Annotated in this window: 78 protein-coding genes, 1 tRNA gene and 2 rRNA genes (2 of these 81 running past the window's edge); 43 read left to right on the top strand and 38 right to left on the bottom strand. The window is 32.4% G+C overall.

Translation table 11 applies throughout. The features are described from left to right. The 3 genes from ACU4C5_RS04600 to ACU4C5_RS04590 all read left to right on the top strand — a co-directional run. Positions 1-1,776 (top strand): 23S ribosomal RNA (locus ACU4C5_RS04600) (it extends 1,057 nt beyond the left edge of the window). A 121-nt stretch (positions 1,777-1,897) separates the two neighbouring features. Continuing rightward, positions 1,898-2,007 (top strand): 5S ribosomal RNA (gene rrf, locus ACU4C5_RS04595). A gap of 139 nt (positions 2,008-2,146) precedes the next feature. Next, entirely contained in the window at positions 2,147-2,314 is a 168-nt protein-coding gene (locus ACU4C5_RS04590) for a hypothetical protein (protein WP_446845886.1), read from the top strand. Positions 2,315-2,436: 122 nt separating this feature from the next. Here ACU4C5_RS04590 and ACU4C5_RS04585 read toward each other — a convergent pair whose 3' ends face one another. From ACU4C5_RS04585 to ACU4C5_RS04575, 3 genes are all read right to left on the bottom strand, one after another. Then, positions 2,437-2,814 (bottom strand): hypothetical protein, encoded by a 378-nt coding sequence (locus ACU4C5_RS04585; protein ID WP_446845885.1) that lies wholly within the window; start codon positions 2,812-2,814, stop codon positions 2,437-2,439. 80 nt (positions 2,815-2,894) lie between these two features. After that, positions 2,895-4,307 (bottom strand): DUF5689 domain-containing protein, encoded by a 1,413-nt coding sequence (locus ACU4C5_RS04580; protein ID WP_446845884.1) that lies wholly within the window; start codon positions 4,305-4,307, stop codon positions 2,895-2,897. 36 nt (positions 4,308-4,343) lie between these two features. Then, positions 4,344-7,112, bottom strand: coding sequence for a carboxypeptidase regulatory-like domain-containing protein (locus tag ACU4C5_RS04575; RefSeq protein ID WP_446845883.1), 2,769 nt, complete (start codon positions 7,110-7,112; stop codon positions 4,344-4,346). Positions 7,113-7,247: 135 nt separating this feature from the next. Here ACU4C5_RS04575 and ACU4C5_RS04570 point away from each other — a divergent pair, with 135 nt between their 5' ends. Beyond that, positions 7,248-8,300: an endonuclease/exonuclease/phosphatase family protein gene (locus ACU4C5_RS04570; RefSeq protein WP_446845882.1), complete on the top strand. Its 1,053-nt coding sequence runs from the start codon at positions 7,248-7,250 to the stop codon at positions 8,298-8,300. 70 nt (positions 8,301-8,370) lie between these two features. Here ACU4C5_RS04570 and ACU4C5_RS04565 read toward each other — a convergent pair whose 3' ends face one another. The 3 genes from ACU4C5_RS04565 to ACU4C5_RS04555 form a co-directional block, all read right to left on the bottom strand. Then, a complete protein-coding gene (locus tag ACU4C5_RS04565; RefSeq protein WP_446845881.1) occupies positions 8,371-8,802 on the bottom strand; it encodes a hypothetical protein in 432 nt (143 codons plus the stop codon). 92 nt (positions 8,803-8,894) lie between these two features. After that, positions 8,895-11,246: a penicillin-binding protein 1C gene (gene pbpC, locus ACU4C5_RS04560; RefSeq protein ID WP_446845880.1), complete on the bottom strand. Its 2,352-nt coding sequence runs from the start codon at positions 11,244-11,246 to the stop codon at positions 8,895-8,897. A gap of 162 nt (positions 11,247-11,408) precedes the next feature. After that, positions 11,409-16,982 carry an alpha-2-macroglobulin family protein gene (locus ACU4C5_RS04555; RefSeq protein ID WP_446845879.1) on the bottom strand — a complete coding sequence of 1,858 codons (5,574 nt, stop codon included), beginning with the start codon at positions 16,980-16,982 and terminating at the stop codon, positions 11,409-11,411. A 237-nt stretch (positions 16,983-17,219) separates the two neighbouring features. On the opposite strand from ACU4C5_RS04555, the gene amaB reads away from it, so the two are divergent. Further along, positions 17,220-18,773: an L-piperidine-6-carboxylate dehydrogenase gene (gene amaB, locus ACU4C5_RS04550; RefSeq protein ID WP_446845877.1), complete on the top strand. Its 1,554-nt coding sequence runs from the start codon at positions 17,220-17,222 to the stop codon at positions 18,771-18,773. A 255-nt stretch (positions 18,774-19,028) separates the two neighbouring features. On the opposite strand, the gene ACU4C5_RS04545 is transcribed toward amaB, so the two are convergent. Genes ACU4C5_RS04545 through ACU4C5_RS04535 form a run of 3 tightly spaced genes read right to left on the bottom strand, consistent with a single transcriptional unit; the run spans position 19,029 to position 21,551 of the window. Continuing rightward, a complete protein-coding gene (locus ACU4C5_RS04545) occupies positions 19,029-20,162 on the bottom strand; it encodes an ATP-binding protein (protein WP_446845876.1) in 1,134 nt (377 codons plus the stop codon). Positions 20,163-20,172: 10 nt separating this feature from the next. After that, positions 20,173-20,802, bottom strand: a complete 630-nt coding sequence (locus ACU4C5_RS04540; protein WP_446845875.1) for an HD domain-containing protein — start codon at positions 20,800-20,802, stop codon at positions 20,173-20,175. Continuing rightward, positions 20,802-21,551, bottom strand: coding sequence for an SDR family NAD(P)-dependent oxidoreductase (locus tag ACU4C5_RS04535; RefSeq protein WP_446845874.1), 750 nt, complete (start codon positions 21,549-21,551; stop codon positions 20,802-20,804). The genes ACU4C5_RS04540 and ACU4C5_RS04535 overlap by 1 nt, the downstream gene beginning before the upstream one ends. A gap of 273 nt (positions 21,552-21,824) precedes the next feature. Between ACU4C5_RS04535 and ACU4C5_RS04530 the strand changes: the two genes are divergently transcribed. The 12 genes from ACU4C5_RS04530 (at position 21,825) to ACU4C5_RS04475 (ending at position 34,545) form a co-directional block, all read left to right on the top strand. Continuing rightward, positions 21,825-22,826, top strand: coding sequence for an AAA family ATPase (locus ACU4C5_RS04530; protein WP_446846427.1), 1,002 nt, complete (start codon positions 21,825-21,827; stop codon positions 22,824-22,826). Between the two features lie 101 nt (positions 22,827-22,927). After that, entirely contained in the window at positions 22,928-23,791 is an 864-nt protein-coding gene (locus ACU4C5_RS04525; protein WP_446845873.1) for a DUF58 domain-containing protein, read from the top strand. A gap of 6 nt (positions 23,792-23,797) precedes the next feature. Continuing rightward, the gene (locus tag ACU4C5_RS04520; protein WP_446845872.1) at positions 23,798-25,456 is read left to right on the top strand and encodes a BatD family protein; all 1,659 of its coding nucleotides are present in this window, start codon (positions 23,798-23,800) and stop codon (positions 25,454-25,456) included. After that, positions 25,456-26,460, top strand: coding sequence for a vWA domain-containing protein (locus tag ACU4C5_RS04515; protein ID WP_446845871.1), 1,005 nt, complete (start codon positions 25,456-25,458; stop codon positions 26,458-26,460). Before ACU4C5_RS04520 ends, ACU4C5_RS04515 begins: the two co-directional genes overlap by 1 nt. Continuing rightward, the gene (locus ACU4C5_RS04510) at positions 26,457-27,494 is read left to right on the top strand and encodes a VWA domain-containing protein (RefSeq protein WP_446846426.1); all 1,038 of its coding nucleotides are present in this window, start codon (positions 26,457-26,459) and stop codon (positions 27,492-27,494) included. Before ACU4C5_RS04515 ends, ACU4C5_RS04510 begins: the two co-directional genes overlap by 4 nt. 84 nt (positions 27,495-27,578) lie before the next feature. Then, positions 27,579-28,424, top strand: a complete 846-nt coding sequence (locus ACU4C5_RS04505) for a tetratricopeptide repeat protein (protein WP_446845870.1) — start codon at positions 27,579-27,581, stop codon at positions 28,422-28,424. After that, the gene (locus tag ACU4C5_RS04500; RefSeq protein ID WP_446845869.1) at positions 28,424-30,184 is read left to right on the top strand and encodes a BatD family protein; all 1,761 of its coding nucleotides are present in this window, start codon (positions 28,424-28,426) and stop codon (positions 30,182-30,184) included. Before ACU4C5_RS04505 ends, ACU4C5_RS04500 begins: the two co-directional genes overlap by 1 nt. A gap of 1 nt (position 30,185) precedes the next feature. Beyond that, positions 30,186-30,944, top strand: coding sequence for a tetratricopeptide repeat protein (locus tag ACU4C5_RS04495; RefSeq protein WP_446845868.1), 759 nt, complete (start codon positions 30,186-30,188; stop codon positions 30,942-30,944). Between the two features lie 59 nt (positions 30,945-31,003). After that, the gene (locus tag ACU4C5_RS04490; protein ID WP_446845867.1) at positions 31,004-31,303 is read left to right on the top strand and encodes a hypothetical protein; all 300 of its coding nucleotides are present in this window, start codon (positions 31,004-31,006) and stop codon (positions 31,301-31,303) included. Between the two features lie 99 nt (positions 31,304-31,402). After that, complete coding sequence (locus tag ACU4C5_RS04485; protein WP_446845866.1) at positions 31,403-32,995, top strand: SulP family inorganic anion transporter; 1,593 nt, start codon at positions 31,403-31,405, stop codon at positions 32,993-32,995. Positions 32,996-33,183: 188 nt separating this feature from the next. Then, positions 33,184-33,810 carry a carbonic anhydrase family protein gene (locus ACU4C5_RS04480; RefSeq protein ID WP_446845865.1) on the top strand — a complete coding sequence of 209 codons (627 nt, stop codon included), beginning with the start codon at positions 33,184-33,186 and terminating at the stop codon, positions 33,808-33,810. A gap of 108 nt (positions 33,811-33,918) precedes the next feature. Continuing rightward, positions 33,919-34,545, top strand: coding sequence for a carbonic anhydrase (locus ACU4C5_RS04475; protein WP_446845864.1), 627 nt, complete (start codon positions 33,919-33,921; stop codon positions 34,543-34,545). Positions 34,546-34,642: 97 nt separating this feature from the next. On the opposite strand, the gene ACU4C5_RS04470 is transcribed toward ACU4C5_RS04475, so the two are convergent. Next, complete coding sequence (locus tag ACU4C5_RS04470; protein WP_446845863.1) at positions 34,643-35,728, bottom strand: HmuY family protein; 1,086 nt, start codon at positions 35,726-35,728, stop codon at positions 34,643-34,645. A gap of 12 nt (positions 35,729-35,740) precedes the next feature. Continuing rightward, the gene (locus ACU4C5_RS04465; RefSeq protein ID WP_446845862.1) at positions 35,741-37,876 is read right to left on the bottom strand and encodes a TonB-dependent receptor plug domain-containing protein; all 2,136 of its coding nucleotides are present in this window, start codon (positions 37,874-37,876) and stop codon (positions 35,741-35,743) included. 102 nt (positions 37,877-37,978) lie between these two features. Between ACU4C5_RS04465 and ACU4C5_RS04460 the strand changes: the two genes are divergently transcribed. The 4 genes from ACU4C5_RS04460 to ACU4C5_RS04445 all read left to right on the top strand — a co-directional run bounded on the left by ACU4C5_RS04460 (position 37,979) and on the right by ACU4C5_RS04445 (position 43,173). Beyond that, positions 37,979-38,884 (top strand): DUF6607 family protein, encoded by a 906-nt coding sequence (locus tag ACU4C5_RS04460; protein WP_446845861.1) that lies wholly within the window; start codon positions 37,979-37,981, stop codon positions 38,882-38,884. Between the two features lie 7 nt (positions 38,885-38,891). Continuing rightward, positions 38,892-40,367 (top strand): ankyrin repeat domain-containing protein, encoded by a 1,476-nt coding sequence (locus ACU4C5_RS04455; protein WP_446845860.1) that lies wholly within the window; start codon positions 38,892-38,894, stop codon positions 40,365-40,367. Positions 40,368-40,442: 75 nt separating this feature from the next. After that, positions 40,443-40,925 (top strand): DUF2271 domain-containing protein, encoded by a 483-nt coding sequence (locus tag ACU4C5_RS04450; RefSeq protein WP_446845859.1) that lies wholly within the window; start codon positions 40,443-40,445, stop codon positions 40,923-40,925. Between the two features lie 58 nt (positions 40,926-40,983). Continuing rightward, positions 40,984-43,173, top strand: a complete 2,190-nt coding sequence (locus ACU4C5_RS04445) for a PepSY domain-containing protein (RefSeq protein ID WP_446845858.1) — start codon at positions 40,984-40,986, stop codon at positions 43,171-43,173. Here the strand turns inward: ACU4C5_RS04445 and ACU4C5_RS04440 are convergent. Next, positions 43,170-43,709, bottom strand: coding sequence for a CvpA family protein (locus tag ACU4C5_RS04440; protein WP_446845857.1), 540 nt, complete (start codon positions 43,707-43,709; stop codon positions 43,170-43,172). The two genes, ACU4C5_RS04445 and ACU4C5_RS04440, sit on opposite strands and share 4 nt — an antisense overlap. A gap of 74 nt (positions 43,710-43,783) precedes the next feature. Between ACU4C5_RS04440 and ACU4C5_RS04435 the strand changes: the two genes are divergently transcribed. Next, positions 43,784-44,140 (top strand): hypothetical protein, encoded by a 357-nt coding sequence (locus ACU4C5_RS04435; protein WP_446845856.1) that lies wholly within the window; start codon positions 43,784-43,786, stop codon positions 44,138-44,140. Between the two features lie 185 nt (positions 44,141-44,325). Then, positions 44,326-45,345 carry a phenylalanine--tRNA ligase subunit alpha gene (gene pheS, locus ACU4C5_RS04430; RefSeq protein ID WP_446845855.1) on the top strand — a complete coding sequence of 340 codons (1,020 nt, stop codon included), beginning with the start codon at positions 44,326-44,328 and terminating at the stop codon, positions 45,343-45,345. Between the two features lie 69 nt (positions 45,346-45,414). Here the strand turns inward: pheS and ACU4C5_RS04425 are convergent, their stop codons facing one another. Continuing rightward, on the bottom strand, positions 45,415-47,775 hold the full coding sequence (locus ACU4C5_RS04425) for an alpha/beta fold hydrolase (RefSeq protein WP_446845854.1): 2,361 nt from the start codon (positions 47,773-47,775) through the stop codon (positions 45,415-45,417). A gap of 308 nt (positions 47,776-48,083) precedes the next feature. On the opposite strand from ACU4C5_RS04425, the gene nhaA reads away from it, so the two are divergent. The 6 genes from nhaA to ACU4C5_RS04395 all read left to right on the top strand — a co-directional run bounded on the left by nhaA (position 48,084) and on the right by ACU4C5_RS04395 (position 56,294). Continuing rightward, positions 48,084-49,391 (top strand): Na+/H+ antiporter NhaA, encoded by a 1,308-nt coding sequence (gene nhaA, locus ACU4C5_RS04420; RefSeq protein ID WP_446845853.1) that lies wholly within the window; start codon positions 48,084-48,086, stop codon positions 49,389-49,391. 186 nt (positions 49,392-49,577) lie between these two features. Continuing rightward, a complete protein-coding gene (locus ACU4C5_RS04415; RefSeq protein WP_446845852.1) occupies positions 49,578-50,081 on the top strand; it encodes a GbsR/MarR family transcriptional regulator in 504 nt (167 codons plus the stop codon). Between the two features lie 11 nt (positions 50,082-50,092). Further along, on the top strand, positions 50,093-51,217 hold the full coding sequence (locus ACU4C5_RS04410; RefSeq protein WP_446845851.1) for an efflux RND transporter periplasmic adaptor subunit: 1,125 nt from the start codon (positions 50,093-50,095) through the stop codon (positions 51,215-51,217). A gap of 22 nt (positions 51,218-51,239) precedes the next feature. Continuing rightward, complete coding sequence (locus tag ACU4C5_RS04405; RefSeq protein ID WP_446845850.1) at positions 51,240-54,377, top strand: efflux RND transporter permease subunit; 3,138 nt, start codon at positions 51,240-51,242, stop codon at positions 54,375-54,377. A 4-nt stretch (positions 54,378-54,381) separates the two neighbouring features. Beyond that, positions 54,382-55,797: an efflux transporter outer membrane subunit gene (locus ACU4C5_RS04400; protein ID WP_446845848.1), complete on the top strand. Its 1,416-nt coding sequence runs from the start codon at positions 54,382-54,384 to the stop codon at positions 55,795-55,797. 101 nt (positions 55,798-55,898) lie between these two features. Then, a complete protein-coding gene (locus ACU4C5_RS04395) occupies positions 55,899-56,294 on the top strand; it encodes a hypothetical protein (protein ID WP_446845847.1) in 396 nt (131 codons plus the stop codon). 128 nt (positions 56,295-56,422) lie between these two features. Here ACU4C5_RS04395 and ACU4C5_RS04390 read toward each other — a convergent pair whose 3' ends face one another. Then, positions 56,423-57,424: an NAD(P)H-dependent glycerol-3-phosphate dehydrogenase gene (locus ACU4C5_RS04390; RefSeq protein ID WP_446845846.1), complete on the bottom strand. Its 1,002-nt coding sequence runs from the start codon at positions 57,422-57,424 to the stop codon at positions 56,423-56,425. 130 nt (positions 57,425-57,554) lie between these two features. On the opposite strand from ACU4C5_RS04390, the gene ACU4C5_RS04385 reads away from it, so the two are divergent. Continuing rightward, positions 57,555-58,499: a nicotinic acid mononucleotide adenyltransferase gene (locus ACU4C5_RS04385; protein ID WP_446845845.1), complete on the top strand. Its 945-nt coding sequence runs from the start codon at positions 57,555-57,557 to the stop codon at positions 58,497-58,499. A 207-nt stretch (positions 58,500-58,706) separates the two neighbouring features. Continuing rightward, positions 58,707-59,204: a peptidoglycan-binding protein LysM gene (lysM, locus tag ACU4C5_RS04380; RefSeq protein ID WP_446845844.1), complete on the top strand. Its 498-nt coding sequence runs from the start codon at positions 58,707-58,709 to the stop codon at positions 59,202-59,204. A gap of 73 nt (positions 59,205-59,277) precedes the next feature. Here lysM and ACU4C5_RS04375 read toward each other — a convergent pair whose 3' ends face one another. The 3 genes from ACU4C5_RS04375 to mfd form a co-directional block, all read right to left on the bottom strand. Continuing rightward, positions 59,278-63,723 (bottom strand): chemotaxis protein CheB, encoded by a 4,446-nt coding sequence (locus ACU4C5_RS04375; protein WP_446845843.1) that lies wholly within the window; start codon positions 63,721-63,723, stop codon positions 59,278-59,280. 473 nt (positions 63,724-64,196) lie between these two features. Then, complete coding sequence (locus tag ACU4C5_RS04370; protein WP_446845842.1) at positions 64,197-65,507, bottom strand: TlpA family protein disulfide reductase; 1,311 nt, start codon at positions 65,505-65,507, stop codon at positions 64,197-64,199. Between the two features lie 30 nt (positions 65,508-65,537). Beyond that, positions 65,538-68,894 (bottom strand): transcription-repair coupling factor, encoded by a 3,357-nt coding sequence (gene mfd, locus ACU4C5_RS04365; protein WP_446845841.1) that lies wholly within the window; start codon positions 68,892-68,894, stop codon positions 65,538-65,540. A gap of 172 nt (positions 68,895-69,066) precedes the next feature. Between mfd and ACU4C5_RS04360 the strand changes: the two genes are divergently transcribed. Continuing rightward, complete coding sequence (locus tag ACU4C5_RS04360; RefSeq protein WP_446845839.1) at positions 69,067-69,498, top strand: tellurite resistance TerB family protein; 432 nt, start codon at positions 69,067-69,069, stop codon at positions 69,496-69,498. Positions 69,499-69,594: 96 nt separating this feature from the next. On the opposite strand, the gene fbp is transcribed toward ACU4C5_RS04360, so the two are convergent. Beyond that, positions 69,595-70,602, bottom strand: a complete 1,008-nt coding sequence (gene fbp / locus ACU4C5_RS04355) for a class 1 fructose-bisphosphatase (protein ID WP_446846425.1) — start codon at positions 70,600-70,602, stop codon at positions 69,595-69,597. 124 nt (positions 70,603-70,726) lie between these two features. Between fbp and ACU4C5_RS04350 the strand changes: the two genes are divergently transcribed. The 3 genes from ACU4C5_RS04350 to ACU4C5_RS04340 are packed head-to-tail and all read left to right on the top strand — an operon-like array spanning position 70,727 to position 74,322. Beyond that, entirely contained in the window at positions 70,727-71,206 is a 480-nt protein-coding gene (locus ACU4C5_RS04350; RefSeq protein WP_446845838.1) for a GNAT family N-acetyltransferase, read from the top strand. 1 nt (position 71,207) lies between these two features. Further along, positions 71,208-72,458, top strand: coding sequence for an aspartate kinase (locus ACU4C5_RS04345; RefSeq protein WP_446845837.1), 1,251 nt, complete (start codon positions 71,208-71,210; stop codon positions 72,456-72,458). Between the two features lie 22 nt (positions 72,459-72,480). Further along, positions 72,481-74,322 (top strand): lysophospholipid acyltransferase family protein, encoded by a 1,842-nt coding sequence (locus tag ACU4C5_RS04340; protein WP_446845836.1) that lies wholly within the window; start codon positions 72,481-72,483, stop codon positions 74,320-74,322. 60 nt (positions 74,323-74,382) lie between these two features. On the opposite strand, the gene ACU4C5_RS04335 is transcribed toward ACU4C5_RS04340, so the two are convergent. Further along, complete coding sequence (locus tag ACU4C5_RS04335; protein ID WP_446845835.1) at positions 74,383-74,760, bottom strand: TM2 domain-containing protein; 378 nt, start codon at positions 74,758-74,760, stop codon at positions 74,383-74,385. Between the two features lie 710 nt (positions 74,761-75,470). On the opposite strand from ACU4C5_RS04335, the gene ACU4C5_RS04330 reads away from it, so the two are divergent. The 3 genes from ACU4C5_RS04330 to ACU4C5_RS04320 are packed head-to-tail and all read left to right on the top strand — an operon-like array spanning position 75,471 to position 76,134. Further along, positions 75,471-75,605 (top strand): hypothetical protein, encoded by a 135-nt coding sequence (locus tag ACU4C5_RS04330; protein ID WP_446845834.1) that lies wholly within the window; start codon positions 75,471-75,473, stop codon positions 75,603-75,605. Next, positions 75,587-75,733, top strand: coding sequence for a hypothetical protein (locus ACU4C5_RS04325; RefSeq protein WP_446845833.1), 147 nt, complete (start codon positions 75,587-75,589; stop codon positions 75,731-75,733). The genes ACU4C5_RS04330 and ACU4C5_RS04325 overlap by 19 nt, the downstream gene beginning before the upstream one ends. Positions 75,734-75,738: 5 nt before the next feature. Beyond that, on the top strand, positions 75,739-76,134 hold the full coding sequence (locus ACU4C5_RS04320) for a hypothetical protein (protein WP_446845831.1): 396 nt from the start codon (positions 75,739-75,741) through the stop codon (positions 76,132-76,134). Between the two features lie 142 nt (positions 76,135-76,276). Here ACU4C5_RS04320 and ACU4C5_RS04315 read toward each other — a convergent pair whose 3' ends face one another. The 14 genes from ACU4C5_RS04315 to ACU4C5_RS04250 form a co-directional block, all read right to left on the bottom strand. After that, positions 76,277-76,663 (bottom strand): VOC family protein, encoded by a 387-nt coding sequence (locus tag ACU4C5_RS04315; protein WP_446845830.1) that lies wholly within the window; start codon positions 76,661-76,663, stop codon positions 76,277-76,279. A gap of 9 nt (positions 76,664-76,672) precedes the next feature. Next, positions 76,673-77,128 carry a DUF1801 domain-containing protein gene (locus tag ACU4C5_RS04310; protein ID WP_446845829.1) on the bottom strand — a complete coding sequence of 152 codons (456 nt, stop codon included), beginning with the start codon at positions 77,126-77,128 and terminating at the stop codon, positions 76,673-76,675. A gap of 20 nt (positions 77,129-77,148) precedes the next feature. Then, the gene (locus ACU4C5_RS04305) at positions 77,149-78,084 is read right to left on the bottom strand and encodes a 2-hydroxyacid dehydrogenase (RefSeq protein WP_446845828.1); all 936 of its coding nucleotides are present in this window, start codon (positions 78,082-78,084) and stop codon (positions 77,149-77,151) included. Between the two features lie 99 nt (positions 78,085-78,183). Beyond that, a complete protein-coding gene (gene mgtE, locus ACU4C5_RS04300; RefSeq protein ID WP_446845826.1) occupies positions 78,184-79,557 on the bottom strand; it encodes a magnesium transporter in 1,374 nt (457 codons plus the stop codon). Between the two features lie 47 nt (positions 79,558-79,604). Further along, the gene (gene rsmA, locus ACU4C5_RS04295; protein WP_446845825.1) at positions 79,605-80,381 is read right to left on the bottom strand and encodes a 16S rRNA (adenine(1518)-N(6)/adenine(1519)-N(6))-dimethyltransferase RsmA; all 777 of its coding nucleotides are present in this window, start codon (positions 80,379-80,381) and stop codon (positions 79,605-79,607) included. A gap of 49 nt (positions 80,382-80,430) precedes the next feature. Further along, positions 80,431-80,754, bottom strand: a complete 324-nt coding sequence (locus ACU4C5_RS04290; RefSeq protein ID WP_446845824.1) for a DUF4286 family protein — start codon at positions 80,752-80,754, stop codon at positions 80,431-80,433. 146 nt (positions 80,755-80,900) lie between these two features. Beyond that, on the bottom strand, positions 80,901-82,682 hold the full coding sequence (locus ACU4C5_RS04285; RefSeq protein WP_446845823.1) for a tetratricopeptide repeat protein: 1,782 nt from the start codon (positions 82,680-82,682) through the stop codon (positions 80,901-80,903). Positions 82,683-82,978: 296 nt separating this feature from the next. Beyond that, complete coding sequence (gene serS / locus ACU4C5_RS04280) at positions 82,979-84,247, bottom strand: serine--tRNA ligase (RefSeq protein WP_446845822.1); 1,269 nt, start codon at positions 84,245-84,247, stop codon at positions 82,979-82,981. 80 nt (positions 84,248-84,327) lie between these two features. Next, a complete protein-coding gene (locus ACU4C5_RS04275; RefSeq protein WP_446845821.1) occupies positions 84,328-85,641 on the bottom strand; it encodes an HTTM domain-containing protein in 1,314 nt (437 codons plus the stop codon). Beyond that, entirely contained in the window at positions 85,634-86,566 is a 933-nt protein-coding gene (locus tag ACU4C5_RS04270; protein ID WP_446845820.1) for a bifunctional riboflavin kinase/FAD synthetase, read from the bottom strand. Before ACU4C5_RS04270 ends, ACU4C5_RS04275 begins: the two co-directional genes overlap by 8 nt. A gap of 104 nt (positions 86,567-86,670) precedes the next feature. Then, positions 86,671-89,454: a M43 family zinc metalloprotease gene (locus tag ACU4C5_RS04265; protein ID WP_446845819.1), complete on the bottom strand. Its 2,784-nt coding sequence runs from the start codon at positions 89,452-89,454 to the stop codon at positions 86,671-86,673. A 103-nt stretch (positions 89,455-89,557) separates the two neighbouring features. Further along, positions 89,558-90,124, bottom strand: coding sequence for an aminoacyl-tRNA hydrolase (pth, locus tag ACU4C5_RS04260; protein WP_446845818.1), 567 nt, complete (start codon positions 90,122-90,124; stop codon positions 89,558-89,560). Between the two features lie 107 nt (positions 90,125-90,231). Then, a complete protein-coding gene (locus ACU4C5_RS04255; protein WP_446845817.1) occupies positions 90,232-90,825 on the bottom strand; it encodes a 50S ribosomal protein L25/general stress protein Ctc in 594 nt (197 codons plus the stop codon). A 74-nt stretch (positions 90,826-90,899) separates the two neighbouring features. After that, on the bottom strand, positions 90,900-91,841 hold the full coding sequence (locus ACU4C5_RS04250) for a ribose-phosphate pyrophosphokinase (protein WP_446846424.1): 942 nt from the start codon (positions 91,839-91,841) through the stop codon (positions 90,900-90,902). Between the two features lie 144 nt (positions 91,842-91,985). Between ACU4C5_RS04250 and ACU4C5_RS04245 the strand changes: the two genes are divergently transcribed. Further along, positions 91,986-92,065, top strand: a tRNA-Leu gene (locus tag ACU4C5_RS04245). 200 nt (positions 92,066-92,265) lie between these two features. Further along, positions 92,266-93,645, top strand: coding sequence for a sugar porter family MFS transporter (locus ACU4C5_RS04240; RefSeq protein WP_446845816.1), 1,380 nt, complete (start codon positions 92,266-92,268; stop codon positions 93,643-93,645). Positions 93,646-93,707: 62 nt separating this feature from the next. Here ACU4C5_RS04240 and ACU4C5_RS04235 read toward each other — a convergent pair whose 3' ends face one another. Both ACU4C5_RS04235 and ACU4C5_RS04230 read right to left on the bottom strand, forming a co-directional pair. Beyond that, complete coding sequence (locus ACU4C5_RS04235) at positions 93,708-94,157, bottom strand: LexA family protein (RefSeq protein WP_446845815.1); 450 nt, start codon at positions 94,155-94,157, stop codon at positions 93,708-93,710. Next, positions 94,148-95,410, bottom strand: a complete 1,263-nt coding sequence (locus ACU4C5_RS04230) for a Y-family DNA polymerase (RefSeq protein ID WP_446845814.1) — start codon at positions 95,408-95,410, stop codon at positions 94,148-94,150. The genes ACU4C5_RS04235 and ACU4C5_RS04230 overlap by 10 nt, the downstream gene beginning before the upstream one ends. 123 nt (positions 95,411-95,533) lie before the next feature. On the opposite strand from ACU4C5_RS04230, the gene ACU4C5_RS04225 reads away from it, so the two are divergent. From ACU4C5_RS04225 to ACU4C5_RS04215, 3 genes are all read left to right on the top strand, one after another. Beyond that, the gene (locus tag ACU4C5_RS04225) at positions 95,534-96,124 is read left to right on the top strand and encodes a HupE/UreJ family protein (RefSeq protein WP_446845813.1); all 591 of its coding nucleotides are present in this window, start codon (positions 95,534-95,536) and stop codon (positions 96,122-96,124) included. A gap of 214 nt (positions 96,125-96,338) precedes the next feature. Beyond that, positions 96,339-96,770 carry a deoxycytidylate deaminase gene (locus tag ACU4C5_RS04220; RefSeq protein ID WP_446845812.1) on the top strand — a complete coding sequence of 144 codons (432 nt, stop codon included), beginning with the start codon at positions 96,339-96,341 and terminating at the stop codon, positions 96,768-96,770. Continuing rightward, positions 96,770-98,374: a S41 family peptidase gene (locus tag ACU4C5_RS04215; protein ID WP_446845811.1), complete on the top strand. Its 1,605-nt coding sequence runs from the start codon at positions 96,770-96,772 to the stop codon at positions 98,372-98,374. The genes ACU4C5_RS04220 and ACU4C5_RS04215 overlap by 1 nt, the downstream gene beginning before the upstream one ends. Positions 98,375-98,384: 10 nt before the next feature. Here ACU4C5_RS04215 and ACU4C5_RS04210 read toward each other — a convergent pair whose 3' ends face one another. The 3 genes in view from ACU4C5_RS04210 to ACU4C5_RS04200 are tightly spaced (at most 11 nt apart) and all read right to left on the bottom strand, a layout consistent with a single transcriptional unit that may run on beyond the window. After that, on the bottom strand, positions 98,385-98,987 hold the full coding sequence (locus ACU4C5_RS04210) for an FAD-dependent oxidoreductase (RefSeq protein WP_446846423.1): 603 nt from the start codon (positions 98,985-98,987) through the stop codon (positions 98,385-98,387). A 3-nt stretch (positions 98,988-98,990) separates the two neighbouring features. Next, positions 98,991-99,191 (bottom strand): hypothetical protein, encoded by a 201-nt coding sequence (locus ACU4C5_RS04205; RefSeq protein WP_446845810.1) that lies wholly within the window; start codon positions 99,189-99,191, stop codon positions 98,991-98,993. An 11-nt stretch (positions 99,192-99,202) separates the two neighbouring features. Further along, positions 99,203-99,316, bottom strand: the 3' portion of a protein-coding gene (locus ACU4C5_RS04200) for a MarC family protein (protein ID WP_446846422.1). It continues 474 nt past the right edge of the window; the window shows 114 of its 588 coding nt (coding positions 475-588); its start codon lies off the right edge, out of view; its stop codon occupies positions 99,203-99,205.

Genomic DNA, 99,316 nt, shown 5'->3' with positions numbered 1-99,316 from the left:
GAGGTTGAACTGCTTAGACAGCTAGGATGTTGGCTTGGAAGCAGCCATTCATTTAAAGAGTGCGTAACAGCTCACTAGTCGAGCGGTTCGGCATGGATAATAATCGGGCATAAACATATTACCGAAGCTATGGATTTATAATTTATTATAAGTGGTAGGGGAGCATTGTAGTGTCGTCGAAGGTGTTCTGTGAGGGATGCTGGAGAAGCTACAAAAGAAAATGTAGGCATAAGTAACGATAATGCGGGCGAGAAACCCGCACACCGAAAGACTAAGGTTTCCTCAGCTATGCTAATCAGCTGAGGGTTAGTCGGGACCTAACGCGAACCCGAAAGGGGAAGTGGATGGACAACAGATTAATATTTCTGTACCTGCTCTCATTAAAAGTGACGGAGGCGAAAAGTTAGTGCGTACTGACGGAATAGTACGTTGAAGCGAGTGGTAACACCGCGATAGTACACTGAGACTACGGTCAAGGTGATAATCTAGCAAATCGACTTCCAAGAAAAGCGAGAGAAGCAGCCCGTACCCTAAACCGACACAGGTAGTTGGGATGAGAATTCTAAGGTGCTCGAGAGATTCATGGTTAAGGAACTAGGCAAAATTGACCCGTAACTTCGGGAGAAGGGTCGCCCACAGTAATGTGGGCCGCAGTGAAAAGGTCCAGGCGACTGTTTATCAAAAACACAGGGCTCTGCTAAATCGAAAGATGATGTATAGGGCCTGACACCTGCCCGGTGCTGGAAGGTTAAGTGGAGGGTTTAGAAGTTTACTTCGAAGATCTGAAATGAAGCCCCAGTAAACGGCGGCCGTAACTATAACGGTCCTAAGGTAGCGAAATTCCTTGTCGGGTAAGTTCCGACCTGCACGAATGGTGTAACGATCTGGACACTGTCTCAACCATGAGCTCGGTGAAATTGTAGTATCGGTGAAGATGCCGATTACCCGCTGTGGGACGAAAAGACCCCGTGCACCTTTACTATAGCTTAGTATTGGTTTTGGATAAGTAATGTGTAGGATAGGTGGGAGACTATGAAGTGGCGTCGCTAGGCGTTGTGGAGTCATTGTTGAAATACCACCCTTTGCTTATCTAGAGTCTAACCTTCAATGAAGGGACAGTGCTTGGTGGGTAGTTTGACTGGGGTGGTCGCCTCCAAAAGAGTAACGGAGGCTTCTAAAGGTTCCCTCAGCACGCTTGGTAACCGTGCGTAGAGTGCAATGGCATAAGGGAGCTTGACTGAGAGACATACAGGTCGATCAGGTACGAAAGTAGAGCATAGTGATCCGGTGGTTCCGCATGGAAGGGCCATCGCTCAAAGGATAAAAGGTACGCCGGGGATAACAGGCTGATCTCCCCCAAGAGCTCATATCGACGGGGGGGTTTGGCACCTCGATGTCGGCTCGTCACATCCTGGGGCTGGAGAAGGTCCCAAGGGTTGGGCTGTTCGCCCATTAAAGTGGCACGCGAGCTGGGTTCAGAACGTCGTGAGACAGTTCGGTCTCTATCTACAGTGGGCGTTAGAAATTTGAGTGGATCTGACTCTAGTACGAGAGGACCGAGTTGGACTAACCTCTGGTGTATCTGTTGTTCCGCCAGGAGCATTGCAGAGTAGCTACGTTGGGAAAGGATAAGCGCTGAAAGCATATAAGCGCGAAACCTACCACAAGATGAGATTTCTTTAAAGGGTCGTGGGAGATTACCACGTTGATAGGCTATAGGTGTAAAGGCAGTAATGTCATAGCCAAGTAGTACTAATAACCCATAGGCTTATTGTACGCCTGTTTTTTATAAAGTACAGGATTATTAAAAATATTTATTATTATGTATGTGATCTATATGATCGTTTTTTCAATATGTTAAGATATTAGTGTTGCTTATTAATAACAACCAAAGATTTAAGGTGGTTATAGCGATGGGGCTCACCTCTTACCATTCCGAACAGAGAAGTTAAGCCCATTTGCGCCGATGGTACTGCATTATTGTGGGAGAGTAGGTCATCGCCTTTTTTAAGAGTCCTTCATAGTAATATGAAGGACTTTTTTTATGCCTTTTTTTTAGGAAAGACTATTAAAAACTCCACATAACTCAATAAAAGAAACAACAGCACACAAAAAAAAACATAAAAAAAAGCCCATACGTAAATGTATGGGCTTTTTTTGGGTTATTACTGAAATGCTTATTGGTGTGGTAAATGAGATTAGTGATTATAAGAATGCCTTTGGTGTTATTGCGGGAGTGATAGTAACGACATCCTTTTTATGGGATTATAACGACTTGCTTTGTTATAATAGTGAATATCCTAAAACTGTATAATGTGTTTTGGCTGTGATGCCTAATAAAAAGATATAGTGGATAGCACGGTTTTTTAAACCCGCCCAAAAGGTTATGATAATATGAATGAAAAAACGATAACTTTATTGGGTTACCATTTTATGTTATAATACTTTAAGGAGTAATAATGCTATAAATATACAGCCTAGTGGGAAAGCTATGATAAATGTTAGTGAGTGTGTTTCTAATTTGCTTTTAGTGAGTTTTGAATTAAGTACTTGACGGTTTCTGCCGGTATATTGCATCCAGTTTTTAAAATAAAGTATAATTGTTGTGATGATTAATAGTGACCATGCTTTTGTTGTTGAGATTGTTGATACATGCATTTGATTTAAAAACTCTGCAACGAATACTCCTAATACGAATAGAATTGAGGCTTGTAGTATTGTTATATATATTACTCCTATCTTATTAGTGTTTTTTTTATATTGTGCTTTATAACGGTTAAAAATGGTGAAAAAAAGTGAATCGAATAGTGTCATTATGCGTGGTGTTATATTTTATAATAAAAAAGCCTGCTAATATATTAGCAGGCTTTAATTTATGAAATTATTTTAATTTCTTAGTTAGTTGATATGATAGATAAGTTATCTATTTGGTATCCTCCTGCTAAGTCATCGCCGTTTCCTACTACTTTAAAAGCGATATGAGCTGTTCCTGTGTAAGATGAGATGTTGATTAATCCTGAATCAACAAATTCGTACCAAGAGTTAGCTTCTGTTGCAAGTGTAGCTCCTAATGGCTCCCATGTTGCTGCTAATACATTCGATCCATCGTAATCTGTAGATATGAATACTTCTAGAGTATTTTCTACTGAGTTGTCTAAATGATGTTGTGCAGTTTCGAAGTTTAAGAATTCGTTGTCTTGTGTATCCATGTCAATACCTGGAGTTACTAACCATACGATGTTAGAAGCATCACCTGAATTGTAAGAACTAAATTCAGTATATCCGTTACCATCGAAAGTTTTTTCTCTCCATAACCATCCTCCAGCTTCACCGAAGTTTGTCCAATCTGCAAAATCTAAATCTGTATTATTTACAGCTGATTCAAAATCTTCTTCAAAAAGTACTGTAAAACTAGAATCGTCTAATAAAGTACAACGTTCAGCTGTGAAGTTTACATCGTCTGAGCTATTTAAAGCTAAAACTAAACTTGCACCATCAAAGGTTTTGTTTACGACAGCAGTAATGTCTCCATTTCCTGTAGGCATAACTTCATTAATGAAGTTTGCAAATCCACTAGTTTCTAATTTAAACTCACTATAGTTAAAACCACCACATGCTTGTAATGTTCTTTGAGTATCGTATAAGTCATTAACTGAATCAAAATAAGTATCACCAGCTAAGTTATCTGCGAATTCAACGTTTTCAATATTTACTAAAACACCAATTAAGTTATCAGAGATTTCTGAAAAAGTAACTATTTTAGGAACCATAGTTTCTGTTACTGCAGATCTAAGAACTTGGTTAGTTAATTTAATATCATCTAAAGCTGTAACAGTAGTACCATATTGATCAGTTTCAATACCACCACCAATTGCAGTTACTCCGTTTCCAACTCTTTCTTCACCAATGAATAAACCGTTTAAGTTGATAATAACTTCTCTTCCTAGGTTGTATCTGTTGTACGAATCAGATTGAGAAACAATAACTTTAAGTGCCATTGTTGGGTTTGTTGGGCTATCTTGGATAAAAAATTCTTTATAGAAGTTACCTGTTAAGTCTGATGAAGATACGTATCCTTTTACGTATACATTTTGTTCAACAGCTTCAATGAAGTCACCTTCAGTGTACATTGCTTTAACGTTTGCCATTGACACTTCAGTAGCATTTGCTACTAATGCAGTAATTGCTACATTTTCTTCATTACCTAAACTGGTTGGTACTGTATAGTCGTCGTCTTGCACACACGATGTTACAGCAAATGACATTGCTATGATCGTGAAAAAAGTAAAAATTTTATTTGTTTTCATAAGTGTAAGTGTTTTATTTTTCGTTTTTCTTTTTTTTTAAAATCTAAGATACACATTTACGAAGTAGTTTGTACCACGTCCGTACCAATATTTAGAACCAAAAGTTCTTGTTGGTTTAGAGTTATCTTCTAATAATTCTTGGTAGTTAGCATTCCTTCCTTGTTCAAAACCACCCGTTTTGTATTGTTTGTCTAGTAAGTTACCTACACTGGCAAAGAATCCTAAGTAGTATTCTCCAACTTTCCAAGATTTTCCACCTGTAAGGTTTACAACCATGTAGCTATCAAATTCTTCTTGTTTTAATAAGTCTGTAGCGATTTCTTCGTCATAGTCATTAAAAGGAATTCCGTCACTATCTAAATAGAAGTTTTCTGTTCTTGTTAATGGGTTAACATCTACGTAAGCGTTAGAGAAAAAGTTAGCTGTTGCTCCAAACCACCAGTAATCTGGGTCACGGTATTCAAAACCTATAGAAGCAGCACGTTGTGGTCCTCCAGCAATTTTGTAATCTTTTAAGTTAGATTCTCCATAAGAGATTGAACCATCTTCAGATGTAAAGCTAGAAGATGTTAAGTATAAATCTGGGTTGTTATCGTAAGTGTATTGACCTATTGATGCCGCACCTTTTAATTTAATAGTTGGTGTTACTTGAGCTTCAATACCAAATTCTGCTCCAATGTGTCTTTTGTCAACACCTTGTAATACTTCTTGTACGAATGCAGATGTGTCGTTTCCTTCAATTTCATCTCCACTTAAACCATCGGCGTAGTAGAATGATACTTCGTTTGCATCTTCAATTTTAGAATAGAAAGCAGTTATTTTAGCTTTTACTATTGGAGAACGGAAAATATAACTTGCATCTAATGAAGTTACTTTTTCTTCTTCAATTCCTTTTACAATACTGTGGTTTTCTCTTGAGTTAGAGTATGTGTTACGTAAAGAAGGTGCTCTTGTAATGTAACCTGCGTTAACATCTAATAAGTGCTTTCCAGTAATTTTATAAGTAAATCCTCCTTTTGCTCCGTATCCTGTGAAAGATAATTCTTTACCTTTTCCGTAAGATTCATCACCAGCAAATCTACTGTGTTCCCATAAACCTTCTCTTTGGTAAGTTGTGTTTGTTAAGCTACCAGAGATGTAAAAGTCAATTTTGTTGTATTTAAATTGTGCTTGTGCATACCCTGAAATTTCATCAGCATATAGGTTATAGTTATATCTGTATTTTTCACCTTCACCAACAGTTCTGTCTGGATTTAAGTTATCATATTGAAAACCATCAAAAGAATCTACATTTAAAGCTCCAACATTAGAACCTAAGATATCAATAATTTCACCGAAGTTTTCAGATTTTAATTTCTTGTAATTTACAGAAGCATTTAATAAGATGTTTTCTGTTAATTCAGAACTAAAAATAGAGTTTACAGTAATTTGTTTGTCGTCGTTTCTGTCTTCATATAAAACATAAGCAGCATTTGTGTCGCTAATGTTATTGGTTTGGTTAGCATCTAAGATACGTTCCCAGTCAATTTGCCCATCATTAATGAAATCTTGTTCTGCAATGTATGCGTTTGCATAATCTGGACCATCACTATCACCTAAGAAATAACTTGGTAAGTTTTGGTAATATGCAGGACTTGGGTTTGCACCTCCAGCATAATCTATACGGCTATTTCCTATTTTTCCAAATTGGTAAGCTACGTTAGTATTTAAGCTTGTTTTATTGCTAATATCCCAGTAATGGTTTAACATAAATACAGGCTCTTCAACTTCTTTAATACGTGAGTTACGTTTTTCACCATCTAAATATCCCCAGTACTCGTTATATTTAATTCCTTTAAGGTCATAAACTTCTTGAGTGTTTGGTGATGATTTACCTCTTCTATTAGGTGCATAGATTGATGTAAAGTTAATACTGTGTTTGTCGTTAATTTTCTTTTCAATAGACGCAAAAAATGAATTTGAGTCATATAAAGAAGCATCTTGATAACCTTCGTTACCCCAACGTCTTCCTAAAGCAAAACTATATGCCCAACCACCTTCAACTAAACCTGAAGAGTAACTCGCCATTAAACGGTTTGTGTAACTTCTGTTTGAAGAAGAGTATGTTACACGTCCACCTTGTCTGTAACTAGAAGCTCTTGTGCTTATGTTTGAAGTTCCTAAGATACCTCCAAAGTTGTAAGCTGATGGTGTTAACCCAGACGTTAATTCTTGGTTACGCATTACATCATTTAAACCTCCCCAGTTACTCCACTGTGGTCTTCCGTTATACATTTTGTTCATTTCAACACCGTTAATTAAAACAGAACCGTTATCTGAATCTAAACCTCTTACTTTAAAGAAAGATGAGCTAAACTCAAATGCAGCTGTACGTTGAAAAATGTCTTGAGATGATTGTAGTAAACCAGAAATGTTGTCTGATGCACTTGTATCATCATTTAATTCATCGTCAGAAAGTGAAATAGTAAATAAATCAACAGAATCAGATACATCAATATCTAATGTCATGTCTGTAATGTTTACAATTTGTCCTTCGTTAATAACGATTGGATAACGTTTTGTAACAAATCCTACCTTTTCAACTTTTAAAACTTGTTCTCCTAATGGCAAATTTTGAGAAAAAGTAAATTCTCCCTTTGCATCAGTAGTTGTTGTTTCTTGCGTTTTTTCGATAATAATTGTTACACCTGGAATAGGTTCAAAAGTAACAGCATCCTTCACACTACCTTTAACAGTAGTAGTTTGAGCGTACATTGCTACAGATGAAAAAATTCCGAATAAGAAAATAAAAAAACTTTTTTTCATGCTTAAATTTATAATTAATAATTTCCCTGCATTAAATAATAGTTATTTAAGGCGTGCAAATTTACATTATTTATAATAAATATCTACTTTTGGCTCATTAATTGTACTCTTTTAATGATAACATAACATACAGAAATGAAAAATTTAAAACTATTATTACTCCTACTTATTGCCTTAGTATGCTTTAGTGCTAACGCTCAAGAGAAAAAGTATAAAATTCATACTATTGCGTTTTATAATTTAGAAAACTTATTTGACACTATAAACGACCCTTTAAAGTACGATGAGGCTAGTCCTATTATGGAGATGAATACCAATAGGAAAAAGGTTTACGAGAAGAAAGTAAAAAATATGGCTCGTGTAATTGCTGAAATTGGTAAAGATGTTACCGGAAACTCACCTGCTGTTATTGGTGTGTCTGAGGTTGAAAACATTCAAGTTTTAGTGGATCTTGTTAACGATCCTCAATTATTAGATAAAGATTATGGAATTATCCATTATGATTCTCCTGATAAAAGAGGGATTGATGTCGCACTATTATATGAGAAAGCTTTATTTAAACCCGTAAGCCAAAGTTCTCATGAGCTTTTAATTTATGATGATAATACTCATAAACGTGTATATACTAGAGATCAATTGCTAGTTAGTGGAGAATTAGATGGTGAGTTAATTCATCTTATTGTAAACCACTGGCCATCTCGTAGTGGTGGTGAAGCGCGTAGTAGATCTAAACGTGTTGGTGCAGCAAAATTGAATAAACACATTATAGATTCGTTACAATCAAACGATCCTTATGCTAAAGTTTTTACTATGGGAGATTTAAATGACGATCCAACAAACGATAGTGTAAAGAAAGTATTGAAAGCTGAAAATGAAAGAGAAGATGTAAAACTTAAAGGTATTTACAACCCTTTTGAAAACATGTTTAAAAAAGACGGTTTAGGAACTACAGCTTATAGAGATGCTTGGAGTTTATTTGACCAGATTTTAATTACTCAACCTTTAATAGAAAAAGATTTTTCAACATTCAGATATTACAAAGCAGGAATTTTTAGTAAAAATTATCTGGTAAGTAAAAAAGGAAGATATAAAGGATATCCTCTTAGAAGTTTCTCTAACGGAGGTTTCACTGATGGTTTTAGTGACCACTTTCCAGTGTATGTTTACTTAATTAAAGAAATTAAATAACGAGTTTTAACTCAACAAAAAAGGCGCTAATATAATTATTAGCGCCTTTTTTATGGGTAAATATATTTTATTAAAACCAAGTTCCCCAAGGAATCATTTTAAGTACAATAGCTAAAGCAATAGTATAAGTAATAGCTAAAATTTTAAATTTTGGATTAGATGTTAATTTCTTTTTATGTTTTGAATACCCAATAGTAAGTGCTGCAATAGCTAATACCATTCCAAAAGGATGCTCAATAACAATACGTCTTAAAGCTGGGGTTTTCATAATTTCTCCCATTGAATTTTCACTAAAATATCCTGAAACTGCAAAAAAGATAATTCCAAGAAGTAATTGAGTGTGTGTTGCAATTAATGCAAAAAGCGAAAGTCTAAAGTCAATTGGTGCAAACTCCTTGTTTCCAAAAAATTTAACTAAAGCATTAATAGTTGCTGCTGCTAGAGCAAAAAGGGTAATGTAAGCCCAATAAGAGTGTAAAAATTTAATGATATCGTAGAACATAAATTATAAATAAATATTAAGTTGCAAATGTATGAATTTTATAATTCTAACCATATTAAAAGCTCTACCCAACTCAAATAATAAGTTTTTAACTATTCTGAAACGTTAAATGCACGTTTCGCCTCATTTCCAAATTCATCAACAACAGTAATAATATGTTGTCCTTGTTTAGGTATAATTGCCATGTCATGAATATCTTTAGTACTTCCTATAAAGGTATTATCAATATACCAAAACAGTGTTGTTTCTGGTTTTGAGTGTGCTATTTTCAAAATTAAATCGTTTGTTTTTCCATCAAAATCTTTAGGTAAGAAAATACTATTGTTTTCCTTTGGATAAATAAAAGCCATAGTTATTGTATTGCTACCTAAACAATCACTTCTATATTTTGGTAATGGTTTATAAAACGGATTTTTAGTTTTATAATAATAGGCCATTAGCGGAGGAAGTACAAACCACGATTTATGTTTAATATGACTTAACTCTTCACAAGATGAATTGACTTGGTAGGTTTCACTGTTATCTAAATGCACGAGTATGTGATAAGGACATGGCGATGTTTTTAGTCCGCTAATTTGAATAAACTGCTCTTCAATATCATCACAATCTGGTGACGCTCTATGGCCACTTTTTTTACAGATAGTCACTTTTTGCATCTCATCAAAAGGTTTGTTAAACCATTCGCTATTTGGTAATACATCAAAAACATCAAACATTATTGGAGCTGCAGCTTGCACACCAACAAGTCCCGGTCTACCTTCTCCATCTGCATTTCCAACCCAAACGCCAACCACATAATCTTTGGTAGTTCCAATAGCCCAAGCATCTCTAAAACCAAAACTAGTTCCTGTTTTCCAAGCTACTTGTTTTGAGCCATCAAAAAACTCCCAACTTTCATCACTTTCAGGGCGATTTACTTCTTTTAAACTTTCAAAAGTTAAATAAATAGATGCTGCATCAAAAAGTGTTTTTTCATTTGTTTTTCTTCCGAAGTCAACATTTTTAGATGCTAAATAAGTGGGTTCGGTAAATTCACCACTATAATATTCACTATCCGTTTCCGAAAAATGATTTAATGTTGAAGACAACGAGGCGTAGCTTTTGCATAAATCCCATAAATTACTTTCGGCACCACCCAATATAAGTGATAATCCATAATGATTGGCATTATATTTTAAGTCTTTAAGTTGAAGTGCTTTTAGGTAATGATGAAATCTATCTAAACCAAAATCTTGAAGCATTCTTACAGAAGGTACATTTAGCGAACGCGATAACGCTCTACTTGCGGCAACAGCACCATCATACGTTTTATTGTAATTTTCGGGATTATAACTTCCAAATTGAGTGGGCACATCGCTTACCAATGTGTGTGGTAAAATATCACCAGCATCTAACATGGCAGTGTATAAAAAGGGTTTTAAAATACTTCCTGTACTTCTGGGTTTATCTATAATATCTACATCTTTTTGATGTGCTTTGTCGGTAGGTGTATTTCCAACATAAGCCATTACTTTTCGTGTTTTTACATCTAAAACTAAAACAGCTGCGTTATAAATTTCATTCTGACTTAATTGATTATAATGAGTTTTTACAATATGATTTATCTGTTGTTGTAAACGAGTATTAATAGTTGTTTGTATACGTTTACCTGAATGATTTTTTGCTGTTTTCTGTAATAAATGAGATGCAATTTGTGGTAATGGATAAGGTTTTTGTGGTAAACCTTCAGCAATAGATAGCTTATAAGTTAGTGAATCTATAATTTGATGTTCCACTAACTTTGCTAAAAGACGATTACGTTTTTTTAGTAAATGTTCTTGATTTTTTCCGGGATAAATTAAACTTGGTGCGTTTGGTAACACGGCTAATGTTGCACTTTCTGCCCAAGATAAATTATTAGCATTAGTATGAAAATACCGCCATGCAGCAGCATCAAGACCTACAACATTACCTCCAAAGGGAGCATTACTACTATAATAAGCTAAAATAGCATCTTTATTTTCTCTAACTTCTAGTCGTGTAGAAAGTATGATTTCTATAACCTTTTCAAAATACGTACGATTTTGCCCTTTTCGGGAAAGCCTAATTACTTGTTGCGTAAGTGTGCTTCCGCCACGTTTTACGCCACCTGCTTTTAAATTATCACGTAAAGCTTTAAAAATTGATATAGGATTGAAACCTGGATGTTGGTAAAAATATTCGTCTTCAAATTGAAGAATACAGGTTTTAAATTTCTCCGGAATACTATCATTATGAGGAAATCTCCATTGTCCGTCTGTTGCTATTTTTGCGCCTAAAAGATCATTTTCTGAACTTGTAATTACAGTTGCTGTAGGGTCTTTAAATAATTGTTTTGGTAAACAGAAGTAGTAAGCTATTAAAAGTACAGCGATAATTATCAGTTTTATTTTATGCTGTTTTATGTAACTTTTTATTTTATTCATTATAATTTATTTCACCCTTTTCGCTTTTGTTTTCCTTATTGAAACCAAAAGAACCTTCCCTTAAATAGGGAAGGATTTTTAGTATTGTTTATTAAATTAGTCTCCATTTTAAAGGAGGGGTGGCTCTATTTTTAATTAATAAAATTGAGGTGAGGTGGTTTTTTATTTCTCAACAGTAATCCATTCGCCTTTAGTTCTTACTAAATAATCATTATCATACATCGCTTCTGCTTGTACTCCTGGTAAATAATAAGTTCCTAAGTAGGATGCATTCAGCATAATATTGAATGTTTTGGTGTCAGATTGTCCTTTTTTACTTAAGTCGAAATAAAAATTAACTCTATCATCTCTAATATCAGTGTATCGTGCATCACTTGTTGTACTGCTACCAAAAGCTGTAAAACGTGTATTTACAATTTCCCATCCTGAAGGAAATATTTGTGTTAATGCAATATCATTCACGTTTTCACTTTTAAGATTACTTACGCTCACGTTTGCTACAAAATCCTGACCTTGTTGTAATTTACTAACATCAATAGTATTTCCTTTTAGGTCTTTATATTGAACCGAAACACTTAACCCGCGTTGTTCTGCTAATTCTTCACCTAATGGTAATTTTCCTGAATTTAAAATACGAACAAAGATTACATTGTCTTTATTGTTGGTAAATGACATCGTGTTGTTACCATCTATCACTGCTAATTCACGTTGGGCGATAGCATTTTTAGAAGCTATAGTTTCCGTTTTTCCATTTACAGCATAACTAATATCCATCGCTTTTCCACCATTTGCATTTACCATTTTCGCCATTGCAAGTAAACTGTAAGCAGTAGTTTGTGTGCTCATCCAGTTAGTTCCAGATAATTCTTTTGCAATGTATTCTGCAATTTCTCGTTGTTTTGAATCTTTGGTTAATACCATAGTTTCTAAAGCCATTGCTCGGTTTCTGTCTACAGATCCATAGGTGTAATAATTATATCTTGGTGCGGTAAAATTAATATTTGCCGATTTTGATATTTTATCACTAGCTTCCTTTTGCCCTGCAAGTGCATAAGCTGCCGCAAGACGCCATTTTGCTTCATTTGAAATTTCAGAAAACTCTCTCAGTCTATTCATTGCTGCTAAATCTGGATTTCCAGCTAAAGCTAAAGTGTACAATCTGTAAGCTTGTGCTAAATCTGAATTGTAAGATTTGTAGCTTGGTCTCCAATCTCTAGCCGCTTGTTTTTGGTATTTTAACCAATTACTTTTAAAAGTTAGTGGTAAAACAAAACCTTTCTTTTCGGCTTCAATCATAAAATGACCTGCATAACTTGTACCCCAATCATTGGCTGTACTTTCTCCAAGCCAATAACTCATACCTCCGTTTGGTTGCTGAAAATGCCCAAGACGTTTAATTCCTTTTTCAATATTAGATTGAATGTCTTGCTTCTTATCATAAGTTAAATCGAAAATATCACTTAAAAATAACTGAGGAAACACACTAGACGTCGTTTGTTCTAAACAGCCGTGTGGATACTGAATTAAATATTGTAAACGTCTTGAAAAATCCATTGGAGGCATTGTTGAAAACTCAACCGTGGCACTATTTGTTCCTGCGACACCAAAAGTTGAAAACTCTACAGTTTGTGTGCTTTTGTTTTCAATAGTTTTATCAATAGGTTTAGAGGTTATTGGATTTGGGTTTACAACATCTAATTCTACTTTATATGTTGATTTTTCGCCATTTCCTGTAGCAATAACTTCTACGGTATTTATACCTTTTGCTTTTGAAACATCCAATTCAAAATACGTCATCTGTTCGTCTGGTTTTGCAAACGATAAGTTTTTAGTTTGCTCTCCAATTATAGATATTCCGTTACTTAATTTTAGACTTATTTTTACGTTTTTCACTTTGTTTTCCATAGCAAACACCGTTACTGGAAGTGTTACTTTTTCACCAGGGCTTAATTTCCGCGGAAGCGATGCCAATACCATTAATGGTTTTTTTACTTCTACAGATTTGTCTGTACTTCCGTAAGCTTCTGTTTCACTATTTCCGGCAATTACCATTGTTCTTACTGCGCCAATATAGTTTGGTAATTTTATAGTATGTGTTTTAGTTTGACCTGCTTTTAATGTAAACGGACCTAAATAGGTTACTACAGGTTTAAAACGGTTGGCTTTTTTATTTTTTCCGCCAGCAGCACTTCCATCTCCACCAATTGCAAAAACTTGATCAATACTTCCGCTATAAGCGCCAATAACATCATCATAAACATCCCAAGTTTTTACACCTAAAGCTTCACGTTTGTAAAATTCGTTCCAAGCATTTGGTGTTTTAAAGCGAGTTAAATCTAGTAAGCCTTCTTCAACCACAGCAACCGTATACGTCATTGCTTTTTTATTTTTTTCTGAAACCGATACTTCAAATTCTTGTTCTGGTCTTAAAACATCGGGCATTTTTATTTGTGGTTCTAGTTTTGTGCTAGGATCTTCAACCATCATAGGAATTACACCATATAAACGAATTGGTAAATCGTTTGCCGTAATTGCATGTGGTTGTAATAATGAAATATTAATAAATACATTTGGCGCCATATCTGAAGTGACAGGAATATTAACAACAGTTTCTCCTTGTTTTGTTTTTACCCATTTGTAATTTACAACTTCAGTTCCGTTTTCAATACTTACTAATGCGCGACCTTCACTTCCTGAATTAAATGTGATTTTTGCAGTTTCTCCTACATTGTATTTTTCTTTATCGGCAGAAAATATAAGCATTTTAGCTGCTTCTTTATCTGCAGAACCTGACTTGCTCCACCAATTTTTGTAAAAATAAGCAGTACGTCCGGTGGCGTGCCCACTCACGGGGTCTTCAATTCTTATAAGGTAACGTCCGCGCTCTTCATCTGGAATATTAAGTTTTAATTTTCCTTTTCCATTAGCGTCTGTATTTATTGTGGTATTTAAATACGGTTTATGATAGGTGCTCGATACATAACTTGATAAGTTATCGTAAGACGAGTTCCACCACCAACGCCATTCAATTTTATAAACTTTTACTTGTAGGTTATCTCGTTTTACGGGTTTTCCATCTTTATCAACTACAGCAACATCAAAAGTTTGATTTTCATCTGTAAAAAATGAACCATAAGCATTTCCTTCTGGAGAACGCAATCCAACAAATGATTCGTAAGGTGCGTATTGTTTTGTAAAGGCATCCATTGAGAAATCTCCACCGTTTTCAAAAGCACGTGCTAAAAATTGAACGTTTAACATTCCGGGAGCATTTTTGCCAACTTCCAACGTATTGTTTATTGTTGCAAATCCATTTTCATCAACCTGACCTTCAAAAACATTAATTTCTTCGGTGCTAAATTCTCGTGTTGGATCGGTAAACGTATAATCTTTATAGTTTTTAAATCCTGAATAAGAAGTACTGAATTTCGCCTTAATTTCTGCTTTTAAGTTTTTTCCGGCAGCACCGTGTAACCATTTTACATCTAGAGTTCCTTGTAAAGGAGAGTTACTTGTAAGAATATCGTTTTCAAAATCGATTTTAATTTTTAAACGATTAGGTTTTATTGTTTCAATTTTTAAACTTTTATGAAAAACCGCACCACCAACAGCTATTTTTGCATTGTAATTTCCGGTTTGATCTTCGGTCGCAGTTGGTACTGTAAACTTGTAAAAATTATTAAGATTATCGGCAGTTATGTTTTTGTAAACTAATTTTCCGTTAGGATCTGTGATTTCTAATTTTACAGGATGTCTTTTAGGCAATGGGTTTGTGGCATCATTGAGCATAAAAGTAATATGTAAAGTGTCGCCTGGTCTCCAAACTCCACGTTCACCATATATATACCCTTTTATACCGCGTTGTAATTTACTTCCTGAAACATCAAATTTACTTAGTGAAAGTGAGTTTCCGTCGGCAAGTTTTACATAGGTTGTATTTTGTCCTTTATTTACAATTGCAAAAGCGGCATGTTTTTCTGCATCAATAGTTACTAAACCTTCGTTATCTGTAAAATTAGATGCTATTTCTTGTTGTTGAAAGTTGTATAAAGTAACTTTTGCTTTTGCTTCTGGGTTTGTTGTTATAATATCGGTTACTGCAAAATAATAGGAGTTATTAGCACCTTTTTTTGCAATTACTCCTAAGTTGGAAGCTAATAAATTTTGAGATACAATGCGGTCTTCATTATAATAAGCATCGTGACATGGGTTTTCACGTTCTCGCCAATTGTAATTGTAATCTCTGTAACGGTAGGTAAGATTATCCCAATATTCTTCTTCTTTTAAATCGTCATCTTGGGTGTCAGTTTCTGTATAATCGCCTTCGTAATAATAATCTTCTTCGTAGTAGTAATCGTTATAGTCATCTTCAGAATTAGTTTGAGAAGTGTTTACCGAACAGTCATATAATGAATAACTTTTATTAAAATCCAACTCTACACGATAAATTGCACCTGGATCCGCTTTAAAATAGTGTGATAAATCCAGACTATAAGCTTTCCATTTTCCGGTGTTTTCGGCAGCAGATTGTAGTTGAATAGTTTGTTTTGTAATACGACGACCTACTTTTCTAATATTGTATTTATTACTACCATCTAAATTATTATCCTGAAGGAATTGTAATACATTATCTTCAAATATTTTAATAATTCTTACATCAACAGCACTTAAGTTTACAGCTTCAAAATTAAATTTAAGTTCTTTTGAATTTGGTAGAATTGTTCCGTTACTAATTAATCTGATTTGAGGTTTTAGTTCTTCAAAAGCAATAGTTTCAGAAAAGGGTTTTTTAAGTTTAAAATTATCTGTATTCGAAATTCCTTGAAAAACATCTACTTGAATATTTCCAACTAATTTAGAATTAGGATAGACTTTAAGTACATTTCCATCAACAATATATTTTGGGTTTTTAGTTTTTTGAATAGTTACTAAACCATCAAAGTTTTGTTGTTTTTTTAAAGGATCAGAAAAATTGATAGATAAATATTGTTCTGGCGCCTGAATTACATCAACACCAATAATTGTAAAGTTGTTAATACCAGGAATAATCACCTTACTTTCTCCAACATTATCTGCTTTTATAGGTTTTCCATTCCACTTTACAAGAATTTCGCTATCTTCAATCTTACGATTTATACTATCTATTTTAAATTCAAAAATCTTAGCTTTCTCATTATCTTCATTAAAAATAAGCGAAAGTTTTTTTCCGTCTTGCGCCGCTTCTGCTAATTGTTTTGCATCATCAAGAGAAATCACATCTGCAGAGCGTAACGTAGATTCTAAATATTGCCAATTTTTACTGTAAGACTGTAAGTTGTTAGTAATAATAGTAAAATTTGGTGTAATAGTTTTAAACTGAAAGGTGTAGTTGTTAAATTCACTAGGAATATTATCGTAAATTTTATTCAATTTTACGCTAACGGTATATTCTGTTGCTGATTCAAGCGTTTCATCTGGCGTAAAAAGAAGAGTATGTTTGTTTACTACGGTAAGTTTTCCTTCAACATAAGGTGATAATGTTATTATCTTATCGGTAATTTCTTGTCCCATTTCCCAACCTTCAACATCGGTTGCTAAATTAATTTGGATGGGTTCAGAAATTGAAGTTAATCCAGATGATGTATAACTTATGTAATCTCTAAATTTAAAAAGATTATCGGTTTCTACAGTTTTGTTTTTACACGATGTTACTAGCGTAATAAGCATTACGATAGCAAAAAGCTTTTTTAATAGCATAGATTGATGAATTTAATATATTGGATTTTGAACCTGAAACCGTAGGGTATTCCTCGTTAATTATTTACGTTCAAATTTCAAGTTTTAGATGTAGTTTAAATGTTAATAAAATGTTAATTTTTGTTGTAAGAATCACGAAATAAAGTTAATGATTTTAATGGTGATATCATTTATTAAAGCGACTAATTATTAGTATATTCGCAAATAAACAGACTAATAATTATAAAATTTAAATTTATGCAAGCAGTTGCGACAGATTTCGGAATAAAAGAAGCCTTAAGCCAATTAGGTGTAAAAGATATAAATGAAGGTTCGTCTACAGGGTCTAATAATTTTTCTAATGGAGAAATTATTGAGAGCTATTCGCCAGTTGACGGGCAATTAATAGGAAAAGTTAAATCAACAACAAAAGAAGATTACGAGAAAGTAATGGGAGCAGCAACAGCGGCTTTTAAAACTTTCAGACATATGCCAGCGCCACAACGTGGAGAAATTGTACGTCAGTTTGGTAATAAATTAAGAGATTTAAAAGAACCATTAGGGAAACTAGTTTCTTACGAAATGGGGAAATCTCTACAAGAAGGTTACGGTGAGGTTCAAGAAATGATTGACATTTGTGATTTTGCTGTAGGATTATCTCGTCAGCTAAACGGACAAACTATTCCATCGGAACGTCCAGGTCACGTAATGAGAGAACAATGGCATCCAATTGGGGTTGTTGGAATTATCTCAGCATTTAATTTTCCTGTAGCAGTTTGGGCGTGGAATACCGCTTTAGCTTGGATTTGTGGTGATGTTTGCGTGTGGAAAGGATCGGAAAAAGCACCGTTATGTTCTATCGCATGTCAAAATATTATTGCTGCAGTTTTAAAAGATAACAATTTACCAGAAGGTATTTCTAATATTATAAATGGAGATTACAAAGTAGGTGAAATGATGACTACAGATGTACGTATTCCATTAGTATCTGCAACAGGATCTACAAGAATGGGACGTATTGTTGGTACAACAGTAGCGCAACGTTTTGGTAAATCTTTATTAGAATTAGGAGGAAATAATGCGATCATTATCACACCAACTGCCGATTTAAAAGTGGTAGTTCCTGGTGCTGTTTTTGGAGCTGTTGGAACATGCGGACAACGTTGTACATCTACGCGTCGTTTAATTATTCATGAATCAGTTTACGATAAAGTAAGAGATGCTATTGTTGGTGCTTACGGACAAATTAAAATTGGAAATCCACTTGATGAAAATAATCATGTTGGTCCATTAATAGATAAAGATTCAGTAAATACATATTTAGCTGCCATTGAAAAAGCGAAAGCTGAAGGTGGAAAAGTATTAGTAGAAGGTGGTGTTTTAGAAGGTGAAGGTTACGAATCTGGTTGCTACGTTAAACCAGCAATTATTGAAGCCGAAAATCATTTTGAAATTGTACAACACGAAACTTTTGCACCTATTTTATACCTTATGAAATATTCAGGTGAAGTAGAAAATGCAATTGATACGCAAAATGGAGTAGCTCAAGGTTTATCTTCTGCAATTATGACAAATGAAATGAAAGAGGCAGAGAAATTCTTGTCTTATGCAGGTTCAGATTGTGGTATTGCAAATGTAAATATTGGAACTTCTGGTGCTGAAATTGGTGGTGCTTTTGGTGGTGAGAAAGAAACGGGTGGTGGACGTGAGTCTGGATCTGATGCTTGGAAAGTATACATGAGACGTCAAACGAATACAGTTAACTATTCAGACGAATTACCTTTAGCACAAGGTATCAAATTTGATTTATAATAGAATTATTTTTATAAATATTGAGAAAGCCACATTGAGAAATGTGGCTTTTTTGTGCGAACTACTGAAAAATAATTTTGGGAGTTAAATAAAAAATAAAAACCCATTTCAGATCCAAATATTCATTGGGTGAAATGGGCTTGTAAGTAATTGATTAATAGCTTTACTAATGTCGATAAAAAATATATTTTTACTCAAAAAAAACTACCATTTACAAATAAATTGGGACGAAATACATCATATATTTATTTTGTGTCAATTATATTTTAATTTTCGTAATATCCGTATAGATTCCTTATAGAGAGCGTAGTAGGAGTTTTCTCTCTCTTTTAAATAAAATTTAGCCTCATGTAGTTTATTGATCGCTTCATGAAATAAATTAAAGTAACAGATGAGATAGGTTTCAGGAAGGTTTTTTAAATCGAACTCTTCTTGTTTGTTTAGTTTGAGTCCTTTTTTAAGTTTATCTAAAATACTATTATTGGTATTGTAAATATGATGCAATACTTTTTTATCAAATTGTGGCGGTTGAAATAAAAGTTGTGTTTCAATTTGATAGTTGGCATTATCGCTAAAGTGAATAATGGTTTCTTCTAACGGATAATATTTAGATGAATTTTGAAGTCCTAAATTCACATATTCTATAATCTTAAAGCTGTTTTCATCAAATGTAATTGAAACTTCATCTAAGGTTGAAAAAAACAAACGTACCTGTTCGTTAATTAATTTGATATCTACCCGCGAGAAAAAAGTTTCATTTCCTACTGTTTTTTTCTCTCCAGACCAACAGAGCACAAAGTATTCTTTGAACACTTTGTATTGCGGACTATAATCTATGCGTGTATTCATAAAATCGAAAACACCGTCTAAAGTATGTTCAATATTATTTTGCGAATGGTTTTCAATGGCTTTTACAATTTCAGAATTAAAATCTTTAATTTCTACATCAAAAATTTTAGGCATACTAATACTACCATCTCTAAAAAATACCGATCCTCCATAATATTTCCAGATGTTTTTGCGAAGTGAAGTTATGCCTTCAACAGATCTAATGGTGACTAAGCCAATAACTTTATCATCTGGTAAATTAGGAAACGGAATGTTTTCGTATTGTACAATTGGCGGATTGGTTAAATAAGCATTTACGAGGTTTTGAATTTTACTATCATCAAAAAAATCGACACCCACAATAGTATTGTCTTCATCTTCAACACCAATAACAATAAAAGAGTTGTTATTTGGATTACTGTTTGAAAGCGCGCAAATATGTTTTAAAAACTTAGCCTTTCCTTCTTTTAGGCCAATATCAATTTTACGCTTTTTGTCATAAAAACTATTCTCGTCATTATGAGCGAGTAGATTTTTTATGAGTAGGCGTTTATTAATCATGGCTTTCTGTTTATAAAAGTTTTAGTTCTTTTTTTATGTTTTCTCTAGCTTTTAGTTCTAGTTGATTTTTAAAACTATCAGTGAAAAATAATTGTGCTCTTTCTAAAAATGAATTCAATACTTTTTTTCTACCAGGATTATATAAAAAATCTGGGTAAATTTTATATTCCTTTCTAACTGCTTGTGTATATTCTTTATAGGTTTCCCAGTCTGTTCCTAAAACAGATAAATCTAAATCTAATAGATAAGCGTTATCTGTGTTTTCTTTGTTAATGATTTGATGTTTTTTTGTTGAAAGAATAAGAGTTTCAATAACTTTTGCGCTGTTAATATCAAGACCTAATTTTTGAACTTTAGAAGCCCCAATTTCTGCACTTTTTTCTTCATTATTACTTTTTGAAGCATTATATATGATATCATGGTACCAAATAGCATATTTAATTTCCGTTAAATTACTAATGTTTTCTTCATGCTTTTTTAGCGTTTTTAACATTGAGTAAATATGTTGTAAATTATGATAGTATCTCGACTTTTGAGTGTAGGCTATTTCAATTTCATTCCAAAAAGACGTCACAAGATTTCTGTCTTTGCAGTGATGAGATGTAAGGTTGTACCAATCTTCTTTTAGCCAGTTTTTCATTAGTCCTTTTTTACAATCGTACTACTCGCTTGTGCGGTTGGCAATACTAAAACATCGGCAATGTTTACGTGTGGCGGTCTAGAAACTGCAAAATAAATAACATCTGCAATGTCTTCGGGTTGTAAAGCTTTAAATCCGGTGTAAACCGTATCGGCAATAGCATCTCCTTTAAATCTTACTTTTGAAAATTCAGTTTCTACCAAACCAGGATTTACGGCACCAACTTTTATTCCGTAAGGATTTAAATCTATTCGCATACCTTCAGTAATTGCTAAAACAGCATGTTTACTTGCGCAATACACATTTCCTTTTGGGTAAACTTCTTTTCCTGCCGAAGAGCCAATGTTTATAATTTGTCCAGATTTTCTAGCCGTCATTTGTGGAATAATTGTCTGACTTACGTAAAGCAATCCTTTTACATTAATATCTATCATAGCGTCCCAATCTGCAACATTTCCATCTTGTATAGGGTCTAAGCCGTGAGCGTTCCCTGCGTTATTAATTAAAATATCAATCTGTTTAAAGTTTTCAGGTAAGCTGTTAATGGCTTTTGTAGTGGCATCTTTATCACTTACATCAAAATTTAAAGTATGTATTTCGATTTGTAATTCTAATGCTTTTTTAAGCTCATCCAAACGCTCTTGTCGTCTTCCACAGATAATTAATCGAATACCTTGTGTTGCAAATTCTTTTGCGGTTGCGCGTCCTATTCCGCTTGTAGCGCCTGTAATTAGTGCTGTTTTAGTCATAGTTGGGGTAAAATATAAAGCTGTTTTGGTAAAATATAATTTGATATAAAAATAATTAAAAACCAATAGAATTAAGTTGCAATAGCGATATATAATTTTCTGAACATTAATATTTACTTTCTTTAAATTAAATGCAGTCTTGTAAACAATTAAGTATGAAATATATCGATTTTTAACTTTTAACCGATTGTTAACAGTAAAGCATCAAAAAAATTAACAATTTGCAGTACTCAAATATGGAAGCTATATTGGAGCATTAAAAAATTAAAAATGATGGAAGAAACAAGTACAGTTGATATTAAGTCAATTAATGAAAAAATTGAAAGAGAAAGTGCTTTTGTTGATTTGCTTACTCACGAAATGAACAAAGTGATTGTAGGTCAAAAACATATGATTGAGCGCTTACTTATTGGATTGCTTGGACAAGGACATATTTTACTTGAAGGTGTTCCTGGATTAGCAAAAACTTTAGCAATTAATACCTTATCAAAAGCTATTGATGCTAGTTTTAGTAGAATTCAATTTACACCAGATTTATTACCAGCAGATGTTGTAGGAACCCTTATTTACAACATGAAGGATAATGATTTTTTAATTAAAAAAGGACCTGTATTTGCAAATTTTGTACTTGCAGATGAGATTAATAGAGCTCCAGCAAAAGTACAATCGGCTTTACTGGAAGCCATGCAAGAAAAACAAGTAACCATTGGTGACGAAACATTTATGTTAGACAAACCATTTTTAGTAATGGCTACCATGAATCCAGTTGAGCAAGAAGGAACTTACCCGTTACCGGAAGCACAAGTGGATCGTTTTATGCTAAAAACGGTTATTGATTATCCAAAATTAGAAGAAGAACAACTTATTGTTAGAGCAAATTTACGTGGTACTTACGAAAAAGTAAACCCAGTAGTATCTGTTCAGCAAATTCTTAACGCTCAAAAAGCGGTTAAAGAAGTATACATGGACGAAAAAATTGAGAGATATATTCTTGATATTATTTTCGCAACACGTTACCCAGAAAAATATAAATTAGAAGACCTAAAACCTCTTATCTCTTTTGGAGCTTCACCTCGTGGAAGTATCAATTTAGCAACCGCAGCAAAATGTTACGCTTTTATTAAGCGTCGTGGTTATGTAATTCCAGAAGATGTACGTGCCGTTGTTTACGATGTGTTACGTCACAGAATTGGGATTACTTATGAGGCTGAAGCCGAAAATATAACATCTGAAGATATTATTAGTAAGATTGTAAACGAAATTGAAGTGCCATAAATCCCGTCCTAAATTCTTCAAGATAAGAAGAACTTTAAAAGGATGAAAAATTAAATTTTTAAAAACCTTTTCTCTTTAAGAGAGAAGATGGAGAAAGGAAAATGGATACAAAGGAATTACTAAAAAAAGTACGCAAAATAGAGATTAAGACACGCCGACTGTCCGATCATCTTTTTGGAGGAGAATATCATTCTACCTTTAAAGGAAAAGGGATGACGTTTGCTGAGGTGCGTCAATATCAATATGGCGATGATATTCGTAATATAGATTGGAATGTTACCGCGCGCTACAACGAACCTTATATTAAAGTATTTGAAGAAGAGCGCGAACTTACCATGATGCTAATGGTAGATATTTCGGGATCTGGATTATTTGGTACAGACCAACAATTTAAAAATGAAATTGTAACAGAAATAGCCGCAACTTTAGCCTTTTCAGCAACTCAAAACAACGATAAAATAGGACTTATCTTATTCTCGGATGCGATTGAACTTTATATTCCACCTAAAAAAGGACGTTCTCATGTATTGCGTATTATTCGCGAATTGATAGAATTTAAACCTAAAAGTAAGCAAACAGATGTGGCTGCGGCTTTAAAATTTCTGTCAAACGTGATGAAAAAGAAAGCCATTGTTTTTCTGTTAAGTGATTTTATTGATGATAATTACAAACAGAATTTAAAAATTGCTGCCGGACGTCACGATATCACCGGAATTAGAGTTTATGATAAACGCGAAACCGAAATGCCAAATATTGGTTTGGTACAAATGCAGGATGAAGAAAGTGGAGAACTTATGTTGGTAAACACACAATCTAAAACTGTGAGACGTAATTATGCCGAATATTACACCCAACGTGTTGCGTATTATAAAGATAGTTTTACAAAATCTGGAGCCGGTAGTATTGACTGTCGTGTAGATGAAAGTTATGTAAAAAAACTATTAGGTTATTTTAAAAGACGATAATTGCAAATGAAGACTTACAACCTACACTATAATAATTTTAAAACTCGCCAATCAAGAACACTTGTGTTGGTACTATTTTTTGTTTTAGGATTTTGGAGTATTACTTTGGCGCAAGTAACATCATCCATAGATTCTACACGTATAAAAATAGGAGAACAAATTACCTATAAAATTCAAGTTGAGGCAGACACTACAGAATTGGTTGTCTTTCCAGAAGGACAAACCTTTTTACCGCTTGAAATGATCGAATCGTATAAAATTGATACCACCACACAAAATGCAAAATATAATCTTGTTAAAAAATACGGATTAACGCAGTTTGATTCTGGCGCTTATACCATTCCGAAGCAAAAAATTATTATTGGTAATAAAACATTTTTTACCGATTCTTTACAAGTTGAAGTTAATACCATTGCGGTTGATACTACAAAACAAGCGCTTTATGATATTAAACCATTTATTGAGGTAGAAAAAACAACAAGCAATTGGTGGTTACCATTATTATATGTGTTGTTAGCCTTAGCAGTTGTCGCCTTTTTATTGTATTGGTTTGTATGGCGAAAAAAGCCGTTAACTCAAGAAGAAAAAATAGCGTTATTACCACCTTATGATAGAGCAAAATTAGCGTTAAAAACATTAGATGATAGCACATACTTACAAAATGAAGAATTAAAAGAATATTATTCTGAATTAACATTTATTATCAGAAGATATCTAGATGAGAAAGTTTACGATCGCGCGTTAGAAAGTACAACCGATGAATTGGTAACGCGCTTAAATCTTTTAAAAGATGGTAATCAAATTGATATTTCAAAAGAAGATATAAAAAATATTGAAAGTATTCTTAAACGTGCCGATTTAGTAAAATTCGCAAAATCAGCACCAGATATAGAGCTTGCAAAATTAGATAGAAATACAATTGATTTAGAAATTGATCAAGTAAAAGAAGCTTTACCAGAAGCGACTGAAGAAGAAAAATTGTTAGACCAAAAATATAAAGAAGAACAAGCTGAAAAGAAAAAACGCAAACAAATAATGATCACCGTTGTTGTTGGTGTATTATTAGTATTGGGTATTCTTATTGGTTTCGGAATCAAATATGGGTTTACTTACGTGAAAGATTCAATTGTAGGTCATGAAAGTAAAGAACTTTTAGAAGGTGATTGGGTAACTAGCGAATATGGTATTCCGCCAATTTATATTAGTACTCCAAAAGTTTTAAAACGTACGGAAGTGGCTATTCCAGAAGAATTAAAAGAAAAGTTAGACGTTACTACATTTGGTTATGGAAGTTTAATTGAACAACTTAATATTGTTGTAGCCACTACTACATTTAAAGATTTGGGAGAGAATAAAATCGAATTAAATCAGGTGGTTGAAAAAAGTTTAGCAATTTGGGGATCTCAAGGTGTTCAAAATATGTTCACCAAAAAAGAAAAGTTTGCAACACCTAATAATGCCGAAGGTTTAAAAGTGTTTGGTACCGCAGATTTCCCTAGTTTAATAGAAGGTAAAACAGAACGTGGTCAATACATTGTATTAGCATTTACTGCCGAAAACGTCGTGCAACAAATAGTTGTAACATGGCGAGAAGGCGATGATTATGCTAAAGAAATTGTAGATCGTGTGATCAATTCAGTAGAACTTAAAAAAGAAGAAAACTAATGTTTGAAGGATTCGAATTTTTAAATAAAGAATTTTTCTGGTTGCTTTTAGCTTTACCACTTTTAATTGTGTGGTATGTGTTTAAAAACAAACAGCAAACCGCTGAACTAAAAATATCAAGTTTAAAAGGATTTAAAGTAACCAATTCATGGTTGCCAAAAATTAAACACCTATTATTTGCCTTACGATTATTGGCACTTGCAGCATTAATTACAGCTTTAGCAAGACCAAGAACGGTTGATGTGTCTACAAAAACAAAAACCACTAGCGGTATTGATATTGTTATGGCTATTGATGTTTCGGCAAGTATGTTGGCAAAAGATTTAAAACCAAACAGATTAGAAGCACTTAAAAATGTTGCTGCAGAGTTTATTAAAGGACGTCCAAACGATCGTATTGGTTTGGTAGAATATGCAGGAGAAAGTTATACCAAAACGCCAATTACTAGCGACAAATCTATTGTATTACGCTCGTTAAACGATATCAAATACAATACAATTATTGAAGGTGGTACGGCAATAGGAATGGGATTAGCCACTTCGGTTAACCGTTTAAAAGATAGTAAAGCAAAAAGTAAAGTCATTATTTTACTTACTGATGGAGTTAATAATTCAGGATTTATAGATCCTAAAATAGCTAGTGAATTAGCGGTTGAATACGGTATAAAAACCTATACAATTGGTTTAGGAACAAACGGAATGGCGCTATCACCAGTAGCTATTTTGCCTAACGGAAATTTTCAATACGGAAGAGTGCAAGTTGAAATTGATGAAGCGCTCTTAAAAGAAATTGCCGATGTTACTGGTGGAAAATTCTTTAGAGCCACAAATAATAAGAAGCTAGAAGAAATTTATAGTGAAATCAATAAGCTTGAAAAAACCGAAATAGAAGAATTTAAATTTTACAACTACGAAGAAAAATACAGATCATTAGCCATTTTTGCAGGTCTGTTATTATTGATAGAATTAGTGTTAAGAGCTACAATTTTTAGAAGTTTTATATAATGCAGTTAGAAGAAAAAATATGGTTTTGGGCGTTGGCAATTATTCCTATAATAATTGTAATATTTGTAGGACTTCAATTCTGGAAATACAAAGCACAAAAAAACTTTGCAGATAAAGCGTTGTTAAAACGTTTAAGTCCTAATCAATCGTTGTTTAAAGGGATTTTAAAAATCGTGGTGCTTAGTTTGGTGTTTGCCTGTTTAGCTATCGCTTTGGTAAACCCTAAAATTGGTACAAAACTAGAAACCGTAAAACGCGAAGGAGTAGATATTGTATTTGCTGTTGATGTCTCAAAAAGTATGCTTGCCGAAGATATTGCACCCAACCGTTTAGAGAAATCCAAACAATTGGTAACGCAAATTATCAATAATCTAGCAAGTGATCGTGTAGGTATTATCGCTTACGCTGGAAAAGCTTTTCCGCAGTTACCAATTACTACAGATTACGCTTCAGCAAAAATGTTTTTAAATAATATGAATACCGATATGTTGTCCTCTCAAGGAACAGCAATCAACGAAGCTATTGAGCTTTCAAAAACATATTTTGATGATGCCGAACAAACCAACCGTATCTTAATTATCATTTCAGATGGAGAAGATCACAGTGAAATGGCTTCCAGTGTTGCCGAAGAAGCAAATAAAGAAGGTATCAGAATTTTTACTATTGGAGTAGGAGATATTAAGGGTGGCACAATTCCTATAAAAAGAAATGGCGTACTGATTAACTATAAAAAAGATAACCAAGGCGAAACAGTAATTACACGTTTAAACGAAGAGACTTTACAACAAATTGCTGATGATGCTAACGGGGTATATATTAACGGAAGAGTTACCAGTGATGTCGTAGATCAAATTCGAGACTTGTTAAATAAAATGGATAAAAAGGAATTTGAAGCTAAAGAGTTTGCCGATTATAAAGACCAGTTTCAATGGTTTTTAGGTTTTGCAGTATTCTTTTTATGTATTGATATCTTTTTACTAGAACGAAAAACAGCTTGGTTGAAAAAGTTGAATTTATTTAATGAAAACCTTTAGTATTTACTGATAACCTGAATTTTATAAAATTTTTAACGCACACAAAAAACTAAGATTTATATCTTAGTCTTATAGAAATATAGCATGAAACAATTAATAATTATCTTAATCACTTTAATATCTGCGGTCTCTTTTTCTCAAGATAAAGAGGAAGCGCAGGCATTGGCGTTGCAAAAAGCAAATAACTATGTTTACGAAGGCAATCAATTAATAGATAGTGATGATTATGTGACTGCCGAAATGGAGTATCGTAAAGCCATTTCAGAACAACCAACAACCGTATCTGGAACTTATAATTTAGGAACTTCTTATTATAAAAAAGGAAGTTACGATGAAGCTTTATACCGATTAACTCAAGCAGCTAAAAATGCTACTGATAAAGATGAAAAGCATAAAGCATTTCATAACATTGGAAATATTTTAATGCAGAATAAAAAATGTAAAGAAGCTGTTGAAGCCTATAAAAATGCGTTAAGAAATGATCCTTCAGATGAAGAAACGCGTTATAATCTAGTTGTAGCAAAAGAATGTGCAGAACAACAACAAGATAAAGAAAAGGATCAGGATAAAAAGGACGACGAGAACAAAGAAGATCAAGACAAGAAAGACGACCAAGACCAAAAGGACGAAGATAAAAAAGATCAAGACGACAAAAAAGACGAAGGCGATAAGGATAAGAAAGAAGGCGACGACAAGGAAGATGAAGACGGTAAGCCTAAAGATGAAAAAAAAGAAGATAAAAAGGATCAAGGTAAAGGTGATGAAGATAAAAAAGATCAAGCACAGCCAAAACCACAGCCAGGTCAAATGTCACAACAACAAATGCAGAATTTACTGAAAGCGATGAATAATCAAGAACAGAAAGTTCAAGAAAAAATGAATGCCCAAAAACAAAAAGGTGTTAAAGTAAAAACCGAAAAAGATTGGTAATGAAAATAAAATCAACATTAGTTATTTTTCTTTTTCTAGCGGTTTCGCAATTTACTTTTGCTCAAGTTACTTTTGAAGCTAAAGTGAGTAAAACCAAACTAGGAATTAATGAGCGTTTACGTATAGATTTTAAAATGAATACGGATGGTGATAATTTTACACCTCCAAGTTTTAGTGATTTTACGGTTGCTGGCGGTCCTAATACGTCGGTGAGTAATAGCTGGATTAATGGAAAACGTTCGTTTTCTAAAACCTATAGTTATTTTTTAACCCCTAAAAAACAAGGTCGTTTTACTATTAAAGAAGCCACTATTGAAATTCAAGGTGAAATCTACAAAACACAAGCTGTAAAAATTACTGTTGGTGGCGCTGTTAAACGTCCTAATGATCCTGATGATGCCGTAAATGTTGCTGAAGATAATATTCACTTGGTCGCTGAAATTTCTAAAACCAATCCGTATTTAAATGAAGCGGTTACTGTAGTTTACAAACTATATGTATCAACTACAACAGGTGTGAGTAATTGGCGAGAAACAAACAGTCCTAAATACAGTGATTTTTGGAGTCAGAATATTCAACTAAAAGGTGTTAAAATTGAAAACGGGAAATATAAAGGTGAAGATTACAGATATGTAGTATTGCGTAAAACTGTATTATATCCTCAAAAATCAGGAAAATTAGAAATTGAACCTTTAAGTTTAGATGTTACTGTAGATGTGCCATCAAAACGACGCGATTATTTTGGCGGTCGATTAATGACGTCTGTACATCGTACGGTTTCGGCAGGAAGTCAAAGTATAAACGTAAAACCATTACCTGAAGCAACAAAACCTGCAAACTTTACAGGAGCTGTTGGTAATTTTAATTTTAAAGTTTTGGCATCTAAACAGGCTTTAAATGCTAACGAATCTTTACAAATAAAAGCTGAGGTTACAGGAAATGGGAATTTAAAATTATTTGACCTTCCGGAATTAACGGTTCCAAGTTCATTGGAAATTTATGAACCAGAACATGACGAGAAAGTAAGTACTAATTTAAGTGGTATGCGTGGGCGTATTTCAGATAGTTATACAGTGGTGCCTCAGTATAAAGGAAAATATCCAATACCGAGCATTTCATTTTCTTATTTCGATTTAAAAACAGAAACCTACAAGCAAATTAATTCGGGAGATTTAATAATTGATGTTATTGAAGGTCCTACAAATGTTGCTGATCAGATAACAGATAATGGTGAAAAACCTAATGGAGACACTAGTAGTCACCTTTCTGATATAAAAACAGAAACCCAGTTGGTGTCTACAAATTCTAATTATTTCTTTAAAACCAAAGGCTTCTGGGGATCTTTATTATTACCTTTATTAGCAATACCGTTAGCTATTGTTTTTCGAAGAAAAAAAGAAAAACGTGATGCTGATGTATTTGGAAATAAAATTAGAAAAGCAGATAAGTTAGCTAAGAAATATCTAGGAGAAGCTAAGCGTAATCTAGGGACAAAAGATAGTTTTTATGTGGCTTTAGAAAAAGCACTTCATAATTACTTGAAAGCGACTTTACAGATTGAAACAAGTGAGTTTACTAAAGATAAAATTGAAGAATTATTACTGTCTAAATCGGTAGAGACTTTAGCGGTATCAGACTTTTTACAGATTCTTGAAAATTGCGAATTAGCGCGATATACGCCAATTACAAATGTAGAAATGCAGCAAGATTATGATAAGGCGGGAAAAACGATTTCATTAATTGATAAACAAATACGTTAAGATGAAAAAGTTACTATTTATAATTACCATTTTAATGTGTGGGTTTGGGTTTTCTCAAAACTCAGCGTTATTTAAAGAAGGAAATACGTTGTATAATGCCGGGAAATACACCGATGCAATTAATAAGTATGAAACCATTTTAAAGAGTGAAAAACACTCAGCAGAATTATATTTTAACCTCGCTAACGCTCACTATAAACTTAATAATATTGCACCTAGTATTTATTATTATGAAAAAGCATTACAATTAGCACCAGAAGATGTAGATATTAAAAACAATGCAGCATTTGCAAGAAATATGACCATTGACGCTATTGATGTAATGCCAGAAGTTGGCGTGTCAAAATGGCTTAATAATAGTGCTAATACATTTAATTTTGATGCTTGGGCATATATAGCTATTGGTGGCGTTTTGTTATTTGTAATCTTATTTTTAGTCTATTATTTTAGTAAATCAACAGCATTAAAACGGGTGCTGTTTATAGGAAGTTCTACGGTATTAATAATTAGTGTTATTTCGCTTTGTTTTGCATTTCATAAATATAATTTAGATAAAAATGATGTGCCAGCAATAGTATTTGCTAAAGAAAGTACTGTAAAAGACGAGCCTAATTTAAGAGGTGTTGAAACTTTTAAACTTCATGAAGGTACCAAAATACAGGTTTTAGATACTGTAGATGGTTGGAAAGAAATAAAACTAACCGACGGTACTACGGGATGGATAAGAAATGATGATATTAAACTGTTAAAAAATTTTTAAACATTCTTTAACGTAATATTTTAAAATGTACTCTTATATTTGCAATTCTTAAAACTACTATGAAAAAAAATCTGTTAGCCTCTTTCTTTTTAATATTATTCTTGTCGCTTATTTCAGCGCCTACAGTAATAATGGCTATAGATGAAAATGCAGATGTGTCTTTATTTTACTCAATTGCAGAAGAAGAAGAAAATAGTGGACATTCAAAAATTAAAGAAATTAAGCTTTTAAATTCAAGTAATCTTTTAAATTTAGAACTTGTTTTTACTTCAAAAGCAGAAGATAATTTAGGATATTCTTTTAGTGATTATACTAAACCACAACTTAATTTAGTTTCCCCACCTCCCGAATTCATTTAATAATTTTCCAAGAGATAGAACCGTAGTAATTGGTCTATAAAAATTATTAAAAATAAGTTAATAAGCCAAAAGTGTTTATTGACGTAAATGAATTTATACATGTTTAAAAATTTAAAAAACGACTTTCCCGCAAGTGTAGTCGTATTCTTTGTTGCACTACCATTATGTTTAGGTATTGCATTAGCTAGTGGAGCACCATTATTTGCAGGTGTTATATCTGGTGTTATTGGTGGTGTTGTTGTAGGACTATTAAGTGGTTCTAAAGTTGGAGTTAGTGGTCCTGCTGCAGGTTTAGCAGCAATTGTACTAACAGCAATTAGCTCTTTAGGGGGTTATGAAAATTTCTTATTAGCTCTTGTTTTAGGAGGATTAATACAAGTGATTTTTGGAATTTTAAAAGCAGGAATTATTGGATATTATTTTCCGTCATCTGTAATTAAAGGAATGCTTACTGGTATTGGTATTATCATTATTTTAAAACAAATACCTCACTTTTTTGGATACGATTCAGAGCCAGAAGGTGCTGATAGTTTTATAGAAGCTTCAGGAGAAAATACATTTTCTGCTATTTTAAGTATATTTGATAATATTGCTGTTGGTCCAACAGTAGTAGGATTTATAAGTTTAGCCATATTATTATTATGGAGTAACGTACTTGTTAAAAAAGGAAAGATTTTTGAAGTTATTCAAGGACCTTTAGTTGCCGTAGTTGTAGGTATTATTTTTTACGTATCAACAAATGGTAATGACATGTTGGGAATTTCTCCAATACATTTAGTAAGCGTACCAGTACCAGAAGATTTTAATTCCTTTCTTGGACAATTTAGTCTTCCTAATTTTTCAGCAATTACAAATCCTCAAGTATGGATTGTAGCCTTTACAATAGCATTAGTAGCAAGTTTAGAAACATTATTATGTGTTGAAGCTACAGATAAAATTGATCCAGATAAAAACGTAACACCTACAAATAGAGAATTATTAGCGCAAGGAGCTGGTAATGTCCTTTCAGGATTAATTGGAGGTCTTCCTGTAACCCAGGTAATTGTACGTAGTTCAGCAAACATTCAATCTGGAGGAAAGACCAAAATGTCTGCAATTTTACACGGTTTATTGCTGTTAATTTCAGTAGTCCTTATTCCTAATTTACTTAATAAAATTCCATTGTCTGTATTGGCAGCTGTTTTATTAATTATTGGTTATAAGCTTGCTAAGCCAGCATTATTTTCAAAAATGTATAAGTTAGGATGGAAACAATCTGTGCCATTTTTTGTTACGGTTTTAGGAATTGTATTTATTGATTTGCTATGGGGAATTGGTTTAGGTTTAGCAGTAGGTATCGTTGTTATTTTATTGAAAAATTACCAAAATTCACACTTTCTACATATTGAAGATAACAGTAACGGAAGACATAAAATAAAAATGACACTTGCCGAAGAAGTTACCTTCTTTAATAAAGGTGCTATTTTAAAAGAATTAGATAACTTACCAAGAGATGCTTATTTTGAATTTGATGTTACTAAAACAAGATACTTAGATTATGATATTATTGAAATTTTAGAAGACTTTGCCTTTAAAGCAAAAGAACGAAATATTGATATTAAATTAATTTCTAAACGTGGTGTTGTTGAAAACCCTCCAAGTTTTATTGAGTTTTTCAAATTAAGACCAAAATCAGATATCAGTTTAAGTTAAGACTTTATAAATTACTACATATGTTCAATTTTATTTTAACATATGTAGTAATATTAATGTAAAAGTTTTTTAAAATAGAATACCTATAAGTTAGCACATCGCATTACAATACTTATTGATAATTGCCCTTTCTCGTCTTTTTTAAGACCAGAAAATACGCTACTTATATAACCACAAATAAAACAATAATGAAAGCACATACAAGAGAATCACAGTCAACAATGACACCAGATAAGTCATTACAGTTTTTAAAAGAAGGAAATCAAAGATTTCAACAAAATTTAAAAGCAAACAGAAACCTTTTAGAGCAAGTTAATGATACTAGTGATGGGCAATTTCCTTTCGCAACAGTATTAAGTTGTATTGACTCTAGAGTATCAGCTGAATTAGTTTTTGACCAAGGATTAGGAGATATCTTTAGCGTAAGAATTGCAGGTAACTTTGTAAACGAAGATATTTTAGGAAGCATGGAATTTGCCTCTAAATTAGCCGGAACAAAACTAATAGTAGTATTAGGTCACACTAGTTGTGGTGCCATTAAAGGCGCTTGTGATCATGCAGAATTAGGAAACTTAACAAAGCTTATTCAAAAAATAACACCTGCTGTAAACGCAGTAACATCTCCAGAAGATGAAAGCTTACGAACTTCTAAAAACTTAGCGTTTGTAGATGAGGTGTCTAAGAAAAATGTAGAATTAACTATCGAAAGAATTCATGCTGAAAGTCCGATCTTAACTGAAATGGAAAAAAATGGTGAAATTAAAATAATTGGTGCTATGTATGATATCAATACAGGTGCTGTAGAATTTTACTAAACCTACTTACATAAATATTTAATAAAACAGCAGTTTCTTATTTTTTGAAATTGCTGTTTTTTAGTTTATAATAAACAAAAAGCCTACATTTAAATAATTATAAAGATCATGGATTTAAATAAAGTATTTGATAATAACAAAGATTGGGTAAAGCAAAAGCTAGATAATGATCCCGATTATTTTGATAAATTAGGTGAGGGGCAAAGTCCCGAACTATTATTTATAGGATGTTCAGATAGCCGTGTTACCGCCGAAGAACTTATGGGATTAGGTCCTGGCGAAGCTTTTATTCATCGTAATATTGCCAACATGGTTTCTGGTACAGATTTAAATGCCATGTCTGTTGTAGAGTATGCCGTGGTACATCTTAAAGTAAATCACGTGGTGGTTTGTGGACATTATTCTTGTGGAGGAGTTAAAGCCGCTATGCAATCGGCAGATTTAGGAATTTTAAACCCGTGGTTACGTAACATTCGCGATGTGTATCGTATACATAAAACCGAATTGAATGCCATTGAAGATGAAGAGCAACGTTACGACCGTTTAGTAGAATTAAATACTAAAGAACAGTGCGTAAACCTTATTAAAACAGCAGCAGTACAAAAAGCAATTAGAGAAAGAGGTTTACAGGTTCACGGATGGGTTTTTGATATTCATACCGGTGAGCTAATTGACTTAAAAATTGATTTTGAACATTATCTTGAAGATATTCGTGAAATTTATCACCTAGATTAAGGGTTTTAATTTTTCTTCGGAAATAAAAAAATAAGAATAAAAAAGAGCGCCAATTCATTTTGAATTGGCGCTCTTTTTATGTGCAATAAACTGAGGTTTATTGTAATAAGCTATATACAAATTCTGGGTTACCACGTTCTCCTGATTCAGAAGTTAATGCTAAGAATTGTAATTTGTAGTAGTTTCCTGCAGCATCAGTAACTACATAAAACATGTTATCTTTTAAAGAAGGTAATGTTCCTGGTCCACCACCATTTCTCCATGAGCTACCTACATTACGTTGGTCTGTACTAAAAGTAACAGTTGCAGCATCAGCTAAAGTAAAGTCTGCGTAAGTGTATTCTGTTTCATCAGTATCAATAGCGTAAGAAAGTGCACCACCTTTAGTGTTTGTAACAACAAAATCTGAATATCCGTAAGAACCGTAACCAGAAATTTCGTTAGTAAATACAGTAAAGTTTAAATCCCATTGTGCTTTTGTAGGCTCAACGCTTACTTCAGTTTCTGTATTAAAGCTAAAGAATGTAAAGTTATAATCACTATCTTTTGATATAGTTACTTCTTGGTGCGTTGTAGCATCTAAATCTGCATATTGTAAAATGTAATCGTTTCCGTTTCTAAGGATTCTAATTTTTTTCCATCCTCTAGCATCACCAGCAACAGCAACACTTCCTGTAGCAGCAGCTTCAGTACCAACTTCAAAACCTAAGTTTACTAAATAAACAGGGTTTTCAGAATCAGTAGCAGAGATGTTTTCAATTGCAGTTTCTGTAATTTGTCCAAAAGGTGCATCAACAAATTCAATATTTGCAGCATCAAAAGTTCCAACAGCAACTTGTGGTTGTAAACCTTGTACTTCAGTAGATGTTGAGGTTACAACATCAATATCAGTTTCTGTTAATGGAGCAGTAGCCATGTAAATTGAACCATTAATTCCTACTCTAAAATCAGTTCCTGAGTAAAAACCAAGATCCCAAGAATCACGTTGTACAGGTGTTGAAGTACTTGTGCTTAAATCGATATAAACTTGATTTTGTTCGTTTGATCCTCCAATTTCAGGAGATATTGCAGCACCTTCAATTACTATTTCAATTACTTCTGGTGTGTTATTATCATCACTACTACAGCTAGAAAAAGCAAGTACAGCAATACACGAAATAAGGGTTAAAAATCTGTTAGTCATAATATGTAATATTTAAAAATTTAGGTTATATAATAGTTTTAAGTAATAAGATCGTCCGTAGCCTAAAAGCAGTGAGCTATTGTTTGCGCTATGTGTACCACCTGTTGATCCGTTTCTTATAGTAACATCTGTGATGTCTAATAAGTTTCTTGCTCCAAGAGTGGCTTGTAATTTTTTATCTAAAAATGATTTTTTAATTGATGCATCCATCCAACTATATGCGTTAGTGGTAGATTTTGTGAATATTGAGTTGCCTTCAGTATCCGTTTCTCCGTAAGAGACGTAGTTTTGTTGTTCGCCATTATATTTTACAAGTAGAGTGAATGCCGTTTCCCATTTTTTCACATAATAAGTTCCGCTTGTATTTACTTGAAAGTTGTATAAAAAGTCATCTTCAGCATTTGCTTCGTTGTTATTTAATCTTGCAATACCTTGTAGTGTTGCTCCTAAATTAAAGGTCCAATTGTCTTTTTTAATACTATTTTCACTAGTAACTCCCCATAATTTATAGCTATCAATATTTATAAATTGATATTGTAATGGTGTCGCATTTACTATGGCTAAATCAATTTTGTCATTAACATCTACATAACTTGCTTTTAAAGTGTTTGTTAATGATAAGCCATTAATCCAACTACGTTTTTTAAGATTTATGAATGCTGTAAAACCATCTTCTGGATTTAAGTTTTCATTTCCTGTGACATCATGATTAGAGTCTACAAAGTAGTAGTACAATTCTTCAAAACTGGGTGTTCTGTATGAATTTCCAATATTTGCACGTAATTCAAAACCATGTGGTAATAAATAGCGGGCGCTTAAAGAGGATAGAAATTTAGCATGAAACTTTGAGTTGTATTCATAACGAAGTCCTGGTCTTATAGAAAATTTGTCTGAAAGATCAATTTCCGAAGATCCAAAAACAGCAATATTGTTTTGAGTGTATGTTTTTCCTATTTGTGTTTCGCTTCCTGTAGCTTGCGTATCAAAACCTTCAATGTAACGGGCTTCGTAACCTAATTCGAAATTAAAAAAATCGTTTTTAACTAAATTATTGACACGTCCTTTTGAAAATAGCACTTTACTAGATTGGTAGGTTTCATCTTCCTCATCCGTTTTATTTCCGCTAAGGATGTAATAGTTAAATTCGTTTAAGTCGCGCTCTTGTTGTTGGTAAGAAAAAGCGGCATTATAGTTAATTCCATTATTTAAACGACCACTAAGATTAAGATTGTTTATAAAACGATTTGTTGTGTAAATTTTATCTGTTGCAGATGGATTGCTTGTTTGTGTTGCAACATCAGGATTTGCTCTTACTGCAACATCATAAAAGTTGATAATTTCGTTGAGGTACTCAAATTTATAAGTAAGACTAAAATTATCTGTGCGATAATTTATTAATGCATTTGTGTTAATTTGTGTTTTTGGTAACCAATCGTAACCTCTTAAACTATCATTAACGTAATGATTTTCACCTTTTCTGCCGTTATAAAAACCTGCAAATTGATTTCGGTTAAAACCAACTCTTGCATTTAATTTATCGTTAAAACGATGTGCAATACTTAATGATTGTATGTGTCTACCTTCGTCAAACCAAGTATATTCATCGCTTACAGTTTCCTCTTGGGCCGAAACCGTAACTTCCCAATCGTTATCAATATTCTTTTTAGTAATAATATTTATTACTCCAGATACAGCATTAGCTCCGTACTCAACACCCATTGCGCCTTCAACAATTTCTATACGCTCAATATCATTTAAATTTACCTGTGTTAAATCAATATTGTTTCCTAAACCGTTATCACTTACTAAAGGAATATTATCAACTAATATATTAAAATATTGTGCGTCTAATCCGAAGAAAGAAATAGATGATTTACCCGTTTGTGAATTTGGTATAATATTAAGGTTTAAGTTGAAATTCAATAAATCTGCTAAGTTATTTGCTGCCTGACTTTCAATTTGTGCTCTTTTTATAACAGTAACGTTATGTATAGATTTTTTTATTGACTGCGGATTATATTGTCCGGTAACCACAACCTCTTTAAGTTGCTCGGTTTTAGTTGAATCTGTTTCCGTTTTTTGAGCAAACCCTACAGTGCTTAAAAAAATTAAAAAAAAAATTAAAAAATTGTTTTTATTTAGACTCATTCTTGATAAATTTGTTGCAAATATAAAACCTTATTTTAAATCAATCTAAATAAGAATAAGAAAATTTAAAATTATTTTAAAACATAAAACAAACTCTTAATAATGAAACATTTAAACTTCACAGCACTTTTACTAATTGCAGTTTTTACAAGTGTAACAGCTCAAAACAAACACAAACAAGATACTGAAGCCATAAAAGATATGTGTGGTTGTCATGAGGTAACCTTCAATTTTTCTGAAACTTTTGAGTACGCAAACGATTCTACTTACATGGCGTCTAAAACTAAACATGATAAAGGTTTGGAGTGGGTACAATTAGTTGAAGATGATAAGAACAAAATATCAATGCAACATTTATTAATTGTAGGTACAAAAGAACATCCTTATATAGTAAAGCACTGGAGACAAGATTGGGAATTTGAAAATACCGATTTATACGAATATAGCCACGATAACAAATGGAACTTTGTAAGTCTTCCTAAAAAAGAAGTGAAAGGACAATGGACACAAAAAGTTTTTCAAGTAGATGATAGTCCACGTTACGAAGGGTCTGCAACTTGGGTACATGTTGATGGAAAAAGCTACTGGGAAAGCACAACATCGGCTCCATTACCAAGACGTGAGTACACAAAACGTAGTGATTATAATGTAACAGTAAGAACTAACCGTCACGAAATTGTTGAAAACGGATGGATTCATGATCAAGATAATGACAAAGTTATTAGAGAAGATGGTAAAGAAGATATTATCTTAGCGCAAGAAAAAGGTTACAACACTTACATGAAAGTTGATGATAGCGAATGTGAAGCTGCACAAGCATATTGGGCAAAAAACAAAGCAAAATGGGCTCTAGTTCGTGCAAAATGGAATCAAGTATTTGCTAGAAATATAGATTTAGTATTAGAAGAAAAAGTAGATAATAAAGTAATGTTTAAATATCTATTAGACGACGACAATTATAAAACTTCAGAAACTATCGATCCTATTATTGATGCTTTCGTAAAATAATAAAATTATGAATTTTAAAACAATTATTACAACAGTTACATTATTTTTAGGTCTTACAGGATTTGCACAAGATAATGTGTTTTTAAGTCGCGATTTTTGGGATAGTAAACCAACAGTTAAAATTGTAAAAGAAAAAATAAAAGAAGGCCATAATATTGCTGAATCTAACGGGAATAATTTTGATCCTGTAGTGTATGCTATTTTACAAGGTGTCGATACTAAAGTGATTAAATACATCCAATCTAGAGACGGAAACGATGTTAATAAATTAACTCACGATGGACGTACATACATCTTTTGGGCAGCATATAAAGGAAATATTGAAGTGATGGAGTACCTATTAAAAGAAGGTGCAAAAACGGATATTACAGACGATAAAGGAAATACAATTTTAAATTTTGCCGCAGCTTCAGGTCAAAAAAATACTGAAGTTTATGAGCTTTGTCTTGAAAATGGTGCCAATTTAAAAACAGATTTAAACCCTGATGGTGCTAATGCCTTATTAATCTCTGCTGCTGCAGACAAAGAAATGACGCTTTTAGATTATTTTACATCAAAAGGTTTAGATCTTAATAGTACCGATGCTAAAGGCAACGACATTTTTAATTATGTAGCGCGTTCAGGAGATATTGAACGATTAAATAAATTAAGAGGAATGGGTGCCAAAGGTAGCGACCAAGCCTTTTTATTTGCAGCCTACGGAGAAAGACGTAAAACTAACGGGATTGAGGTGTACGAATATCTTAATGGTCTTGGGTTTAATTTAAAAGCGTCAGATAAAGATGGTGTGACGCCTTTTCATATTGTTGCTTCTAGAAATAAAGATTTAAATATAATTAACTTCTTTTTATCAGGTAAAGCAAATGTAAATGCAAAAGATAATAACGGAAATACACCTTTTTTAAATGCCGCAAAACATAATGATATTAAAGTTGTAAGCGAGTTGTTTAATAAAGTCTTAGATATCAATTTGGTTAATAAAAAAGGAGAATCAGCAGTTAGCTTAGCTGTTGCTGATAATACATCTGAAGTGGTACGCTTTTTGATTGAAAACAAAGCAGATATTGCTGTAGTTGATGCTAAAGGAAATAATATTGTAGTACCATTAATGGCTTCGTTTTCTGCTAAAAAAACAGATGACTTTAAAGCTAAAATAAAATTATTAGAAGCTGAAGGTGTTGCAATTGATAAGCAACAAAGAAACGGAAACACATTATATCATTTAGCTGTTGCTGAAAATAACTTACAACTTATACAATGGATAGTAAACTATAAAGTAGATATTAATGCTAAAAATGCCGAAGGAAATACACCTTTACTTTTAGCAGCAATGACAGCTAAAAACACCAAAATTTTAGAATATTTACTATCTAAAGGTGCAAGTAAAAAAGCAACCACAGACTTTGGTGAAACAGCATACGATTTGGCTTTAGAAAATGAGATTTTGGAAGCGAAACAAATTGATATCAATTTTTTAAAATAAAAAAATAATCTTCCGTGGGTTTTAGCTCACAATTTGTTGAGATATACTTTACGGAAGTATTTTAAACGCATAATTATGAAAATAAAATCTATACTCGCTATTTGCGGTCTTGCAATTGCTATGTTATCTTTTACATCGGTAGGAGAATCTTCAACCTATAAATGTATGATTCAAATGACAAATTATACAGGCGAAGGTGCTTATGTGGTAATTTCATTAATGAACCCAGATGGGGAATATGAAAAAACATTATATGTACAAGGTGATGATGATGAGTGGTATCACGATATTTCTGACTGGTGGAATTTCTACGGAAAGAAAAGATCAAATCTTGACGCTATTACCGGAGCAACTATTGCAGGTGGTGCAAGAAGTATTAGTGTGATTGAAATTGAAGACTCTAAAATAAATGCTGGTTACAGTATTCGTTTTGAAACGGCAGTTGAAGATCAAGAATATTATACAAGTGATGTGGAGTTTGAATTAACTTCAGAAACTGTAAAAACTAAAAAAGAAGGTTCAGGATTTATTCGTTATGTACGCATGATACCTAACTAAATTAAACCATTAACGTGTTGCTTTATTTTTATTAAAGAAGTGAAAAAACGTAAATAATATGACAATTTCAATATGGAGATATAGCCACCTAGTCCTGGCTGTATCTTCTTTTGTTTTTATATTTTTAGCTTCCATAACAGGGATTGTTTTGGCATTTCGACCTATTTCAGAACAATTAAATTCTTATAAGGTTAATAATTTTGAAACCATAACCTTAGCGGAAACCATATCTGGATTAAAAAGTACATATCCAGAAGTTATTGATGTACAAATAGACGCTAATGATTTTGTTTTAGCTTCTGTAATTACCGAAGACGGCGAAAGCTTAAACGGTTATATAAATCCTAAAACAGCTGAGTTTTTAGGAGATAAAATTGAAACGTCAAAGTTTTTTCAATGGGTAACAAGTTTTCATCGTTCTTTATTTTTAAAGAGTATTGGTCGTTTTTTTGTTGGCTTTTGTTCCTTTTTATTATTGCTAATAGCCGTTTCTGGTGCGGTATTAATTTTAAAACGTCAACGGAGTTTAAAAAAGTTTTTCTCAAAAATTGTTAACGAAAACTTCAACCAATATTGGCACGTAGTTTTAGGACGATTATCATTAATTCCTATTATTATAATTACGGTTACAGGCGTTTATTTGTCTGCCGAAAAATTCGATTTACTTCCTGCCGAAAAAAATAACCATCAGATAGATTTTGATGCTATTTCTGAAACGCAAAAACAAAATCTTCAAGATTTTGATATTTTCAAAAACACAAAACTATCGCAAGTTAAATCCATAGAATTTCCGTTCTCAGATGATGTAGAAGATTATTATACCATTGCATTAAAAAATAAAGAACTTGTAGTTAATCAATATACCGGTGATGTTTTAAGCGAAATCAATTATCCTTTAGTTACCTTTTTTTCAGGCTTAAGTCTTAATTTACATACCGGAAAAGGCAGTATTTTATGGTCGCTTGTTTTAGCATTTGCATGTATAAATATTTTGTTTTTTATCTATTCGGGATTTGCAATGACCTTAAAAAGACGACAAGCAAAACTTAAAAACAAGTATAAAAAAGACGCTTGTAAATATGTGATTTTAGTAGGTTCGGAAAACGGAAGCACATTACCTTTTGCAAACGCTTTACATGAACAATTATTAGCTGTTGGCGAAACCTCTTTTATTGCTCAACTTAACGATTATACCACTTACGATAAAGCAGAACATCTTATAATTTTTACAGCAACTTACGGTGAAGGCGAAGCGCCAACCAATGCAAATACATTTTTAAAACACTTACAAACGGTTAAGCAAACACAAAAAATAAGCTATTCGGTAGTAGGATTTGGCTCTTTATCTTATCCAGATTTTTGTAAGTTTGCTTTTGATGTTGATGCTCAATTACAGCAACAATTTCATCAAGAATCTCCAGTTTTCACCATTAATGATAAATCTGTTGAAAGTTTCGAGACATGGTTAAGTTTATGGACCGTTCCAAAAGATTTACAACTTCATATTGAAAAAGAAAATTTAGTATTTCAACCTAAACTCACGCATACATTCACTGTAAAGGAGAAAACAAATACGGACGATAATCCTGATGATACCTTCTTATTAACGCTTCAACCTAAAAAAGGAAAACCGTTTACTTCGGGCGATTTATTAGCAATTTATCCAAACGATGATTACCGTGAACGCCTATATTCCATAGGAAAAGTAGATGATAAACTTCAATTAAGTGTCAAACATTACCAAAACGGATTAGGGTCTAACTTTTTATATCAATTACCAATTAACAGTACATTTAAAGCACGGGTAATAAATAATACCGCTTTTCATATTCCTAAAAAAGGAGCGCAAGTTATTATGATTGCTAACGGAACAGGAGTTGCACCATTTTTAGGCATGTTATCCAGTAATACAAAACCAGAAACACATTTGTATTTAGGATTACGTACTCAAAAAGCTTATCAATTATACCAATCACAAATAGACGAAAGTATTTCAAAAGGAAATTTACAGCATTTTAATTTAGCTTTATCACAAGAAGTAAATTCTAATTATGTACAAGATTTAGTATTAAAAGATGCCGCAGTAATTGCAAAAGCATTACAAAATAATGGGGTTATAATGATTTGTGGCTCTTTAGCAATGCACAAAGGTGTGGTAAAAGTTATTACTCAAATTTGTAGTTCACACACGCAAAAATCATATGCGTTTTATAAGAAAAATCAACAAATTTTAAGCGATTGTTATTAAGAGGTTTCAGTAGCTGTAGTTGTTTCAGTTTCTTTATCAGTATTTGTGTCTTCATCAGTATTTAAAATACTAGGAAAAATCATTGGCGCTAAGTTTTTTACAGGCGTATAAAGTATAGAAGCCTCTAAATCGGCCTCGTCAGCAAATGGAAGAGTATTATTCATCTTATTAAAAACAATAAGAATCACACTTAAAATCAATCCAATTTTTAAAGCTCCAAAAACAGCACCTAAAATTTTATTTATAATTCCTAAAGCAGCAAAATCTGCCAATTTAGTCAATGCTTTTCCTGCCAACGAAATTACTAAAACAATCACAACAAATGTTACCGCAAATGCAACAATGCTAATATATTTAGGTTCCCATTCAAATTGTTCACTTAATAAATCGCCTGCAAAATCACTAAAATGGATCGCACCATACACACCAGCAACCAAAGCCAATAAAGACGCAATTTCAACAAAAAGACCTTTCATAAGTCCTCTTATTACACCAAAAAGTAACAAAGCCGCCAAAACAATATCAATAACACTCATAATACAATAGAATTTAAACAAATATAAATTAACTTTGTCACTTTGTAACTTTTTAAAATTACAACATAAAAAAAATGTCAAGAGACGAAGAATTAAAACAACGCTGGGACTTGGTAGTATCAAAACTATCCAACCAATTTGCCGATGGTGATAAACTCGATTTAGATGCTATAATTTACCTTATAGGCGTCCAAGAATTAGGGCAACTTAACCGAAAATTTAAAAAAGATCATAAACTAGATTTAATGCACATTGCAATTTGCAGGCTTCTAGAACCTTACGGATACTACGAATTCGATTTTTATGACGACGATAAATGGCCGCATTATAAAGTAAAAGAACAATTGCCACCACTTAAAGCTGGAGAACAAAGTGTTTTAATGAAAGAAGCCATAGTAAGCTACTTTGTTGAAACCGATTATATCCAATAATTATTTGGGCGTTACCCTACAGGTCGCGCTTTACATTGCAATATTTTGCCCAAAAAAGCAAAAGGATTTTCATTGCAATCGCTAACGCAACCAACCCAAAGGCAAGTAAAAAACAATAAACTAAGCAAAAAGTCTAAAGGCAATTACAACAAAAAACCTTAAATTTGCACACATTTTAAGACGTTATGATAGATAAGATTAAAGAGCTTATAGCCGAAGCCGAAGCATTTAAAGCACAATCTAAAGAAGAGGTTGAAACCTTCAGAATAAAATATTTAGGTAAAAAAGGACTTTTAAACGACTACTTTAAGGAGTTTAAAAACGTTGCCAACGATCAGAAAAAAGAATTTGGTCAGGTAATAAATGCACTTAAAAAAACAGCTGAAGATAAAGTAAACGCTTTAAAAGAAGAGCTAGAAAGCAAAGATGAAGAGCACGGTATTTATGGTGATTTATCAAGGCCAGGAGAACCAATACAAATAGGAGCACGTCATCCAATCTCAATAGTAAAAAATCAAATTACAGATATTTTCTCTCGCATAGGATTTAACGTAAGTGAAGGTCCAGAAATAGAAGATGACTGGCATAACTTTACTGCATTAAATCTTCCCGAATATCACCCAGCACGTGATATGCAGGATACATTTTTTATTCAAACAGATCCAGATATCTTATTACGTACGCACACCAGTTCGGTACAAGTACGTTATATGGAAAACAATACGCCACCAATTCGTACCATTTCACCAGGACGTGTATATCGTAACGAAGCAATTTCGGCAAGATCACATTGTTTCTTTCACCAAGTAGAAGGATTATACATTGATAAAGATGTAAGTTTTGCAGATTTAAAACAAACACTTCAATATTTTACAACAGAGATGTTTGGGAAATCTAAAATTAGATTACGCCCATCTTACTTCCCATTTACTGAACCAAGTGCAGAAATTGATGTGTACTGGGGATTAGAAACAGAATCTGATTACCGTATTACAAAAGGTACGGGATGGTTAGAAATTGGAGGTTGCGGAATGGTAGATCCAAACGTTTTAGAAAACTGTAATATAGACTCAAAAGAATACTCAGGGTTTGCCTTTGGTGTTGGTATTGATCGTATTGCAATGTTATTACACCAAATTAGCGATATCCGTTTATTAAGTGAAAACGATGTACGTTTCTTAGAGCAATTTAAGAGTGCTTTGTAAACGAATTATATAAATATAAAAAAAGCGATTTCAACTTGAAATCGCTTTTTTTTATGTGTTTTTGTAAACTTATTCTTGAAGTGTAGTTTGAAATAATTTAAAAATTCTTCGGTATTCGTCAGACCAACTTGAGCCTTCAATAAATCCGTGACCTTCCATAGGAAAAACAGCCATTTCCCAATTTTCTTTTTTAAGTTCAATTAAACGTTGTGATAAACGTACCACATCCTGAAATTGTACATTAGTATCAACCATACCATGTAAGATTAATAAGTTCCCTTTTAAGCCATCTGCAAAGTAAATAGGAGAACTTTGTTTGTAAGCCTTTGGGTCTTCGGCAGGTGTATTTAAAATATTTGCAGTATACCCATGATTATAATGTGCCCAATCTGTTACAGATCGTAAAGCTGCACCACTTTTAAAAGTATCTGGAGTTTTAAACATGGCCATAAGTGTAATAAAACCACCGTATGATCCACCGTAAATACCTAATCTATCTTTATCAATTCCGTGATTTTCTACTAAATATTTAGCACCATCTACTTGATCTTCTAAATCTGTTCCTCCCATATGGCGGTAAATTGAAGTTCTCCAATCGCGACCATATCCAGCACTTGCTCTAAAATCAATAGCTAAAACCGTGTAACCATTATCAACTAAAATGTTATGAAACATATATTCTCTGTAATAACCAGGCCACCAACGGTGCACATTTTGTAAATATCCAGCTCCATGAACAAATACAATTGCTGCGCCATTTTTTTTAGCTGCAGTAGGTTTGTAAAGTGTTGCCGGAACTTGCGCGCCATCTCTAGCGGTAAAGGTTATAATTTCGGAATCTATCCAGTTATGGTTATCAAATTGAGTAGTAGTTGAATGTGTTAACTGTGTCATTTTAGCACCAGCTTTATTTGGCATGGTATATAACTCCCAAGGTTTATTAGTGTACGAATATCGGATAGCTAACTGTGTTTCATCTGGAGATACGGTAACTTCATGACCACCTTGTTTTGAGGTGATTTGTGTCATTTTTCCTCCTTTAGATGGTAAATGATAAAAATGTTGCTCATGCGCACTCACTTTATTACTTGTTAAAAAGAAGGTTTTTTTGTCTTTAGATAAACTAATATCTAAAATCTCAAAATCTCCATGAGTTAAAGCCTTTGTTTTACCAGATTTTACGTTTGTAGTGTACACATGTGCAAAACCTGTTTTTTCAGATTTGTACCATACGGTATTAGTATCAATCCAACCCATTACACCTTCCGAAAACCAACCTACTCCAGGTCCGCCAATCCAAGCATCATCATGTTGGTGATCTATTAGTTTTAAATCTCCGTTAGATAAATCAATCATCATAATCCAACGGTCTTTATAATCTTGAGAAGTAATATTTACAATAGCTTTTCCGTCTTCAGAAAAAATAGGACTTGTAATATCTACAGCTCTTGGCTCATCATAAGTTGCTTTGTAATCTTCTTTATGATCTGCGTATTCTTTTAAAAACTCAGGTTTGTTTTTTATCCCTTCAATAGTATCAGTTTTAATTTGATAGTTTTCTCCCGTTTTAAGATTGTAAATCCAAGATTGAAATGTGTATTGAGCATCTCCAACTTTAGGTCTTGCGTTAAGGTCTTTAGTGTAGCCGTTTTCGGTAACAAAATCTGTAACAGTTGTATTTTTATCATTTGGCGCGCTATATAAACGGTAAACTACATATTCTAAATTTGGCGAGATATTTAATCCTAATATGTTTTTATCTCCAGTATAAACTGTTTTAATAGCATCTAATTTTGATTGTTCGTGGCGGTACTCTTGTGCGTCATTTTGATTTTTTCGTTTTCCTAAAATATCAAAAAGCTCAAGTTGATCATCTTCTAACCATTTTGCTTGTGCTGTTTCGTGGTGTGCTGTTTTTTCACTTCCAGATTTAAAGTTGGTAAGTTGTACTGTGGTTCCGTTAGCAATTTGCCATTGAAATAAATTGTTTTCAGATTGATAAATAATAGACTTATTATCTCCCGAAAACTGAGGATTGGATTCTCTATTTACGGTGTTTGTAATTTGTTCAACTTTATATGTTTTAGCGTTCATTAAAAAGATGTCGCCATTTTTTTGATATACTTTCCAAAGGCCATCTTTTGTGTAATCACCTGCATTTGTTTTTTGTTTGTGATCGTTAAAAGAAAGCTTATCAATTTTATTAGAAGTAATATCTACTTGGTAGGTTGATCTAATAGTATCGTTATCTGGATTCCAACTAAAATAAATGTTTTTGCTATTATCAGACCAACTTATGTTTGTAGGTAAGTACCCCACAAAATTTTCGCCTTGCATTACTTCATCAATGCTAAGTGTAGATTCGTTTTTAACCTGTGCAAAGGAAAATACTGTAAAAGCAAGACATAAAAGCGTTATTAGTTGTTTCATATTAAAATTTTAAGATCTAAAAAAAGACCGATTGTTATGTTACGAATTTAGCGGTTTTAAGGCAAAGAATAAAATGCCGTTAAAACAGAACTGTAATACCGTTTAATGAAGTTTTTTTACTGGTACATATCATAGTTTGTTTTTCTTAAAAACACGCTGTATAGTCTTAAATATGGCGTAATTATAAATGCTTGTTTCTCAGTGTATTTTAATGTTAAATATTCATTAAAGTGAAGAATGCCGTGGTGTCTTTTAGAGGTTGAAATCTTATCTTTGAAGTTAATCTTATCTCTAAAAACCATAATTATATGATCAAAAAAGTTTTTCTTACTCCCTTTCAAAAATTTGTAAAAATTGAAAGTTTTAGTGGTATTCTACTCATGTTTGCTACTGTTCTTGCTTTGGTTTGGGCAAATTCACCTTATGGCGACAGTTATAGAGAACTTTGGCAATATGACTTGGGAATTGTAACGGAAACTTTTGAATTTAAAAAACCATTAATTCTGTGGATTAACGATGGGTTAATGGCCATATTTTTTTTCCTTATTGGACTAGAAATAAAAAGAGAGTTATTAATAGGAGAACTTAATACGCCCAAAAAAATAGCCTTTCCACTAGTTGGAGCACTTGGAGGAATGTTAGTACCAGTATTATTCTTTTTTGTGTTAAATGAAAACCCCGATACAGTAAAGGGATGGGGAATTCCAATGGCAACCGATATTGCATTTTCACTAGCTATTTTAAATGTGCTTGGTAAACGTGTACCTTTAAGTCTTAAAATATTTTTAACGGCATTTGCAATTGTAGATGATATTGGAGCTGTTTTAGTGATCGCAATTTTTTATAGTGGGAGTATTAATATAACCTTACTAGTAATTGCTTTAGCATTACTAGGGGTGTTGTATTTCTTTTCTTACAAAGGATTTTACTCTAAATTTACCATGTTTCTCTTCGGAACAATTATTTGGTTTTTGTTTCTTAAATCAGGAATCCACCCTACTGTTGCAGGTATTCTATTAGCATTTTCTGTTCCAATCCGACAAAAAATTGAAACCTCAAGATTTTTAGAAGGTTTAGAAAATATCTATAATGATATCAAAAAATCAACAGTACTCAAAAAGCCTATTCTTTCTCATGAACAAATAAAACAAGTAGATAATTTAGAAAGTTGGTCATCAAAATTCAGATCACCTTTACAGCATTTAGAACATGGTTTACACGGTTGGGTGGCATATTTTATCATTCCAATTTTTGCTTTTGCAAATGCAGGAGTGCTAATTTCGGGTTCAGAAAATCTAGATACCGCTTTAATAATTAATATTGTTGTGTGTCTTGTTTTAGGAAAAGGAATAGGAATAACCTCTATAGTATGGCTTGCTCAAAAAATGAAGTTGATTGAAATACCTAACGATATTAGTACGAAACAGATTATTGGTGTTGCCTTTTTAGCAGGTATTGGTTTTACAATGGCCATTTTTATTGCTAGTTTGGCATTTGTGTCTTCGCCTGAGTATGTTGATTCTGCTAAGATAGGAATTCTTATAGGTTCGTTTATTTCTGCAATTATTGGTTATGTTATATTAAGATTTAGCTCTAATAAAACGATTATTTCATAGCATATATTCTTTATTTAATTTTAAAACTCAAAGCTATTAGTTTCTTTGAGTTTTAGGAGTCATTAGTATTTAACAACAATTTAACTTCGATTGGTTCGGTTTGTTCCGAACCAATCGATTATATTTGCATAGAATTTAGCTGTACGTGAATATTTTTATTCAAAAGCAGTAATAAAACAATTAAATATGAAAGAAAATATCTGCAAAGAAAAAATGGGTTTAGTTGAAAGACTAGGCGTGCATTTAGAAAACAGAGAGCAATTGGCTCCAGTTGCAGCTCGTATTTTGGCTTATATTATTCTTACGGGTAAAAAAGGAGCCACTTTTGAGGATATGGTAACTATACTTTGTGCGAGTAAAAGCACTATTTCTACGCATCTTAATCACTTACAAGATTTAAAAAAAATTGTGTATTTCACAAAAACAGGAGATCGCAAAAAGTACTTTATTATTAATAAAGATATGATTGTTCAACATATAGAAAATATGATAAATGAATGGCAAGAAGTAAAAGAATTACATTTTGAAATAAAGGACTACAAAGAAAAATTCAATACAAAAAAAGCAGAAAACGAATCTGAAAAATTTGAACTTAATTTTCATAATGATTATATCAAATTTTTAGATGAAGCAAGTGAATCTATTCAAAAATTAAAATTAAAATTAACAACTAACCAAATTACCTTTTAAATAAAATAAAAATGAAGAAAAATTTAAGCTCCATAGCCCTATTAGCAGTGTTTTTTCTTGTTATAAGTTGTGGTAACAAAGAACAAGCCGCAGCTCCACAAGCGCCACCAGCAGCAATTCCAGTTACACAATTACAAGCTAAAACAGTAACAGGTTACACTGAATATCCTGCAACAATTGAAGGAATTGTAAACAGTGATGTTCGTGCTAAAACATCAGGATATGTTGAAAAAGTATATGTTGATGAAGGTCAGAAAGTACGTAAAGGACAAGTGTTATTTAAATTAGAAACACAATCTTTAAGTCAGGATGCTGGAGCAGCAAAAGCACGTGTAAATGTGGCGCAAGTTGAGGTTGATAAGTTAATTCCTCTTGTGGAAAAAAATATTATTAGCGCGGTGCAATTAGAAACTGCAAAAGCCAATTTAGCACAAGCAAAAGCCAATTATAGCGGTGTTTCTGCAAATGTTGGTTATGCAACGATTAAAAGTCCAATAGACGGTTATGTAGGTGCCATTAATTTTAGAGAAGGTGCATTAATTAGTCCTAGTGATGTTTCTCCTTTAACAACAGTAAGCGAAATTAGCCAAGTATATGCGTTTTTCAGTTTTAATGAAGCACAATACATAAATCTTTTACAAAATGCTGAAGGTAAAACGAAAGCAGAACGTATTAAAAACTCACCAGATTTAAGTTTAATCTTAGCAAATGGTAAAATGTATTCTGAAAAAGGACGCATCCAAACTAGTACAGGACAAATAAACCAAAGTACAGGAACTATAGCTATTAGAGCAGCTTTTGATAATCCAAAAGAAATTTTAACTAACGGAAATAGTGGTAAAATTAGATTACCTATTGAGTATAAAGATGCTATTGTTGTGCCACAATCTGCAACTTTTGAGCAACAAAAAGATATCGTAATTTATACATTAGGTGAAGATAATAAAATTAAAGCGACTTTAATAAAAATTGCTGGTGTTGTTGGCAATTTATATGTTGTTGAATCTGGACTTAAATTAGGTGATAAAATTATTATAACTGGAGTAAATAAGTTAAGAAACGGAGCAACTATTTCTCCTCAAGACACCCCTTTTGAAGAGGCTGTTAAACCTATTGCGCCGTTATTTAAAAACTAATTAACCTACAAATTTTATAATTATGTTAAAAACTTTTATTGAAAGACCCGTGCTTTCAACAGTGATCTCTATTATTATAGTCTTGTTAGGAGTTATTAGTATAACAAGCTTACCAATAGAAGAATACCCAGATATTGCACCACCAACTATTAAGGTGACCGCAAGTTATACAGGAGCGAATGCCGAAACCGTATTAGAGAGTGTAATTATCCCAATTGAAGAACAAATTAATGGGGTAGAAGGAATGACATACATTACTTCAACAGCATCTAATACCGGAACAGCAGAGATTACTGTATATTTCGATCAAGAAATGGATGCAGATATTGCTGCCGTAAACGTACAAAACCGTGTAGCAAGAGCATCGGCATTATTACCACAAGAGGTTATACAAACAGGTGTAATCACTCAAAAACAAGAAACAAGTGCATTGATGTTTGTGTCAATGTATTCTGAAAGTGAAGATTATGATGCTACATTTATTCAAAATTACTTAAAAATTAATGTTATTCCAGCAATGCAACGTATTAGTGGTGTTGGTGATGTGAGTGTGTTTTCTCAACAAGATTATGCGATGCGTATTTGGTTAAAACCAGAAAAATTAGCAGCATATAACTTAATCCCTTCTGATATTTCTGCAGCTTTAGCTGAACAAAATTTAGAAGCAGCAGCAGGATCTTTAGGTCAGAATAGTGGAGAAGCTTTTTCTTATACATTAACTTATAGTGGACGTTTTAAAAACGAAAGTCAGTATAGTGATATCGTAATTAAAGCTTTAGGAAATGGAGAATTTTTACGATTAAAAGATGTGGCAACTATTGAGTTAGACGCACAATCTTACGCAGCAAACGCAATGAGTTTAGGTCATCCTGCAGTATTTATGGGGATCTTTCAAACCAAAGGTTCTAATGCGCAAGAAATTATTGAAAACATCAAAACAACATTAGCTTCAGTAGAAGGTGATCTTCCTGATGGATTAAAAATATTTGTACCTTATGATACAAGTTTATTCTTAAATGCATCAATTGAAAAAGTAATTCATACCTTGTTAGAGGCCTTTGTGTTAGTGTTTTTAGTGGTATTTCTCTTTTTACAAGATTTCCGTTCAACATTAATTCCTGCAATTGCAGTACCGGTTTCTATTATTGGTACCTTCTTTTTCCTGAATCTTTTTGGATATTCTATTAACTTATTAACGCTATTTGCCTTAGTACTGGCTATTGGTATTGTAGTAGATGATGCCATTGTAGTTGTTGAGGCGGTTCACGCTAAATTAGATGAAGGAGAAAAGAATCCTAAGAAAGCAACTTTAACAGCTATGAACGAAATTTCGGGAGCTATTATTTCTATTACCTTAGTAATGGCTGCTGTATTTATTCCAGTAACTTTTATTACAGGACCAACAGGGGTTTTCTATGAGCAATTTGGTGTAACTTTAATTATCGCTATTTTAATTTCAGCAGTAAATGCCCTAACATTAAGTCCGGCATTATGTGCTTTATTATTAAAAGGTCATAAAGATGATGATGAATTAAAAAGTAAAGGCCCATTAAAACGTTTTTACACCTTATTTAATCGTGGTTTTAATGCTACAATAGATAGATACGGAAAATCACTGCACTTTTTATTTAAATGGAAATGGATTTCACCACTACTTTTAATAGTTGCTGTAGCCGGTATTTATTGGGCTGCAAATACTACACCTACAGGTTTTGTACCTAATGAGGATAGAGGAATTATTTTTGCTAATATAGAATTACCTGCCGGAGCATCTTTAGATAGAACAGATGCTGTAGCAAGAAAACTATATTCTAAAATAGAAGGAATGGAAGGTATTGTTGGTGTCAACTTTATTAAAGGTAGAAGTTTAATAAATGGTACCGGTTCTAACTACGGAATGGGAATTATTAAATTAAAAGACTGGAGTGAACGTGAAGATCCTTCTCTTTCTTCGGCAGCAATTACCGGAAAATTATTTGGTCTTGCAGCAGGTGTTCCAGATGCTAAAATTATCTTTTTCTCACCACCAAGTATCCGTGGGTTTGGTAACTCAGCAGGTTTTGAAGTGAATTTGTTAGATAAATTTGGAGGAGAATTTAAAGATTTAGATAAAGCGAATCAAGAATTTTCTGCCGCTATAATGAGTCATCCAGAAATTAAATACGCACAATCTGCTTTTAATACTAATTATCCGCAGTACGAAATGGAAATTAACGTGCCTTTAGCGAAAGAAAAAGGTGTTGAGGTTTCTAGTATTTTCTCTACGTTACAAGGTTATATTGGAGGAATTTATGCTTCGGATTTTTCTAGATTTGGAAAACAATTTAGAGTATACATTCAAGCTCTACCAGAAGATAGAGCAGATACAAATGCTTTAAATAGCATGTATGTAAGAACAAATGCCGGTGAAATGGCACCAATTACAGAGTTTGTAACTCTAGAGCGCGTTTATGGGCCACAAGCTGTAACACGTTTTAATTTATTAAACTCAACAAGTATTACTGGTGCAACTAACGATGGATTTAGTACCGGAGATGCCATTAGAGTTATTGAAGAAGAAGTTGCAAAACTACCAAGTAATTATACAATTGCTTATTCAGGTTTAACACGTGAAGAGGTAAGTGCAGGAAATCAAACCACATTTATATTTATATTAAGTATTGTATTTGTGTACTTCTTGTTAGCTGCGCAATACGAAAGTTATTTATTACCATTTGCAGTAGTATTATCATTACCATTTGGGGTTTTTGGAGCGTATATAAGTACTAAATTTTTAGGACTAGAAAATAATATATATTTTCAAATTGCTTTAATTATGTTAATTGGTCTGCTCGCCAAAAATGCCATACTTATTGTGGAAATTGCATTGCAAAAACGTAGGAAAGGTGAAAGTATTGTTGATGCAGCTATTGATGGTGCAAAATCAAGATTACGTCCTATTTTAATGACATCATTTGCCTTTATACTAGGTTTAATGCCGTTAGTATTAGCAAAAGGTGTTGGTTCTGAAGGAAACAAATCTATTGGTACTGGTGCAGTTGGAGGATTATTAATTGGTACTATTTTAGGAGTCTTTGTAATTCCTATCTTATTTATATTATTTCAGTGGTTACAAGAAAAAATTTCTAGTAAGCCAGAAGTACAAACTATTGAAGAATAAAGAGATGAAATCTATAATAAAACATAAAATTTTTAGTAAAACTATTCTTTTAGTAGTTGTAGGTGTAACATTACAAAGTTGTTTTGTTGCCAAAGATTACAAAAGACCAGAGATACAAGAAACAGAAGCACTTTACAGAACAGATAACCTGCCAACCGATAGTACATCGTTGGCAGATGTGTCTTGGAGAGACATGTTTACTGACACGCAATTAAAAACATATATCACTCAAGGATTACAAAATAATCTTGATATTAGAGTTGCGTTACAGCAAATGGTTGCTGCTGAGGCTTATGCAAAACAAGGAAAAGCAGGTTATTTACCTACTTTAAGTGTTGGACCTAATTACACACGCCAAGAATTTTCTTCAAACAGTCAGTTTGGATCTATTTTTAATGGCGGATTAGATAGTTATGATGTCACTGCAAACTTATCTTGGGAAGCAGATGTTTGGGGAAAAATACGTAGTAATAAACGCGCAGGAAACGCAGGTTATTTACAAACTGTAGCAGCACACCAAGTAGTAAAAACACAGTTAATTTCTAGTATTGCATCTGTATATTATCAATTGTTAGCATTAGATGCTCAATTAGAAGTCACTAAAAAAACAGTTGAAACTAGAGCAAGTAGTGTAACAACTATTAAAGCTTTAAAAGATGCAGGACAAGTTACTCAGGTTGCTGTAGATCAAAATATAGCACAGTATAATAGTGCGAGGTCTTTACAAGTAGATTTAGAAGCTGCAATTTTTAAAACAGAAAACACTTTAAGTATTTTATTAGGAAATGCACCACAAGATTTTAAACGTGGCGATTTAGCATTACAAACTATAAATGCTGATATTAAATTAGGCGTACCTTCTCTTTTATTAAGAAACAGACCAGATGTTATGGCTGCCGAATATGGCTTAATTCAGTCTTTTGAGTTAACTAATGTTGCTAAAAGTAGCTTTTACCCATCATTAACCTTAACAGCTTCTGGTGGATTACAAAGTTTAGAATTAGATAAATTGTTTAATGTAAATTCTCTTTTTGCAACTGTAGTTGGAGGATTAACACAACCAATTTTTAATCAACGAAAAATAAAAACGCAACACGAAGTCGCTAAAGCGCAACAAGAACAATCACTTTTAAACTTTAAAAAGACACTTTTAGTGGCGGGTAGCGAAGTTTCTAATGCGTTATATACATATAATGCAGAAACTGAAAAGTACCAATACCGTAAAAATGAAGTTGAAGCCTTACGTGCTGCTGAAGCAAATTCTGAAGAGTTATTAAAAAATGGGTATGCAAATTACCTAGATTTATTAACGGCAAGAGAAAGTGCATTAAATGCAGAACTTAACATTATTGAAAACAAATTACAACAACTATTAAGTGTCGTAGATCTTTACGAAGCACTTGGTGGAGGTTGGAAATAAACCCAAAAGCATAACATAAGCACGCACATTATTTAGGAAACTTAATAGGATCCTTTTTATGTGCGTGTTTTTTATTTTGAATAGTTTCTTATTTTTGCATCATGAAAAAAGATATAGACATTCCTAAAGTAGAAGGTGTTTACCTAGCAGTTGTAAATGAGTACAACGATATTTATAAAACTCAAGATTGGAACGCTTACATAATTAACGATAAAGAGGTTGATTTAGAAATGGTTTTAATTGTAACTAGTGGTTATTCTGAAAAGAAAATGACTTCTATTTTTAGAAAAAAATTAGACTTATTACCAAAGAAGAGTTATGCTAAGATTGAATTAATGCAAGAAGATTTATTTGCATTGAATAACCAATTTCAGGTAACTTTTTTTGAAGGCAACCAGATGTTTGATAAAACATTTACTTTTGAAAAGAATACCATTAATCTAGCCGCTTTACAAGCATTACCATTAATGGAGGCTAAAGGTGTTTTGGTAAAATAAATAGGCGACCCGCGTTAGGGAATGAAACGGCATCCTTTTGCGGTTTTTTTAGCAAAAGATACAGTGTAATGCCCGACCTTTAGGTAATGCCCAAAAAACAAAAATCCCTTTGCGAAAAGGGATTTTTTTTAGTCTAATTTATCGGTTAGTTTTTTAAATACTTTTTTAGGATCTTTTCCGTCATAAAGTATCTCGTAAACTGCACATATAATAGGAAGTTGCGTTTTCTTTTTGTTATTAGCATTTAGTAAATACGCACTTTTTGTGGCGTAATAACCTTCGGCAACCATACTCATCTCCATCTGTGCAGATTTTACGGTGTAGCCTTTTCCAATCATGTTTCCAAACATGCGGTTTCTAGAAAATACAGAATATCCAGTCACTAATAAATCGCCTAAATAAGCCGAGTTATTGATGTTACGTTTCATTTTGTGCATTTTCTTAATAAAGCGTTTCATTTCTCTAATGGCGTTACTCATTAATACACTTTGAAAATTATCTCCGTAGCCTAAACCATGTGCTATTCCTGCGGCAATAGCGTAGATGTTTTTAAGCATTACAGCGTATTCTGTACCAATAACGTCATCGCTAATTTTGGTCTTAATGTAATCGCTCTCTAGGTTTTTTGCAATTCCGGTCGCTTTTTCGGCATCGGCGCAAGAAATGGTAAGGTATGATAAACGCTCTAGGGCAACTTCTTCGGCATGACATGGTCCTGCGATTACAGCAATATTGTCAAACGGAATATTATATTCGTCATGAAAATGTTCGCCAACAAGTTTTCCTGTTTCTGGTAAAATTCCTTTTACAGCAGATACGATGGTTTTGTTAGTGATATCAACGTTTAGTTTTTGTAATTCGGAATACATAAATGCAGATGGAATTACAAAAATTAAAACATCGGCATAGGTTGCCATTTCGTTTATATCGTTACTTATTTTTAATTGTTCGGTCTTAAACTCTACCGAACTCAAGTAACTTGGGTTGTGTTGTTCTTTTAATAAATGCTCTTTTGTATAGGCGCTACGCATGTACCAACCAACTTCATCAAGGTTTTCGCACAACATTTTTACAATGGCTGTGGCCCAACTTCCTGCTCCAAATACAGCATATTTTAAAGGGGTATTCATATTTTTTTAAATTTTTAAGAATTCAAAAGTACATAAAATTTCTATCTGCAAGTTAACAAACTAAAATCGATTATAAAACTTGGCACGTGTTTTGAATTGTACTAATCACAACCCTTAAAAAAGTTGGCTTATGAAAACTATAAAACTGCTCTTCATTTTTGCGCTTTCTGCAACACTATTTACTTCTTGTTATAAAGAAGAGGTTGTGTATTATGATAATACGCCAGCTGCATCTTTAAATTCATTATTAAATGCTTACGATTTATGGTATGTTGATGTGAATGAAACTGTGGGTTATGGTGAAACGCCTTTTTTACAAATTGCATTTACGGTGTCATTTAGAAATGGTACGATGTATGCTAATAATAATTTGGTGGGTTTTGGATCTCAAGGAAACGGGTTTGGAATTCCGGTAGCAGATTATGATGCTTATGATATGATTTTGGATGTATATCATGATATTGATGGTTATGAAACTTTTGATGTGTATCAAATAGATAATAATACTATTGAGTTTTACAATCCTTTTAATAATACGTCTTATTTTTTACACGGATATCAACGTTCAAACTTTGATTATGATTACATTTTTTACGATAATATTCATTATTTCTTACAAGAATATGAGGCTTGGGAAAAAACGTATACAAGTGCCGCTGGTGTGGTAAATGAATTTGATAACGAAAACTATTTACAGTTTTTATCTGGTGGAAATGATTCTGAGTTTAAAAGTTCGCAAGATGTCAATGTATATAACCCAAATAATATATATTGGGATTACACAGGAGTTTATGGTGTGGGTAACATAGCTAATAATATGTACTTAAAAACATTAACATTAGATTATGATTACTTCAACAATGAAAACTTTCAATTAAGCGTTTTAGATGATGAGACTATATCTTTATATCACTCTGCATCTGGATCTACTTACGAGTTTTCTGGTCAAGGATATATCCAATATATGAGAGTTGCTACTGAAAACGGACGTGCTATCACATCTAGTGAAAATGTAAAAAAACGTAAACAGAAAACGGAGAAAACCGAAAACACAAGAACAAGTAATAGGGGCTAGATTGGTTGGTTATTTAGCCTCTACACACTCATCTAGATTTATTTTTAGATGAGTGTTTTTATGAAAAAATGTGACTTTTTGGGATTATTAGTGTCCTATAAATTACTACATATGACGTGATTTTAATGATCACATTAATAGGAATTACGTTAGAAATTTTTAAACTTTACAAGAACAAACAATAAACATTAAAACTAAACAAGAATTATGGGATTATTTTCATTTATTAAAAACGCAGGAGCAAAAGTATTTGGTATTGGTAAAACAGAAGAAGAGGAGAAAGCTGAGGCCGCTGCAGCTGCAGTTGCTACCAAATTAAAAGCTGAAGAAACGGCTGCAAAAAAGCTAGAAGAAACAGTAGGAGATTTACAATTAAAAGTTGAAAACTTAAGTGTGCATGTTGCTGGAGATTTAGCAACAGTTTCTGGATTAGCATATGATCAAGCAACTAAAGAAAAAGTTGTATTAGTCGTTGGTAATACTGAAGGTATTGCAACTGTTGATGATCAAATGACTGTTGAACACGTTGAGCCAGAAGCTAAATTTCATACTGTTGTAAGTGGAGATACGCTTGGTAAGATTGCAAAAACATTTTATGGTAATGCAATGAAATACCCTGAAATATTTGAAGCTAACAAACCTATGTTATCTCATCCAGATAAAATTTATCCTGGTCAAGTATTACGTATTCCAAATTTAGACTAATACTTCGTATTATATATTTATAAAAAAAAGCCAGCTCGATAGAGCTGGCTTTTTTTGGTGTAAATTATAAGGTTTAATTATCTTCTGTATTTATCCATTTATTTAATGTTGCGTATAGCTCATCTTTAATAATTGGTTTTGATAAGAAATCTAAACAACCTTTGTTGTAACATTTTTCTTTTTCGTCTGGCATTGAGTATGCTGTTTGCATAATTACTTTAGCATTAGGATCAATAACTAAGATTTTATCTATAGCTTCAATACCACTCATTACGGGCATTCTAATATCTAATAAAACAACATCAATACCTTTTCCTTTGGTTTTAATAAAAACATCAACAGCTTCTTGACCTGTTTTAGCAAAAATAATTTCGGCCTTAGTATCTTTAAGTACAATTTTAAATAAGAGCCTTACTAACGAGTCGTCTTCTGCAATTAATATAGTTTTTCCTTTTAAGAAATCTTTTCTTTTAGGAAGTTCGGCTACTTTGGTTTCGGCTTTTAAACGTGCATATTTTAATGGTAGAGTGAATTCAAATAAAGTACCTTTATTTTCTTCAGATTCTACAGTAATATCACCTCCTAATAAGGTTAAAATACCTTTGCATATTGTTAAACCTAAACCTGTACCGCCATATTTGGCATTGCTTTCGTAATTAAGTTGTTTAAAACGTTCAAATATTTCTATTTGTTTGTTTTTCTTAATTCCCATTCCGTTATCTTTTACAAAGAACTTTACGTTATTTTCTACAACATTAAATCCAAATGAAATTTCACCTTTATCAGAAAATTTTAAAGCATTATTTAAGAGGTTTGAGATTACTTGTTGTAATCTTTGTCCATCTGTTACAATTTGTAAATCTTCAACAGGAATATGTGTTTTAAATACAATATCCTTTTTATGCTTTGCATTTTTTAATTGATTGTAGGTAATTTCTAAGTTTTTAACAAGATTAGAAACGTGGCAATCTTTAAAGGATACTTTTAACTCATTAGATTCTATTTTAGCAATATCTATAATATCGTCTATTAAGTTTAAAAGTTGTTTTGAGTTACCGTCTATAATTTCAAGATATTTAAATCTTTCATCTTTAGTTAAGCTATCATTTTTTAGTAATTCCGAAAATCCTAAAACCCCGTTCATAGGTGTTCTAATTTCGTGACTCATATTTGCAAGAAAGTAGTTTTTGTGCAGGTTGGCTGCTTCAGCTAATTTTTTAGCATCTGTAAGTTCAACTTCAATTGTTTTTTGGGCTGTAATATCTTGTGCAGCACCTCTTAATGCAATTGTTTTTCCTGTTTTATCTACTACGGCTTCTCCTTGTGCTTTAATCCAAATTTCGGAGCCTTCTGTGTTGTTTAAATTAAGCTCTAGCTCGTATGGTGTACCATGTTTGTAGGCTTTTTCAACAGCAGCGGTTAATTTTTCCCAACTTTCTGGAGTAAATATTTTTTTCTGTTCTTTATAATTTGGTGGTGGTAAACTAGGGTCTAAACCATACATTTTGTAGAGTTGTCCTGTCCAAATTACTTTGTCTGTTTTTAAATCTAAATACCAACCTCCTACATGAGTTAATTCTTGTACTCTATTCAGTTCGGCTTCACTTTTGCTAAGTGCTTCTTCTTTTCGTTTAAGTTCTGTGAAATCAGAAATTGTTCCAGCAAATTCTCCTTTTTTAGGCGAAAAGACATTTACCAAGTAGTGTTTGTCTGTATCGGCTATGTAAACATCAAAAGTTTGATCTTTACCTGTTAATGCCGTTTTACTATATCTTTCTAACCAATTGTTTGGGTCTTCTTTTAAATTTGGAATAATATCTAAAATACGTTTCCCTATAATTTCTTCGGTTGTTAAATCTATTATTTTTTCAAAGGCAGGATTAACATCTATATATTCCCAATCTACGGCTTCCCCGTTGGCGTTAGTTATAATTTTGGCATGCATAAAACCTTCGTTAAGGTTTTTAAATAGTTTTTGATATTTTATTCCTGTATCAGCAAGTTGAAGTTCAGTTTCTTTGAGTTTGTTAATGTTGTTTAATGTAATTACAACACCATTAATAGTTTTATTTGAGGTAATAAACGGACTTATGCGGAGTAAGTAATAGTTACTGTTTCTGTCTTTAACCTGGCGTTCTACAATTTTTAATTTTTCTAAAACATATTTAGAATCTTCAATTATAGAGTTTCTTGTGTCTTCTTCAAAATTAGATGTAAAACTAGATACTGTTCTTCCGTGGTCAATTTCATCTAGGTTAAAGACTTCTTTAAGTGCTGGTGTAAATTTTCGGATACGTAAATCTGTATCTAAAAATAAGGTTGCAATTTCAGTATTATCTAATAAATTGGTAATGTCATTGTTTAAGTTGGTAAGCTCTTTATTTTTCTCTTGCATTTCTGTATTTACCGTATACAGTTCTTCATTTACAGATTGAAGTTCTTCATTTGTACTTTGAAGTTCTTCATTTGATGCCATCAACTCTTCGTTAGAAGATTGTAATTCTTCATTACTTGTTTCTAGTTCTTCAATGGCATTTTGTAATTCGGTTTTAGCAATTTTAAGTGCTGTTTCTAAATCTTCTAAACGTTGATTTGAAACTTCTTCTAAATCGATATTATCAATAATTAAAGGCTGAACATCCTTTACGGCAATATCTTCGCTAAATTCAATAAGAAAACAGTTGTCTAAATTATCGTGACCATTTAATTGATGAAACTTTAAATCGAAAGTAAAACTCTGACCAAGTGTTTCATTAATGATACCTTTAATTACAACATCTTGTTTTGTAGCTTCAACACGCCTAATACCGCTTCTAATAATAACAGCAATATCAGGGTTTACCATTTGCAATAGGTTAATCTGAAAAATTCCAGAATTATGCGACAAACGTTTTCCTGCATCTCCATTAATAAAGAGAATATTAAAATCACCATCTATAAATATTGATGGTGGACTAAATTTTTTGCTTAAATATTTTTGAAATACTAATTCTGGACTTTCCTTTATCGTTAAATTAGGTATTGTTATAGGTTCTCTAGGGTATTTATACGCTAAGGTTGAAATTCTTTCTAAATTAGAGCTGTGCGATGGTATTTGCTTTGGTTCGGAGATGTTTTGAAATATTTTCCATTTCACATCAATGGTTTTAAATAACTTTGATGTTTCTCCTAACGACTCGCTATTTCCTAAAAATAAATAAGAATATTGATTTAAAGCAAATTGAAAATTATACATTACTTTTTTCTGAATCTTACTATCAAAATATATAAGTAAGTTTCTACACGTTATAAGATCCATTCTTATAAATGGAGGATCTTTTATTAAGTTATGATTAGAAAACACAATCTTTTCGCGAATGCGTTTTATAATTTGAATTTTATCGCCAGTTTTAATAAAATACTGATCTAGATATTTTTTTTCAATTTCATTTATAATATTTATATGATAGGCTCCAGCTCCTGCAATTGTAAGTGCTCTTGGATCTATATCTGTTGCAAATATTTTGAAATCTAGGTTTAATTGGTGTTCACGTATGTAATTGTCAAATAAGATAGCTATAGAGTAAACTTCTTCTCCTGTAGAACATCCTGCAGTCCAAATTCTTATAGTATCAGAATTTTTTTTGTTCTTGCAAATCTCAGGGATTACATTGTCTTTAAATCTTTTAAAGGCTTCTGTATCTCTAAAAAAACGAGTTACTCCAATTAAAAAATCTTCTTTTAATGCTTGTTGCTCGCTAACATTACTAGATAAAAAGGTAGCATAATCAAATACGTGTTGTATGTTTTTTATATTCATACGCTTTTCAATTCTTCTTAAAAGCGTATTCTTTTTATATTCTCTAAAATCTATTCCAGAGTATTTGTAAACAACAGTAAGTATGTCGTTAATTAAAGTTTCGTTAGATGGGTTTTTCTCAAAATCTTCTTCTAATAATGGTCTGCTAATAGGATTGGCATGTAATATTTCTGCTATCTTTTTAGGGCTTAAAATATAATCTGCCGTATTTGTTGAAATTGCCGAGTTTGGCATTCCATCAAATTGTGCAGTTGTAGGATCTTGAACAATTATAGTACCGCCACCTTCTTTTATAGTTTTTATTCCTCGAGAACCATCAGATCCTGTTCCAGATAAAATAACTCCAATAGAACGCTCTTTATATTCTTCACCTAAGGTGTGAAAAAAGATGTCAATTGGTAAATTTAAATTGTGTTTTGGACCTTTATCTAGTAGGTAGAGTTCGGATCCTTTTACATGTAGGTTTTTACTTCTTTGATTTAAGTAAATGCAATTGGGCTTAATAGTTTGTTTGTCTTCTGCTGTATAAATAGGCATTTTGGTATGCTTACTTAATAACTCAGGCATTAAACTTTTAAAATCAGGAGATAAGTGCTGAACTATAATAAATGCCATTCCTGTGTCGTTAGGCATATGATCAAACAGACTTTGAATGGCGTCTAAACCTCCTGCTGATGCACCAATACCAACAACGTAAAATTTGGGGTTTTCGTTTTTCATTTCATTTCAATTGTAAAAAAAATAAGATATTTTTCTTACGTTTTTAGGGATTGTTTTTTGCTAAAAATCATCTTTCTTTAACTCAACCTATAAGGTGTAATAGCTTTAGATTGATGCTCTCATCTTATAGATATACGTATAAATATAGAAGAGGGTTTTTGGGGATTGCTTTTATTTGTGGCTATTTTTAAAAAAATATAACATATAATATTTTTTAATAGCTGCTTACAAAAGCAGCTACAAATATACTTAAAATATAGGAAGCAAAGGTGTAATAGGTGTTAAGTGTAAATTATGGAAAACTCATTATATGTTATGTTTTACAGAAAAACAGATACATAAAAATATTTTGATGAAAACTATAAAAGGCTATGGTGATAAAAAATTATATCAACATAGCCATATACTGCAAAAAAACATATATTTAATTAAGTATATGACGATGTTTTGATATGGAAATAAGATGTTGTTTTTTAATTAAATATTGCTTTTAAAGCTTTTATATCATTAGGTTTTGCTATGATTTTTTTATCCTTATCTAAAATAAAATAGGTTGGAGTTGCTGTAATATTGTACATTTTAGAAATTGGATTATCCCATTTATCAAGTGCTAAAACATGAATAAAATTAGGGTAATTATTTATTGTTTTTTTCCAATTTTCAACATCATCTTCTAATGCTATTGCAATTACTTTTGTGCCTTCAGGAATTAGTGTTTTTACTTCTGGTAATTCTTGTAAACAATGACCGCAAGTGCTGCTCCAAAAAATTAATAGATAACTATCAGTGTCTTTTATATCGTGTAAAGTGGTGGTTTGTGTGGTGTTGTTTTGAGTGATTGCAATATCAAAATTTTGAGCAATAGCTCCAATTGAAGTGTTTTTATACCCCATCAAAACAGTCTCTAATTCTTCATTTTGAGTTTGTTTTGCTAATGAAATTAAATAATTATCAGAAATATAGTTTGCTAATGTAGGGTTTTCTAAATCTGCAAAATGTTGCCAAATAAGTTGTAATAATGAAATTTTAATAGTTGTTGTATCGTTGTTGTCTCCTATTGCAGCAACTAAATTGTCAATATTTGAAATGTAAGTTTCATTATCTGTATTTTGAGACATTCCAAAAACATAAGCAAGTACACGATCTACTAAAAAATCTGAGCTTTGTAGTAACGGATTATTAAAATTAACATGTTTTAAATAGGTGTCTTTTAAGTGGTTTGAATAGGTTGTGATGTCTTCATATTTTTTTGGAATGTAAGGTGAATTTGCTTTAATAAATACATTAACCATTTTACCTTTTGAAGCATCCTCAAATGCTGTTTGTGTATCGGCTAGTGTTTTAAAAATATCTTTAAAAGCTGATTTGTCTGTACTTTCTTTAGTGTAATAGTTACTAATGGTCATGTTTACCAATTCCATGCTTTTAGTATAAGATGACCATAGCTTGTTCTCTGTAGAGGTTGTAAAGTCTAATCCTTTTTCTGTACTATAAGTGATGGCAACGTCTTCTTTTCCGTTATAAATAAAGTCAAAGTTATTTTCTTCTGGAGGTAAAGCATATACAATTTTGTATATTCCTTTTGCAGCTGTAGAGTCTAAATTAATACTAAAATGACCTTCAGTATCAATTTGTGATCTATCTATATAGCTAGCGCCATTAGGTGTAGCATAGTATAAAAAAGCGTAAGTATACTCTTCAACAGGCGTAAGCGTGCCTTCAATTTTATGTTGTGAAAATAAAAATGTAGGGAGTAAAAATAAGAGATATATAAGGTGTTTCATTTTTAATAAGTATTTATGTGTGAACTTCAATTATTGAGCCAAAATTGGTTTTAAAACAGATAAGGCTTGATCTACGGTTTTTATACGTTCAAAAGTTAATAATAAACGTAATCCATTTCTGGTTTGTTTTTCTTTCATTTTACAGGCTCTTGGGTGTGTTTGTACAAAGTTTAAAACACGGGTAAAATTAGGGCTGCTGTAAAAACCACTCTGTTGGTCGGTAATAAAATACCCAATGAGTCGGCCTTGTTTCATCACTACTTTTTCTAACCCCATTTTTGTAGCTAACCATTTTACGCGAACGCTATTTAATAAATCTATAACTGGTATTGGAAGTTCTCCAAAACGGTCTAAAATATCTGCTTCAAATTTAACCAATTCCTCTTCGGTTTTAATACCGTTAAGTTTCGTGTAAAGGTTAAGGCGTTCGGTAATATTATTTACATAATCATCTGGGAAAAGAAGTTCAAAATCACTATCAATAGTAATATCTTTAACATAGTCTTTTTCTTTTCCGTCGTCTTCATTATAAAGATATTTAAACTCGTTTTCTTTAAGTTCTTCTATAGCTTCATTTAATATTTTTTGATAAGTATCAAATCCAATATCATTAATAAATCCACTTTGTTCTCCTCCTAATAAATCTCCGGCACCTCTAATTTCAAGATCTTTCATAGCGATATTAAATCCACTACCAAGTTCGGTAAATTGTTCTAAGGCAGTAATACGTTTTCTTGCATCTTCGGTCATTGCCGAATATTCGGGTGTAATAAAATAACAGAATGCCTTTTTATTACTACGACCAACACGACCACGCATTTGGTGTAAATCACTCAGACCAAAATTATTGGCATTATTAATAAAAATAGTATTGGCGTTACTAACATCAAGTCCGCTTTCAATAATAGTAGTACTCACCAAAACATCAAACTCACCATTCATAAAGGCAAGCATTAATTCTTCTAGCTTTTTACCATCCATTTGGCCATGCCCAATACCTATTTTAGCATCGGGTACCAAACGCTGAATCATACCAGCAACTTCTTTGATATTTTCAATACGATTATGAATAAAAAATATTTGTCCGCCACGTTCAATTTCATAACTCACGGCATCTCTAATAGTTTCTTCACTAAAACGTACTACATGACTCTCAATGGGGTAGCGATTTGGTGGAGGTGTAGTAATTACCGATAAATCTCTAGCCGCCATTAGGCTAAACTGAAGCGTTCTTGGTATAGGTGTTGCGGTTAATGTTAACACATCTACATTTTGTTTTAGTGTACGTAATTTTTCTTTTACGGCAACTCCAAATTTCTGTTCTTCGTCAACCACTAAAAGCCCTAAATCTTTAAAAACAACATTTTTACTTGCTAGTTGATGAGTTCCAATAATAATATCAACACTACCATTTTTTAAGTTTTCTAAAGTGGTGCGTTTTTCTTTTGCAGTTCTAAAGCGATTTACATAATCAACCGTTACCGGGAATTCTTTTAAACGTTCTCTAAAAGTACGCGCATGTTGGTAAGCTAAAATAGTTGTAGGGACTAAAATAGCGACTTGTTTTCCGTTATCTACAGCTTTAAAAGCGGCACGAATTGCTACTTCGGTTTTACCAAAACCTACATCACCACAAATTAAACGATCCATAGGACGTTCGCTTTCCATATCTTCTTTAATATCGGCAGTTGCAGTACTTTGGTCTGGTGTGTCTTCGTAAATAAAAGACGCTTCCAACTCGTGTTGCATATAACTATCAGGATTGTATTGATAGCCTTTTTCTAGCTTACGTTTGGCGTATAAATTAATGAGGTTAAAGGCAATTTCTTTAACTCTAGATTTTGTTTTCTGTTTAAGAGTTTTCCAAGCTTTACTTCCTAGTTTATAAACCTTGGGTGGTTTCCCGTCTTTACCGTTAAATTTTGTGATTTTATGTAACGAATGTATGCTCAAATACAGCACATCGCGTTCGCCGTAAATTAATTTTATAGCCTCTTGTTTTTTGCCTTCTACATCTATTTTTTGAAGTCCGCCAAACTTTCCAATTCCATGATCAATATGAGTTACATAATCCCCAATATCTAGTTTTGTAAGTTCTTTAAGTGTAATGGCTTGTTTTTTGGCATATCCGTTTTTAAGCTGAAATTTATGATAACGCTCAAATATTTGATGATCAGTATAACAGGTGATTTTTGCATCATGATCCACAAAACCTTGAAATAAAGATAATACTACGGTTTGATATTTCACTTCAACATCTACATCATCAAAAATATCATGAAAACGTTTAGCTTGTTGCTCACTTATACAAGCAATATAATTGGTGTAACCTCGATTGTGATGTGTGTTTAAATCTTCAATTAAAATATTGAATTGTTTATTAAACGATGGTTGAGGTGTGGTGTTGAATGTAATTGTTTCGGCATCAGGTATATCTTTTGTAAATAGATTAGTATTACCAAATTCAACCACTGAAAACTCTAATAATTGTTCTTTTAATTCTTTTGAATTACAAAAAAGCACTTCAGGCTCAGCATGTTTTATGTCTTTAGATAGCTTTTGAAAGGCATCTTCTGCTTTTCCGTAAAAATCATCAATTCTAGAAAAAAGCAAATCGGCATTTTTAGTGAATACCACCGTTTTTTGAGCAATATATTTCAGAAAACTCTGGCGGTTTTCTTCCATAAATTTATTAGCAACATTTGGGATGATGCTTATTTTTTTTATTTGTTCTGTTGAGAGTTGCGTTTCTACATCAAACGTACGAATACTATCTACTTCATCTCCAAAAAATTCAATACGATACGGCTCGTCATGTGAAAATGAAAACACATCAACAATTCCTCCACGTACCGAAAACTCACCCGGTTCGGTAACAAAATCTACGCGTTTAAATTTGTATTCAAATAAAACTTCGTTTGTAAAATCGATAGAAAGACTATCATTTACCGAAATTTTAAGCGTGTTTTTATCTAGCTCCTTTCGGGTCACTACTTTTTCAAATAGTGCATCTGGATAGGTTACAATTAAGGCTGGTTTTTTTTGCGAATTAATTCGGTTTAAAACCTCGGCACGTAACAATACATTGGCATTATCTGTTTCTTCAATTTGATATGGCCTACGATAACTACCAGGATAAAACAGTACGTCTTTTGTACTGAGCATGGTTTCTAAATCATTTAAATAAAATGCAGCTTCCTCTTTATCATTAAAAATAAGAAGGTAAGGTTTGTTGGTTTCTTTAAATGTTTCGGCTAACACAAAGGATAATGCTGATCCAGTAAGTCCTTTTAAATGTGTTTTACTTTGGGTTTTGGCAATAGCAGTTTTCAGATTCTGCGTTTGCAGAGTCTGTGCGTAAGTTTGCGAGAGGAGAGTTTTGCTCAAGACAATATGTTTAAGGTGTAAATATAACGGATAGATATTAGAATGAAAATATAAGAGTTGTCAATTTTTTGTTAATAATTGATGTTTTATTTCGGTATGTTTATTCATATATTTATATTTCAAAAGCAAAAAAAAATGTGTAGGTTTGCAGCACTTTTAAAAACAAGGAGATATGTCAATTTCAGATTTATTTGATAGCGGATTTAGAAAGCGTAATGAAGATCATTTTGCAGCAATAGTAAGAGTTGCGATGAGTGATGGATTTATTTCTGATGAAGAAAAAAAATTTTTAGACCGATTAGCTAGAAATTTAGATATAAATGAAGACGATTATAAAATAATCTTAAAAGATTATAAATCGCACCCAATTAATCCACCATCGTCTTATGATAGACGTTTAGAACGTTTATACGATTTAGCGCGTATGGTATGGGTTGATCACATGGAAACAGAAGCTCAAGTAGTGATGTTAGAAAGACTATGTGTAGGTTTAGGGTTTAACTCAAACAATGCAAAATATGTAACTGATAAAGCATTATGCTTAGTACATGAAGGTGTTGATTTGGATACCTTTACTGAAGAAATTAAATCTATGAATAGATAATTTTCTATCTCATAATTTTATATAAAAAAAGCGAACTAAATTAATAGTTCGCTTTTTTTGTCCTTATAATTAACGTTTTAGGCCGTAACCCCTGTGTTATTTTGCATTTCGCATAAACTCTTCAGCTTTTTCTACCATATTTTTACTTCCGCAGATAAAGGGTACACGTTGGTGTAGCTCGGTTGGTTGAATATCCATAATTGCTGTAAAACCATCACTCGCTTTTCCATTAGCTTGTTCTGCTAAAAAGGCCATCGGGCTACATTCGTATAGTAAACGTAATTTACCATTTGAGTTTTTTGAGCTTTTAGGGTATAAATAAATACCTCCTTTTATCATGTTTCTATGAAAATCGGACACTAAAGAGCCAATATATCTGCTGGTATATGGTCTTGTACCTTCTTCCATTTGGCAGTATTTTATGTAATCTTTTATCCCTTGTGGAAATTGAATGTAATTTCCTTCGTTTACAGAATAAATTTGTCCGTCTTCAGGAAACTGCATATCTGGATGTGATAAATAAAATGTTCCTATTGCAGGGTTTAATGTAAAACCGTTTACGCCATCACCGGTTGTATAAACTAGCATTGTTGAGGTGCCGTAAACTACATAACCTGCGGCAACTTGCTGATTTCCTTTTTGTAGAAAATCGTCAATAGTTACAGGACTTCCAACAGGAGTAACGCGTCTAAAGACTGAAAATATGGTTCCTACAGAAACATTAACATCAATATTTGAAGATCCATCAAGAGGATCAATTAATACTACATATTTGTTTTGATTATTCTCATCCTGACTATTTATTGAAATAAAATCGTCTTCTTCTTCACTCGCAATTCCACAAACAATATTTCTATTTGTTAAGGTTTGTATAAACTTATCATTAGCGTAAACATCTAGTTTTTGTTGATCTTCACCTTGAATGTTTGTATCTCCAGCGGCTCCAATAATATCTACTAAACCAGCTTTGTTAACTTCGTGATTAACTACTTTTGCAGCAAGTCTGATTGAATTGATAAGGCGTGAGAGCTCTCCAGAGGTATACTTAAAAGAAGATTGGTTCTCAATTATGAATTCACCTAGAGTCTGATTTTTTTGAGACATGAATTGTGTGTTGTTGGTTTGTGCAAATATCATCTTTTTTTATGCAACTACAACGTTTTCGTGTTATATTTATATCGTTACATTCTATAGTTTAGGTTATATTTGTTCTTCCTTTTATGTAAATATGAATTTTTTTATCAGAGAAGCTAGAAAAGGCGATATGCCTTATGTCTTGCAATTAATTAATGAATTGGCCGTTTTTGAGAAAGAACCAGACGCCGTTGAGGTGACTGTTGCCGATTTGGAAGCTGATGGTTTTGGCGAAAATCCTAAGTTTAAATGTTTTGTTGCCGAATACGAAAACCATATTTATGGTATTGCTTTGGTGTACATGCGTTATTCTACATGGAAAGGCGCCGTACTTCATCTTGAAGATTTAATTGTAAGTGCATCTATGAGAGGGAAAGGTTTAGGTACTTTATTGCTAGATGAAGTTGTAAAATATGGGTATCAACTAAAAGTAAAACGTATATGTTGGGATGTTTTAGATTGGAACGCACCTGCCATTGCATTTTACGAACAAAAAGGTGCCGATGTAAAAAGAGATTGGGATGTAGTACATCTCGATGAGAAAGGAATACAAACCTATATATCTAAATTATAATATGAAGGTTTTTAAATTTGGTGGTGCTTCTGTAAAAGATGCCGACGGGGTAAGAAATTTAGCGTCTGTATTACAAAAAGTAGGTTATAGCGATACCTTAATTATTGTTTCGGCAATGGGTAAAACTACCAATGCTTTAGAACAAGTAATTAGCGAATATTGCAATAAAACCACAGCATTACAAAGTGCATTACAAGAGGTTAAAAAATATCACAATGCTATTTTATTAGACCTGTTTGAAGATGAAAACCATGTTATTTTTAAAACGATAGCTGATCTTTTTGAAGAATTAAATAGCTTTTTAAGTCGAAATAAATCACCAAATTATAATTTTATATACGATCAAGTAATTGGTTACGGTGAACTTGCTTCAACCACAATAATTAGTGCTTATTTAAATGAAATAGAACTTGTTAATAGTTGGTTGGATGTCAGAGATCTTATAAAAACAGATAATTATTACCGACGTGCTAATGTGAATTGGGAAACGACACAGCATCAAATTATAAAAGCATTTAAAAAAGATACATTACAAATTACACAAGGTTTTTTAGCAAGTGATTGTAATAATTTCACCACCACTTTAGGTCGTGAAGGAAGTGATTATACCGCAGCAATATTTGCATATTGTTTAAATGCCGAGAGTGTAACGATATGGAAAGATGTTCCGGGAGTATTAAATGCAGATCCTCGTTATTTTGAAAATGCACAATTATTAGAGCATATTTCATATAAAGAAGCGATAGAATTGGCATTTTATGGTGCTTCTGTAATTCATCCTAAAACATTGCAACCCCTGCAACGTAAGGAAATTCCGTTATATGTAAAATCATTTTTACATCCCGAAAACCCAGGAACAAAAGTGTCTAAAGTTGAAGGGATTCAGCCTCAAGTGCCTTGTTTTATTGTTAAAAAACAGCAGGTATTGATTTCTTTGTCTTCTCTTGATTTTTCATATATAGTCGAAGAAAATATTAGTGCTATTTTCACCTTATTACATTTGTATAAAATGAAAGTAGATCTCATTCAAAATTCGGCCATAAGCTTTTCGGTTTGTGTCGATGACATCTATAATAATCTAGATAAATTAGTACAACATTTAAAAGAAAAGTATAAAGTTAATTGGTTAGAAAACGTATCATTATACACCATTAGGCATTATAATGAAGACGATATTAAGCAATTAGAAATAGGTAAAGATGTGTTGATGAAACAATTAACACGAGGAACAGTACAGATCGTAACTAAATAAACAATTTAGTACATTTACATTTATGAGTAAGGAACAAGATACAGGATTGGTAACCGCAAAAGAGGTTGCAAAAGCCATACAAATAGACAAGTATGGGTTTGTGGGAACTTTTATGGGGTGGATGTTAATGAAAGTACTTAAAATTTCAACATTAAATAAAGTTTATAATAAGAATAAGCATTTAAAAGATGTGGCATTTTTAGATGCTATTTTAGATGACTTTCAAATTAAATTTGAAATCCCAGAAGAAGACTTAAAACGTTTGCCAAAAGATGGTGCATATATTACAATTTCTAATCATCCGTTAGGAGGAATAGACGGTATTTTATTATTAAAATTAATGCTCGAACAACGCAAAGATTTTAAAATTATAGCTAACTTTTTATTACATCGTATTGCGCCAATTAAAGATTATATTATGCCTGTAAATCCTTTTGAGGATCGCAAAGATGTAAAATCTAGTTTAGCAGGGTTTAAAAATTCAATATTACATTTAAGAGCAGGTCATCCGTTAGGTGTTTTTCCAGCGGGAGAAGTATCGACTTATAAAGATGGTAAATTAGTGGTGGATAAACCGTGGGAAGAAGCGGCTATGAAACTCATTCAAAAAGCTGAAGTTCCTGTAGTGCCAATTTATTTTCACGCCAAAAATAGCAGGTTGTTTTATAAGCTATCTAAAATTAGCGATACGTTTAGAACAGCTAAATTACCATCGGAAGTACTTACGCAAAAGCGTCGTATAATTAAAGTGAGAATAGGGAAACCTATATCTGTAAAAGATCAAAAAGAACATGGTGGACTTAAAGAATTTTCCGAATTTTTAAGAAAGAAAACCTATATGCTTTCTAACGCTTTTGATGATGATGATAAAGAAAACAGACTGAGTCATATTTCTTCAACATTAAAAACGCCAAAACCACCAAAACGTATTGTAACGCCAATTGATAAAGCGGTTATGATGGAAGAAGTGGCAGCTTTAAAAGCTAATGACTGTCGTTTGTTAGAGAGTAAAAATTACGAAGTATTTTTAGCCGAACCCAAAGCAATACCTAATATTCTTAGGGAAATAGGACGCTTACGCGAAATTACATTCAGAGAAGTAGGAGAGGGAACTAACGAGGCTATTGACTTAGATACGTTTGATACTTATTATCACCACATGTTTTTATGGGATAATAATACCAACCAACTTGCTGGAGCTTACCGAATGGGATTAGGAAGTAAAATTTTTGAAGCCTATGGAATTGACGGATTTTATCTTCAAGATTTATTCCGTTTTGAACCAGAACTTTATAAAATGATGAGCGAATCTATCGAGTTAGGTCGTGCCTTTATTATTAAAGAATTTCAGCAAAAACCAATGCCTTTATTTTTACTATGGAAAGGGATTGTGCATACCACATTACGTTACCCTGAACACAAATTTTTAATTGGAGGTGTAAGTATTAGTAACCAGTTTTCTAATTTCTCAAAATCACTAATGATTGAGTTTATGAAATCTCATTACTACGATCCATATTTGGCGCAATACGTACATCCTAAAAAAGAATTTAAGGTAAAATTAAAAGATGCCGATAAGGATTTTGTGTTTGATGAAACTGAAGCCGATCTTAATAAATTTGATAAATTTATTGATGAGATTGAACCTGGCGCATTACGTTTACCAGTGTTACTTAAAAAGTACATTAAACAAAATGCAAGATTAATGGCGTTTAACGTAGATCCGTTGTTTAATAACTCGGTAGATGGTTTAATGTATATTAAGATAGCCGATTTACCAGAAAGTACTGTAAAACCGGTTATGGAAGAATTTCAAGCCGAATTGGAAAGTAAATTCTCCAATGGGGAACAGGATGATAAATAGACATAAAAAAAAACGCCGAAATTTTAAATTTCGGCGTTTTTTTTATGTGTTATATAAAGATTAAAACCAAGGTTTCTTTCCAACTTGGTACGTGTTGTAAAACTCCTTATCAGATTTAGTAAGGTAGATAATACCTTCTATAAGTCCGATCATTCCAGGAATCCAAATAAATAACATTCCAACACCAACGCAAGATAATACCATTGCTAAAAGGAAAACTCCTAGTAAGATACCACCTTCTTTATTATATCCTAAAACAAATTTGTGAACTCCAAAAGCCCCTAATAAGATAGCTAAAATACCAGCCATTACTTTTTTGTTATCTCCAGATGCTTTGTCAAAAACCTCTTTTGCGCCATCAGAAAACTCCTTAACTGTTTCTTTTGCTCCATCTTTAATTTCGTTAAGATCTTCTTTTATGTTGTTATCTTCAGACATTATTTTTTTATTTATTAGTTGTTATCCTTCAAAGATAGTGAAAAATCAATTCAATTTATAAAAACGCACTATCAACTGGTTCCCATAATTCTACTTTGTTGGCATCAAGGTCTAAAATCTATTCTATATTATTTTAAAATAAATTTGGTTAGTTTTTTATGAATATCAGTTGTAACAAGTGCTTGTTTTATTAATTTTTTTAAATATCACTTGTGAGTGTAAACTCATGAGGTGTATCAACAAATTATGTTTAATTACTTGCTGATTATACAAGTTTAAAGTTTAAAATTTAAGAATTATGAAAAAAACAATTTGCATTTTATTACCCATTATTGTAATTTTATTTAGTGGATGTAATTCAGATTAACAGTTAACAGAAGTAAACGCTAATAATGTTTTAGAAAATTTTAATGAATACCGATTAAATTATCAAGGAGATGAAAATAGTATTGAAAGTACTGACCCATACACAACCTGCTTGATCAAACATCAAATTATGATAATATATATTTAAATTATTAACACATGATATATCATACGATAATAATAATTCAATAATATTAACAGGTTCTTTTAATTATAAACTGACTGAAGCTGATAAAAAAATATTAGAGATCTTCATCAGTGATTTTAACAATAGTGATATTAATAGTTTCTTTTCTAAAGCAGAAGATTATAAAAATTTCCTTTGAGAAGAGTCTTTAACCCAAATGCAACAATTCTATCTTATAAAAACTTTAGAAGAATTAAAATGGACTAAATATAGTATTTGGACGATGAAAAATAACGCATCATTACGAAGAGATCCTGATGCTTGTTTTAACCAATGTATGAAAGTGCTATAAATGATCTATTAGATTCATGGGGTGGTTGGGCTAAATTTGTATTAGCACCTGGTGCTTCAGTTGGTTGGATGGCTGCTGAATGTATAGAGAAATGTCACTTTAAAGATAAACTACCAAAAACACCATAAAAATCATGAATACTATAAAAAATAATATTATATTGAAAGTTGAGCTTTTAGCTTTAATCACTTCTGTGATTTTGGTTTTTTTAACCACTGTAGGTAGATTAAGTTCGTTACCAACTGTACTTGTTTTAGCCACTTTAAGTATGTACTTTTTTCCTGTCAAATTTTTGTTTCCAAATAGAAATTTATATTTAATCATTTCGGGAATTATATTAGCACTAAGCTTAGCTAGCGGAGTTTTATTATTGTATAAAGATTTTGATATTTTAAGTACAATACTTTGTTTTTTAAACTTTGGTTATTTAATTTACCTAGGTTTTTTTGTTGGTAATGATAAATTACCTATCCAGAAATACAGGTATTTAGTGCTAATTCATTTTTTAGTTTTATTTATACTCTTTTAAATAATAACGTGATATAATAAAGATGTCGAAGAAGAGTTTTAAAAAAACCGAAATTTTAAAAATTTCGGGTTTTTTTATGTGTTTTATAAATATTAAAATCAAGATTTTTCCAACTTGAGAGTTGTTGTCTATATTACACAATTTACAAAAAAGCACTATCAATAGGTTCCCATAATTCCACTTTATTGCCATCAAGATCTAAAATCCATCCAAATTTCCCGTATTCATATTCTTCCATTTCACCAACAATAGTAACACCTTCTTCTTTTAAAACTTTTAAAAGTTCCACTAAATTTTCTACTCTGTAGTTAAACATAAAGTCTCTTTTTGAAGGTTCAAAATAAGTAGTGTCTTCAGGAAACGGACTCCAATTTGTAGAGCAGTTTTCGCCATTATTATCTTTAGACCAAAATGTACAGCCGTAATCGTCTGTATTAAAACCTAAATGTTTTTTGTACCAATCTTTTGTTGCTTGTGGATCTTTAGTTTTAAAGAATAGACCTCCAATTCCGGTGACACGTTTTTTCATAATAAAGGGTTATTTTTTTAAGTTAGCTTCGTAAACAGTTATCCAGTCTTTAACACTAAGTTTCAGACATAGCTCAGCGATTAAATCAAACGGAATCTCGTCAAATTTTTTAAATCTAATACAGCTTTTTCCCATATCTAGTTTGCGTTTGCAATGTTTTGGATATTCATTTACAAACCACTCATGTAATTCTGGGACTACATAAATACCACTATGATATAAATTGATTGAGTTTTTTTGTGACGCAAAACTCATAAAAGGCAAAGGTTCGCTTGGTGTACAATGATAGCCATCTGGGTATAGGCTATGCGGTACATAATATCCAATCATACCATATTGTATACCTTCTTCAAAACCTTTTGGCAGATGATCTGTAATTGTTTTGCGTAAGGTGTTTAATATCGGTTTGCGTTCATCTGGCACTTGATTTATGTAATCTTCGGGAGATGTGGCTTTGTATTGCATGCTGAATTTTTGTTATAAAGTTAACAAAATTCTGCGGCAATTTTATCTACAATTGTTTGCGCTAATTTTTCTTTACTTTCAATTGTCCAACCAGCAACATGTGGTGTTAATATTACGTTTTCTGCAGCTATTAAATATTGAAATGCTTCTGGCATGTTTGATGAAAATAAATTCTCAAACGATGATTTTTCGTATTCCAAGACATCCAAACCGGCACCTAATATTTTGCCAGATTGTAATGCAGCTGTTAAATGAGCAGTTATTACACTTTTTCCACGAGCCGTATTAATAAACCAAAAAGGTTTTTTAAAGTTGTTAATAAAGGTCTCGTTTACCATATTGATAGTTAATGGTGTTTCGGGGATGTGTAAACTTAACACATCGGCTTTTTCTTGTAGTTCTTGTAAACTTACTTGTGTAGCATTGGTATCGCCAACATTCGGTTTTATGTCGTAACAAAGTACGGTAACCTCAAACCCACGTAATTTTTTAGCAAAGGCTTTTCCCATATTTCCGTAGCCTATTAAGCCTACGGTTTTGCCATCTAATTCTAATCCTCGATTATCTTCGCGTAACCATTTACCTTGTCTTACTTGGGTATCGGCTTTGTGTAGTTTATTAAATAAGGAAAGTAGCATGGCTAAACTATGCTCACCAACAGCGTTTCGGTTCCCTTCGGGAGCAGAGATTAAATGAATACCTTTTTGTTGGGCATAATCACAATCTATGTTTTCTAATCCGGCACCTACACGACCTATAAATTTTAGGTTGGTGGCTGCATCTAAAAATGTTTTATCTATGCTAAAACGACTTCTAATTATAAAGCCATCATAGTTTTTTATTTTATCTTGAATAGCTTCTTTTGAAGATGTATAATCTTCGTGATTGGTAAACCCTAAGTCGGTTAATTGCTGAATTAAAAGTGGGTGGTTAGAATCTAAATGTAGAATTTTCATAAGTTAAAATACTAATTTTGCGTTAGTGATTGCAGTAGAAATCCTTTTGCTTTTTTTGCAAAAGATTGTAGCGAAAAGCACGACCTGTAAAGGAACGTCCTAAAAACCTAAAATAAGTTTAGCGATTAGAAAATAAATTAATATTCCAAAAACATCATTACTTGTGGTAATAAACGGACCTGTTGCTACTGCGGGATCAATACCTCTTTTATCTAAAAAAATGGGGATAAATGTACCAATTAATGCGGCCATTACAATTACTGCAATTAGTGCTATTGCGATGGTTATTGAGACTAAATATTCGGTTCCAAAAACAAAATGACTCATCAATAAAGCGATTAACGCGATGGCTAAACCGTTTACCAAACCTAGTATAAGTTCTTTAAAAAGGCGTTTGTATATGTTTTCGTCTACGCTATTATTGGCGAGACCTTGTACTACAATTGCTGAGGATTGTACGCCTACGTTTCCGGCGGTTGCTTGTATTAATGGTACAAAACTAAGTAGAACTATAAATGCGCCCATTTCGCCATTAAAATGTTCAATAATACTTGCGGCACCAAGACCTCCAAACATTCCAATTAGTAACCATGGAAGTCGGGCTTTGGTGAGTTTCCAAATGCTATCATCGGCTTCAACACCTTGTGAGATACCGGCAGCCATTTGGTAATCTTTATCGGCTTCTTCACGTATTACATCAACGATATCATCAATGGTAATTCGGCCTAAAAGGGTTTGGTTGTCATCAACTACTGGGATGGCTTCCAAATCGTATTTTTGCATCACTTTTGCAACTTCTTCGGCGTCTTCATCAACAGTTACATAATCTACACTGGTTATGTAAATGTCTGCAATTTGCTGATCGCTTTTTGCTACAATTAAATCTTTTAGTGATAGGCGGCCTATGAGTTTGTCTTTTTTGTCAACAACGTAAATGGAGTGTACGCGTTTTACGTCTTGTGCTTGTGTTCTTATGCGTTGTAAGCATCCGGCAACCGTCCAGGTTTCATAAACTTTCACTAACTCTTTTCCCATAAGTCCACCTGCGGTGTCCTCGTCATAGGCTAAAAGCTCGGTGATTTCGGCTTTATGTTCAGAGTCTTCAATGTTTGAGATGACTTCTTGTTGACGATCTTCGGGAAGTTCGGCAATAATATCGGCAGCATCATCGGTATCTAATTCACCAATTTCGTCTGCAATTTCTTTTGCCGAAAGATTTTTTAAAACTTTTTCTCTATTGTCTTCATCAAGTTCCATTATCACATCTGATGTGGTTTCGGAATCTAGAAGTTTAATGATGTACATGGCATCATCAAGATCAATTTCATCTAGAATTTCGGCAATATCAGCGTAATGAAAATCATCTAAAAGCGTATGTAGCTCGTCATCACTTTGTGAGGAAATGAGGAGTTCTACTTGCGTGATGAGTTCATCGGATAATTCGAATTGAGAATTTTCTTTTTCTTCAGACATGAGATTTTTGTGATGTTTCACTCTGTCGAAATGACAATAAGCTTTAATTAGTTAATATCGTTTTGAATAAGTAGTGTTAGCTCTATAAATTGAGCGACACTTAATTGTTCTGGGCGTTGGTTAAAGATAACGTTTAGTCTTAATTCATCGGACAGGTTAAATGTCTTTAAACTGTTACGTAATGTTTTGCGACGTTGTTGAAATCCTTGTTTTACGACTCTAAAAAATAATTTCTCATCACACGGTAATGTGAAATTTTCTTTTCGTTTTAGTAGTAATACTCCTGAGTCTACTCTTGGTGGCGGATTAAATACCGTTGGTGGTACGGTAAATAAATATTCGGCATCATAAAAAGCTTGAGTAAGTACAGATAAAATACCGTATACTTTACTGCCTTCTTTAGAGCAGATACGAAGTGCGACTTCTTTTTGAAACATTCCTGAAAATTCAGGGATTTGATGGCGCATTTCCAAAGTTTTAAAGAGGATTTGCGACGATATATTGTATGGAAAGTTACCAATGATAGCAAAAGGCTCGTCATTAAAAACTTCGTTTAAATCGTATTTTAAAAAATCTTTCTCAATAATGCGGTCGGCAAGATTAAGGTAGTTAGCTTTTAAATAATCTACAGATTCAGAATCAATTTCAATAACATGTGTTTTAATATCTTTTTTTAATAGATACTTTGTAAGCACACCCATTCCTGGACCAATTTCTAGTACATGTTTATAGCCTGAAAATGATAGCGAGTTAGCGATGTCTTCTGCTATAGATTCGTCGGTTAAAAAATGTTGTCCTAAATGTTTTTTTGCTTTTACAGACATTGGTTTTATTGTATTTATGGATGTTAAAGGTAACTAGTATTATGTTGTTTTATTTAAATTCAACAGCATATTCGTCAACTATCTGAAGTTCGGTACGAAAAGCTAACATTTTGTCTCCAAATTTTTTAAATTCTTCGGCGTTTAGTTTATCTGCATCCTCTTTATGGAAAGCGGCTAAAGCTTCTTTTGAATACGAACGGTATTGAATAGAGTAGGTTTGACCTCCCATTTCTTCTTCAATTAAAACTTTGGTAAGTGTTGCTTTTTCAAATTTACCAGTTCCTAGTACTTTAGGAATATGAGCTTTAATCCAAGTTAGCCACTCATCGTGTACGCTATCGTCTATATTAACCGTGACGTTGTATATAATCATGTATGAAATGTTTTTGCAAATAACCGCAGTTCTTTTGTGAACATCAAAAGAGTTGTGCGTTTTTTTTATAATATAGTGTTATTTTTTTATAGTTCTTTTGAGGTTACTCAAGCATTCTTAAATTGTAACCTGATAGCTATTGATTATTAATTGATAGTATCTCCTCTTAGTTGCCTAAATTTTTTGCGGGCTTCAATAAAATAAATACTGTCTTCATGATTAAAAAGAATAGCCTCGTAAAGTGGTTTTGCTTTTTCAGGTTGATTGAGAACGGTATTGTATAATTCTGCTAAGAAATAATACGCATCATCAGCTAAAATATCATCTGGATAGTTGCTAATAATTGCGTTATAGTTTTTTATAGCATTATCATAATCTTTTTTGTCTTCATATAATTTAGCCTGTTTTAACAACGCTTGGTCTTCAATACTTTCGCCTTTATGTGTGGTTAAAATTGTACCTAATAATGTAATGGCTTCATCTGTTTTATTCTGAAATGCCATTAAATCGGCTTTGGCATATAGTTTTAGAGCTACTTGTAAAGAGTCTTCAAATTTATTATCTGAGATAAGTAATTTTAAATCTAATGCATCATTAGCGGTAAGTTGTGATGTTGAAGATTTTAATATTTTAAGTTGAGATTCTGCCCAATCAAAATCACCTTTATAATAACTTGTTTTCGCCACTTTAAAACGCGCATTCTGTGCAATGACGCTACTTTTTAATTCGGTTTGTATTTGCGAATAGTAAATTAAGGCTTCATTAAATTTCTCTTGATACACTAAAATATCTCCCAATTTCAATTTTACAGTCGCTTCTTGGTAGCTTGATAATGATAGTTTTAAAGTTTGTTTTAAAAATTTAGATGCGGCTTCTGGTTGATGAAGATGAAACGACATAAAATCTGCATAAGCAATTTGTAATGCTAAGGTTTGTGAGTATATCCCGTAGGTTTCAAATAGAGATTTGTATTTTTTATCAATTGATTGGTATGCTTTTTCAGTAGTAGCCGTTAGTGTTTCAATCTCCAAAAGATATTGTTCTACTCTTATGATACTTCCTGAGTTTTGTGTGTTTTTTAATACATAATTAAAAATTTCTGAAGAAAGATCATACTGTTTTGCTTCCATTGTGGTAATTGCCAATTGTACAATACGTCCTAAACTTTCTGGGTTTCTTCTAAAAAGTGCTTTTTCTTGTGTGAATGATTTTTGATAGGCTTTTTCTTGAACAAATAACCAACTTAATAAATCATACCAATAGACATCTGGTTGTGCTTGTAATTTTTTAAGCAGAATTTTTTTAAGGATAATATTGTTTTCAGCATTTGAATCTTCAGAAATAAACTCATTAAAAGCACGTTTTATAGTGTTTAAATATTCAGGTTTTTCTACCACATAATCTGCGTAATTGCTAAACATATCTTCAATATTTCCTTGCTCTCCATAAATTTGAGCCAATTGAATGCTGTAGTTTTTGTTAGGATCTAGTTGTTTTCCTTTTTTATAGGCTTCAATAGCAAAGTCTAAAAGAGAATGTGATTCAAATTGTCTTGCTACACTTGTTACATAAACGGGCTTTTCTTCTAGTTTTAAAATAGCATTTTTATAATATTTATCAGCAAGTTCTGGTTTTTGTTTTAATTGATAATTATAGCCTAATTCTACTAAATAAACTGGGTATGAGCTATTTTTAATACGCGACTTTAAAAGTGCCTCAGCGTCATCATATTGTTGTAATTGTTGGTGTGTTGCTACAAGGTTGAATAGGTAACGAAAACTTCCTGGTTTTTCGTTGTTTAATTTTTGATAAGCTAATAAAGCTTTTTCAAATTCTCCACGTTTAAAATAATCATCGGCAAGCGATTGATTTTGAGAAAATCCTAGAGCGCTCAATGCTAAAAAAAATAAAAGAAAATGCTTTTTCATAGTTCTAATTTATGTAAAAATAAGAAATGATAAGCGGAGTAGTGGTTACAATTATAAAAAAAATATGCCCAGACAAATGTCTAGGCATAATTAACGAAAATAAATGTGCTATTAACCATTATTTTTTTCAAAATGATTCAATTATCTCGTTTTAATAATTTCTTAAGGTGTTGCAGAATTATAATACGAAATTCATGAATATTTATTTAATAACAAAAAAAAACACTATAAATTCGTTAAACAACGTTGTTTTATAGCGTTTTATCGATTATTGTAAGTTTTTTCTTTCTTTTAAATTAGATTTTAGAGAATCCTGTGTAAGGAATTAATGCTTCAGGAATTTCAATACCGTCTGCAGTTTGGTAGTTTTCTAAAATTCCAGCAAGTACTCTTGGTAATGCTAAAGAACTCCCGTTAAGTGTGTGACATAATTGATTTTTTCCATCGGCATTTTTAAAGCGTAATTTTAAGCGGTTGGCTTGAAACGTTTCAAAATTAGATACAGATGAAATTTCTAACCAACGATCTTGTGCTGTTGAAAACACTTCAAAATCGTAAGTAATTGCAGATGTAAATCCTAAATCTCCACCACATAAGCGTAAAATACGGTATGGTAATTTTAAGTCTTCTAAAATAGTTTTTATGTGACTTACCATTTCGTCTAAAGCTTCATAAGAACGATCAGGATGTTCAACTCTTAATATTTCAACTTTATCAAATTGATGTAAGCGATTTAGTCCTCTTACGTGCGCACCATAACTTCCTGCTTCTCTTCTGAAGCAAGGTGTATAACCTGTAATTGCAATAGGCAAATCGGCTTCGTTAACTAATTCATCTCTAAATAAGTTAGTTGCTGGTACTTCGGCAGTTGGAATTAAATATAAATTATCTCCAGTTACATGATACATTTGTCCTTCTTTGTCTGGTAATTGTCCTGTTCCAAAACCTGAAGCTTCATTTACCAAGTGAGGTAATTGATATTCTGTGTATCCTGCAGCTGTGTTTTTATCTAAAAAGTAAGCAATTAATGCACGTTGTAATCTGGCACCTTTTCCTTTGTAAACTGGAAATCCTGCACCTGTAATTTTGTTTCCTAATTCAAAATTAATGATATCGTATTTTTTAGCTAATTCCCAATGTGGTACGGCTTCATCGTGTAATACAGGAATATCTCCATGTCTATAAATTTCTTCGTTTTCTTCATCCGAATTTCCTTTAGGAACAATAGGATTAGGTACGTTAGGAATTTTATATAGTAACTGAGTTAAGGCGTCTGTAGTTGTTGCTAGTTTTTCAGAAAGTCCTTTTGAGTCTTCTTTTAACTGGCTTGTTCTTTCTTTAAGTCCGTTTGCTTCTGCAGCTTTACCGGATTTGTACAAGTTTCCTATTTCTTTAGATAAACTATTAGATTCTGCTAGTATATTATCTAATTCTGTTTGTACGTTTTTGCGTTCTTCGTCTAAAGCAATTACGTTTTCAATCATTTCTGAAGCATCAATATTTCGAATTGCCATTCTATTGATGATATCTTCTTTGTTGTCTCTAATAAAAGGTACTTGTAGCATATATTTTATATGTGTTTACGAATTTTAGAGTATTTAAAATTCGGTGTGTAAAGGACAAATTTAAACAATTAGCTATAAAATTAGTCGAGTTTAGATGGTAAAATCCACTCGCTATGTTTAAAAATATCCCAAGGTACATTTGCAAGGTCTATTTTGGGGTCAATGAGTTGGTGTCTTGGCTTACCATTTATACTAATACGGCAGTTAACAAACACTTTTATAGCAGTCCCTTTTTTAGCAAATTCTTGTTTTAAATGTTGAGAAAATTGCCAGATAAAATCGGGTTTAGATCCAATACCTCGTTGTTGTTTCTTGGTAAGGTAATCGTCTAACTTTATAGGAATTGTTACGCCAGTTTCTTTATCTACAACTTTAAATCTTGAGAAACCACTTTTTGTTCTCAACATCATACGCCATGAGAGTCTGTGGCCTTCTTCTGTCCATAGTACATTATCTGTAATAACGTGTTGACGTAGCGGTAATGCTATTTGAAAGATAAAATATATTGAAAACAACCCGATGTAAAAATTACTGAATTTTGGTATTTTTATTTCAGATCCAGTATATAAAGGTTTTTTCTTTAAAAATTTACGTTGAATTATTTTAGGGTCGAAGAAAAATAAACAAAACGCTAAAGATAAGTATGGAAAAATCCCCACATGAAATACAAACGAGTTGAATAAATGAAAGAATATAGCTGCGTAAAAAGCTAATTTACGAGTGCGTTTCCAAAGTAATAATGGGATAATTAAACCATCAAATAAAATACCACCATAAATAATACCTTGGTGTACCCATTTATATTGTAAGAAATCTCCAATTAAAAAGAAGTGTTTTTTTGCCGACATCATTAATTGTATCACCGTACCATCTAACCAATCTGGATATAGTTTTGCGATAGATCCAAACGTGTATACAATAAAAAGTTGTAAGATAAATACGTATTTGCTCCATTGCGGCATTGAGCTACTTTTTATAGCTGGGTTTAGTTTTGCATCTACTGAGTAGTCTGTGTTTGCTGGCTGAAATACCATAATAGCACTTAAAAGCATCAATAGATAATAGTGATTATTATAAGATGATTTTTGCATAAAATAAGTTGCCGACCACATTAATGTAAACGCAAGCATACTCCATTTGTATTTGTAGCCTACCATTACAAAAAGTCCAAAAAGACCCATAATTGCATAATAAACGTACATGCCGTTTCCGGGAAGAGGTTGTAGCCATTCAAAACCTATAAAAGTAAAGGTGAATTTTGGTTCTACAAGGGTTTTTGTAACCCATCCTGTAAAAATAGCACCTACACTTTCAAGAAAAATAAGTGCGCCAAAAATCATTCTAAAAACAATTAAGGCACTATTATCAATATGTTTGAATAAAAAATTACGCATCTAATGTGTTTATAAACTGATGTGCATTTTGAGCATCAATTTTAAGTTGTGTTTTTAAAGCATCAACCGAACTAAATTTATGCTCGTCTCTTAGTCGTTTTAAAAGTTCTATTTTTAATGTTTTGTCGTATAAGTTTTCATCAACATCAAAAAAGTTAACCTCTATAGTTTGTGATGTACCATTAACGGTTGGGTTAGTTCCTATATTCATCATCCCATAAATAGTGGAGTTATGCAGTGTAGATTTTACAATGTAAACACCGTTCTTAGGAATAAGTTTATAATTTTCTTCAATATGAATATTAGCTGTAGGATAACCTATTTGTTTACCTAAGCCTTTTCCTTTCACTACTGTTCCAGTAAGGTAGTATGAGTAACCTAAGTATGAATTTGCAACCGCTATTTCTCCGTTATTGAGTGCGGTTCTAATTTTTGTTGAACTTACGGCAACATCCTCAATGTCTTGTGCCGAAATTTCTTCAACTTCAAAACCAAACTCTTTACCAAAAGCTTTTAAATCATTAATGTTTGCACTTCGGTTTTTTCCAAAATGATGGTCGTAACCAATAATAATATGTTTTGCGTTTAGTTGATCAACCAGAATATTTTTAACATAATCATATGCTGAAAGGTTAGAAAAATCTGTAGTAAATTTTTGAGTAATTAAATGGTTAAGGTCTGTTTGCGATAAGATATTTTGTCGCTCAGTAATCGTGTTTAAAAGTTTAATATTTGTATCACTTTGCAAAACCATTCTGGGGTGTGGAAAAAACGTTAATACTAAAGATTTTAGTGTTTTTTCTTTGCCAACTTTTATAAGTCGGTTAATAATTTTTTGGTGACCAATATGTACACCGTCAAATGTGCCTATTGTAATTACCGAAGGTTCTTTTGTGTAAGAATTTAAAGATGTGTGCAGTTTCAAAAGGCAATTATATTTTTTGTAAAAATAACCATTAAAATACGGATAATAAAAAAGAGGATTGAAATTTTCAATCCTCTTTTTGGTATTATAAAAAAGCTTCTTTTTTATCTTTTGATAAACTGTAAAGTTGTAGATGTATTTTCTTTAGAAATTCTAATAAAATACATTCCGTTACTTAAAGCAGAAGAGTTAATTGTTAAGTCTGCACTGTTTGAAATTGACTTTCTGTTGATAATTTGACCAAGCATATTGTAAATTTCGTAAGTATCAGGTAAATCGTTAGCATCTCCTAATTTAATAGTTAATTGAGTAGATGTTGGATTTGGGTATAAAGAAATACTGTTTTCTAATTCAAAAGAATCTACAGATAATAGTGTTGATTGAATACCAAAATAATATGTTCCTGCAAGACCTTGAGTTATTGTAGCTATTAGTTTTGCATCCGTTAAGAATGTTCCAACTGTTGTTGCTACAATTTCTCCTGTTGTTGCATTTTTAACGTAAATATCATCTCTATCATTTCCAGTAGCAGTTTCCCATGCAGATAATTCATCTTCTGTAAAGTAAAATTCTACATTAGCTGTACCAGCTCCTGTATTTGTAGGTGTTATATCAAAAGTTTTAGCTGTAACATAGTTTTCTACATTAGCTGCGTTTAATTGTACTGCAGCAGAACCAGCAGAAGTTATACTTCTTGATACTGTTACTTCTGTACATCCATAATCAAAAGCAGCAGTGTTGCTAATTAATAACATTACGTTTCCAGATGTTGGGTCTAATGCATAAAGATTACCTTGATCATTAATGTTAACATTATCAGGAGCAGCTGTATTTACATCTTCTTGTACTCCAATAGTAGAGCTGCTTGTAATTGTAAGTGTATCAAAACCTAATCCTAATTCGTCAGTAACATTATGATGTCTTATAACAAAATGGCCTGTGGCTCCAGCTAAAGCAGGTACGTTGTGAGTTCTTAATTCTGTTCCGTTAGCAGGAATTTCTCTATTGTTTTCTAAAACAGTACCAGCAATTATAGTTGCTGTAGACGTAATATCTGTTGCGAAATATATAGAATAGTGTTCTTTGTAATATGTATCATTATCAATAGATCCAATTATATAAGAAAAATTAACATCAGTAGCATTACTTGGTATTGTCATTTCAGGACTAATTAAATAATTGTCTGGAGTTAATGCACCAACGTTGCCAGCAGTAGCAGCAGTAAATAGATCATAAGACTCACTTAAAGCCATAACTCCTGAATACTGGTGGGTTGTAGTGTCAAAATTAAAACCTGTAGAATTATAAATTCCCCAGGTAAAAGTGTCTCCATCGGCATCAATAATAGACCATCCAGTAACATCTTCAAAATCTTCAAAAAGAATATCTGTAGTTGTTGCTCCTCCTCCAAAAGGAAGACCAAGTACTGTTTCATCGTTAGTTATTGATACTTCATAAGTATTTGTTGAAGCTACAGCATCTCCTGTAGTTGTAACAGCAATTGATAATATAATAGTTTCGTTTGGTTCAATAAATGAATCATTATAAATTCTAAGCGTTACAGCGTTACTAGGTGTTGTTGATCCGTTAGCAAAAGTCACTATATTGTTTAATAAATCAAAATCTTTACCTATAGTTGCAGTACCAGTTGTAGATACAGTTGCTGTAACAGCAGCAGTACTAGCGCTAGATAATGTAACATCAACAATAAAATCTTGGTAAGCACATTCGCTACCTTCAATTACTGATCCAGGTGATGTAGATCCAAATTTAACTATTGGAGAAGCGTTACATACATCAGAATTTGCTAAACTCATTCTTCTTGGAGAGTTAGACATTACAGCTGTAATTCTGGCTTTTTGATCTGTAGTAAATGTATTTAAACAGGTATCATTACTATAGTCCATATAGTTTTCAATCATGTCATTTCCTGCTGAAGATGGACAAGTATCTTTGTTTGAAGGACATCCTGATGTTTCTCCTGAAGCATTAGGTGTATCATCACAGAAATCATCTGCACTACAATCTCCATCTCCCCAAATATGACGTAATCCAAAGAAGTGACCTGCTTCGTGAGTTAATGTTCTTCCTCTTGCGTAAACCCCTCCTGTTGGATTTGGGTTTGCAGTAGATCCTACAGAAGATGCAATAATAGCAATACCATCTGTATTGGCTGCACCACCGTTAGCATTTAATCCTGATAATCCAGAAGTACTAGGAAATTGTGCATAACCTAATAAAGATCCTACAGATGCATTTTGTATATCGGCTAACACCCATACATTCATATACCTTGTTGGATCCCATTGGGTGTTTGGTTTTATTGTACTGTTTATGTAAGTATCAAATCTTTGATCATCTCCATATGTGGTAATTCTATTAATACCTGGTTCAGCTAAGTCATTCCCATTAGGGTCAACTACAGCTGCACAAAATTGTAATTCGGTATCTGCAGCAACACTATAAGAACTTCCTGCTAAGTTTCCGAAATCTATATTTAATTGACTTATTTGTGCGTTAATTAATGTTTGAGATACATTATCAGCACCAGATCCATCAGTAATAATATGAAAGATGATAGGAACTGTTTTGACTGCGGTAACACTTCTTTGAGATGAACTAGTTTTATTTGCTGCTATTTTAGAAGCTAACCAGTTTTCAAATTCTTTATTTGTTGCTCTTTTTGGAAATTTAGTTTGTAATGCTTCTTCGTTTTCAACGGTTGTACATCTGGCAAATTCATCTGAATTTTGTTGAGAATTCTTGCTTTTGCTGATGTTTAAGTTGCTAACGTTTGCTTTAGTTACTGGCACTCTGTTTTGTGATAAAACAGTTAATGGCAAGCATAAAAAAGACATTAACAAGTACTTTAATGTAATTTTTTTCATGTTTTTTTTTGTAAAATTTCTTATTTTAGGGAAATATAGGGCTTAAATGTACAAAAAAAGCATAAGGTTTTTTGTTAAAAATCACACTATCGTATGTTAAATTTTATTTACCATTGAATGAATTCATTGTGTTATTTATACCAGCAGTACCAAAAGACTTGATTATTTGATAAGATTTTTCTAAACGTTCTGAGAGTTTATCATTTTCTTCCGAAGTCCATTCGCCTAAAACATAATCTACTTGTCTTCCAGATGTAAAAGCATCACTAATTCCAAATCTAAAGCGATTATATTTTGTGGTTCCTAATTTTAATTGAATGTCTTTTAGTCCGTTATGTCCACCATCGCTCCCTTTGGTTTTTATTCTTAAACTTCCAAATGGTAAGTTTAAATCATCGGTAATTACCAATAAGTTTTCTAAGGGGATTTTTTCTTTTGTAAGCCAATATAATACTGCTTTTCCACTTAAATTCATGTAAGTGTTTGGCTTTAGTAATATAAAGGTGCGCCCTTTAAATTTGTAGGTACACAAATCACCTAGTTTTTGTGTTTCAAATTTTAAATCTTCTTTTTCTGCTAGATAATCTAAAGCTTTAAAGCCAATATTATGTCGTGTATTGGCATATTCGCTTCCTAGATTTCCGAGTCCAACAATAAGGAATTTTTTCATAAAAATAAGATGCTGTAAGTTTAAAAGGAATTGTTTTAGTGTGTAAAAATAAAAAAAGCATCCCGATTTATCAGGATGCTTTTGGTATAAACTAAAGTTTATGAGTTTTATGCTTCTGCTTCTGCAGTTTCTTCATCATCATCAGAAACTACACTGTTTCTAGAACGTCTTACTTGACAAACAACAGTGTTGTCTGGGTGTAAGAATGTGTAAGCTTCGTTTTCTAAAGTAGTAATGTATAATTTTGCACCAATTTTTAAAGGTGTAATATCAGCTTCTACAAAATCAGGAAGATTTGCAGGAATTGCTTTTACTTTTACTTTACGTAAATTCTTTCTTAATACACCACCGTTTAAAACACCTTTAGATGTTCCGATAACGTGTACAGGAATTTCCATAGTAATTTCTTTATCTTCAAATAACTGGTAGAAATCTACGTGTAAAATTCTATCTGTTACTGGGTGAAACTGGATATCTTGCATAATTGCATTATAAGTAGTTCCGTTTTCTAGAGCAATCACAACTGTATGCGCATTAGGCGTGTATACTAGTTTAGAGAATGCTAACTCAGCTGTTGTAAAGTGAACTGGTTTGTCTCCTCCGTATAATACGCAAGGAACCTGACCAGCATTACGTAAGGCTTTTGTTGCTTTTTTACCTACGCTTTCTCTTTGAGATCCGTTAATTGTTATTGACTTCATTGTTTAAATATATAATTGTTATTAATATTATTTTTTAATCATTATTGGGATCTTATATAAACCCGTTAATGAGATTACATTACAAATTTCGAACTAATCGATTTGTTATAATGTACATTTTGCATTACTTCCGAAAAGAGTTCAGCGCAACTTAAAACTTTTATCTTTTTACTTTCTTGTTTTAAAGGAATAGAATCTGTTACAATTAATTCTTCTAATTTAGAATTTTCAAGTTTTTCGTAAGCTTCACCAGATAATATTGGGTGTGTACAAATAGCTCTTACACTAAGTGCGCCACGCTCCATCATTAAATCGGCAGCTTTAGTTAATGTTCCTGCAGTATCAACCATATCATCTACAAGTACTACATTTTTTCCTGTAACATCACCAATAAGTTCCATGTGAGAAATCACATTAGCTTTAGCGCGTTGTTTGTAGCAAATTACTACATCACTTTTTAAGGCCTTAGAGTAAGCATAAGCTCTTTTTGAACCTCCCATATCTGGAGATGCAATAGTAAGGTTATCTAAATTTAAAGACTTTAAGTAAGGAAGAAATATTGTTGAAGCAAATAAATGATCAACAGGTTTTTCAAAAAATCCTTGAATTTGATCTGCGTGTAAATCCATGGTTATTATACGAGTTGCTCCTGCAGCTTCTAGCATTTTAGCTACTAATTTTGCTGCAATTGGGACTCTAGGCTTGTCTTTACGGTCTTGTCTTGCCCATCCAAAATAAGGTAAAACGGCAGTTATATGTCTCGCAGAAGCACGCTTTGCGGCATCTAACATTAATAACATCTCCATTAAATTTTCTGGACCTGGGTTTGTTGAACCTATAATAAATGTACGTGTTCCACGGATAGACTCTTCGTAAGACGGTTGAAACTCACCATCACTGTAAGTTGAAGTGATAACGTTTCCTAGTTTTACGCCAAAATGAGTAGCGATTTTTTCAGCAAGAGCGGTACTTTGAGTACATGCAAAAATTTTAGCTTCTGTATTTAAATTAGGCATTGTTAATAGGTTGTTTTGTAATGAGTTAAAACGATTTTCTGTAATAAGTTGCAAATTTAGGGATTTATTTGGCGTGAAAAAAGCATAAAAGCTACTATTTTAATTGTTTCTACTGAAATATTTTATAATTTTGCAATCTGCTAAGCTCAAGTGGTGGAATTGGTAGACACGTTGGATTCAAAATCCAATTCTTCGGAGTGCGGGTTCGATTCCCGCCTTGAGTACAAATAAAACCTCGACTATTAAATGTGTAATAGTTGAGGTTTTTTTATGCCTAGTTTTTATACCCCCCTTCATGTTAGAGGATTTTCTCTATAAATTTATTTGGTTATCAGTTGTTTAATAATTTGCTTGGTTTACTAGAGGTGTTTATTGGTTAATTTGTTTTATTTTTAAGCCTCCTAATTAAAATTATAATAATAAAATGAGCAAAAAAACATACTTAGTCCTTATTGCAGCTGTTTCTGCTTTAGGAGGATTACTATTTGGATATGATACAGGTGTAATTAATGGAGCACAATTTTACCTTACAGAATATTTTGACTTAAGTGATGCATTAAAAGGTTGGGTTGTTGGTAGTGCTCTTTTGGGGTGTTTTATTGGAGCTATCATAGCAGGACCATTAAGTATTAAAATAGGAAGAAAATGGTCTCTAATCATTTCAGCTATATTTTTCTCTTTGTCTGCTTATGGATCCGGTTTGCCAGAATTATTCCCGCAAACAGTAAGTATGTTGGTGTTTTTTAGGATACTAGGAGGTTTAGGGATTGGTGTAGCATCAATGAATGCGCCAATGTATATTGCAGAAATTGCACCGTCAAATATTAGGGGTAGAATGGTTACTTATTATCAATTAGCTATTGTAATTGGCTTTTTTGTGGTGTTTCTAGCGACGTATTATATAGGAAAAGATTTAACGGTTGAAGAGAATATTGCTTTTGGATGGCGTCAAATGTTTTGGTCGGAGCTAATACCAAGTCTTTTATTTCTAATATTATTATTCTTTGTTCCTAAAAGTCCAAGATGGTTGGCTTTAAGAGGAAATGATGATGAAGCATTAATGGTGTTAAAAAAAATAAATGAAGATGAAAAAGATGCTTTAAAAGAGATAAACCTTATTAAAAAATCTTTAAACGAAGATAATGACGGTATAAAGGTGAGTTATTTTTCTAAAGCAATTTTTGTAATTATTGCAATTGGTACAGTACTTTCGATGCTTCAACAATTTACAGGTATTAATGCTGTATTATATTATGGTGCAGATATTTTTGAAAAAGCATTAGGTTTTGGTAAAGAAGATGTATTAGCTCAACAAATACTGTTAGCATTTGTAAACTTAGTATTTACATTTGTCGCTATGTTTACTGTAGATAAATTTGGAAGAAAACCTCTATTGTATATTGGTTCTATAGGAATGGTTGTTGGGTTCTTGCTTTTAGGTGTTAGTTTACAACAAGAAAGTGTAGGTATGGTTTCTTTAATAGGAGTACTTATTTTTATTGCTTCATTTGCATTATCTATGGGGCCTGTGGTTTGGGTTTTATTATCAGAAATGTTTCCAAATAAAATAAGAAGTGTAGCGATGTCTGTAGCCGTAGCGGCACAATGGGCAGCAAATTATGTTGTATCACAATCTTTTCCTGTTGTTATGGGAAGTGAAACAAACATTAGTGCACCATGGAATGGCTCTTTGCCTTACTTTATTTTTATTGCGTTTATATTAATTATCGTATTTGTTACCTATAAATTTATTCCTGAAACAAAAGGGAAATCTCTTGAAGAGATTGAGTCTTTTTGGAAATAATATTTAAGTAATTTTTAAATAAAAAAAAGCTTCAATTAATTTTGAAGCTTTTTTTTTGTCTATTATAATCGTTTAATAACATGAGTAACAATTCCCCAGATTTGGAAGTTATTGTCTTCAGTAACCGGAATAGGATCGTAAGCAGGATTTTCAGGAAGCAAACACACGCCTTCTTTAGAAACACTTAAACGTTTTACTGTAAATTCGCCATCTATAAAACAAACTGCAATTTTATCGTGCTCTGGGTTTAAACTTTTATCAACTACCAATAAATCTCCGTCATCCAAACCTGCACCAATCATTGATTGCCCGCTTACTTTAGCATAAAATGTAGCTTCTTTATTTCTAACTAAAGTTTTATCTAAACTAATTTTAGACTCTTTAAAGTCATCTGCTGGAGAAGGAAAACCTGCCGAAATTCCTGTATGTGCTAACATAATCTCTAAAGGATCATCCGCATCGGGCGTAAAGAATTCTAAAGCATTTTTTGGGGTTAAGAATTTTATTGACATTTTACAGTGAGTATTTCGTTAATATTTGTTGTGTATCGTGGCGATAAGTGTTCTTGACGCATTTTCCAGGTGCGTTTTAAATCTTGATTGCCTAATTTTATTTTATAAGTTTCGTATTTTTCATTAAGCTTGTCAATCACCTGCATTAATGGTTTGTGTTTTGGATTTTCATACTGAAATAAATTAAGCTGATGATTGCTTGTAGGAACTAATCCTGTTACAATAACACCCGCTCGTTTATATTTTATACCAGTTTTAAACATGGAAGATACAGCTTTTACCGCATAATTACTTATAATTAATGACGAGTCCGTTGGGTAAGGTATAGGAATCATCTTACTTACGCGATGTTGAGATGCTTCTGTTTTATGACTATCGCTACTTAATAATACAATAATAGCGTGGCAACTTGAGTGTTGTTTACGTAATTTTTCGGCACAACTTGTAGCAAATGTTGAGATGCGTTCTTTAATATTATCAACATCTGAATAGGTGTACTCAAAACTCCTTGTAGTTGCTATAGATTGTTTAGGCTCTCTATAGTCTAAGGGTAATTTTGAAATTCCTTCTAGTTCTTTTTTTAGGCGCCATTCGGTAATAGAAAATTCTTTTTTTACCCAATCATCAGAAAGTTGTGTAAAATCATAAGCGGTATTACAATTTTTAGCTTTCAAACGTCTTTGTAAACGGCGACCAATACCCCAAACGTCTTCAATTTTTAACCATTTTAAAGTTTTAATTCTTTTTTCTTCGGAATCTATAATATGTACATGATTGGTTTTCTTCGGAAATTTTCTAGCCACTTTATTAGCGGCTTTTGCAAGTGCTTTTGTTGGAGCAATTCCTACAGATGTTGGAATTCCGGTCCATTTATAAATGCGATCTCGCATCTCTTTTCCGTAAACCTTAAAATCATAAGCTTCAAAACCTTTAAATTCTAAAAAAGCTTCGTCAATACTATACACTTCTATATCCGGACTAAACTGAGATAAAATAGACATCACTCTGCTACTCATATCACCGTATAGTGGATAATTAGAAGAAAATACGTTAATATTATTGGCTTTAAAAAAAGCATCATATTTAAATGCCGGCGCACCCATGGGTAAACCCAATGCTTTGGCTTCATCACTACGCGCAATTACACAACCATCATTATTTGATAAAATAGCAACAGGTTTATTGTTGAGTTGTGGCTGAAAAACGCGTTCGCAAGAGGCGTAAAAATTATTACAATCTACAAGTGCAAACATGCTGCGAAATTAGCTTAAAAAAGATGAATATTTAACGTTTTTGGAAGTGTCATTGTGTTAAATTTAATTTTGTGTCATGTTTATTAATTGTAACTTTGAATTTACCCAATAGAAATACTAATTATGCTTGACGAATTTTTGATAAATCTACAATATGGAATGTATCATGTGCTAAATATAAAAGCTTATGATCACATATTATTCTTAATCGTTTTATCGGTGCCTTACTTATTTAAAGACTGGAAACGAATCTTGTTTTTAATCACAATATTTACCTTAGGGCATACGGTGTCTTTAGCGTTGGCAACCTATAATATTATAAATGTAAATAGTAAAGTAACAGCGTTTTTAATTCCTGTAACCATTTTTATTGTTGCATTATATAATGTGTTTACAGCTGGTAAAAAAGCACAAAACGAAAAAGTAGGTATCTTATTTTTTGCAACATTATTTTTAGGGCTAATTCATGGATTAGGCTATGTTGGAATTTTTGAATCGACTATAAAAAGTACAGATAATAAATTTTTATCACTACTGGAAATCTCTTTAGGAATTCAAATAGGTCAAATTATTGTTGGTTTTATAGTGATTTTTCTAGGGTTTTTATGTCAAACTATATTTAGGTTTTCTAAACGTGATTGGGTAATGGTGATTTCGGCAGTAGTTATAGGGGTACTTATTCCTATGTTAATTCGTTTAGGTGTTTTCTCTTAAAAAATAATTTCAACAGTAATTTTGATAAAACTTTAACGCAGTCACGGTGATGAATATTCAAAAGGATTAGTAATAATCTGTATCTTTGATAATCATTACCACCGTTATTTTGTATTGCAATCTTTACGATATAAAATACAAACTAAAAAATACCGTTATATGTAGTGCTGTAATATTTTAGCATGTATAACACCAATTAATAATACAGATTATAATGCCTGATAATAAACAACTACGATACGATAAAGCTTATTTACGCATAGCAAAAGAGTGGGGAAAACTCTCTCATTGTAAGCGAAAACAAGTAGGCGCGCTTATTGTAAAAGATAGAATGATTATTTCGGATGGTTATAATGGTACGCCAACAGGTTTTGAGAATTATTGTGAAGACGAAGAAGGATATACCAATTGGTATGTGCTCCATGCAGAGGCTAATGCTATCTTAAAAGTTGCCGCATCTACGCAATCTTGTAAAGGTGCTACCTTATATATTACCTTATCACCATGTAAAGAATGTAGTAAATTAATTCATCAAGCAGGAATTGTAAGAGTAGTATATCATGAAGGTTATAAAGATGATTCTGGTTTAAAATTTTTAGAAAAAGCAGGGATTGATATTCAATTTATAGACGACGTTATTGCCTAATGCGTTTTCAAAAAAAATACATACCACTTCTTGTAGGTGTTGCACTTGCAGCAGGTATTTTTATTGGCGAAAAATTAAATTTCTCAGATACTTCCGATCGTCTTTTTACAGCAAATAGTAAAAAAGACAAACTCAACCGACTTATAGATTATATTGACTACGAATATGTAGATAATGTAGATACAGATAGCATTGTTGATGTTACGGTAAATGGGATTTTAGATAATCTCGATCCGCATTCTATTTACATTCCAAAAAGCGAAATGCAGCAAGTTACCGAAAACATGCAAGGTGATTTTGTAGGTGTAGGGATTAGTTTTTATACCTATAATGATACCGTAGCAGTTATTAGGCCAACTAAAGGCGGTCCTAGTGAAATAGCAGGAATTAAAGGTGGTGATCGTATTGTAATTGCTGATGGCGATTCTATCTTTGGAAAAGAATGGACTAACGAAGCAATTATAAAAAAACTTAAAGGGGAAAAGAATAGCAAAATTCATCTTAAAATTTATAGAAGAGGAGAAGATAGCTTATTAAGTTTTAGTGTGAAACGAGGTAGTATTCCTATTGAAAGTGTAGATGCTGCGTATATGCTTACCGAAAAATTAGGGTACATAAAAATTAACCGTTTTGCAGAATCTACTTATAATGAATTTAAAACAGCGCTTGATAAACTTCAAAATCAAGGTGCCACACAATTAGTTTTAGATTTAAGAGATAATCCAGGAGGCTTTTTGGCTGTTGCCGAAGAAATAGTTGACGAGTTTTTAGAGAAGGAGAAACTTATTTTATTCACTAAAAATAAAAAAGGAACTATTGAGGAAAGCTATGCTACCAGTAGAGGGAGTTTTGAAAATGGTGAAATTTATATTCTAATTAACGAAAATTCAGCATCTGCAAGCGAAATTGTAGCCGGAGCATTACAAGACAATGATAAAGGGACTATTGTTGGGAGACGTTCGTATGGAAAAGGATTAGTGCAACGCGAAATGGCATTAGGCGATGGAAGTGCTATACGATTGACAGTTTCTAGATATTATACGCCAACAGGTAGGTCTATACAGCGTCCGTATGATAAAGGTCATAAAAAAGAATATTATGATGAGTATCATAAACGATTAAGTAGTGGCGAACTTACCGAATCTGATCATATTAAAGTCGCCGATTCTTTAAAATTTACAACCCCTAAAGGGAAAGTTGTATATGGTGGCGGCGGTATTATTCCGGATGTATTTGTACCGTTAGATACAAGTGTTCAAAACGAAACCCTAAATTATATTAAACGTATGGGGTATCTTAATAATTTTGCTTTTGAAGAGCTTGACGCGAATAGAAGTTTGTTTGCAGATATGACTAAAACTAATTTTATTGCAACTTATAAAGTAGGTGATGAGGTTGTGGTGAGATTTGAAGATTATCTTAATCTTAGAGAACGTACTAAAATTACTTTTGCGGCTTATCATGGCGTGATGAAACAACTTATTAAAGCAGGTTTAGGGGATCAATTGTATGGCGGAAATACTTATGAGCAAATTATAAATGAGAAAGATGATATGGTAAACACTGTTATTGAAATAAGTGAAGCCGTTGTAGAGTTAGAGTAAGTCTTGTTTTTTAAATCTTATCGTGTACGTGACTTTGGTTGTTATCATTCCAAAGTGTTAAGATATCTGTCGCTACTTGTGCGCCACTTCCTGCAGCAATAGCAAATTGACTACGCCATCCAGCTAAAGTACCAGCAACATAAAGTCCGTTTTCAATAAGGTGATCATTATTCTGTAAGCAAATACGGTTTTTGGCTTCCGCAGCTCTTGGGTGAGGCGCAATATGTTTTTCTAAACCTTCAATAGTTAATAAATTGGTGTATCCAACAGCTATAATTACAATTTTAGAGATGTAAATTCCTTTATTGGTGGTAATTTTAAAACCCGCTTCAGTTTTTGATATTTGAGAGACTTTCTCGTTATCAATTTGTTCTACATGTGGGTATAAAGTAGAAAGTTGTGTTTTTCCGTCTTCTAAAATAGAAGCTCCAGTAGTTCCCGGAGCTAATCCTAGTGCGTTATTAAAAACAGCATTTTGTAAATGTGATGCTTTTTGGTGCGTAATAATTGCAATACTTTTTGTACTAGCATACGCTTTGTGTTTGGCAGAACCTAAAACAAGCGCGCATGATAACCCTGAAGCACCTCCACCTATAATTAAAGCATCATATATCATTTATTTAGTTTTGTGTTTTTGTTCAATACGTTTTGATATTCTTAATATGTGTACTAATAATACTGCACAAAGTGACGTAAAAATAGTAATTAAAGCAACAACACTTTCACCTTGAAAAGGTGCGTTAAGATCTATCTGACCAATGTTAAAACTAATTAATCCTATAGCAATTATAGTAACTAAAATACTGAAAATTTTCATAATTTATGGTTTTATACGATTTCAAATAAAGTTTTAATGTTGTGTGCAAAAAGTTTTACAGAAATAGCTAATAATATCACACCAAATATTTTACGGATAATATTAATTCCGTTTTGTCCAATAAA

This window comes from Lacinutrix undariae, assembly GCF_052934785.1.
The sequence above is the reverse complement of the archived record's forward strand: the minus strand, read 5'-3'. Positions and strand labels throughout refer to the sequence as shown.

What these genes read in the sequence shown, in the direction of transcription:
- ACU4C5_RS04590 (WP_446845886.1), top strand. Translation starts at nt 2,147, where the DNA reads ATGGGCTTTTTTTGGGTTATTACTGAAATGCTTATTGGTGTGGTAAAT.
- ACU4C5_RS04585 (WP_446845885.1), bottom strand. Translation starts at nt 2,814, where the DNA reads ATGACACTATTCGATTCACTTTTTTTCACCATTTTTAACCGTTATAAA.
- ACU4C5_RS04580 (WP_446845884.1), bottom strand. Translation starts at nt 4,307, where the DNA reads ATGAAAACAAATAAAATTTTTACTTTTTTCACGATCATAGCAATGTCA.
- ACU4C5_RS04575 (WP_446845883.1), bottom strand. Translation starts at nt 7,112, where the DNA reads ATGAAAAAAAGTTTTTTTATTTTCTTATTCGGAATTTTTTCATCTGTA.
- ACU4C5_RS04570 (WP_446845882.1), top strand. Translation starts at nt 7,248, where the DNA reads ATGAAAAATTTAAAACTATTATTACTCCTACTTATTGCCTTAGTATGC.
- ACU4C5_RS04565 (WP_446845881.1), bottom strand. Translation starts at nt 8,802, where the DNA reads ATGTTCTACGATATCATTAAATTTTTACACTCTTATTGGGCTTACATT.
- pbpC (WP_446845880.1), bottom strand. Translation starts at nt 11,246, where the DNA reads ATGAATAAAATAAAAAGTTACATAAAACAGCATAAAATAAAACTGATA.
- ACU4C5_RS04555 (WP_446845879.1), bottom strand. Translation starts at nt 16,982, where the DNA reads ATGCTATTAAAAAAGCTTTTTGCTATCGTAATGCTTATTACGCTAGTA.
- amaB (WP_446845877.1), top strand. Translation starts at nt 17,220, where the DNA reads ATGCAAGCAGTTGCGACAGATTTCGGAATAAAAGAAGCCTTAAGCCAA.
- ACU4C5_RS04545 (WP_446845876.1), bottom strand. Translation starts at nt 20,162, where the DNA reads ATGATTAATAAACGCCTACTCATAAAAAATCTACTCGCTCATAATGAC.
- ACU4C5_RS04540 (WP_446845875.1), bottom strand. Translation starts at nt 20,802, where the DNA reads ATGAAAAACTGGCTAAAAGAAGATTGGTACAACCTTACATCTCATCAC.
- ACU4C5_RS04535 (WP_446845874.1), bottom strand. Translation starts at nt 21,551, where the DNA reads ATGACTAAAACAGCACTAATTACAGGCGCTACAAGCGGAATAGGACGC.
- ACU4C5_RS04530 (WP_446846427.1), top strand. Translation starts at nt 21,825, where the DNA reads ATGGAAGAAACAAGTACAGTTGATATTAAGTCAATTAATGAAAAAATT.
- ACU4C5_RS04525 (WP_446845873.1), top strand. Translation starts at nt 22,928, where the DNA reads ATGGATACAAAGGAATTACTAAAAAAAGTACGCAAAATAGAGATTAAG.
- ACU4C5_RS04520 (WP_446845872.1), top strand. Translation starts at nt 23,798, where the DNA reads ATGAAGACTTACAACCTACACTATAATAATTTTAAAACTCGCCAATCA.
- ACU4C5_RS04515 (WP_446845871.1), top strand. Translation starts at nt 25,456, where the DNA reads ATGTTTGAAGGATTCGAATTTTTAAATAAAGAATTTTTCTGGTTGCTT.
- ACU4C5_RS04505 (WP_446845870.1), top strand. Translation starts at nt 27,579, where the DNA reads ATGAAACAATTAATAATTATCTTAATCACTTTAATATCTGCGGTCTCT.
- ACU4C5_RS04500 (WP_446845869.1), top strand. Translation starts at nt 28,424, where the DNA reads ATGAAAATAAAATCAACATTAGTTATTTTTCTTTTTCTAGCGGTTTCG.
- ACU4C5_RS04495 (WP_446845868.1), top strand. Translation starts at nt 30,186, where the DNA reads ATGAAAAAGTTACTATTTATAATTACCATTTTAATGTGTGGGTTTGGG.
- ACU4C5_RS04490 (WP_446845867.1), top strand. Translation starts at nt 31,004, where the DNA reads ATGAAAAAAAATCTGTTAGCCTCTTTCTTTTTAATATTATTCTTGTCG.
- ACU4C5_RS04485 (WP_446845866.1), top strand. Translation starts at nt 31,403, where the DNA reads ATGTTTAAAAATTTAAAAAACGACTTTCCCGCAAGTGTAGTCGTATTC.
- ACU4C5_RS04480 (WP_446845865.1), top strand. Translation starts at nt 33,184, where the DNA reads ATGAAAGCACATACAAGAGAATCACAGTCAACAATGACACCAGATAAG.
- ACU4C5_RS04475 (WP_446845864.1), top strand. Translation starts at nt 33,919, where the DNA reads ATGGATTTAAATAAAGTATTTGATAATAACAAAGATTGGGTAAAGCAA.
- ACU4C5_RS04470 (WP_446845863.1), bottom strand. Translation starts at nt 35,728, where the DNA reads ATGACTAACAGATTTTTAACCCTTATTTCGTGTATTGCTGTACTTGCT.
- ACU4C5_RS04465 (WP_446845862.1), bottom strand. Translation starts at nt 37,876, where the DNA reads ATGAGTCTAAATAAAAACAATTTTTTAATTTTTTTTTTAATTTTTTTA.
- ACU4C5_RS04460 (WP_446845861.1), top strand. Translation starts at nt 37,979, where the DNA reads ATGAAACATTTAAACTTCACAGCACTTTTACTAATTGCAGTTTTTACA.
- ACU4C5_RS04455 (WP_446845860.1), top strand. Translation starts at nt 38,892, where the DNA reads ATGAATTTTAAAACAATTATTACAACAGTTACATTATTTTTAGGTCTT.
- ACU4C5_RS04450 (WP_446845859.1), top strand. Translation starts at nt 40,443, where the DNA reads ATGAAAATAAAATCTATACTCGCTATTTGCGGTCTTGCAATTGCTATG.
- ACU4C5_RS04445 (WP_446845858.1), top strand. Translation starts at nt 40,984, where the DNA reads ATGACAATTTCAATATGGAGATATAGCCACCTAGTCCTGGCTGTATCT.
- ACU4C5_RS04440 (WP_446845857.1), bottom strand. Translation starts at nt 43,709, where the DNA reads ATGAGTGTTATTGATATTGTTTTGGCGGCTTTGTTACTTTTTGGTGTA.
- ACU4C5_RS04435 (WP_446845856.1), top strand. Translation starts at nt 43,784, where the DNA reads ATGTCAAGAGACGAAGAATTAAAACAACGCTGGGACTTGGTAGTATCA.
- pheS (WP_446845855.1), top strand. Translation starts at nt 44,326, where the DNA reads ATGATAGATAAGATTAAAGAGCTTATAGCCGAAGCCGAAGCATTTAAA.
- ACU4C5_RS04425 (WP_446845854.1), bottom strand. Translation starts at nt 47,775, where the DNA reads ATGAAACAACTAATAACGCTTTTATGTCTTGCTTTTACAGTATTTTCC.
- nhaA (WP_446845853.1), top strand. Translation starts at nt 48,084, where the DNA reads ATGATCAAAAAAGTTTTTCTTACTCCCTTTCAAAAATTTGTAAAAATT.
- ACU4C5_RS04415 (WP_446845852.1), top strand. Translation starts at nt 49,578, where the DNA reads ATGAAAGAAAATATCTGCAAAGAAAAAATGGGTTTAGTTGAAAGACTA.
- ACU4C5_RS04410 (WP_446845851.1), top strand. Translation starts at nt 50,093, where the DNA reads ATGAAGAAAAATTTAAGCTCCATAGCCCTATTAGCAGTGTTTTTTCTT.
- ACU4C5_RS04405 (WP_446845850.1), top strand. Translation starts at nt 51,240, where the DNA reads ATGTTAAAAACTTTTATTGAAAGACCCGTGCTTTCAACAGTGATCTCT.
- ACU4C5_RS04400 (WP_446845848.1), top strand. Translation starts at nt 54,382, where the DNA reads ATGAAATCTATAATAAAACATAAAATTTTTAGTAAAACTATTCTTTTA.
- ACU4C5_RS04395 (WP_446845847.1), top strand. Translation starts at nt 55,899, where the DNA reads ATGAAAAAAGATATAGACATTCCTAAAGTAGAAGGTGTTTACCTAGCA.
- ACU4C5_RS04390 (WP_446845846.1), bottom strand. Translation starts at nt 57,424, where the DNA reads ATGAATACCCCTTTAAAATATGCTGTATTTGGAGCAGGAAGTTGGGCC.
- ACU4C5_RS04385 (WP_446845845.1), top strand. Translation starts at nt 57,555, where the DNA reads ATGAAAACTATAAAACTGCTCTTCATTTTTGCGCTTTCTGCAACACTA.
- lysM (WP_446845844.1), top strand. Translation starts at nt 58,707, where the DNA reads ATGGGATTATTTTCATTTATTAAAAACGCAGGAGCAAAAGTATTTGGT.
- ACU4C5_RS04375 (WP_446845843.1), bottom strand. Translation starts at nt 63,723, where the DNA reads ATGAAAAACGAAAACCCCAAATTTTACGTTGTTGGTATTGGTGCATCA.
- ACU4C5_RS04370 (WP_446845842.1), bottom strand. Translation starts at nt 65,507, where the DNA reads ATGAAACACCTTATATATCTCTTATTTTTACTCCCTACATTTTTATTT.
- ACU4C5_RS04360 (WP_446845839.1), top strand. Translation starts at nt 69,067, where the DNA reads ATGTCAATTTCAGATTTATTTGATAGCGGATTTAGAAAGCGTAATGAA.
- fbp (WP_446846425.1), bottom strand. Translation starts at nt 70,602, where the DNA reads ATGTCTCAAAAAAATCAGACTCTAGGTGAATTCATAATTGAGAACCAA.
- ACU4C5_RS04350 (WP_446845838.1), top strand. Translation starts at nt 70,727, where the DNA reads ATGAATTTTTTTATCAGAGAAGCTAGAAAAGGCGATATGCCTTATGTC.
- ACU4C5_RS04345 (WP_446845837.1), top strand. Translation starts at nt 71,208, where the DNA reads ATGAAGGTTTTTAAATTTGGTGGTGCTTCTGTAAAAGATGCCGACGGG.
- ACU4C5_RS04340 (WP_446845836.1), top strand. Translation starts at nt 72,481, where the DNA reads ATGAGTAAGGAACAAGATACAGGATTGGTAACCGCAAAAGAGGTTGCA.
- ACU4C5_RS04335 (WP_446845835.1), bottom strand. Translation starts at nt 74,760, where the DNA reads ATGTCTGAAGATAACAACATAAAAGAAGATCTTAACGAAATTAAAGAT.
- ACU4C5_RS04330 (WP_446845834.1), top strand. Translation starts at nt 75,471, where the DNA reads ATGCAACAATTCTATCTTATAAAAACTTTAGAAGAATTAAAATGGACT.
- ACU4C5_RS04325 (WP_446845833.1), top strand. Translation starts at nt 75,587, where the DNA reads ATGTATGAAAGTGCTATAAATGATCTATTAGATTCATGGGGTGGTTGG.
- ACU4C5_RS04320 (WP_446845831.1), top strand. Translation starts at nt 75,739, where the DNA reads ATGAATACTATAAAAAATAATATTATATTGAAAGTTGAGCTTTTAGCT.
- ACU4C5_RS04315 (WP_446845830.1), bottom strand. Translation starts at nt 76,663, where the DNA reads ATGAAAAAACGTGTCACCGGAATTGGAGGTCTATTCTTTAAAACTAAA.
- ACU4C5_RS04310 (WP_446845829.1), bottom strand. Translation starts at nt 77,128, where the DNA reads ATGCAATACAAAGCCACATCTCCCGAAGATTACATAAATCAAGTGCCA.
- ACU4C5_RS04305 (WP_446845828.1), bottom strand. Translation starts at nt 78,084, where the DNA reads ATGAAAATTCTACATTTAGATTCTAACCACCCACTTTTAATTCAGCAA.
- mgtE (WP_446845826.1), bottom strand. Translation starts at nt 79,557, where the DNA reads ATGTCTGAAGAAAAAGAAAATTCTCAATTCGAATTATCCGATGAACTC.
- rsmA (WP_446845825.1), bottom strand. Translation starts at nt 80,381, where the DNA reads ATGTCTGTAAAAGCAAAAAAACATTTAGGACAACATTTTTTAACCGAC.
- ACU4C5_RS04290 (WP_446845824.1), bottom strand. Translation starts at nt 80,754, where the DNA reads ATGATTATATACAACGTCACGGTTAATATAGACGATAGCGTACACGAT.
- ACU4C5_RS04285 (WP_446845823.1), bottom strand. Translation starts at nt 82,682, where the DNA reads ATGAAAAAGCATTTTCTTTTATTTTTTTTAGCATTGAGCGCTCTAGGA.
- serS (WP_446845822.1), bottom strand. Translation starts at nt 84,247, where the DNA reads ATGCTACAAGTACCTTTTATTAGAGACAACAAAGAAGATATCATCAAT.
- ACU4C5_RS04275 (WP_446845821.1), bottom strand. Translation starts at nt 85,641, where the DNA reads ATGCGTAATTTTTTATTCAAACATATTGATAATAGTGCCTTAATTGTT.
- ACU4C5_RS04265 (WP_446845819.1), bottom strand. Translation starts at nt 89,454, where the DNA reads ATGAAAAAAATTACATTAAAGTACTTGTTAATGTCTTTTTTATGCTTG.
- pth (WP_446845818.1), bottom strand. Translation starts at nt 90,124, where the DNA reads ATGAAAAAATTCCTTATTGTTGGACTCGGAAATCTAGGAAGCGAATAT.
- ACU4C5_RS04255 (WP_446845817.1), bottom strand. Translation starts at nt 90,825, where the DNA reads ATGAAGTCAATAACAATTAACGGATCTCAAAGAGAAAGCGTAGGTAAA.
- ACU4C5_RS04250 (WP_446846424.1), bottom strand. Translation starts at nt 91,841, where the DNA reads ATGCCTAATTTAAATACAGAAGCTAAAATTTTTGCATGTACTCAAAGT.
- ACU4C5_RS04240 (WP_446845816.1), top strand. Translation starts at nt 92,266, where the DNA reads ATGAGCAAAAAAACATACTTAGTCCTTATTGCAGCTGTTTCTGCTTTA.
- ACU4C5_RS04235 (WP_446845815.1), bottom strand. Translation starts at nt 94,157, where the DNA reads ATGTCAATAAAATTCTTAACCCCAAAAAATGCTTTAGAATTCTTTACG.
- ACU4C5_RS04230 (WP_446845814.1), bottom strand. Translation starts at nt 95,410, where the DNA reads ATGTTTGCACTTGTAGATTGTAATAATTTTTACGCCTCTTGCGAACGC.
- ACU4C5_RS04225 (WP_446845813.1), top strand. Translation starts at nt 95,534, where the DNA reads ATGCTTGACGAATTTTTGATAAATCTACAATATGGAATGTATCATGTG.
- ACU4C5_RS04220 (WP_446845812.1), top strand. Translation starts at nt 96,339, where the DNA reads ATGCCTGATAATAAACAACTACGATACGATAAAGCTTATTTACGCATA.
- ACU4C5_RS04215 (WP_446845811.1), top strand. Translation starts at nt 96,770, where the DNA reads ATGCGTTTTCAAAAAAAATACATACCACTTCTTGTAGGTGTTGCACTT.
- ACU4C5_RS04205 (WP_446845810.1), bottom strand. Translation starts at nt 99,191, where the DNA reads ATGAAAATTTTCAGTATTTTAGTTACTATAATTGCTATAGGATTAATT.